Source organism: Embleya sp. NPDC001921 (assembly GCF_053594475.1).
This window is the reverse complement of sequence record NZ_JBSFEO010000026.1, coordinates 1-115,343: the sequence shown is the minus strand read 5'-3', so window position 1 is coordinate 115,343 and position 115,343 is coordinate 1. Positions and strand designations below refer to the sequence as shown.

The 115,343-nt window shown below is 73.1% G+C and carries 90 protein-coding genes and 1 pseudogene (1 of these 91 running past the window's edge); 43 read left to right on the top strand and 48 right to left on the bottom strand.

The genetic code is table 11. The features are described 5' to 3' along the window. Positions 1 to 572 carry the 3' portion of an ABC transporter ATP-binding protein gene (locus tag ACWCPW_RS28060; RefSeq protein WP_449764380.1) on the top strand. Its footprint begins 355 nt before the window's first position, so the window shows 572 of its 927 coding nt (coding positions 356-927); its start codon lies beyond the left edge, outside the window; it ends in the stop codon at positions 570 to 572. 352 nt (positions 573 to 924) lie between these two features. Here the strand turns inward: ACWCPW_RS28060 and ACWCPW_RS28055 are convergent, their stop codons facing one another. The 4 genes from ACWCPW_RS28055 to ACWCPW_RS28040 all read right to left on the bottom strand — a co-directional run bounded on the left by ACWCPW_RS28055 (position 925) and on the right by ACWCPW_RS28040 (position 8,767). Next, the gene (locus ACWCPW_RS28055; RefSeq protein WP_449764379.1) at positions 925 to 2,223 is read right to left on the bottom strand and encodes a cytochrome P450 family protein; all 1,299 of its coding nucleotides are present in this window, start codon (positions 2,221 to 2,223) and stop codon (positions 925 to 927) included. 410 nt (positions 2,224 to 2,633) lie between these two features. Next, a complete protein-coding gene (locus tag ACWCPW_RS28050; protein ID WP_449764378.1) occupies positions 2,634 to 5,723 on the bottom strand; it encodes a poly(A) polymerase in 3,090 nt (1,029 codons plus the stop codon). Beyond that, the gene (locus ACWCPW_RS28045) at positions 5,723 to 7,522 is read right to left on the bottom strand and encodes an RNA ligase family protein (RefSeq protein ID WP_449764377.1); all 1,800 of its coding nucleotides are present in this window, start codon (positions 7,520 to 7,522) and stop codon (positions 5,723 to 5,725) included. Before ACWCPW_RS28045 ends, ACWCPW_RS28050 begins: the two co-directional genes overlap by 1 nt. A gap of 300 nt (positions 7,523 to 7,822) precedes the next feature. Continuing rightward, entirely contained in the window at positions 7,823 to 8,767 is a 945-nt protein-coding gene (locus ACWCPW_RS28040; protein ID WP_449764376.1) for a D-alanyl-D-alanine carboxypeptidase family protein, read from the bottom strand. Between the two features lie 122 nt (positions 8,768 to 8,889). Here ACWCPW_RS28040 and ACWCPW_RS28035 point away from each other — a divergent pair, with 122 nt between their 5' ends. The 4 genes from ACWCPW_RS28035 to ACWCPW_RS28020 all read left to right on the top strand — a co-directional run bounded on the left by ACWCPW_RS28035 (position 8,890) and on the right by ACWCPW_RS28020 (position 14,017). Beyond that, positions 8,890 to 9,570 (top strand): response regulator, encoded by a 681-nt coding sequence (locus ACWCPW_RS28035; protein WP_449764375.1) that lies wholly within the window; start codon positions 8,890 to 8,892, stop codon positions 9,568 to 9,570. Continuing rightward, positions 9,567 to 11,039, top strand: a complete 1,473-nt coding sequence (locus ACWCPW_RS28030; RefSeq protein ID WP_449764374.1) for an ATP-binding protein — start codon at positions 9,567 to 9,569, stop codon at positions 11,037 to 11,039. The genes ACWCPW_RS28035 and ACWCPW_RS28030 overlap by 4 nt, the downstream gene beginning before the upstream one ends. Continuing rightward, positions 11,039 to 11,554, top strand: coding sequence for a GerMN domain-containing protein (locus ACWCPW_RS28025; RefSeq protein WP_449764373.1), 516 nt, complete (start codon positions 11,039 to 11,041; stop codon positions 11,552 to 11,554). The genes ACWCPW_RS28030 and ACWCPW_RS28025 overlap by 1 nt, the downstream gene beginning before the upstream one ends. A 306-nt stretch (positions 11,555 to 11,860) precedes the next feature. Beyond that, positions 11,861 to 14,017: an acyl-CoA dehydrogenase family protein gene (locus tag ACWCPW_RS28020; protein ID WP_449764372.1), complete on the top strand. Its 2,157-nt coding sequence runs from the start codon at positions 11,861 to 11,863 to the stop codon at positions 14,015 to 14,017. Here the strand turns inward: ACWCPW_RS28020 and ACWCPW_RS28015 are convergent. Next, on the bottom strand, positions 14,000 to 16,735 hold the full coding sequence (locus ACWCPW_RS28015; RefSeq protein ID WP_449764371.1) for a LuxR C-terminal-related transcriptional regulator: 2,736 nt from the start codon (positions 16,733 to 16,735) through the stop codon (positions 14,000 to 14,002). The genes ACWCPW_RS28020 and ACWCPW_RS28015 overlap by 18 nt on opposite strands. Positions 16,736 to 16,895: 160 nt before the next feature. Then, on the bottom strand, positions 16,896 to 17,336 hold the full coding sequence (locus ACWCPW_RS28010) for a VOC family protein (protein ID WP_449764370.1): 441 nt from the start codon (positions 17,334 to 17,336) through the stop codon (positions 16,896 to 16,898). Positions 17,337 to 17,461: 125 nt separating this feature from the next. Between ACWCPW_RS28010 and ACWCPW_RS28005 the strand changes: the two genes are divergently transcribed. After that, on the top strand, positions 17,462 to 18,346 hold the full coding sequence (locus ACWCPW_RS28005; RefSeq protein ID WP_449764369.1) for a polysaccharide deacetylase family protein: 885 nt from the start codon (positions 17,462 to 17,464) through the stop codon (positions 18,344 to 18,346). Positions 18,347 to 18,383: 37 nt separating this feature from the next. Here ACWCPW_RS28005 and ACWCPW_RS28000 read toward each other — a convergent pair whose 3' ends face one another. The 3 genes from ACWCPW_RS28000 to ACWCPW_RS27990 form a co-directional block, all read right to left on the bottom strand. Further along, positions 18,384 to 20,516, bottom strand: a complete 2,133-nt coding sequence (locus ACWCPW_RS28000; RefSeq protein ID WP_449764368.1) for a protein kinase domain-containing protein — start codon at positions 20,514 to 20,516, stop codon at positions 18,384 to 18,386. A gap of 140 nt (positions 20,517 to 20,656) precedes the next feature. Continuing rightward, positions 20,657 to 21,376 (bottom strand): response regulator, encoded by a 720-nt coding sequence (locus ACWCPW_RS27995; protein ID WP_449764367.1) that lies wholly within the window; start codon positions 21,374 to 21,376, stop codon positions 20,657 to 20,659. Then, positions 21,373 to 23,001 carry a sensor histidine kinase gene (locus ACWCPW_RS27990; protein ID WP_449764366.1) on the bottom strand — a complete coding sequence of 543 codons (1,629 nt, stop codon included), beginning with the start codon at positions 22,999 to 23,001 and terminating at the stop codon, positions 21,373 to 21,375. Before ACWCPW_RS27990 ends, ACWCPW_RS27995 begins: the two co-directional genes overlap by 4 nt. A gap of 273 nt (positions 23,002 to 23,274) precedes the next feature. Here ACWCPW_RS27990 and dctA point away from each other — a divergent pair, with 273 nt between their 5' ends. Beyond that, entirely contained in the window at positions 23,275 to 24,735 is a 1,461-nt protein-coding gene (gene dctA, locus ACWCPW_RS27985; protein WP_449764365.1) for a C4-dicarboxylate transporter DctA, read from the top strand. A 64-nt stretch (positions 24,736 to 24,799) separates the two neighbouring features. Here dctA and ACWCPW_RS27980 read toward each other — a convergent pair whose 3' ends face one another. Continuing rightward, positions 24,800 to 26,176, bottom strand: coding sequence for a tannase/feruloyl esterase family alpha/beta hydrolase (locus ACWCPW_RS27980; RefSeq protein ID WP_449764364.1), 1,377 nt, complete (start codon positions 26,174 to 26,176; stop codon positions 24,800 to 24,802). Positions 26,177 to 26,431: 255 nt separating this feature from the next. Here ACWCPW_RS27980 and ACWCPW_RS27975 point away from each other — a divergent pair, with 255 nt between their 5' ends. Both ACWCPW_RS27975 and ACWCPW_RS27970 read left to right on the top strand, forming a co-directional pair. Beyond that, a complete protein-coding gene (locus ACWCPW_RS27975; RefSeq protein WP_449764363.1) occupies positions 26,432 to 27,694 on the top strand; it encodes a sensor histidine kinase in 1,263 nt (420 codons plus the stop codon). After that, entirely contained in the window at positions 27,691 to 28,431 is a 741-nt protein-coding gene (locus ACWCPW_RS27970) for a response regulator (RefSeq protein WP_449764362.1), read from the top strand. Before ACWCPW_RS27975 ends, ACWCPW_RS27970 begins: the two co-directional genes overlap by 4 nt. 69 nt (positions 28,432 to 28,500) lie before the next feature. Here the strand turns inward: ACWCPW_RS27970 and ACWCPW_RS27965 are convergent, their stop codons facing one another. From ACWCPW_RS27965 to ACWCPW_RS27925, 9 genes are all read right to left on the bottom strand, one after another. Continuing rightward, positions 28,501 to 29,289, bottom strand: a complete 789-nt coding sequence (locus ACWCPW_RS27965) for an FkbM family methyltransferase (RefSeq protein WP_449764361.1) — start codon at positions 29,287 to 29,289, stop codon at positions 28,501 to 28,503. Next, positions 29,286 to 29,495: a Trm112 family protein gene (locus tag ACWCPW_RS27960; RefSeq protein ID WP_449764360.1), complete on the bottom strand. Its 210-nt coding sequence runs from the start codon at positions 29,493 to 29,495 to the stop codon at positions 29,286 to 29,288. The genes ACWCPW_RS27965 and ACWCPW_RS27960 overlap by 4 nt, the downstream gene beginning before the upstream one ends. Beyond that, positions 29,485 to 30,414, bottom strand: a complete 930-nt coding sequence (locus tag ACWCPW_RS27955) for a hypothetical protein (protein WP_449764359.1) — start codon at positions 30,412 to 30,414, stop codon at positions 29,485 to 29,487. The genes ACWCPW_RS27960 and ACWCPW_RS27955 overlap by 11 nt, the downstream gene beginning before the upstream one ends. A 2-nt stretch (positions 30,415 to 30,416) precedes the next feature. After that, positions 30,417 to 31,136 carry a class I SAM-dependent methyltransferase gene (locus ACWCPW_RS27950; RefSeq protein ID WP_449764358.1) on the bottom strand — a complete coding sequence of 240 codons (720 nt, stop codon included), beginning with the start codon at positions 31,134 to 31,136 and terminating at the stop codon, positions 30,417 to 30,419. Further along, positions 31,133 to 32,518, bottom strand: a complete 1,386-nt coding sequence (locus tag ACWCPW_RS27945) for a condensation protein (RefSeq protein WP_449764357.1) — start codon at positions 32,516 to 32,518, stop codon at positions 31,133 to 31,135. The genes ACWCPW_RS27950 and ACWCPW_RS27945 overlap by 4 nt, the downstream gene beginning before the upstream one ends. Beyond that, a complete protein-coding gene (locus tag ACWCPW_RS27940; protein WP_449764430.1) occupies positions 32,515 to 36,909 on the bottom strand; it encodes an alpha-(1->3)-arabinofuranosyltransferase domain-containing protein in 4,395 nt (1,464 codons plus the stop codon). The genes ACWCPW_RS27945 and ACWCPW_RS27940 overlap by 4 nt, the downstream gene beginning before the upstream one ends. A 126-nt stretch (positions 36,910 to 37,035) precedes the next feature. Next, positions 37,036 to 37,761: a class I SAM-dependent methyltransferase gene (locus ACWCPW_RS27935; protein ID WP_449764356.1), complete on the bottom strand. Its 726-nt coding sequence runs from the start codon at positions 37,759 to 37,761 to the stop codon at positions 37,036 to 37,038. 4 nt (positions 37,762 to 37,765) lie between these two features. Further along, entirely contained in the window at positions 37,766 to 38,944 is a 1,179-nt protein-coding gene (locus ACWCPW_RS27930; protein WP_449764355.1) for a glycosyltransferase family 4 protein, read from the bottom strand. A gap of 153 nt (positions 38,945 to 39,097) precedes the next feature. Continuing rightward, entirely contained in the window at positions 39,098 to 40,210 is a 1,113-nt protein-coding gene (locus tag ACWCPW_RS27925; protein WP_449764354.1) for a DUF3068 domain-containing protein, read from the bottom strand. A gap of 168 nt (positions 40,211 to 40,378) precedes the next feature. Between ACWCPW_RS27925 and ACWCPW_RS27920 the strand changes: the two genes are divergently transcribed. The 9 genes and pseudogenes from ACWCPW_RS27920 to ACWCPW_RS27880 all read left to right on the top strand — a co-directional run bounded on the left by ACWCPW_RS27920 (position 40,379) and on the right by ACWCPW_RS27880 (position 49,112). Then, a complete protein-coding gene (locus ACWCPW_RS27920; RefSeq protein WP_449764353.1) occupies positions 40,379 to 40,543 on the top strand; it encodes a hypothetical protein in 165 nt (54 codons plus the stop codon). Positions 40,544 to 40,632: 89 nt separating this feature from the next. Next, on the top strand, positions 40,633 to 41,847 hold the full coding sequence (locus tag ACWCPW_RS27915; RefSeq protein WP_449764352.1) for a PucR family transcriptional regulator: 1,215 nt from the start codon (positions 40,633 to 40,635) through the stop codon (positions 41,845 to 41,847). A 700-nt stretch (positions 41,848 to 42,547) separates the two neighbouring features. Continuing rightward, positions 42,548 to 42,760 (top strand): DUF5999 family protein, encoded by a 213-nt coding sequence (locus tag ACWCPW_RS27910; RefSeq protein WP_449764351.1) that lies wholly within the window; start codon positions 42,548 to 42,550, stop codon positions 42,758 to 42,760. Positions 42,761 to 42,836: 76 nt separating this feature from the next. Next, a complete protein-coding gene (locus tag ACWCPW_RS27905) occupies positions 42,837 to 43,949 on the top strand; it encodes a type III polyketide synthase (protein WP_449764350.1) in 1,113 nt (370 codons plus the stop codon). Further along, positions 43,934 to 44,443, top strand: a pseudogene (locus ACWCPW_RS27900) (cupin domain-containing protein); the annotation flags it as partial. The gene ACWCPW_RS27905 and the pseudogene ACWCPW_RS27900, both read left to right, overlap by 16 nt. Before the next feature lie 176 nt (positions 44,444 to 44,619). Continuing rightward, a complete protein-coding gene (accD, locus tag ACWCPW_RS27895) occupies positions 44,620 to 46,548 on the top strand; it encodes an acetyl-CoA carboxylase, carboxyltransferase subunit beta (RefSeq protein WP_449764349.1) in 1,929 nt (642 codons plus the stop codon). After that, entirely contained in the window at positions 46,545 to 47,099 is a 555-nt protein-coding gene (gene accB / locus ACWCPW_RS27890) for an acetyl-CoA carboxylase biotin carboxyl carrier protein (protein ID WP_449764348.1), read from the top strand. Before accD ends, accB begins: the two co-directional genes overlap by 4 nt. A 6-nt stretch (positions 47,100 to 47,105) precedes the next feature. Continuing rightward, positions 47,106 to 48,452: an acetyl-CoA carboxylase biotin carboxylase subunit gene (locus ACWCPW_RS27885; RefSeq protein WP_449764347.1), complete on the top strand. Its 1,347-nt coding sequence runs from the start codon at positions 47,106 to 47,108 to the stop codon at positions 48,450 to 48,452. Positions 48,453 to 48,491: 39 nt separating this feature from the next. After that, on the top strand, positions 48,492 to 49,112 hold the full coding sequence (locus ACWCPW_RS27880; protein ID WP_449764346.1) for an NADPH-dependent FMN reductase: 621 nt from the start codon (positions 48,492 to 48,494) through the stop codon (positions 49,110 to 49,112). Positions 49,113 to 50,297: 1,185 nt separating this feature from the next. Here the strand turns inward: ACWCPW_RS27880 and ACWCPW_RS27875 are convergent. Then, complete coding sequence (locus ACWCPW_RS27875; protein WP_449764345.1) at positions 50,298 to 52,382, bottom strand: GAF domain-containing sensor histidine kinase; 2,085 nt, start codon at positions 52,380 to 52,382, stop codon at positions 50,298 to 50,300. 264 nt (positions 52,383 to 52,646) lie between these two features. Further along, positions 52,647 to 53,324: a response regulator gene (locus ACWCPW_RS27870; protein WP_449764344.1), complete on the bottom strand. Its 678-nt coding sequence runs from the start codon at positions 53,322 to 53,324 to the stop codon at positions 52,647 to 52,649. A 541-nt stretch (positions 53,325 to 53,865) separates the two neighbouring features. On the opposite strand from ACWCPW_RS27870, the gene ACWCPW_RS27865 reads away from it, so the two are divergent. Together ACWCPW_RS27865 and ACWCPW_RS27860 are read left to right on the top strand one after the other, a co-directional pair. Continuing rightward, positions 53,866 to 54,663, top strand: coding sequence for a TIGR03084 family metal-binding protein (locus tag ACWCPW_RS27865; protein ID WP_449764343.1), 798 nt, complete (start codon positions 53,866 to 53,868; stop codon positions 54,661 to 54,663). Between the two features lie 610 nt (positions 54,664 to 55,273). Continuing rightward, positions 55,274 to 57,016, top strand: a complete 1,743-nt coding sequence (locus tag ACWCPW_RS27860; protein ID WP_449764342.1) for a chitinase — start codon at positions 55,274 to 55,276, stop codon at positions 57,014 to 57,016. A gap of 70 nt (positions 57,017 to 57,086) precedes the next feature. On the opposite strand, the gene ACWCPW_RS27855 is transcribed toward ACWCPW_RS27860, so the two are convergent. Together ACWCPW_RS27855 and ACWCPW_RS27850 are read right to left on the bottom strand one after the other, a co-directional pair. Continuing rightward, the gene (locus ACWCPW_RS27855; protein ID WP_449764341.1) at positions 57,087 to 57,674 is read right to left on the bottom strand and encodes a HutD/Ves family protein; all 588 of its coding nucleotides are present in this window, start codon (positions 57,672 to 57,674) and stop codon (positions 57,087 to 57,089) included. 127 nt (positions 57,675 to 57,801) lie between these two features. After that, positions 57,802 to 58,134, bottom strand: coding sequence for a cupin domain-containing protein (locus ACWCPW_RS27850; RefSeq protein ID WP_449764340.1), 333 nt, complete (start codon positions 58,132 to 58,134; stop codon positions 57,802 to 57,804). 142 nt (positions 58,135 to 58,276) lie between these two features. Here ACWCPW_RS27850 and ACWCPW_RS27845 point away from each other — a divergent pair, with 142 nt between their 5' ends. Further along, positions 58,277 to 58,735: an AAA family ATPase gene (locus ACWCPW_RS27845; protein ID WP_449764339.1), complete on the top strand. Its 459-nt coding sequence runs from the start codon at positions 58,277 to 58,279 to the stop codon at positions 58,733 to 58,735. Between the two features lie 6 nt (positions 58,736 to 58,741). Next, a complete protein-coding gene (locus ACWCPW_RS27840) occupies positions 58,742 to 59,497 on the top strand; it encodes a tRNA(His) guanylyltransferase Thg1 family protein (protein WP_449764338.1) in 756 nt (251 codons plus the stop codon). A 36-nt stretch (positions 59,498 to 59,533) separates the two neighbouring features. On the opposite strand, the gene ACWCPW_RS27835 is transcribed toward ACWCPW_RS27840, so the two are convergent. Both ACWCPW_RS27835 and ACWCPW_RS27830 read right to left on the bottom strand, forming a co-directional pair. Beyond that, positions 59,534 to 60,754 (bottom strand): MFS transporter, encoded by a 1,221-nt coding sequence (locus tag ACWCPW_RS27835; RefSeq protein WP_449764337.1) that lies wholly within the window; start codon positions 60,752 to 60,754, stop codon positions 59,534 to 59,536. Between the two features lie 201 nt (positions 60,755 to 60,955). Next, positions 60,956 to 61,213: an ArsR/SmtB family transcription factor gene (locus tag ACWCPW_RS27830; RefSeq protein WP_449764336.1), complete on the bottom strand. Its 258-nt coding sequence runs from the start codon at positions 61,211 to 61,213 to the stop codon at positions 60,956 to 60,958. Between the two features lie 330 nt (positions 61,214 to 61,543). On the opposite strand from ACWCPW_RS27830, the gene ACWCPW_RS27825 reads away from it, so the two are divergent. Both ACWCPW_RS27825 and ACWCPW_RS27820 read left to right on the top strand, forming a co-directional pair. Further along, positions 61,544 to 61,933 carry an SPW repeat protein gene (locus ACWCPW_RS27825; RefSeq protein ID WP_449764335.1) on the top strand — a complete coding sequence of 130 codons (390 nt, stop codon included), beginning with the start codon at positions 61,544 to 61,546 and terminating at the stop codon, positions 61,931 to 61,933. Between the two features lie 212 nt (positions 61,934 to 62,145). Beyond that, entirely contained in the window at positions 62,146 to 62,619 is a 474-nt protein-coding gene (locus ACWCPW_RS27820; protein WP_449764334.1) for a hypothetical protein, read from the top strand. A gap of 93 nt (positions 62,620 to 62,712) precedes the next feature. Here ACWCPW_RS27820 and ACWCPW_RS27815 read toward each other — a convergent pair whose 3' ends face one another. Beyond that, positions 62,713 to 63,654, bottom strand: coding sequence for a D-2-hydroxyacid dehydrogenase family protein (locus tag ACWCPW_RS27815; protein WP_449764333.1), 942 nt, complete (start codon positions 63,652 to 63,654; stop codon positions 62,713 to 62,715). Between the two features lie 56 nt (positions 63,655 to 63,710). Further along, entirely contained in the window at positions 63,711 to 63,923 is a 213-nt protein-coding gene (locus ACWCPW_RS27810; protein WP_449764429.1) for an SAM-dependent methyltransferase, read from the bottom strand. Between the two features lie 211 nt (positions 63,924 to 64,134). Between ACWCPW_RS27810 and ACWCPW_RS27805 the strand changes: the two genes are divergently transcribed. Then, positions 64,135 to 66,264 (top strand): hydantoinase/oxoprolinase family protein, encoded by a 2,130-nt coding sequence (locus ACWCPW_RS27805; RefSeq protein WP_449764332.1) that lies wholly within the window; start codon positions 64,135 to 64,137, stop codon positions 66,262 to 66,264. Position 66,265: 1 nt separating this feature from the next. Further along, on the top strand, positions 66,266 to 68,143 hold the full coding sequence (locus ACWCPW_RS27800) for a hydantoinase B/oxoprolinase family protein (RefSeq protein WP_449764331.1): 1,878 nt from the start codon (positions 66,266 to 66,268) through the stop codon (positions 68,141 to 68,143). An 82-nt stretch (positions 68,144 to 68,225) separates the two neighbouring features. Here the strand turns inward: ACWCPW_RS27800 and codA are convergent, their stop codons facing one another. Together codA and ACWCPW_RS27790 are read right to left on the bottom strand one after the other, a co-directional pair. Continuing rightward, positions 68,226 to 69,515 (bottom strand): cytosine deaminase, encoded by a 1,290-nt coding sequence (codA, locus tag ACWCPW_RS27795; protein WP_449764330.1) that lies wholly within the window; start codon positions 69,513 to 69,515, stop codon positions 68,226 to 68,228. 19 nt (positions 69,516 to 69,534) lie between these two features. Next, complete coding sequence (locus ACWCPW_RS27790) at positions 69,535 to 70,968, bottom strand: purine-cytosine permease family protein (protein ID WP_449764329.1); 1,434 nt, start codon at positions 70,966 to 70,968, stop codon at positions 69,535 to 69,537. 171 nt (positions 70,969 to 71,139) lie between these two features. Between ACWCPW_RS27790 and ACWCPW_RS27785 the strand changes: the two genes are divergently transcribed. Next, positions 71,140 to 72,771, top strand: coding sequence for a PucR family transcriptional regulator (locus ACWCPW_RS27785; protein WP_449764328.1), 1,632 nt, complete (start codon positions 71,140 to 71,142; stop codon positions 72,769 to 72,771). 39 nt (positions 72,772 to 72,810) lie between these two features. Here ACWCPW_RS27785 and ACWCPW_RS27780 read toward each other — a convergent pair whose 3' ends face one another. Beyond that, on the bottom strand, positions 72,811 to 73,449 hold the full coding sequence (locus ACWCPW_RS27780) for a Uma2 family endonuclease (RefSeq protein WP_449764327.1): 639 nt from the start codon (positions 73,447 to 73,449) through the stop codon (positions 72,811 to 72,813). Positions 73,450 to 73,644: 195 nt separating this feature from the next. Here ACWCPW_RS27780 and ACWCPW_RS27775 point away from each other — a divergent pair, with 195 nt between their 5' ends. The 5 genes from ACWCPW_RS27775 (at position 73,645) to bar (ending at position 79,895) form a co-directional block, all read left to right on the top strand. Further along, a complete protein-coding gene (locus ACWCPW_RS27775) occupies positions 73,645 to 74,571 on the top strand; it encodes an SDR family oxidoreductase (protein ID WP_449764326.1) in 927 nt (308 codons plus the stop codon). A 265-nt stretch (positions 74,572 to 74,836) separates the two neighbouring features. Further along, a complete protein-coding gene (locus ACWCPW_RS27770) occupies positions 74,837 to 76,042 on the top strand; it encodes a CaiB/BaiF CoA transferase family protein (protein WP_449764325.1) in 1,206 nt (401 codons plus the stop codon). Then, positions 76,039 to 77,592, top strand: a complete 1,554-nt coding sequence (locus ACWCPW_RS27765; RefSeq protein WP_449764324.1) for a carboxyl transferase domain-containing protein — start codon at positions 76,039 to 76,041, stop codon at positions 77,590 to 77,592. Before ACWCPW_RS27770 ends, ACWCPW_RS27765 begins: the two co-directional genes overlap by 4 nt. A gap of 163 nt (positions 77,593 to 77,755) precedes the next feature. Beyond that, on the top strand, positions 77,756 to 78,712 hold the full coding sequence (locus ACWCPW_RS27760) for a carbamate kinase (RefSeq protein WP_449764323.1): 957 nt from the start codon (positions 77,756 to 77,758) through the stop codon (positions 78,710 to 78,712). Between the two features lie 58 nt (positions 78,713 to 78,770). Next, entirely contained in the window at positions 78,771 to 79,895 is a 1,125-nt protein-coding gene (gene bar / locus ACWCPW_RS27755) for a barbiturase (RefSeq protein ID WP_449764322.1), read from the top strand. A 389-nt stretch (positions 79,896 to 80,284) separates the two neighbouring features. Here bar and ACWCPW_RS27750 read toward each other — a convergent pair whose 3' ends face one another. Continuing rightward, positions 80,285 to 80,899, bottom strand: a complete 615-nt coding sequence (locus ACWCPW_RS27750) for a YciI family protein (protein ID WP_449764321.1) — start codon at positions 80,897 to 80,899, stop codon at positions 80,285 to 80,287. Between the two features lie 304 nt (positions 80,900 to 81,203). On the opposite strand from ACWCPW_RS27750, the gene ACWCPW_RS27745 reads away from it, so the two are divergent. Next, positions 81,204 to 81,986: an isoprenyl transferase gene (locus tag ACWCPW_RS27745; protein ID WP_449764320.1), complete on the top strand. Its 783-nt coding sequence runs from the start codon at positions 81,204 to 81,206 to the stop codon at positions 81,984 to 81,986. 112 nt (positions 81,987 to 82,098) lie between these two features. Here ACWCPW_RS27745 and ACWCPW_RS27740 read toward each other — a convergent pair whose 3' ends face one another. From ACWCPW_RS27740 to ACWCPW_RS27710, 7 genes are all read right to left on the bottom strand, one after another. Next, entirely contained in the window at positions 82,099 to 82,998 is a 900-nt protein-coding gene (locus tag ACWCPW_RS27740) for a carbon-nitrogen hydrolase family protein (protein ID WP_449764319.1), read from the bottom strand. Between the two features lie 47 nt (positions 82,999 to 83,045). Next, on the bottom strand, positions 83,046 to 83,699 hold the full coding sequence (locus ACWCPW_RS27735) for an SRPBCC family protein (RefSeq protein WP_449764318.1): 654 nt from the start codon (positions 83,697 to 83,699) through the stop codon (positions 83,046 to 83,048). Positions 83,700 to 83,714: 15 nt separating this feature from the next. Continuing rightward, positions 83,715 to 86,144 (bottom strand): aerobic carbon-monoxide dehydrogenase large subunit, encoded by a 2,430-nt coding sequence (gene cutA, locus ACWCPW_RS27730; protein WP_449764317.1) that lies wholly within the window; start codon positions 86,142 to 86,144, stop codon positions 83,715 to 83,717. Continuing rightward, on the bottom strand, positions 86,141 to 86,677 hold the full coding sequence (locus ACWCPW_RS27725; RefSeq protein ID WP_395870185.1) for a (2Fe-2S)-binding protein: 537 nt from the start codon (positions 86,675 to 86,677) through the stop codon (positions 86,141 to 86,143). Before ACWCPW_RS27725 ends, cutA begins: the two co-directional genes overlap by 4 nt. Continuing rightward, positions 86,674 to 87,597, bottom strand: coding sequence for an FAD binding domain-containing protein (locus ACWCPW_RS27720; protein ID WP_449764316.1), 924 nt, complete (start codon positions 87,595 to 87,597; stop codon positions 86,674 to 86,676). Before ACWCPW_RS27720 ends, ACWCPW_RS27725 begins: the two co-directional genes overlap by 4 nt. A 52-nt stretch (positions 87,598 to 87,649) precedes the next feature. After that, complete coding sequence (locus ACWCPW_RS27715) at positions 87,650 to 89,122, bottom strand: uracil-xanthine permease family protein (protein WP_449764315.1); 1,473 nt, start codon at positions 89,120 to 89,122, stop codon at positions 87,650 to 87,652. A gap of 259 nt (positions 89,123 to 89,381) precedes the next feature. Then, entirely contained in the window at positions 89,382 to 91,037 is a 1,656-nt protein-coding gene (locus ACWCPW_RS27710; protein WP_449764314.1) for a PucR family transcriptional regulator, read from the bottom strand. Between the two features lie 409 nt (positions 91,038 to 91,446). Between ACWCPW_RS27710 and ACWCPW_RS27705 the strand changes: the two genes are divergently transcribed. From ACWCPW_RS27705 to ACWCPW_RS27695, 3 genes are read left to right on the top strand one after another with little or no spacing between them, the layout of a single operon-like run. After that, positions 91,447 to 92,394: a DUF2877 domain-containing protein gene (locus ACWCPW_RS27705; RefSeq protein ID WP_449764313.1), complete on the top strand. Its 948-nt coding sequence runs from the start codon at positions 91,447 to 91,449 to the stop codon at positions 92,392 to 92,394. Further along, positions 92,378 to 93,856 (top strand): FdrA family protein, encoded by a 1,479-nt coding sequence (locus ACWCPW_RS27700; RefSeq protein WP_449764312.1) that lies wholly within the window; start codon positions 92,378 to 92,380, stop codon positions 93,854 to 93,856. The genes ACWCPW_RS27705 and ACWCPW_RS27700 overlap by 17 nt, the downstream gene beginning before the upstream one ends. Next, positions 93,853 to 95,274, top strand: coding sequence for a DUF1116 domain-containing protein (locus tag ACWCPW_RS27695; RefSeq protein WP_449764311.1), 1,422 nt, complete (start codon positions 93,853 to 93,855; stop codon positions 95,272 to 95,274). The genes ACWCPW_RS27700 and ACWCPW_RS27695 overlap by 4 nt, the downstream gene beginning before the upstream one ends. 112 nt (positions 95,275 to 95,386) lie before the next feature. Here the strand turns inward: ACWCPW_RS27695 and ACWCPW_RS27690 are convergent, their stop codons facing one another. From ACWCPW_RS27690 to ACWCPW_RS27675, 4 genes are all read right to left on the bottom strand, one after another. Next, positions 95,387 to 96,496 carry an XdhC family protein gene (locus ACWCPW_RS27690; RefSeq protein WP_449764310.1) on the bottom strand — a complete coding sequence of 370 codons (1,110 nt, stop codon included), beginning with the start codon at positions 96,494 to 96,496 and terminating at the stop codon, positions 95,387 to 95,389. A 6-nt stretch (positions 96,497 to 96,502) separates the two neighbouring features. Further along, positions 96,503 to 97,672: a vWA domain-containing protein gene (locus ACWCPW_RS27685; protein WP_449764309.1), complete on the bottom strand. Its 1,170-nt coding sequence runs from the start codon at positions 97,670 to 97,672 to the stop codon at positions 96,503 to 96,505. A 1-nt stretch (position 97,673) separates the two neighbouring features. After that, on the bottom strand, positions 97,674 to 98,591 hold the full coding sequence (locus ACWCPW_RS27680) for an AAA family ATPase (protein ID WP_449764308.1): 918 nt from the start codon (positions 98,589 to 98,591) through the stop codon (positions 97,674 to 97,676). A 200-nt stretch (positions 98,592 to 98,791) separates the two neighbouring features. Further along, positions 98,792 to 99,193: a hypothetical protein gene (locus ACWCPW_RS27675; RefSeq protein ID WP_449764307.1), complete on the bottom strand. Its 402-nt coding sequence runs from the start codon at positions 99,191 to 99,193 to the stop codon at positions 98,792 to 98,794. A gap of 269 nt (positions 99,194 to 99,462) precedes the next feature. Between ACWCPW_RS27675 and ACWCPW_RS27670 the strand changes: the two genes are divergently transcribed. Together ACWCPW_RS27670 and ACWCPW_RS27665 are read left to right on the top strand one after the other, a co-directional pair. After that, positions 99,463 to 100,749: a sensor histidine kinase gene (locus ACWCPW_RS27670; RefSeq protein WP_449764306.1), complete on the top strand. Its 1,287-nt coding sequence runs from the start codon at positions 99,463 to 99,465 to the stop codon at positions 100,747 to 100,749. Positions 100,750 to 100,785: 36 nt separating this feature from the next. Continuing rightward, positions 100,786 to 101,460, top strand: a complete 675-nt coding sequence (locus ACWCPW_RS27665; protein ID WP_449764305.1) for a response regulator — start codon at positions 100,786 to 100,788, stop codon at positions 101,458 to 101,460. 30 nt (positions 101,461 to 101,490) lie between these two features. Here ACWCPW_RS27665 and ACWCPW_RS27660 read toward each other — a convergent pair whose 3' ends face one another. Beyond that, positions 101,491 to 102,228 carry a nucleotidyl transferase AbiEii/AbiGii toxin family protein gene (locus ACWCPW_RS27660; RefSeq protein ID WP_449764304.1) on the bottom strand — a complete coding sequence of 246 codons (738 nt, stop codon included), beginning with the start codon at positions 102,226 to 102,228 and terminating at the stop codon, positions 101,491 to 101,493. A gap of 377 nt (positions 102,229 to 102,605) precedes the next feature. After that, positions 102,606 to 103,925 (bottom strand): FUSC family protein, encoded by a 1,320-nt coding sequence (locus tag ACWCPW_RS27655; RefSeq protein WP_449764303.1) that lies wholly within the window; start codon positions 103,923 to 103,925, stop codon positions 102,606 to 102,608. 387 nt (positions 103,926 to 104,312) lie between these two features. On the opposite strand from ACWCPW_RS27655, the gene ACWCPW_RS27650 reads away from it, so the two are divergent. After that, positions 104,313 to 104,597 (top strand): hypothetical protein, encoded by a 285-nt coding sequence (locus ACWCPW_RS27650; RefSeq protein ID WP_449764302.1) that lies wholly within the window; start codon positions 104,313 to 104,315, stop codon positions 104,595 to 104,597. Here the strand turns inward: ACWCPW_RS27650 and lanL are convergent. Both lanL and ACWCPW_RS27640 read right to left on the bottom strand, forming a co-directional pair. Continuing rightward, a complete protein-coding gene (gene lanL / locus ACWCPW_RS27645) occupies positions 104,594 to 107,359 on the bottom strand; it encodes a class IV lanthionine synthetase LanL (RefSeq protein WP_449764301.1) in 2,766 nt (921 codons plus the stop codon). The two genes, ACWCPW_RS27650 and lanL, sit on opposite strands and share 4 nt — an antisense overlap. Before the next feature lie 223 nt (positions 107,360 to 107,582). After that, positions 107,583 to 107,753, bottom strand: a complete 171-nt coding sequence (locus ACWCPW_RS27640; RefSeq protein ID WP_331770546.1) for an SflA family class IV lanthipeptide — start codon at positions 107,751 to 107,753, stop codon at positions 107,583 to 107,585. Positions 107,754 to 108,227: 474 nt separating this feature from the next. Here ACWCPW_RS27640 and ACWCPW_RS27635 point away from each other — a divergent pair, with 474 nt between their 5' ends. Together ACWCPW_RS27635 and ACWCPW_RS27630 are read left to right on the top strand one after the other, a co-directional pair. Further along, positions 108,228 to 111,077, top strand: a complete 2,850-nt coding sequence (locus ACWCPW_RS27635; RefSeq protein ID WP_449764300.1) for a helix-turn-helix transcriptional regulator — start codon at positions 108,228 to 108,230, stop codon at positions 111,075 to 111,077. Between the two features lie 83 nt (positions 111,078 to 111,160). After that, the gene (locus ACWCPW_RS27630) at positions 111,161 to 111,982 is read left to right on the top strand and encodes a phosphatase (protein ID WP_449764299.1); all 822 of its coding nucleotides are present in this window, start codon (positions 111,161 to 111,163) and stop codon (positions 111,980 to 111,982) included. A gap of 132 nt (positions 111,983 to 112,114) precedes the next feature. Here ACWCPW_RS27630 and ACWCPW_RS27625 read toward each other — a convergent pair whose 3' ends face one another. Continuing rightward, positions 112,115 to 112,543, bottom strand: a complete 429-nt coding sequence (locus ACWCPW_RS27625; RefSeq protein WP_449764298.1) for a DUF5997 family protein — start codon at positions 112,541 to 112,543, stop codon at positions 112,115 to 112,117. Between the two features lie 58 nt (positions 112,544 to 112,601). Here ACWCPW_RS27625 and ACWCPW_RS27620 point away from each other — a divergent pair, with 58 nt between their 5' ends. Then, the gene (locus ACWCPW_RS27620; protein WP_449764297.1) at positions 112,602 to 113,372 is read left to right on the top strand and encodes a LysR substrate-binding domain-containing protein; all 771 of its coding nucleotides are present in this window, start codon (positions 112,602 to 112,604) and stop codon (positions 113,370 to 113,372) included. Positions 113,373 to 113,990: 618 nt separating this feature from the next. Here ACWCPW_RS27620 and ACWCPW_RS27615 read toward each other — a convergent pair. Further along, a complete protein-coding gene (locus tag ACWCPW_RS27615; protein ID WP_449764296.1) occupies positions 113,991 to 114,323 on the bottom strand; it encodes a histone-like nucleoid-structuring protein Lsr2 in 333 nt (110 codons plus the stop codon). A gap of 390 nt (positions 114,324 to 114,713) precedes the next feature. On the opposite strand from ACWCPW_RS27615, the gene ACWCPW_RS27610 reads away from it, so the two are divergent. Then, positions 114,714 to 115,226, top strand: coding sequence for an LAETG motif-containing sortase-dependent surface protein (locus ACWCPW_RS27610; protein WP_449764295.1), 513 nt, complete (start codon positions 114,714 to 114,716; stop codon positions 115,224 to 115,226). Positions 115,227 to 115,343 lie beyond the last annotated feature (117 nt).

Below are 115,343 nucleotides of genomic sequence, written 5' to 3'. Positions count from 1 at the left end.
GCGAGGTGGTCGCGATGGGGCGGACCCCCTACCAGAAGGCGTTCGCCGGGGACAGCGCCGGCGACCGGGCGGCGGTGCTGATCGCGCTGGTCCAGGCCGGAGTCGAGGCGCATCAGGGCCGGCGCTTCTCGACGCTGTCCGGCGGTGAACGCCAACGCGTGCTGCTGGCTCGGGCGTTGGCCCAGGAACCGGATGTGCTGGTGTTGGACGAGCCGACCAATCACCTGGATGTGCGGCATCAGGTCGAACTCCTCGCGCTGTTGCGCGCCCAGGATCGTACGACGCTGATCGCGCTGCACGACCTCAACGCGGCGGCCTCGGTGTGCGATCGGCTGCACGTACTGCACGAGGGCCGGTTGCGCGCGTCCGGCCCGCCGCGCGAGGTACTCACTCCGGAACTGCTCGCCGAGGTGTTCGGCATCCGTGCGGTGATCCTCGACCACCCGCTCACCGGCGATCCGCTGATCGCGGTCGATCACCGGACGACGGCGGCTCCGGCGGCTCCGGCGGCTCCGGTGACTTCGGTGGCAGCAGGGCGGGGCGGCGAGATCGGATGGTGCTCGGGGGGATGATCGGGTTGGGGTCGTGCTCGTGAGTGCGGCTGCGGCAGGACGCGTGGAGGGACTGGCTGTCGTGGGTCCGGGCAGGCGCCGAGCACCAGCCGGGCGGGCCGAGCGCGAACCGGCCCGTCATCGACATGCTCACCACGGACGGCGGGGAATTCCTCTCCTTCGTGTTGGCCACCGCACGCGGGAAGCGAGCGCCGTCGAGCCGCCCCGATGCGGTGGCCTCGGGCTGAAGTCGGCGGTTCGGCTTTCGACTCGACTTCGGATGGTGAGGGCCGCGAGGCCCGGGTGGACGGGTTCGGGAAGTGGACGGGTGACCCGCGCCGGCCACCTCTCGCCGAAGCCCGAGGCGGCAGGGTCAGCGGGCGGGCACGGACCCTGGGGTCTCGGGTCGGGCGTGGGCCGGGGTCTCGGGTCGGGCGTGGGCCCGTGGTGTGGGGACGATGTCCAGACGGGTCGGGCCGTTGACCATCAACGACGGGATGGGCGTCGGCGGTTGTTCGGGGTGCGCGAGCGCGAGGTCGGGGAGACGGTCGAACAGGGTGGTCACCGCGATCCGGGTCTCCAACCTGGCCAGGTGCGCGCCGAGGCAGAAGTGCGGGCCGTACCCGAAGGCCAGGTGGGTCTTGTCGGCGCGGGTGGCGTCGAACGCGTCGGGTGCGTCCGGGTGTCGCGCGGGATCCCGGCCGGCGGCGGCGAAGGCGATGATGATCGGGTCGCCCCGACCGATCACGACACCCTCGCCGAGGTCGATGTCCTCGATCGCGTAGCGCAGCGGGAGGTGCATGACCGGGCCTTCGACCCGCAGCGTCTCCTCGATCACGTCCGTCCAGTCGATGGCGTTCGCACGGAGTCGGTCGAACTGATCGGGGTGGGTGAGCAGTCCGGCCAGGACGTTGGTGATCAGGTTCACCGAGGTCTCGTAGCCGGCGCCGAGCATCAGGAAGAGCGAGTCGAGGAATTCCTGTTCCGAGGGTGCCGACCCGGCGCTCGCGGCCGCGATGAGCAGGTCACTGGTCAGGTCGGTGCCCGGGTTCTCCCGCTTGTGCTCCAGCAACTCGACCAGCCTGGCCTGGAGTTCGATCTGCCGGGCAATCGCCTCGGCGGCGTCGATCGTGGTGTCCAGGATCGCGTCGATCGCCCGGCCCAACCCCGGCCGCAGTGCCTCGGGGACGCCGAGCAGGTCGCAGATGACGGTCATGGTCAGCGGCAGCGACAACATCTGCCGTATGTCGACGCTCTCGCCGGGCGGCACCGCCGCCAGCGCGTCGACCAGGCGGTCCGCCGTGGCCTGGATCCGCGGGCGCATGCGCTCCACCCGGCGCGGGGCGAACGACGGCGCGACCCGCGCACGCAGTCGGCGATGTTCCTCGCCGTACCTGTTCACGAACCCCTGCTGGAGCGCGACCGGCGCCATCGGCCAGCCGTCGGGTAGTTCGGCCAGACCGGGCCAGTGCCGACGGAAGTCCCGGGAGACCCTGGGGTCGGTGGTCAGCGCCTGGATCACCTCGTGCCGGGTGATCGACCAGGCCCGTACCCCGCCCGGGAGTTCGACCAGGACGGCCGGGCCCCGGGCGCGCAGCGCGGCGGCCTCCGCGTGTGCGGCGCGGGCGGTGGGATCGAGAACGGGACATCGGTGCTGGGGTTCTGCCGACATGCGAGGCTCCCCTCGAGGGAACGTGCTGAGTGGCCACCGCGCCTGCGAGGCGCACGGCGCGGCCGTGTTCGCGCGTCCTACCCGGCCCCGGCGGGGTCGGATGTCCCTTTCTTCTACGCCTGGTTCCGCGTCCTGACAACACCGTCGGCGGGGTGATCCGCGCTTTGCCTCGATCGGCGCACCGGGCCGGCCTGATCGCGCGCTCACCCGCGGGGCTCGTGCGAGCGGTGCGCGAGGCGCGCCGATTCCCTGGAGCGCGTGCGCGCCGCGCGGCCGGGCAGCGTACGCCGATCGGCGGGGCATGGCCGGGGAGGTCCGAAGCACGGTCGGGGATCGGCGGCCTTGCCGGGTGTGGTCCAAGCCGCCGTCGGGTGATCGGGCGGGGTCGGTACGGAGCCGCCGTCGGGTGATCAGCGCAGAGTCGGCACGGAGCCGCCGTCGGCCCAGGTCGTTTCGACGCCGGGCAGGCCCTTGCGCCACCGCTCGGTGAGTTCGGCGAGGGCGGCGGCGGTCGGCGGGTCGGCGCCCAGGCCGATCGCGTAGCGGGTGCGCGAGTCGGACACGAACGGGCGGGGCCACGCGTGCGCGTCCCGGACGCCGGCCTCCCGCAAGGCGGTGAGCAGGCCGCGGACGCGACCGCGCAGCCGGCCGGTGGTGGCCGCGAACTCCTCGGCGGAGGAGGGCGGTACGGTCAGCACCGCCCACGCGGCGTGCCGGCGATGCAGGGGCGGCGGTTCGATCAGGGCGGCCCACGGGTCGGTGCGATCGGGCCGGTCGGAGGCCTCGTCCGGCGTGAGCAACTCCCATGCGCGGTACAGCTCGTCGACCAGCAGGTCGTGCCCGCCGGGGCCGACCTGCTCGGTACACGAGCGCACCGGGTGGGTCGGCGTCAGGATCGACACCGGCCCGCCGGCGACCGTGCCCGCGTGGGCCGTGTCGTCGTCCAAGGCGACCGGTACGCGCCAGTCCCACGCGGCCCAGGTGGCGAAGAAGTGCGCCGGCAGGTCGTCGTCGGCCACGTGCGCGGCCTCGCGGGTGGTCCGGGCCGCGAGCACCGACCAGGCCAGGCCCGGGAGCCCGCCGAAGGGGGCCGCGTCCAGGCCGCGCGCTCGGGCCCACGTCTTGATCCTTCGGGCCAGGTCGGCGAAGCGCTCGTGGTCCGCGCCCACCGCGCCCCGGATCGCGTCCGCGTCGGTGACCGCGCTCAGGGTGACCGCGGCCGGCTCGCCCAGTTCGGCGCGCCGGGCCACCGCGTCGGCGGGGGCGATCCGTCCCGTGCCGATCAGGGCCAGATCGACCGGCGAGTCGCCGACACGCAGCCGAAGTCCCGGTACCCGCGCGCCGAGCACCTGCCGGATGTCGGTCGCCTCGGGCAGCGCCGCCGCGATCCGCGCCGCGACGTCGGCGGGATCGGCGGTGCCGGGCAGGGCCGCCACCAGATCGAGGTCGGCGTCGGGCGACGCGCAGCCCATCCGCCGCGAGCCGACCACCCACACGACGCCCTCGCCCAACGCCCCGGAAACGCGCCTGGCGATCCGCCGGGTCCGGGCGTCACCGTCAAGGTCGTCGGCGCGGGGCGCCCGAGTGTTCCCCCGCGCATCGGTGCGGGGTCGGATTCGGGCATCGCCTTCGGGCCCGGCGACGTGGTGCTCCCCGTTGTCGCCGCCCGGGTCGGCGGCGAGGGGTGCCCGTGCCGTTCCTCCCCGTTCGGCGCCGACCGGCAGCCGTGCCCGGTCCGAGGGTTTGCGTGCCCGACTTCCGGCGACGGAACTCCCGCCGCTCCCCGTCCCGTCGGCATCGGCTACCGGACCCGGGTCGGGCAGGTCGCGCAGTTCGCCCGTGCCCAGCTTCAGGATGGCTCGCGGGTGCATCGGTTCGTCGCCTCGGCGGGAGAGCAGGACCAGTTCCCCGACACGCGCCGTCATCGGCTCCAGTTCGCGTGCGCACGCGGCGGCGACCCGCTGGGGGTCGGTGCTGCGGCCCAGGGTCAGGTGCGGGGTGTAGCCGCTCGTCCGGCCGAGGCAGCGGGGGAAGTGGGCCGCGAAGGCCTCCCGCAGCCGGGCCCAGGGGAGTTCGTCGGCGGCTGCCGGGTCGAGCCAGACGGTGGCGTCCTCGCGATGGCCGAAGGTGTGTACGCCGTCGAGTTCGGCGGTGAACGGTGTCACCCGCGCGGCGGCCGCGGCCAGCAGTGGCGCAGCCCGGTCGAAGTCGGCTTCCGGGACGAAGCCGAACAGCACGTTGACGTGTGGCGGCCAGCGGTCCACCTGGGGATCGTGGGCGCGGCGGGCCCGTTGCAGCGCGGGCCACAGGCGCCTCGGCGGCAGCCAGGCCAGCGCGGTGCGCGCGGTCGGCGCGACGTCCAGCACCTCGCCGGTGGGCGGATCCGCGGCGGGGAGCAGGTCCGCCTGCACCCCGAAGTGGTCGGACGCGTACAGGCCGTCGGGTCCGGGCGTGTCACCGCGAAGGATCGCCGTCCCAGCCCGCCAGGAGCCGGTGCGCAGCAGGATCCGGTCCAGCCGGGCGGCGCGGCCGGTGAGCGAGCCGACCGCCGCCAGCGGGTTGACGCCCGGGTCGAAGGTGGGCGTGTGGTCGTCGGCGCCGTGCACGTCCGTCCACACGTCCGCCAATCCCAGCGCGGCGGCCGGCCCCGCGGTGCCGTCGTTGAAGTCGCCGACCACCGCCAGGTTGCCCGGGATGCCCGCGAACCCGTCGGCGAGCGCGGCCAGTTCGACCCGGCGGCGCCCCGCGCCGTCCGGCGTGTGGTCACTGGTGAGGTGCGTGACGGCGAGCACGAGCGGCTCACCCGGCCCGGCCACGGTGATCGCGGCCACCGCCTTGTACGGCCCCAACGCGTGCCGCCCGGCCTCGCGCACCGGCAGCCGGCTCAGCAACAACAGCCCGGTGTCCGGCACATCGCGGCCGGCGGGATCGGTGTCCATCGTGTACGCGGCGCGCACCCACGGTTGGGCCGCCAACAGCAGGGCCAGTTCGGGCTCGACCTCCTGGAGCGCGATCACGTCGGCGTCGGCGGCGGCGAGCGCGGCGAGCAATATCGGCCGCCGGCGTGCGGTGTCGATGCGATCGGCGTCGTAGCGATCCCACAGCGTGTTCCAGGTCAGCACGCGGATCCGCGCGGTGTCCGGGGGGCCGGCCGGGTCCGCGCCGCTCGCGGTCGCGGGTCGCCAGCGGCCCGTCGACGGGTCGAACGCGTGCGGTTCGCGCGCGGTGAAGAACGGCGCCCGCAGTCGGCGCGGATCCCGGGCCCGCCCGGCGACGCAGTGCTCGATCCGGTCCACGCGCGCGGCCCGGTCCCACACCACCTCGCCGTCCGCCTCGATCCGCAGCACCCGATGCCACGGGATCTCGCCACCCGGGACGAACGCGGGCAACGGGATGCGCTTGGGGGCCGCGCCGCGTCGGCTGACCTCGAGGACGAAGCGCGCGGGATCGAACCGGGGATCCCAGCGCACTCGGTGGTAGATCTCCTCGCTCGTGCGCATCACGCGTCCTCCGCGTCCAGTGAGCCGGCGACGTCGTCGAGGCCGCCGCCCGCGCCGATGTACCAGGTGCGGTGTGCCTGTCCGGGATACGGCGGCGCGAATCGCCGGGCCTGCGCGGCGAGCACGGCGGGCGGGACGGCGTGTTCGCGGGTGGCGTTGCGCCGAGCCAACTCGGCCTCGCCGGCCAGCAGTACGGCGTGCGTGATCAACGCGTCGCGGCGGTGCGCGAGGGCCTGTACCGGCATGCGCTGACTCCCGGTGAGCGAGGTGGCGTCCCACACCACCGTGCCGCCGGCGGCCAGCGCCGCGTCGAGCCGGTCCAACGCCCGGCTCAGCACCTCGCCGTTGGCCCTCTGGTCGGCCCTGGCGCCGCGTGCCGCACGCAGGTCGTCCAGGCTGATCACCGTGTCCACGCCCGGGAGTTCGCGGGCGAAGGTGCTCTTGCCGCTGCCCGAGCGGCCGATGGTCTGAATCAACCGGGGAAAATCGCCGCCCCACCACCGGCGGGTCGCCTCGGGCGGCATCGACCAGCCCTTGGCGTGGCCCGCGCGCAACTCCGCCCAGCAGCGGTCGGCCACTTCCGGGTCCAGGCCCGCGAACGCGTCCGCGGCCCGGGCGCGCAGCGCCGCGAGCGGCGCCTCCTCGAGCAGGCCCGCGTCCGCCGCGAACAGCGCCGACCACTCCACCTGTTCGCGTTCCGCGTCGGCCTGTGCGTCGGTGCGCCCGGTCAGCGTCGCCGCGGCCACCGCGTGCAGCACGCCGACATCGGCGGCGACCGCCAACCGGGTCAGGCCATGTGGGCGTTCGTGATCCGGGAAGGGCCGGCGCAGGTGTGCCTGCAACCCGACCAGGTCCGCGACGCGGCGCGCGGTGGGCACCCCGAGAGCCGGGACGAGTCGGGGCAGCAGCGTCGCCCGCCGTTCGGCGTGCAGCGCGGCGGCCAGCACCCCGGCCAACCGCGCGTCTCCGGTGCGCCCCAGCACGTCCAACCGCGCGCACGCGTCCGCGACCGTCTCGGCCCCGGCGACCGTCTCGGCCCCGGCGACCGTCTCGGCCCCGGCGACTGCCTCGGCACGGGCGGCCGTCTCGCCCTCGGCAGCCGGTGATCCGGACGGATTCAGCAACGCGAGCAGAGCCGGCAGGTCCGGATTCGCGCCCGAACGTACCGCCCACAGCGCCGCGTTCGGCCCGAGTCCGTTCGGCACCACCTCGGCGTGCATCCAGTGCGTATCGGTCCGCACGTGCCCGCGCCGCACCCATTTGGCCACCCGCCGGCCGAACTCCGCGCGCTCGAAACCCTCGACCGACCGGACCACGAAGCCCTCCCGGCGCGCGGGATCGAGCCGGATCGCGCGCAACGCCCGCTCGTCGAACACCCCGCGCCACAAGACCGGCGGCGTCGGCACACCCAGTCGACGCAGGAAACGCGCGCTCTCGTCCCAGTCCAGGCAACGATCGCCCGCCCACACCGAGAATCCGTAGAACCAACTCGCCAGCTCGTCATAGCCGATCGAGTGCCGGGCGTACATGTTCTCGCCGCAGATCCGCCATCCGGGCGGGATTCGTGCGCCGATCCGGCCCTGGAGCGCCTTGACCCAGGTCCGCGAGGGGTGGTGCGCGGAGTCCAACGACCGCGCGTGCAGGCCGTCCGGGTACAGCGTGGTGTTCTCACCGTCGAGCTTCTCGGTGACCACGACCTCCAGGCCGCGCAGCCCCGACAGGTTGTCGGCGCGCACGTCGTCGGCGCCGGCACCCGGCGACCACGGCACATGCGGGGTGCGGGGATAGTGCGTACGCATGTCCCCTCCCCGATCCCGGTCCGATCCCGCCGCGATCGGGCATCGCGCGCGGATCCCCGGTCACTGTAGGAGCGGGCCGCGCGGCGAGCCATCGAATTTCGGCCGCCGGCGACCCGGTCGGCCACCCCCGCGGCCACCCGGGATCGCGCGGCGGAGCGAGTAGGAGGCGGGACGTGCGGGAGGTCGGGCCGGGTGCGGGCCCGGACGCGCGGGAGCCCGGGACGCGAGGGACGCCGGGACGCGCGGGCAGCAGCCCGGTGCCGCCCGCCCCGCCCGCCCGGTCGGCCCCGCCCGCATCCGTCACGGTGTCCCGATCGAACGGATCAGCGTCTCGCTCGCGTCGATCGCGGCGGCCGCCGTGCTGCCCTTGCGCTGGGCCATGACCGCGCCGACCACACGATGCGGCTTGCCGTCGACGTGGCGCTCGGCGGCGAAGACCAGGTTGGCGCCGGCGGGGGTGGTGAAGCCGGTCTTGCCCGCCAGCACGCCCTCGCGGCCGAGCAGCGTGTTGCCGTTGGGCTTGGTGATCCGCGCCGAGTCGGTGTAGCTGGGGGCGCCGGCGACCGCGGCGAAGGCCGGGTCGCGCATCGCCACCGTGAACAGTCGGACCTGGTCGGCGGCGGTGCTCACGGTGGCCCGGTCGAAGCCGCTGGGATCGGTGTAGGTGGTGTCGCGCATGCCCAATTCGCGGGCGGTGCGGTTCATCCGGGCCACGAAGGCGGCCTCGTTCCCGTCCACCCAGCGGGCGATCTCGTGCGCGATGTTGTTCGCCGATATCGTCATCAGCGCCTCCAGGGCCCGGCGCTGGGTGAACGCCTCGCCCGGGGTCACCGGGGTCAGGCTCTCGAAGCGGCGCAGGCGCTCGGCGTAGCGATCGGCCTCCTCCGCCGAGACGGTGAACGTCGGCCCCGCCGCGCCGGGCACGAGCGGCTTGGCCTTGAGGAACACGTACGCGGTCATCACCTTGGCCAGGCTCGCGGTCGGCGTCGGCTTGGCCGCGCCGGACACGATCGGGTCCTGGGCGCCCTCGACCGACACGGCCGCCTGGCCGTCCCTGGGCCACGCGGGGCTGATCGGCAACGGGAGGTCGAGCCGGCCCGAGAGGGTGGCGACGGGAGCCGGGTCGGTCCGGCCGGCCTCGCCGGCACACCCCGCGACGAGGGCCAACAGCGCGGCGACGACGGCGAGCACGATCGGCCGCGCCGAGCGGGAACGGCGCACGGGGAGCGAAGAGCGGTTCGTCATGGCCCCGACCATGGCGAGCAGGGATGACCGGAGTCGGCCGAGAAGAAGACCGTTCTGTCACAACCGGCCCGATCGCTTCCTCGACGGCTGTTCGCACGGTCGGCCTGATCGATACTGAACCAATGGTTCGTGTGCTCCTGATCGAAGACGACCCCGCCGTGGCCGAGGGCCTGGCCATCGGCCTGCGCCGGCAGGGCCACACGACCGAGGTGCGGCACACCGGCGAGGACGGCCTCGCGGGAGTGGCCGGATTCGCCCCCGACCTGGTGGTGCTGGACCTGATGTTGCCCGGCATCGACGGCTTCGAGGTGTGCCGCCGGATCCGTCGGGCCGGCACCCTGCCGGTGATCATGCTCACCGCGCGCAACGAGGACATGGACGTCGTGGTCGGCCTGGAGGCCGGCGCCGACGACTACGTGGTCAAACCGGTCCAGGCCCGGGTCCTGGAGGCGCGGATCCGCGCGGTCCTGCGCCGCACCGAATCCGTCGTCCCGGCCGGGCGGCGCGAGGTCTACGGGGACCTGATCCTGGATCGCACCGCCCTGACCGTGCTCAAGGCCGGGCAGCCGGTCGCCCTCGCCCCCTCCGAACTGCGGTTGCTGCTCGCCCTGTCCGCGTCCCCCGGCCAGGTCTTCAGCCGCGGGCAGTTGCTGGAGTCGGTGTGGGAACACCCCTACCTCGGCGACAGTCGGCTGGTCGACGCGTGCGTCAAACGGCTGCGGATCAAGATCGAGGAGCCGGATCGGCCGGCCCGCTACATCCAGACCGTGCGCGGGTTCGGCTATCGCTTCGGGCCGCTGTGACCGGGCCGCTGGCCTGGCTGCGCGGTCTACGAGTACGACTGGCCGCGGCCTGCCTGCTCGTGGCCGCGTTCGCCGCGCTCGCGACGGCCGCGCTGACCTATCGGGAAGCCCGTACCGCGATGTTGCAACGCACCCAGGACTCGGTGGTGCGCTCGGTGCGCGACCGGGTCGAGGCGGTCGCACCGTCCGTGCCCTTCCCCCCGGACCAGGCGGCGCTCGACCGGATCGTCGCGCTGGTGGACACCCGGGGCAACACCGACCACTGGACCGTCTTGGTGAGCTTCGGGGACTTGTGGGCGACAAGCGACTCGATGACGACTCCCGACGCGATCCCGCGGGAGTTGCGCAGGATCGTCACCGACCACGTCTCGACCGCGTTCCAGCGTGTGGACGACCACGGCATGCTCGCGCTCGCCGTCGGCGTACCGATCACCTTCGCCAACCGCGACGGCCGGGTCGCCTCCGGAGTGCAGGTCTACGTACTCACCTCGATGGTCGTCCAGGTCCAGGAGGAGGCGGCCCTGGTCCGGGCGGCGCGCAACGGCGCGATTCCGGCGGTCCTGCTCGCGCTGGTCCCGGCCCTGATCGTGGCCGGCGGCGTACTGCGGCCGGTCCGCGCCCTCCAGCGGGCCACCCGGCGCCTGGCGCAGGGTCGCCTGGACACCCGGCTGGAGGTCAAGGGCGGCGACGAACTCGCCGAACTGGCAAGCGACTTCAACCACACTGCGGTGGCCCTGGAGGAACACGAGGCGCGGCTGCGGACGATGGAGGCCAGAGCGCGCGGCTTCGCGGCCGACGTCTCGCACGAACTGCGCACCCCGCTGGCCGCGATGGCCGCCGTGATCGACGTGCTCGACGAGGACGCCGCCGCCGAGAAACTGGATCCGGACACCGCCGCCGCGCTGCGCCTGGTCTCTACCGAGACCGGCAAGCTCACCCGGCTCGTGGACGACCTGATGGAGATCTCCCGCTTCGACGCCGGCGCCGCCGCGCTGAACGTGGACGAACTCGACGTGGCGGAGGCGGTACGCCGCTGCCTGGCCGCGCGGGCCTGGTCGGAAGCGGTGGTCACCGACCTGCCGGACGGGATCCGGGCCGAGGTCGATCCCCGGCGGTTCGACGTGGTGGTGGCCAATCTGGTGGGCAACGCGCTGCGGCACGGCGCGCCGCCGGTCGAGGTGAGCCTGGGCAGCGAGCGGCGGGCGGACGGCCCGTGGGTCGTGCTGCGGGTCGCCGACCGCGGCCCCGGACTCGCCGCCGACAGCCTGGACCGGGTCTTCGAGCGGTTCTTCAAGGCCGACTCGGCCCGCGCGCGCTCGGCGGGCAGCGGCCTGGGCATGGCGATCACGCTGGAGAACGTGCGACTGCACGACGGACGGATCCGGGCGGAGAACCGACCCGACCGTGGAGCGTTGTTCACCGTGGAACTGCCCCGGTACGCCCGGGCCCGAACCGAAGAGGACACGTGATGGCCGCCCGATACCCGCTGCCACTGCTCGCGGCGCTGCTCCTCGCGGTCGGCGCCGGCTGCGGCATTCCCACCACCGGGGTGGTGGAGGCGGGGGAGCCCGCCACGGGCATGATCGCGCCCGCCGACGCGGAGCATCCCGGCAGCGTGTACATCTACCTGGTCGCCGACCACCGGCTGCGCCCCACGCTGCGCACCTCGCTCGCCGGTGCCGGTCCGCAGGCCGCGCTGGACCTGCTGCTGGCGGGGCCCACGGCGCAGGAGGTCGGGGACGGGGTGACCACCACCGTCCCGGCGAACGCCGGACCCGCGCGGGTGACGGTCCAGAGCGGCACGATCCGGATCGACCTGGCCGGCTCCGATTCGCTCACCGACATCGCGCTGGACCAACTCGTGTGTACCGCGGCCGCGGCCGGAAGCCGCGGCCTGCCGGGAGGAACCGAGACGCCGGTGTCGGTGACCACGACGGTTCGGCGCCTGGAGAACCGGATCTGCCCGAGCCCGGTGGGGATCTGACCGGATCGCGGCGGACCCGGGCCGGGCACGGGCGCGCGAAGCGCCGAAAAGGGGCGAATGCCCTTCGGTGCAGGCGGGTTTCGGCCGTGTGGATCGTCGACCCCAGCCCGATAGGGGTGACAGTCAGGGGTTTCCTCGACACGCTGCGTGTTCATAGGCTGCTCATGCCAACCGGTTGACCGCCGCGTCGACGTGCCCAGCGTCGGCGCGGCGATTCCCGGTTCGGATCAAGGGCGTCGCGTGGGCCGCAGGAGCGGATCCGGGCCCGGACGCGCGCCCGGGACACACCGCCGAAGGGAGCGCGCCATGGACGTGTCGTACCGGGACGAGGTCGCGGAGTTCGCCGGGAACGCGGCGACCCTGATCGCCCGGCACTGGGGTCGGGCCGGCGCCGCGCCCACCGGCGACCTGGACCGGCTGTGGGATGTGGGCGCCGTGCACGGCTGGTTCGATCTCGGCGGCACCGACGCGCTCGCCGCCGCCGTCGCCGTGACACGCGAACTGGGGCGGGCGGCTTGCCCGCTGCCGATACTCGACGCGTTCGTCGCGACCCGGCTGTTCGCCGCCAACATCGGCCTGGCCGGCGCCATCGGCGATGGTGGCATCCGGGTGGCGACCGCGCTGCCGGGCGGCGGCCCGGACGAGGCCGAGGTCGGCGTGGACTGCCTGATCGAGGCCGGCGACGCGGCGACCCACGTCATGCGCCTGCCGTTCGGCGGCGGCCCGGTGGGGCTGTATCGGATCATGGCGGCCGAACCGGTGGAGGGACTGGCGATGCCCAGGTGGTCCCGGGCCCGGCTCGGTCCGGCGCTCGCGTACAGCGCGATCTCGGCGGACCGGGCCGACCGGGTGGTGGCCCTGCTGCGACTGGGCCTGGCCGTACGCGCGTTCGGCGCCGCCGAGCGGGCCGCGGCGTCCGCGCTCGCACACGCGCGTGCGCGCACCCGATTCGACGCGCGGGTGGGCGCGTTCGGCGCGGTCCGCGAGCGGGCCGTGAACGGGCGGATCGAACTCGACGCGGGTGACCTGCTGATCGCGGACGCGGTGCGCCGGTACGCCGAGGGCGGCACCGACTGGGTGCTCGCCGTCGAACTGGCAGTCGCACACGTGCGCCGAATCGCCCCGCGCGTGCGCGCGGACGTGCACCACCCGCCGTTCTCGGCCGATTGCTTCGACGAGCACGAGGCACCGTGGCTGTTCCGGCGGGTACACGCCGACCTGGCCTGCCTGGGAGGATTCGGCTCGCCCGGCGGGGAGGTAGCCGATCGCCTGCTCGACGACGACCCGCACACCGGGGCCGAACTCCCGGAACCGCGACTCGGCCCGGACGGGGACGCGCTGCGCAAGGCGTTGCGCAAGGTGGTCGCCGGTCGGCAGACCCGCCCACCGATGGTCGGAGACCTCGGGGACGACCCGGACGCGGTGGCCGAGTTGGCCGAACACGGTTGGTTCGCACTGGGCTGGTCCGCCGCGCACGGCGGCAGCGGCGGCACTCCCGCCGAGCGGTTCGCGCTGCGCCAGGAGGTCTGCCGGCACCGCCTGCCGGTCGCCGACGCGCTGGCCACCGCGACCGTGTTCGGTGCGCCGATCGCCCGGCACGGTACGCCGGAACAGCGCGAGCGGCTGCTGCCCGCGATCCGTCGGGGCGCGCTGCGGATCGCGCCGGCCTACCGGGTCGTGCGCGAGGAGTTCGACCCGGCCGCGGTGCGGGTCGACGCGGTGCGCGACGAGGCCGGCGACTGGACGCTGACCGGAGACCGGCTGTGGGCCGCCGACGCGCGGCGGGCCCGGTACCTGTGGTTGGCGGCGCGTACGCAACCGGGCGCCGCGGCGCTGCGGGCCACCGTCACGGTCTTCCTGGTGCCGCTGGACGCGCCCGGTGTGCGGGTGCGGCCGCATCGCACCGCGGCGGGGGAGGCGGGCGGCGATGTCCTGCTCGACCGGGTCCGGGTCCCGGACACTGCCAGGATCGGTGCGGTACACGGTGGTTGGGCGGTGATCACCGACACCTTCGCCGCCGAGTCGGTCGTGGCCGGCGACGTCGCGGCCACACTGCATCGCGGGCTGGTCGATCTGATCGCGCTGTTGCGCGCGGGACCGGGAGCGGCCTCGGCGGCGGGAGCGCGCGGCTCCGCCGCCCGGGCCGCCGTGACCGAACTGGCCGTGCGGATCCAAGCGGTGCGCCTGTTGGCGGCGGCGGCGGTGTGCACGCCGGGCGCCGACGAGGGCGCGGCGCGACTGCACGCGCTGGCGGCCGGCGCGCTGGGCGGTGAACTGGCGGCGGACTTCGGCGCGATGGTGCTCGAACTGCTCGGCCCGGCCGCCGCGCTGGGCACGGGCGCGACGGCCGACGGGGTGTTCGGACACGGACTGCGCGAGGCGCCGACCGAGAGCCTCGGCGGCAGCGGCGACCTGCGTCGCGGCCTGCTCGCCCGGGCGATGGGGCTACCGGTGCGCGTCTGAGCCGGCGAGATCCGAGCCGGTTGTGCCGGCGGCGGTGGTGTGCGGGCACGGCGCGGGTCGGTACCAATCGGGGTTCGACCGGAGCAGGGCGGGCAGTTGCCGGCGGTTCTTGATCTCGAGTTTGCGATAGACCCGGGTCAGGTGTTGCTCGACGGTGCTGACCGTGATGAACAGCTCCTCGGCGATGCCCCGGTTGCTGTACCCGGACGCGGCCAGCGCGGCGACGCGCTTCTCCGACTCGCTCAGGTCCGCCGCGGCGCCGCCGGCGTTGCCGGCGATCAGGTCGGCGTAGGCGTGCGAGATGTTGCGTGAACGCGGGCGCGCGCCGCACTCCCGGGTCAGGTGCCAGACCCGGGACTGGAGCGTGGCGGCCCGGGCCGGCTCGGCCCGCGCCCGGTACGACTCGGCGAGCGCCTCCAGGGTGCGGGCCAGCTCCAACGGGTCCTCGGACCGGCGCAGCGCCTCGACCGCCTGGGCGAGCAGCGCCGGGCGCTCGGCGACGTCGACGGTCATCGCGCGCAGCCGCAGCGTGGTGCCGCGCACCCGGCCGCCACCGGGACCGCACAGGCGCAGCTGCTCCGCCAGCAACTGCCGGGCACGGTCGGTCTCGTCGAGCCGCAGCAGGGCCTCGGCGGCGTCGGTCCGCCAGGGCACGAGGAACGGTTGGTCCACGTCCCAGGCGTGGGCCAGCCACGCCACCTGGAGGAAGTCGGCGAGGGCGGCCCGGACCCGGTCGGTGGCCAGCAGGAAGCGGCCCCGGGCGCGCAGGTAGGCGAGCCCGTGCAGGCCGGTGAACAGGGCTTTGCCGACCGGTCGATTCACGTGGCGCGCGGCGGCCTCGTAGTCGCCCATCGCGGTGTACACGCAGATCAGGCTCGCCAACGGGCCGCCGAGGAACAGGCTTCCGGTGCGCTCGGGCAGCGCCTCCATCGCATCGAGGGCGTAGGTCTCCGCGTCCGGCAACCGGCCCTGACGCAGCGCCGCCTCCGCGCATACGGACCCGAACACGGCCTGCCAGCCCGGCGCTTCCCGGCGCTGCGACTCGGTCAACAGGGACCGGCCGTGGGCCTCCGCGACGCCCGCGCGGTCGTGTTCGATCAACAGACGCAGCGCGGCGACGAGGGACGAGAGGGTCACGTCGGTCAGCCCGGACACGTGCAAACGCCGCTCGGCCGCCTCGATCCGGTCGGCGTGATCGTGCGGCGGCGCGGCGGGACGTGCGGGGGAGACCGATGGCAGCGGCAGCTCGGAATCGACGTGGTCGACCCATTCCGCGCCCGGGTCGGTGCGTTCCTTGAGCCGGTCGAGGACCTGTCGGGCCGCGTCGAGTCGGCCGTGCGCGAGCAACTGGTGTGCCAGCGGCGTCATGCTCGACACCGGCAGGTCGCCGACCGCCAGCGCGGTCAACGGTTCGCCCAGGCAGCGCTGTTCGGCCGCACCGGGGCTGAGCCGCCAGGTGACCTCGGCGAGCCGCACGTGCGTCTCGGCCCGCAGGGCGGGGTCGCGGCACTGTTCGGCGGCCAGCTCCAGGCAGTCGACCGCCCGGCGGGCGCGGTCCCGGGCCAGCGCCTCCTCGGCGGCCTCGCGCAACACCCGCACCGCCCACCCGTCGTCGTCGGGCACGTCGCGCGCGGCGAGCAGGTGGGTCGCGATCCGGGCCGCCGCCGCACCCTCGTGCCGCAGCACGGTCGCCGCGCGGCGGTGCAGCGCGCCGTGTTCGGCCGGGTCCAGGCTGTTCGACAGCGCGTTCGCGGCCGCGGGGCGCAAGCGGTCCTCGGTCAGCAGACCGGCGCCGGCCAGCGCGCCCAGCGCCTGAGCGGTGGCCACCGGGGTGGTGCCGGCGAGCCGGCCCAGCACCTCCGCCGACGCGCCGGTGGCCAGCACGGCCGCAGCCTTGGCCACCCGCCACATTCCGGTGCCGCCGCGACGCAGGCAGGTCAGCACGGCTCGGCCGTACGGTCCGCCGGGCGTCGGGACGGGAGTTGCTCCGGGTCCGCCCGAGGACCGGTACTCGGCAAGCAGCGCGCGGAGCAACAGGGGGTTGCCGCCGGTGAGTTCGTGGAACTCCGCAGCTCGTTGCGGGCCGGGCGGATCGAACCCCTGGGCCAGCAGGCCGGCCACGCCGGTCGGGCTCAACGGGCCGAGCCGGATCCGGCCCAGAGCGGGCAACCGCAGGAAATCGGTGTCCGATTGCGGGTCCGCCAGGGCGAAGTCGAGCGAGCGGGCGAGCAGCACGAGCACGCGTGTCCGGCCGGAGTGCCGGGCCAGGTGCAACAGGCACCGCACGGAGGCGACATCGGCGTGGTGTATGTCGTCGACGCACACCAGCACCGGTCGGCGCAGCGCGGTCTCGTGCACCGCGGTGGTCAATCGCCGGGCCGCGCGCGGGGTTTCCCCCTCGTCGACCAGCCGCTCCAGGGCGAGGGCGAGGTTCGGGGGTAGGGCCGGGCCGTCCCGGAACTGGCCGAGGAGTGCCAAGGGGTGCGCGTCGCCGCCGGCCGGCGCGGTGGCGGACAGCACCACCGCCCCCGCGTTCGCGGCCCGTTCGGCGGCCCAGGCGAGCGTTTCGCTCTTGCCGCAACCGACCGCCCCCTCGACCAGGACGATGCCGCCCTGCGCCGCGGCGCACTCCTTCAACGCGGTCTGTAACCTGCCCAGTTCCGGCCCTCGTTCGATGAACTCCATGGCCTCTGCGAGCCCCCATATGTCGGCATGCACACGTTCTCCCACCGGTGCATGAAACCTCGGCCGCGCCGGCCTCGTCAACCATCGGTAACCGGCCACTGACCGGTAGTGACGGTCGAACGGGTTGCCTCGGGCGCCGACCGCCGCGTCGGTGTCGGGTCGGGGCCGCGCCGGGGCCGGGTGGGGGTGTGGGTCAGGTTGTCGCCGGGCCGGCGGCGACGCAGAATTCGTTGCCCTCGGGGTCGGCCATCACGATGTGGTGGCCGGTGTCCTCGTACAGGACGCTGCCGCCCGCCGCCACCAACCGTGCGGACTCGATCCCGATCCGTTCCCAACGCTCCTGCGGGGAACCGTGTCCGGGCACCCGGATGTCGAGGTGCAGCCGGTTCTTCGCGGTCTTGGGTTCGGGGACCCTGAGGATCGACAACCGCGGCCCCACACCGTCCGGGTCGCACAACCACGCGGCGTCGTCCACCGACTCGTCCTCCGGCGGATCGAACTGCGCGAACCACTCCCGGCGGGTCTCGAACGGCGCCGGCGGCGGTTCGTCGATGTAGCCCAGAGCGGTCTTCCAGAAGTCCGCCAGGAGCGGTGCGTTCGTGCAATCCAGGGTCAGATCGATGCGCGCTGCCATGCCCGGACCCTAGCCCGCCGCGCCGACACCTTCGCCACGCCACGCGGTCGTCCGGGCGGGTCGGTGATCTTCTAGGGTGTGCCGGATACGACGGCCGGCGTCGTGCGGATGCGGAGGACGGCACGATGGACGTGGGCCGACGTGCGGTGTTGGCGGCTGCCTGGGGCGGGCTGTTGGTGGGGTGTTCGGAGTCGGGGAAGTCCGCGTCGCCGACCACGACGGCCCCGCCGGCCCCGGCGGCGGCTCGACCCGTGCCCGCGGATCCGGACCCGAGCCGCACCGCCGGCCCGCCGCCCGCCGGTCCCACCCGGGCGGAGACGGTCGCCCGGTACGGCCGGCAGGCGCCCACCGGTTGGGGCCTGGAGGTGCCGGGTTCGTTGTCCCGGTTGCCGGGCACGGCGAAGGTGGCCGCGCTCACGTTCGACGCGTGCGGCGGCAAGGGCGGCGGCGAGTACGACAAGGCGCTGATCGACTTCCTGCGGGAACGCTCCATACCGGCGACCCTGTTCGTCAACTCCCGGTGGGTCGACGAAAACCTCTCCACGCTGCGGCAGTTGGCCGCCGATCCACTCTTCGAGATCGCCAATCACGGCACCCGACACCTGCCGCTGTCGGTGTCCGGGCGCTCCGCCTACGGGATTCCCGGCACCAAGGACGCGGGCGAGGTCTACGACGAGATATGCGGCAACCGGACCAAGCTCACCGAACTGCTGGGCCGGCCACCGCGGTTCTTCCGCTCCGGGACGGCCTACTGCGACGATGTCGCGGCGCGCATCGTCACCGACGTCGGCGAACGCTTCGCGGGCTTCCACGTCAACGCGGACGCCGGGGCCACCTTCACCCCGGAACAGGTGCGCAAGGCGATGCGGGGCGTACGTCCGGGCTCGGTCGTGATCGGCCACATGAACCACCCGCGCGGCGGCACTGCCGCCGGGATGCGCCTGGCCATACCCGAACTCCTGCAGCAGGGCTACAGGTTCCTCCGCCTCTCGGACGCCGCCAAGTCCTGACGCACCGGTGATCGCGATACCCGAGAGCGGGTGCCGGTCAGTTGCGTTCCAACACCGGGATCGGGGGTGCGGGGATCCCGGTGCGACCGAGCGTGCGTTCGTAGGCGCCCTTCCACGCGCCGCCGGCGAACGCGGATCGCAGGGCGTCGTCGATCACCGCGCGCAGCGGCGAGTTTTCCAGTGACAGGCCGATGCCGTACTTCTCGGCCGTCACCGCACTGCCCACGAGTCTGAGCTGCCCGGGGTGGCTCGCCACGTAGCCCTGAAGCAGGACCTGATCGCTGGTGACCGCGTCGACCTGCCCGTTCAGCAGATCGGCCACACACTTCCCATAGCTTTCCCGGGCGGTCGCGTCGGCTTGTGGGACGTCGTGCCGCAGCTTGGTCAGGGAGGTGCTGCCGGTGACCGAGCAGACCCTGCGGTGGGCCAGTGAGGAGTCGAATCCGGTGAGCACCCTGTCGTCGGTGCGGACCAGGACCCCCTGCCCGCTGACCAGGTACGGGCCGGCGAACGCGACATACTTCCTGCGGTCGTCCGTGATGGTGAACGTCCCGACGTAGTAGTCCACCCGGCCCGTGACGATCGCCTGGACCCGGTCCGCGGGGGCGACGGGCAGGAAGCGGACGCGCTCCGGGCCGAAACCGAGATGGGTCGCGACGATCTTCGCGATCTCGATGTCGAATCCCGAGTACGTGCCGGTCACCTCGTCCCTGACGGCCAGATCGGGCGACTCCGATGGAACGCCGACGTTGAGGTAGCCGCGGGCGAGGAGGGAACGGGGCACCCCGGTGGGAGTGGCCGGGGGGACAGTGCGGGGCGCGGAGGCGGAGGGCGTCGTGGCGCCGTCACCCGCCGCCCGCGGTGCGGAACTCGTTTCGGGCGTGTCGTCCTTCGCCTTGCCGTGGTCGAGCAGTCCGGGGCCGAAGGTCAGTACGACGCCGACGACCAGGGCTGCGACAAGGAGGACAGCCACGACGCGCGCCGTCTTCGCCGACTCCCGAGCCGTGGGCGGGAACGTGCGGTCGGCGCCGGGCGACACGTCGTCGGGTGCCTCCGGCGCCGCGGGTGCCCCTTGTGCCTTGGATGCCCCTTGCGCCCCTGGATCCGCGGCCTCCTCGGCCTCCTCGGCCTCCCCGGATGTCTCGGGCCCCTTGGAACCCGCAGAGGTCGCGGTGTCGTCCGGGACGCCGGGTTCCGGCGGGCGGCGCGGTTCATCGTTCGGCTCAGCCTCGCCGTTCGCCCACGCCTGCCCCGGACCGTCCCCCGCCCTTGTCGGGAGCGGCGGGTGCTCGTCGTCGCCGGCCCCGGTCCGCACGATCGGCGCCGACCCGTCGACGTCGGGCGGAGCCGACGGGACCGCCATCAGGGCGGCCAGCATCTCACCGGCGTTCGGGTATCGGTCCGTGGTCTCCTTGGCCATCGCCTTGGCCACCAACGCGTCGATTTCGCGCGGGAGTCCGGGGACCTCGTCGGACACCGAAGGCACCGCGCTGTGGACGTGGTGGTACATCACGGCGGTCGCGTGCGGGGCACGATAGGGGACCTGGCCGGTCAACAGTTCGTACAACAGGCAGCCGACGGCGTAGACGTCTCCCTCCGGGCCGGCCTCGCCGCCCTGGACCACCTCGGGCGGCATGTACGCGACCGTTCCCAGCACCGCGCCGGCCGCGGTCAGCCGGCTCGAATCGCTGCCGGTGATCCGGGCGATGCCGAAGTCGGTGACCTTGAGCCCGCCGTCCTCGCGCACCATCACGTTGGCCGGCTTGACGTCGCGGTGCACCACGAGGTGTCGATGCGCGTGGTCGAGGGCGGCCAGGATGGCCCGCCCGATCGGCAGCGCTTCCTGGACCGGCAACGACCCGCGCTCGGCCAGGAGTTGGGCCAGCGTTCGCCCCCTGATGAGCTCCATCACCAGGTAGGCGACCATCTCGCCCTCGTGCTCGAACTCGTCGTGGTCGTGCACGATGACGATGCCGGGATGGTTCAGCCCGGCGGCGGCTCGCGCCTCGGTGAGGAACCGGCGTCGGACCACCGGATCGTGCGCGAGTTCGGGCGCCAACAGCTTCACCGCGACGGCGCGACCCAGCCGGGTGTCCTGTGCCTGGCGCACCAGGGCCATCCCGCCCCGACCCAGTAAGGGCCCCAGCACGTACCGCCCGATCTCCTGCATGCCACCCCCCGTCGCGCGGTTCCCGACCGGTGGGGGATCCGACGCGTGACCATGCTGCCGGCCGAAGCGACGGCTCGTGCGGGACTCGGGCGAATGGTCGGTGCGGCCGGACCCCGTCCGGGGCCGACGCCGGGCACGCACTAGCCCGGTGTCGGGGGTTCGGACGGGGTCGGTTGGGGGGTGTGCCAGCGGTAGACGTATTCGGGGCGGCCGGCGCCGCCGTAGCGTGGTTCGCGGGAGACCAGGCGGCGGGCGGAGAGGTGGTCCAGGTAACGGCGCGCGGTCGGGCGGGAGATGCCGAGGGCGTCGGCGATGTCGGCGGCAGAGGTGACCGCGCCGGTGCCCAGGTGCGCGACGATCGCCTCGAACGTCGCGGCGGCCAGGCCCTTGGGCAGCGGCGGTGCGTCGAAGGTCCGGCGCAGCGCGGCGAACGCCTGATCGACCTCCTGCTGCCCGGTGGCGGTCGGCGCGGCGCTCGGCTCGCCGATCCGGCGGCGGTATTCCGCGTAGCCGTCCAGGCGTTCGCGGAACGCGGCGAACGAGAACGGCTTGAGCAGGTATTGCACCACGCCCAGTGACACCGCCGAGCGCACCAGCCGCAGGTCCCGGGCCGAGGTGACGGCGATGACATCGGCGTCGTGACCCTGGGCGCGCATGCTCCGGCACAGATCCAGGCCGTGCAGGTCCGGGAGGTAGAGGTCGAGCAGGATCAGGTCGACCGGCCGGGTGGACAGCAGGCGCAACGCCTCGGCGCCGCTGCCGGTGACGCCGACCACGGTGAAACCCGGGACGCGGCCGGTGAAGACCGCGTGCGCCTCGGCCAGGACCGGGTCGTCCTCGACGATCAGGGTGCGGATCACGCTTCCTCCCCCGGGCGTGGGGCGGGCAGTGCGGGCAACCGGACGGTGAACACCGCGCCGCCGCCCTCGCCGCGGTCGACGTCCACGGAGCCGGCGTGCCGGGCCACCGTGGCCCGGACCAGGGCCAGGCCCAGGCCGCGGCCCTGGGATCCGTAGGCTTCCTTGGTGCTCCAACCGCGCTCGAACACGCGCGCGGTGAGCGGTTCGTCGATGCCGGGACCGCTGTCCGCGACCCGCAGCAGCAGGGCGCCCGCCGCGTCCGGATCCGTGCCGACGGTGACCTGCACGGTGCGCGGCGGCGGCGCGGACACCGCGGCGTCGATCGCGTTGTCGACCAGGTTGCCCAACACGGTGACCAGGTCCCGCGGTTCGAATCGGGCGGCGAGCGCGTCCAGGGGGTCCGCCTCGTCCGCGCCGGCCGGCCCGCCGGTCACGGTCAATTGCACGCCGCGTTCGGCGGCCTGCGCGTGCTTGCCGAACAGCAGTGCGGCCAGGGCGGGTTCGTGCACGGCGGCGGTGAGTTCGTCGGCCAGGTCCTGGGCGGCGGCCAGTTCGCCGGTGGCGAATCGGATGGCCTCCTCACCGCGGCCCAGTTCGACCAGCGCGACGATGGTGTGCAGCCGGTTGCCCGCCTCGTGCGCGGACGCGCGCAGCGCCTCGGCGAAGCCCTTGACCTGGTCGAGTTCGCCGACCAGTGCCCGCAGTTCGGTGTGGTCGCGGAAGGTGGCCACCATCCGGCCGTCCCGGCCGGTGGGGCTGATGTTGACCGCGAGCGCGCGGGTGCCGCACAGGTGGATCTCGTCGGTGACGGTGCGGCCGGCGGCGAGCGTCCGGGCCAGCGTGTCGTCCAGGCCCAGGGTGTGCACGGGCCGCCCCTCGGGTGCGGCGGGCAGCGCGAGCAGCCGCACCGCCTCGTCGTTGGCCAGCACCAGTCGGCCGTCGGCGTCCACCACGATCAGGCCCTCGCGGACGGCGTGCAGTACCGCGTCGTGGTGTTCGTACACGCGCCGCAGCTCGACCGGTCCCAGACCCAGGGTCTGCCGGCGCAGCCGGTGGTGCACCGCCACGCTCGCCGCGCAGGCCACGGCCAGCGCGGCGGCGGCGACCGTGAGCACCAGCGGGACGTCCTCACCGACCAGCGCGTCGACGCGGCGATTGGTGACCCCGACCGAGACGAGCGCGACGGGGCGACCGTCGGCCCCGGCGACCGGGACGACGGCGCGTACGGAGGGGCCCAGCGATCCGGTGTAGGTCTCCGTGGAGGTCCGCCCGTGGGCCGCGGCGTCGATGTGGCCGAGGAAGGTCTGTCCGATCCTGCTCGGGTCGGGGTGGGTGTAGCGGATGCCGTCGAGGCTCATCACCACCACGAAGTCGACGCCGTTCTCCTTGCGGATCTCCTCGGCCATCGGCTGGAGCCGGGCGGTCGGGTCGCCGGCGGTCGCGGCCTCGGCGAGGCCGGGTGAACGGGCGAGGGTGCGTGCCACGTCGAGCGCGCGCTCCCGGGCGGTCTCCGCGCCGGACCGACGCACGGCGTGCACCGCGACACCGGAGCCGGCCGCGACGAGCAGCAGGACGAGGGCGAGCTGCCACAGCAGCACCTGCCGAGCGATGCTCTGGTTGGCCATGCGCGAATTATCACCGGACGCCCGGGCCGTACCGCAAGAGAGCCACTGGCGGCATTTCACCCGGTTTCCGGCGATTCGGCGGGAATTTAGTCGTGCGCGTAATGCGCGTAATCACCGACGGACACCGGTGCCACGCCAATCTACGTCCCGTAACGCGCTGTTTCGCCGATGTTTCCGCCGCCCGACCGGGCCAGGCGGGTTCGGCCCGGTGCCGGCCCCGGTGTCGCAGCGTTCCCGTCCGCTCGACCCGACATCCTCCCCGGGAGGCCCCTCATGTCCCAGGTCACCACCACCGACCAGGCCGCCGGCGCGTCCGGCCCACCGCCCGACCAGGCGCCGGCGCGCCGCCCCTGGTACACGCTGCTGTACGTATGGGTCCTGGTCGGCATCGTCGCCGGCGTCGTGGTCGGCGCCGCCTGGCCGCATACCGGTGAGCAGCTTCGCCCGCTGGGCGACACGTTCGTCAACGCGATCAAGATGATCATCACGCCGATCATCTTCGTCACCGTGGTGACCGGCATCGCGGGCGTGGACAGCCTGCGCGGCGCCGGCCGGATCGGCTGGAAGTCGCTGGTCTACTTCGAGGCGCTGACCACCATCGCGCTGATCCTGGGCCTGGTGGTGATGAACGTGCTGCGTCCCGGCGACGGGGTGCACGCCGACGTCGGCTCGATGAAGGTCTCCGAGGCCGCCCAGGGCTACATCGACAAGGGTGAGGCGCAGTCCTGGTGGCACTTCCTCACCGATCTGGTGCCCAGCAGTGTGGTCGGCGCCTTCGCCGACGGCGACGTGCTCAAGGTGTTGTTCTTCGCGGTCCTGTTCGGCATCGCGATCAAGCTGGTCGGGCGCCCGGCGGAGGGCATCGCGATCGGCGTGGAGCGCACCGGTCGGGTGCTGTTCGCGGTGCTGCGGATCGTGATGTACGCGGCGCCGGTCGGCGCGTTCGGCGCGATGGCGTTCACCGTCGGCAAGTACGGGCTCGACACGCTGACCAGCCTGGGCAAGCTGGTGGCGATCTTCTACGGGACGAGCCTGTTCTTCGTCCTGGTGGTGCTCGGCCTGGTGATGGCGGCCATCCGGCTGAACATCCTGCAGTTGCTGCGGTACATGAAGGACGAACTGCTGATCGTGCTGGGCACCTCCTCCAGCGAGACCGTGTTGCCCCGGGTGATCACCAAGATGGAGAACCTGGGCGTGCCCCGGCAGGTGGCCGGTCTGACCGTGCCCAGCGGGTACTCGTTCAACCTCGACGGGACCTGCATCTACCTGACGCTGGCCGCGCTCTACGTTGCGCAGGCCACCGACACCCCGCTGTCCATGGGCCAACAACTGAGCCTGGTGGCGGTGCTGTTGCTGACCTCCAAGGGAGCGGCCGGGGTGACCGGATCGGGCTTCATCGTGCTCGCCGCGACGTTGTCCACGGTCGGACACGTGCCGGTGGCCGGGATCATGCTGGTGTTCGGCATCGACAAGTTCATGAGCGAGTGCCGGGCGCTGACCAACGTGTGCGGGAACAGCGTGGCCTCGCTCGTGGTGGCCTCGTGGGAGGGCGTGCTGGACCGGGACCGGGCCCGCAAGGTGCTCGCGGGCGAACCGGTCGAGCCGCTCGCCTCCCGTGACCTGGTCGACGCGATCACCGCGACCGCCCCGATCCAGGAGGCGCCGGTCGCCGCCGGCGGCGGGGTCTCGATCGACAAGCGGGCCCCCGGGGCGCCGGTGGCGACGGCGCACTGAGCGCGGCGCCGCCACCCGCGACCGCGCCGGAGGCGCATCGCGGGTGGCGGCGTGCCGGCTCGGGTCACAACCCGCAGCCGTTGATCCGGTCCGCCTCCTCCGGCGGCGCCGGGACGGTGCGGCTCGCCGGCGGCGGGGTGCCGTTCCGGGTCCAGGCGGCCAGCGTGTCGAAGGCCGTCGCGAAGCACGGGGACATCGACTGCACCACCTTCGGCATGGCCTGATACAGGCCGTCCGCGTGGGTGCCGTTGGTGACCCGGTAGTAGCGGTGCATCCCGCCGCGCCCGGCGTCGTCGACCATCCTCGCGTACACGTCGCCACTCCTGGTGATCGGCAACAACGCGTCGAGCGTGCCATGGAGGGTGATCAGCGGACGCTTGATCCGTCCGGTCAACGACACCTTCTCGATCGCCTTGTGCACGGCGGCCGGGCGGTCGGCGTAGACGTAGTCGGTGTCGCAACCCTCGATCGTGTTCGGCGGGCAGAACGGCGTGCCGGCCTCCTTCGGGCCGTCGTAGCCGGGATCGACCTCCTCGCGCATGGTGCGCTGGAGCGAGTCCCACAGGTTCCGATAGTGGAATTCCCAGGTGTTCTCGGAGCCGACCGGGTAACCGGCCGCGTGCATCTCCGCCCGCCCGCCCGGCACGTTGTCGCGGAACTTCGGGTAGGCGCGCAGCGCGGCCGGTGCGGTGTCCAGGACGTTGGGGGACTCGGGCGTGAACAACACGCCGTGCAATTCGACGCCGCCGGTGAACAGGCTTGGGTTGTTCTCCAACTGCCAGCGCACCAGATAGCCGCCGGCGGACGCTCCCGCCATGTAGGTCGTCGCGGGCCGCCGACCGTAGTGCCGCGCGGCGACCCGCTTGGCGGCAACGGTCAACTGCGCCACCCGCTTGTGCCACTCCGCGATGGCGTCGCCGGGGCGTCGGCCGTCCCGGTAGATCCGCTCGCCGGTGTTGCCCTTGTCGGTGGCCGCGTAGGCGAAGCCCCGCGCGAGCACGTGGTCGGAGATCAGCCGGTCGTTGGCGTACTGCTCGCGCAGGCCGGGCGGGCCGGCGACGACCAGGCCGCCGTTCCACTTCTTCGGCAGCCGGATCACGAACTGGCTGTCGTGGTTCCAACCGTGGTTGGTGTTGGTGGTGGAGGTGTCCGGGAAATAGCCGTCGAGTTGGACGCCCTCGACGCCGGACGGGTTGACCGTGCCGGCCGCCTCCAGGCCGGCCCAGTCCTTCGGGTCGGTGTGTCCGGAGCCGACGGTGCCGGCCGTGGTCAGATCGGCCAGGCAGGCGCCGATCACACGCTCCGCGCCGGGCACGCGCACCGTGCACGGCGACGCGGCGATCGAATCGGACGCGGGCACCGCGCTCGCCGCCGTCGAGGCCGACGTCGCGGTCAACAGCAGCGCGGCGGCGACGGCGAGTGGGCGGGTGGTCTTCAGCAAGGAACTGCCCTTCGTGGGATGGGGGTGGGGAGCCGGAGTCGGCAATGCGAGATTAGAAACGGCCGGACGCCGGAGCACAGATGCCCAGTGGCCACGGCGCGACCGACCCCGGCACGGGGGTGCGCGGCGGGGCCGGCCGAACGGCACATGACCTTCGGCCAAGGTTCGGCACGACCCGCGCCGCGCCGGTCACCGGCGCGCCGGCCGCGGGTATCGTTCGGCGCACCGCACCCGGGATCGAACAGGGGTACCCAGATGACCGCGCCGTCACCGCCGGCCCCGCCCACCGGGTTGTCCCGGCCGATGCCCTGGGTGCCGCCCACGGTGTACGCGGCCGTGCTGATCGGCGGACTGTACGGCGCGGTGATCGAGGCCGGCCCGATCCGGCCGCCGCGCCCGGCCGGGTTCGTCGGATGCCTGCTGCTCCTGATCGCCCTGGATCGGTGGGAGGTACGCCGCCACCGGGTCCGCACGCCGCCGCGGCCGGCCGTGTTGTTGCTGATCGGCCGACTTGCGCTGTTCGCGGCGGCGGCCGGCCTCGACCGCTCCGGGGTCTCCCGGGCGCTGTTCGTCCTGGTGCCGATCACCGCCTACTTCGCTTTCGGCCGGCGGGTCGGTGTGGCGCTGAGCGGGGTGTGCGTGGGGGTGATCCTGCTCGGCACCGTGCTGCGGGTGCCCGAGTGGTATCTGCGCACCGACATCGTCACCGACCTGCTGATGTCCGGCCTGGGCCTGGTGCTCGCCGTCGCCATGGCCGCGATCGCGGTGGGCGAGCAGGCGGGTCGGGTCCGGCTGGAGGACACGCTGCGCGAACTGCGGGACTCGCACGCGCGGTTGGCCGACTACGCGGCCCGGGTCGAGCAGTTGTCGGTGGCCCAGGAGCGCAATCGGCTGGCCCGCGAGTTCCACGACGGACTGGGCCACCATCTCACCGCGATCGCCGTCCAGTTGGAGAAGGCGTCGGCGTTTCGCGACCTGGACGCCCGGGTCGCCGAGCGGGCGATCACCGACGCACGCTGGTCGGCGGGCCGAGCGCTCGACGAAGTCCGGGTATCGGTACGGGCGTTGCGGGATCAGGACGAGCCGTTCTCGCTGTCGGCGGCGCTCGCGGACCTGGTCCGGCACGTCGACGGCGGGCCGGCCAGGGTGACCCTGGAGGTGACCGGCGAGGAACGCGGCTACCACGTCGAATCGCTCACCGCGCTGTACCGGGCGGCGCAGGAGGGACTGACCAACGCGCACCGGCACGCCGACGCCGGACAGGTCGCGGTGTCCGCCCGGTACGGCGAACGCGAGGCACGGCTGGTGGTGGCCGACGACGGACGCGGCTTCGCGCCCGGCGCCGACCCCGGCGACCGGGTGCCGGGCACCCGGGACGGCTTCGGCCTGCGGGCGATGCGCGAACGGGTCGACCTGCTCGGCGGCCGGGTCGACGTCGACGCCGCCCCCGGGCGCGGCACCGTGGTCACCGTCACGGTGCCGCGCGTTCCGGTGCGTGCCGGGGCGTCGACCCGATGAGCGGCCACGAGGAGGAACCGGTCCGGGTGCTGGTGGTCGACGACCAGGAACTGGTGCGCGAGGGCATCGCCTCGCTGCTGGGCATCCAGCCCGGCATCACGGTGATCGGCGCGGTCTCGGACGGCCGTCAGGCGGTGGACACCGCGTGCGTCGAGCATCCGGACGTGATCCTGATGGACGTCAGGATGCCGGTGATGGACGGCGTCACCGCGGTCGCGCTGCTGAGCGAACGCGCGCCGCTGTGCCGGGTGATCATGCTGACCACGTTCGACGACGACGAGTACGTCACGGACGCGCTGCGCGCGGGCGCGGTCGGCTACCTGCTCAAGAATCTGCCCTCGGCGCAACTGGCCGCCGCGGTACGGCTGGCCCGCGCCGGCGTCGCCCAACTGGACGCCTCGATCACCCGGCGCCTGGCCGCCGGCCCGACCCGCCCGGAACCGGCGCGCGCCGACGGGCCGGGGCGCCCCGACGGGCCGGCGCGCCCCGACGGGCCCGCGTCGAACCGCGACCGCGAACCCGGCCCGACGCCGGGCCCGGATCCCGACGTGCTGACCGAGCGGGAAACCGAGGTGCTGCGACTGATCGCCACCGGATCGACCAACCGCGAGATCGCCGCCCGCCTGTTCCTCAGCGAAGGCACGGTCAAGAACCACATCTCGCGGATCCTGGCCCGCCTGGGCCTGCGCGACCGCACCCACGCGGCGATCTACGCGCACGACCGCGGCCTGCTGTGAGCCCGCCGGTCGGGGACGTCATGCCCGCCGCCCCCGACCGGCGAACCCGCCTGGGCCCCGGGCGGGGGTTCAGCCGGGCGACTCGCGTCCGGCCGGGCCCGGGCGACGTGCCGTCGGCAGGAACAGCACCGAGTTGACGTAGCGTCGACTGAACGGCGCCAACGTGCGGCGCAACAAGCCGCGTTCGGCGACGTGCGCGGTCTCGGCCTGGTGCCCCGCGAGGTCGAAGTCGGCCAGCGGAAGCCAGCTTCTGCCCGGCAACACCCAGCCCTGATAGTCCAGTTCCGCCAGGAAATCGAGCACCGGCCCCGGCGACCCGATGCGTGCCTCCACCTCGATGAACAGCGCCGGGCGATCGCGCCGCACGGTCTCCAGAGCACCGCGCAACACGGCCGACTCACTGCCGTCCACGTCGATCTTGACGAAGGTGACCCCGGTCAACCCGAGATCGTCCAGCCGCACGCACGGCACGTCCAGCGCGCGATCGTGGATGTCCCTGCGGACCAGCGACGAGACGCCGCGATCACCCTGATCCCCCGGGGGCAGCCACAGCGCGACCGTGCCGGTGCCGCGGTCGCCCGCGGCGGCGGCCACCACCCGCACGTTGGCGGGCGTACCGGTGTCCAGCAGCCGGGCCAGACGCGGGACCGGCTCCACCGTCACCACCGACTCCGCGCGCCGCGCCAGGCGCCGCGACCACGGCCCGTACCAGCCGCCCACGTCCACCGCCGTGCCGCCGCGCGGCACGAAGTCGGCGATCCGCCGCAACTCGGGTTCGAAGCGCGGGTACAGCACGTCCACCGCGGTGCGAACCAACCTCGGCGACACCCGGGGAGCGAGCCGGGCGGCGAGCGTCATCGGTCGATCCGCAGGCTGATCCGGGCGTGCTCGTCGTCGGAGACGCGCACGCCGGAGGAGGGGAGAAGCTGGGGGATGCCGTCGACGATCGGGTAGCGGCGGCGCAGTCGCGGGTTGTACAAGGCGTCCTCCGGGAGCAGCAGGGCCAGGGGGCCCTTGTCGAGCGGGCAGGCCAGGATCCGGAGCAGTGGATCGTCAGGTTCCATCGGGCGACTCCTCAACCAGGGCGGGGACTTCGGCTGCCGCGGCGGGGGGTTCCTCGTGCCGGGGCAGGGCGATCAGGACGGCGACGGCGAGCGTGCCGCCGGCCAGGCGCAGGATCAGCCGCGGCCGGTCGTGCGGCAGCGACTCGCCGAAGGCGAGGCTGCCGAGCACGGCGGTGAACAGCGCGGACACCGTGGTGCACACCGGCACGATCAGCGACGCCCGACAGCGCTGCAACGCGGCCTGGGACAACACCAGTCCGGCCGCGCCGGTGCCGACGAGCAGATAGGGATGGGGCGTTCGGAGCAGGGCGAGCACCGTGTCGCCGACACCGTGCCCGGTGAGCCGGCCGGAAACGCCCTTGATCGCCAGCGAACTCACCCCGTACAGCAGGCCCATCGCGACGCCGTACTCGACGCCGGTGGCCGGCGGACGGGCCGGGACCCGGGCCCGGCGGCCGGCGGCCAGGTACAGCCACAGTCCGGCCGCGAGCGCCGGCAGGCAGACCGCCAGGAGTCGGCCGGTCGGGGCGTGGTCACCGACCGGGTCCGCGTCGCGCAACGAGGCGACCACCATCGCCAGGGCGGCGAGCACGGCGAGCACACCCACCCGTTCGCGTACGGTGGGCCGTTCGCCCAGGACCACCGAGGACAGCAGGAGCAGCAGCACCAGGCCCGCGACGAACAGGCCCTGCGCGGCGGCGATGGGCAACGTGCGGTAGACCGCGAGTTGGGCACCGAACCCGGCCGCCAGCGCGAGCGAGCCGGCAAGCCACGCCGGGCTGCCCAGGAGCGACCGGATCAGCCTTAGCGGCCGACCGGCCGTCAGCGCCGGAAGGCTGCCCAACGCCCGTTTCTCCAGCACGAATCCGGTGCTGTAGAGCACATTGGCCAGCAGCGCCGCCGCCACTCCCCACCACACGGCTAGGCTCGCCGGGCGTGCGCGAGCAGGATCGAGGCGAGTGAGGGGGCCGCGCACGCGGCCCGGTCCAGCGGCCTGAGTGCCCGGGGCACGCCGTGGAACGGCGCCCCCGCGATGCGCACCACCTCGAAGCCGGACGCGGTCAGGAACTCGCGGAGCGCGCGGGCGGTGTACAGGCGCAGGTGACCGACCACCTGTGAGCCGGGTCGGCCGTGAATGCCGCGCAGACTGACCTCGGAGAAGATCGGCTGCACGCCGGCGAGGAGCAGCGCGCGGTTGTACCACGCGGCCAGGTTCGGCGTGGAGAGCATGAGGTGGCCGCGCGGCTTGAGCACCCGGCGTAGTTCGTCCAGCGCCGCGTCCGGATCCACCAGGTGCTCCAGCACCTCGCCGAACAGCGCCGCGTCCACGCTCGCCTCGGCCAACGGCAGCCCACCGTCCGTGAGTTCGCCGCGCACCAGGTGGCGTATGTGCTTGCTCGCCCGGCGCAGCGCGTCCTGCGACCAGTCGATGCCCACCAGGGTGTGTCCGGCCGGCAGCGGGCCGGCGAACGCGGCCGCCGAGCCGTCGCCGCACCCGATGTCGACCACCACGGCCGGCCCCGGGCCCAACGCGCGGGCCAGCATCCCGGCCTGGCGCCGGCTGCGCTCGGGGCCGGAGGCGACCGGTACCGCCGGGTTCTCGTAGAACGCGCGCAGGCCGGCGGGGGAGGTGTCGGTCATCGCGAACCCCCCTCGTGCGCGATCGGGTCGGCGACGACGGCCGAGGAGCGCGCGGCCGCCGAGACGGCGGACAGGTAGTCCTCGAAGAGGCCGTACAGCCGCCGGCCGGCCGCGTCCGTCAGCAGCGCGCGCGACCAGCGCAACCCCACATGCAGGCGGCCGAGGGTGCCGGTGGTGGTCACCGTCAGCCCCCGGGGCATCCGGGTGGGTGCCGAGACCCAGACCGCGTTCGCCCGGCCCGCGTCGCCGAAGTCCAGCGGATAGGGGATCCGGCCGAGGTTGCTGAGCAGGGTCGTCGAGGTCCAGGGCCCGAGCGCGCGGCCCAGGCCGCGGGTGATCGAGGCACGCAGGTCGACCGGCAGGAGCGGGGCGGTCAGCAGGGCCGCGCCGCGGCCGAGCGGGGGTCGGGGTGCGGCCCTGAGCGCCTTGGTCCGGCGGGCCGTGCGCCGGAGCAGGGCGAGGATCGCCTCCGGGTCCGGCTCCTGCCCGTACTCCCGGGCTCCGAAAGCGACTTCGACCAGCCGCGTGCCGTTGCCGATGGGCATCTCGATACCACGCGGGCGGTCGTCGACCGGCATGGTGATCCGGATCGGCCGGGTCGGGGCGCCGTGCAGCCGGTTCCAGTGGGCGATCATCAGGCAGGTGACCACCAGGAGTTGGTCGTTGACGGTGTACGCGGCGCCGGACGGGCGCGACGGGAGCGGCAGTTCGCCGAGCACGAGGCCGTTGCCGGCGCGGTGCTCGGCCCGCCGTGCGGGGGCCGGCGCGACCCGGGACGAACGCGCCAGGGCGGGGCCCGGGTCGAGGATGGCCTGTTCCGGGTCCTCGGTGCCGGCCGGTGCGGCCCGGTCCGAGGTGGGCCCGGGGCCGACCCCGCCGTACAACTCGGCCGCCGTGGCCAACACGCGCAGGAACGAGGGCCCGTCCAGGGCGGTGTGGTGGATGCGGCACAGCAGGACGCATCCGCCGGAGGTCGCCGACGAGCGGATCACGTCCACCCGCACCGGCGGCGACAGGGACAGGGGCGGCGCCTCGGCCAGGGCGAGTGCCCGGGCCCGGGCCAGGGCGTCCGGGCCGGGCGGTGGGAAGCCGACCGGTTCGACGTCGGGGGCGGCGGTGAGCTCCCACTCGTAGCGTCGCCGATACCACCGACCGGGTGCCTCGCGGATCAGGATTCGGGAGTGCCGGCGCAGTGCGGCGCCGAACGCGGCGCGCAGTCGGGCCGGATCCGGCTGCCCGGGCAGCCGGATCTCCATGTGCACCGCGATCGGCTCACCGGGCCGCTGACCCTGCCGGGACATCTCGTCGACGAGTGGGAACGGGATCCGGGCGAGGGCCGGCTCGACCGGGTGTTCGCGCCGAGCCGGGCGCACAGCGGTCATGGTTGTCCGATCTCCTTCGTCCGGCCCTCCGACGGGGGTTCCCGGTCGGACGGGGCGGGTTCCCCGTCGTCCGGCCGCACCGTCGGCAGCGGTGCGGTGTCGGCCTCGCGGGCCGGGTCCCGGTCGGCGACCGCCGCGGATTCGGTACCCGGGTCCCGGTCCGCCGGTGCCGGCTTGGCCATCGACACCGGCGTGGCCGCGGCTTCGGGCGGTGCCCCGGACGATCTGCCCGCAGGCGGCGCGGACGGGGAACGCCCGTGCCTGGGACCGGAAGCTCCGACGCGCGAGCCGCCGGGATCGGGCCCGCCCACCGTCACCAGTGCCGCGCACAGCGCGGTCAGCGCGAGCAGTTGCGCGGCCGGCCCGAAGGAGCCCTCGCCGTCGGCGATCGGCCCGTTTGCCCCGATCGCCGCCGCGATCCCGGCACCGGCCATCGCCACCAGCGCGATCGGCGTGAGCAGCCGGTGCCGCAGATGGGCGACCACCGCGAGCGCGGGCACCAGCAGCGCGATCGGTCCCGCCACGATCGCGACCACGACGGTCGGCGCGAGCACGCCCAGGATCGGGCCGGGCGGCGGCGGTGCGGCGGTCGGTGCCCCGCTCCCGGCCGAGTCCCGGTCCCGGCGCCGGACGAAGGCGAGCGCGATCAGCGCGGCCAGGGCCACCGCGCCGCCGATCAGTCCACCCCGGTAGATCCCGCCCGGCTCGTATTCGAGCTCGACGGTGCCGGCCGCACCGGCGGGCACCAGCCACCCCTGTTGCCAGCCGTCGATGCGTACCGGGCGCAGTTCCTTGCCGTGCAGCGTGGCCTTCCAGCCGGAGTTGCGGTTCTCGTACATCTGGAGGTAGGTGGCCTCGCCCGCGCCCATCCGCACCGAGCGGTGGTCGCCGCTCCAGTCGGCGGCGGTGGCCGATCGCGCGGACTGCCGTGCGGGGGCCCGCAGTTGCCCTCGGGTCGCGGTCACGTCGGTGATCTCCAGCGGCCCCTGGTTGCCGGCCTCGACCGTGTGCGTCCCCGCGCCCAGAGGCAGTACGCCGCCCGGCGACTCGGCGGCGCACAACCGCACCGTCACGGACCGGCGTTCGACCAGGTCGCGCACCGTGCCCGAGACGCTGGTGGCGTGCATGACGCCGTCCACCGCCAGCGGCGGTCCCTGCCCGCACGGCAGCGAGAACGCCACCTTCGGGTCGGGCGGGGGCGGGCGCAGCCGGGCCAGCGCCGGGATGTGGATCTCGCTCAATCCCACCGGCAGTTGCAAGCGCTTGTCGGCGAGCGGGTTGTGCACGGTCAGCGGCGCGCCGCGAGTGATCGTGACGGTGATCCGGTCGGTGTCGATCGGCCCGAATCGGGCCAGCCCGTTCTCGTCCACGGCGACGGTCGCCGATCCGTTGGGCGAGTCGATCCGGATCTCCTCCGGCCGGGTGGACAACCCGCCGGCCGCCCCCAGCACGATCTCGTCGATGCTCGTGCGATCGGGCCAGTTCAGATGGACCACGGGTCGATCGCCGGCGATCCACGCGGTGGTCAGGTCGCCGTCCACGAGGTTGCGCGCGCTGAGCGAGCGGCCGGTGTGACCGGTCGACTCGGCGGTCGCGGTGATGCGCTTCGCCTGGTCCGGCGCGGCGCCCACCACCAGCCGGTCCAGTTCCGGGCCGGGCACCGCGACCGCGCGCACGTCGAACGCGAAGTCACCGCCCTGGGGGGTTTCGAATCGGCGGTGCAGTCCGTCCTCGGCCGCCACCGGCGAGAGCCCGCCGGGGTCGTTGTCGCGGTGCATCGAGTAGACCCCGGTCTGTGCCTCGGAGCGGTCCGCGTCGGTGGGCAGACGCAGCAGCCGGGACACCTGCACACCGGGGATGGCCACCTCGGCGAAACCCGCGCCGGACAGTCCGGAGCGCGCGGTCCGCGCGTCCAGGATGGTGACCTTGAGCCACTTGGCCGACCCCTGCGGAGCCTTGACCTGCTGCGGTGTGCCCTCGGGGCGCAACAGGCTCTCCTGGGAGCCGCGATCGGTCTCGATCCGCACCCGGGTCGGCGCGGCACGCATGGCGTCCCCCGGCAGGGGGGTGAGCGAGAGCGACGCGGGAATCTCGGTCGGCGCGGTGAAGGCGACCTCGAGCCACTGGCCGGCCGGGGTGCCGGGGCTGCCCTCGGCCCACGCGGTCGCCGGGTCGCCGTCGAAGGCGTTCACCGGGTCGTACTGCGGCAGATGGAAGAGCCAGTTGCCGCTGCTGGACGCGGTCACCGACGCCGCGCCGCGCAGCACGGCGGTGCTCTGGTGGGCGGCCCCGTCCACGGGCAGGATCTGCTTCGGCGCGGATCCGGGGTTCTGTGTGCTGTCGGGCGGGTTCCGCTCGCCGGCGGTGTACGGGTAGGACGTGTTGGAGTTGACCAGGCCGAAGCGGGTGTCCGCGCGGCGCAGTCCGTCCGCGACGAACTGTGTGCCGGGCCGGTCGATGCCGGGGTGGGCGTCGCCGGTGAGCACGGTGGGTCGGTCGCGCAGACCGGGATCGGCGGACAGTTGCAGCAGCGCCTCCGGGCCGCCGCTGAGCACCGCGGTGTCGGCGACCGCCCGACCGCCGACCTGGCCGGGCCGAGGCGTGCCCGGGCCCGGTTCGTAGATCTCGACGGCCTGCAGGCGGGTGAACAGCCCCTGCACCTGGACCGGTGTGCCTTCGGGGATGCGACCGCCGGTGATCAACGGCCCGAAACCGGTGACCCGGTGGTAGCCGGAAGCCTCCAGGGTGCGCTTGACGGTGATCGGCGGCACGTAGCCGATCTGGTCCGGGTCCAGGTCGTTGCGGACCACCACCGCGTACAGACCGGCCCGGGACAGGAAGTCGGCCAGCCCGGGTACCTGGCCGCCGGTGAGCAGGGCCTGCTCCACCGCGTCCGTCATCCGCCGCACGCCGGGCGTGCCGAACGGGACGAAGTCCCGCTGTGCCCACGGCGAATCGGCCAACGGATCGAGCGGCTGGTCGATCGGCGAACCCCAGGTGTACAGCCCGTGGGCGGTCGCGGGGACCACCAGTGCGCGGCTGTCCGGGGAGTGTTTGTCCAGCCAGTCGGCGGTGTCGCGCCAATGGTCGGGCAGCTTGGTGAAGGCACCCGACTGCAGCACCGTGCCGTTGAGGTAGGGCCAGGCCAGGCCGGGCAGGATCAGCAGCGCGGCGAGCGCGGGCGCGAACCGGCGGGCGGGTCGGGGCAGCGCCGGTTCGTGCGCGCTCACCGTGCCCACCAGGTGGGTCAGCCCGAGCACCAGCGCCAGGGCCAGTCCGGGTTCGAACTTGTAGATGTTGCGGAACGGGCGCAGCCACCCGTCGAGCCAGTCGCGGGCCGTGCCGTGGAACGGCGCGCCGAACGAACCGCCGTACCCGGCCAGGGCGATCAGCGCCACGATCAGCACGGTCAGGATCAGCCAGCGGCGCTCGGGGAGGTCGCGACGGGCCAGTCCGGCCAGGCCGAGCGCGGCGGCGAACGCCGAGCCGAGCACGGTGACCACGGCGGTGGCCACGGTCCAGCCGGCCGGCAGCCACGGTTCACCGAAGTTGAGATAGGCGACCCAGTCGCCCGCGCCGCGCAGCAGCTCGGTCGCGGACATCGTGCTGGTGGTGGTGTCGGCCTGCTCGATGTACGGCATGAAGTTCTCGCCGTACACGCCGAGCAGCAGCAGCGGGATCACCCACCACGCGGTGGCCAGCAGCACCCCCGGAACCCACCAGCCGATCAGTGCCCACTTGCGCGGGCCGCCCGGGCGGGTGAGCAGGTACAGCCCCACCGGCAGCAGCGCGGCCAGCGTCGAGGCGGCGTTGACCCCGCCCATGAACGGGATCAGCAGCGCCGAACGGGCGGCGGCCGTACGCGGGTTCAGGCGCGGCGAGGTCAGCGGCAGCAGCACCCACGGCAGCAGCGCGCCGGGCAGCACCGCGGCCGAGGTGGAGCCGATCACGATGGTGAAGGTCGGCCACAGCGCGTACGCCACCGCGCCCAGCAGTCGGCTGTGCGCGGTGCCCACGCGCAGCCGTTCGGCCAGTCGCAGCGCGCCCCAGAACGCGGTGGTGACGATCAGCGAGAGCCACAACCGCTCGGCGAGCCAGATCGGCAGGTGGATCAGGTCGGCGAGGGCGTAGAACGGCAGGATCGGGAAGGCGTAGCCGATGTACTGGTCGGCGATGCCGCCGAAGCCGGCCCGGTCGTGCCACAGGCTGCCCAGGTCGCCGATGAAGCCCCATGGATCGGTGACCACGCCCAGCTTGGTCTCGAAGGTCATCTTTCCCGGCGACACGGCCAGGAACGCGACGAAGACGAGTGCCCAGAAGGCCGGCAGCCAGATCCGCCGGCGCGGCCGGTCGGCCGGTGGTTCGGCGGGCACCGGCTCGGCGGGCGGCATGCCGGGCCGGGCCGGGGGGAGGGACAGGGTCGTCTCAGTCACGAGTGCCTCCTGCGGAGCGCGCGCGATGCCCGGGCGCCGGGACGCCGGCGGCGGGATCGAGGAACGCGTCGGGCGATGGCGCCGTCACGGGCACCGCCGAAGAATGAGGAGCAGGTTCCAGGTGATGACCTCGCGCAACCCGGGAACGCGGGTGACCGCGCCGGGCAGAAACGGCCAGTAACGCGAGCGGGCCGACGTCACCAGCACGTCCGGACGGGCCCGGACATGGCGCAGGGTGGGCCCGATGTGCACGGCGAACAGGTTCTCGCCCAGGGTGTGCTTGGCGGGCCGCCCGGTGCGCCGCGCGTACCGGGCACGGGCGCGTTCGGCGCCCAGGTAGTGCCAGGGCGCCCACTCGTGACCGCCCCACGGGGAGTACCAGTTGGTGAAGGAGACGTAGATCAACCCGCCCGGGCGGGTGACTCGGACCAGTTCGCTCAGGAAGGTCTGCGGATCCGCCACGTGCTCCAGCACATTGGACGCGAAGCACACGTCGGCGACACCGTCCGCCAGCGGCAGCAGGTACCCGTCCGCGACCACGGCGCCCTCGGGCGGGCCGCCCCGCGCCGCCAGCTCCGCGGGATCGGGTTCGAACAGGTACGCGTGCGCGCCGCGTCGGCGGAACTCGCGGGTGAAGTGCCCGCTGCCGCCGCCCACGTCGACCACCACCCGACCGCGCAGCCGCACGTGCCGCTCGACCTGATCGGCGGCGTCGCGGGCGAGCAGTCCGTAGCACCGGTCCGGGTCCTGCGGCTCCTGCCGAAAGGCGCGAAATAGCGCGATCGACCGGCGCAGGGACGGGTCCTTCACGCGGTCACCACCCAGTGCCGCGTCCGGGGACCGGGGCGGACGCGGCCTCGGCGGCCACGGCCCGGAACCGGCGGACCGTGCCGGCCCAGCGAAACCGGGCGGCGCGCAGTCCGGCGGCGGCACTCGCCGCCGCGCGGCGCTCGGGACTGAGCGCCAGCGCGCACCACGCGGCGGCGAACGAGCTCTCGCCGCGGGCCAGTACGCCGGTGACGCCGTCGTCGATCGAGTCGCGCAGGCCCGGGATGTCGAAGCCGATGGCCGGCGTGTGCCGGGCCGCGGCCTCGGTGACCACCAGACCCCACCCCTCGACCAGCGAGGGATGCAGCAACAGCCAGGCCGCGCACAGCAGTCGGTGCTTCTCGGCCTCGGACACCCGGCCGGCGAAATGTACGCCGGGCCCGGCCGAGGCGCGCAGCCGATCGCCTTCCGGCCCGTCGCCGACGATGACCAGTCGGCCACCGGTGACCGGCCGGACCCGGTCCCACAGGCGCAGGAGCAGGTCGATGCGCTTGTACTCGACCAGGCGCCCCACCGCCACGAACAGCGGCTCGGGCGATTTGGGGACCCTGGGCGCGGGTTCCTCGACACCGTTGTGCACGACCCGGATGCGATCCGGCGGCACGCCGATCGCCCGCAGCGCGGAGGCGGTCGAGCCGGACACCGCGACGATCAGGTTGTCCCGATGCGCGCCGGCCAGTCCCCAACGCTCCAGCCGTCGGCCCAGCCGCGCGGCGAGGCTCGGAAACCGCATGCCCCACAGGTCGGTGTGGACGTGGTTGACCAGGCACAGGGTGGGGCCCCGGTGCCACAGCGGAGTCAGGTACGGCATGCCGTTGCAGACCTCGACGAGCAGGTCGCAACCGCCGACCCGACGGTCGAGGGCGCGGTGCGCGCGCAGGTAGTGGTCGGCGTCGCCGCCGGCCGAGACCACGCGGTAGTCGCGGTCGGCGGCCGGTCCGCCGCAGACCAGGGTCACCTGGTGACCCCGGGCGGTGAGACCGTCCGCCAGTCGATCGACCAGTAGTTCGGAGCCGCCCGCGGCCGGGTTCGCCAGGTCGCGGCGGGCCAGGAAGACGATTCGGCGAGGGTGGGGGGCCCGGTCGGACGCGGGACCGCGCGGTGAGGGTTGCAACGGTGCCGGGCCGGTCACCGGACGCAGCGCGGAAGGCACGTGCTGGGGCATGTCAGCTCCAACTCGTAGCGGCTCTGGAACGAACGCGGAAGGGTGCACGGGAAGTGCGGGACGTGCGGGGTGAGTTCGTAGTTTTCGCCACCAAGTGCGCCGAAGCTACTCACCCAGGTGACAACTTTGCCGTTCCCCACGACCGGAGAATTGTCAGTTCGGTGCCGGTCTGCCCGAGTCGCGCCGCCTGTTCGGCCCGGTACGGCGGTGCGGCAGCCGGCGGAAGCGGGCGCGCCGGTGTGGATCGGCACCCGGCTCGTGCCCGGGCTCGGAGGTGGGCTCGTGTCCTGGGTCGGCGTCGGATCCGGGGCGCGGACGGGTGCCGGGCCCGCGGACCAGGAGCAGCAGTCCCAGCGCCGTGAGCAGGGCCCCGAGCGAGCTCGCGGCCAGTGGGGCGGTCTCCCCGACCAGCTCCAGCTTGGCACCGTCCTCCTCGGCCAGGTCCACCTGCCGGCGCCGGGTCTCGTCGGTGAACCGGATGTTGTCGCTGTCCAGCAACACCACCGAGGCGGAGGCCGCCCCGGGTGCGCGCAGGGTCTTGCGCGGGGCGATCCTGGCGTCGATGACCCGGCCGGTGCGCGGGTCGACGACCAGGTCGACGCCGGCGTTGGCGTACCACTCCTCGGCGAGCACCTGTGGCTGTGCGGGCAGGCCGACCAGGGTGCCCGGCACCTGCCGGCCGCCGACCCGGGTGTCCTGGACGACGCCGGTGAAGCGATAACCGCGGTGCCCGCGGACCTTCACCGTGCCGCGGTAGTCCAGCGGTACCGCCGCCCCCAATGTCTCGTCCCACCAGCGGTATCGCCGCTTTTCCAGGTCGAATGGGAACTTCAGGAACGCCTCGCCCTGGATCGCGGGCGTCTCCCCGCAGCAGTGCACGGGCGCGTTGGTGCGCCGGTCGGTCACCCAGCGGGCCAGCGTCCACTGGAAGGACCGACGCGGGTCGTGCGCGGCCAGCGTGGCCGGAGTGTCGATCGTCGTCGACACGTCCCACACCGCCCGGCCGCTGCGCTCGGCCGCCGCGACATCGCCCACCACGCGGCGGGTCACGGTGAGCGTCTCGCCGTGCACCGGCCGCAGCGAGCCGGTGTCGAAATAGCTTCCGGTACCGGTGAACACGACGGTGTCGTCGATGTCGACGGGGGTGCGCTTGGCGTGCGGCTCGACGTACCAGGCCAGCATCGCGGCCAGCACGAGCAGGAAGACCCCGGCTCCGAGCAGAGCCAGGGAGAGGATCGAGGAACGGGAGGAAATGGCGCGGCGCATCCGGCACTCCTGACGGCAAAGGGCCTCGGGGACGTGCACGTCTGTCTCAGGCCGGGAACCGTAGGCGCACCCTTGACGGAGTGTCAATACACCTCGCACACTGTGCTGATATAGAGCCGGTGCATGGGAACGGGCGGGGTGCCCTCCGATCGAGAGGCTCGTCGAAGCATGCGCAGACTGCTCGCCGCCGGCTTGACCGCGGTCGTTGCCGCCGCCCTCGCCGTGGCCGCCGGGTTCGGCATCGTCGCCGCGTTGAACGCCACGCCCGACCAACCCAACGTCCCACTCGTGTCCTTCCGCACCGACCCGACGGCGCCGAACGCGCAGCCCTGATGCCGGCCCCGCCCGCAGGCAAACGGGTCCGGTCACGGGCGCACGGCCCCGGCGACGGCGTCGAGCACCGGCCGCGAGGGAAAGGCGACATGACGGTGCGCACCGCCTGGCGGGACGTGCCTCGGCCGCGACTGCGTCGGTTCGCCGATCTGGCCATGGCCGAGATCCCCGACCTGGCGCAGGACATCCTGCGCGACATCCGGGTCGAGTACCCCGGACTGCCGCTCGTGCCCGACGAGTCCGGCGAGCCGATGGCGCTGGTCGCCATCCGGCGCGCCCTGGTCGACTTCGTCGAGCACCTGTTGGCCCCCGACGACCGGCAGCACGAACGCCTGGAGCTGTTCGAGCTGTTCGGCCGCGTCGAGGTGCTCCAGGGCCGAAGCCTGGATTCGCTCCAGGCCGTCTACCGGCTCGGCGTACGACTCGCGTGGCGGCGACTGGCCGAGATCGGCCAGCAGGTGGAGATCCCGCCGCCCGCGATGTACGAACTCGCCGAGGCCGGATTCGAATACCTGGACGGCCTGGTCGCCCAGTCCGTGCACGGCTACGCCGAGGCCGCGGCCCGACAGGTCGGCGAACGCCTGTGGGCGCAGAAGCGATTGATCAAGATGATGCTCACCGAGTACGGCACCGAACCCGCGAGCGCGCTGGCCGAGCACGCCGCCCGGATCGGCTGGCCGCTGCCCGAACAGGTGGCCGTCGGCGTGCTGTTGCGACCCGCGCCGGACGCGGTGGCCCCGGCGGTGGGCCGGGACGTACTCCTGGACATGGAGTGCGAACGACCCCGGATGATCGTGCCCGACCCGGACGCGGCCGGCCGGCCCGAACTGCTGCGCCGGGCGATGACCGGCTGGACCGGTGCGATCGGCCCGTCCGTCCCGCTCGCCGACGCGGCCAAGTCGCTGCACTGGGCCTGCACCGCGCTGCGCCTGATGGAACGCGGACACCTGCCGGACGGGCGGGTGATCCGCTGTACCGAGCACACCGAGGCGTTGGTACTGCTGCCGCCGGAGGAACTGATCGAGGATCTGGCCCGGCGCTGCCTGGCACCGCTGGACAACTGCTCGCCCACGCACTCGCGGCGACTGGCCGAGACGCTGCTCGCGTGGCTGGAGACGCGCGGCGGCGCACCGGAGATCGCGGCCCGGCTCGGGGTGCACGCGCAGACCGTGCGCTATCGGCTGCGGCAGATCCGCGAACTGCTGGGTGACGAGATGGACGAGCCCGATCGCCGCTTCGAACTGGAACTGGTGCTGCGGGCACGGCGATTGCGTGACGAGCAGGAGGGTCCGAGCCGGAACTGAGGCTTCGCGGAGCGGAGTTCGGCGCGACGGCGGACCGGTTGGGGCCGGGCGCCTTTGTGGGTCACGGGCTCCGGGGGCGCGCCGACGCGGTCGCCGAGGTCGAGGTCGAGGTCGAGGCTGAGGCCGGGGCCGGGGCCGGGGCCGCGGTCGGGGACCACGACGGAGTCGACGTCGACCACGGCGCCGGCGGGCGCCACTCCCGGACGTGCGGCCGGCTCTCGTGCGGGTTCGGTGCGGCGAACGGGCCCGCGCGTGTGTTCATCGGGACCGGCACGACCACGACGAGGATCACGGTGAGCACGGTCAGTGCCGAGCCGATGGGATTTGCGGACGTTGTAGGTGTAGCGGTTCGTCCCCCACCCGCTCCGCTTGAAGACCGGCTCGTCGTCGTCCCACACACCGGCCACCCTACGCCGGGCGTTCGAACGCCCGCGCCGGCCGCTCTTCCAGGCGCTTCGGCCCTTCGACGGTGCCCGGCACCACCGCGCAGTGGTGCCGCCGCGATGCCCGGGATCCGCGCGCAGTGGTGCCGCCGCGGCGCCCGGGCGACTCGGGACATCGGCCGGCGAATCGGGGCCGTGGGCTCATCCGCCCGGGACGGTGGGCGGCGCACCGTTGGCATGTGACCAACCAGCCGACGGACCACCCGGCAGCTCGTGAATCCGCTGCCGACCACGGCACTCCCGGAAGGACCAGGACCATGTGCCGGCACTCTCCCCCATGTCCCGCCGCATCGGCCTCCGACCACCTGGCGGCACACGTCGTACAGAGCCATCCCGAACAGGGCTGGAGCCTGCTGTGCAACGGCGTGGTGATCTTCGAGGACACCGGCGCGCTGCTGCCCGACGGTGCGATCGAGGCGCCGCATCGAGTGGGCGGTCCCCGGGTGGCGTCGATGGAAGCCGCCGGATAGCGGACCAGCCGAACCACCGCCGAACGACCGCCCAACCATCGCCGAATCACCGCCGAATCACCCAGGAAGGGACCTCGTGAGTACTCTGTGCCGGCCCGCCGTGGCCGTTCCCGAAAACGTGATCACCATGGACGAGTCGCTCGACATCGCCCGGCGACTGCACGCGGACAACCCCCGGCTGCCGCTCGCGCTGCGGCTGATCGCGAACACCGGTGTCCGCCGCCGACATCTCGTGCAACCGATCGAGCGGACCCTGCGACACCCCGGCTTCGAGGCCCGCAACCTGATCTATCAGGAACAGGCCAAGCTGCGGGTGCCGCCGGTGATCCGCCGGGCGCTCGCCAACGCGGAGGTGGAGATACGCGACATCGACCTGCTGATCTACGTCTCGTGCACCGGGTTCGGCATGCCGTCGATGACCGCCTGGCTGATCAACGAACTGGGCATGCGCTCCGATACCCGCCAACTGCCGATCGCCCAGCTCGGCTGCGCGGCCGGTGGCGCCGCGATCAACCGGGCGCACGACTTCTGTACCGCGTACCCCGGGCTCAACGCGCTGATCGTGGCGTGCGAGTTCTGCTCGCTGTGCTACCAGCCCGACGACGCCGACGTCGGGTCGCTGCTCTCCGACGGCCTGTTCGGCGACGCGGTCGCCGCGGCCGTGGTGCGCGGCGAGGGCGGCACCGGCGTGCGGCTCGAACGCAACGGCTCGTACCTCATCCCGCACACCCAGGACTGGATCTCCTACGCGGTCAAGGACACCGGATTCCACTTCCGTCTGGACAAGCGGGTGCCCACCACGATGGCGCCGCTCGCGCCGGTCATCGACGACCTGGTCGCCCGACACGAATGGGACGCCTCGGCGTTGGACTTCTACGTCGTACACGCGGGCGGGCCGCGGATCCTGGACGACCTGAGCAGGTTCCTCGGCGTCGTTCCCGAGGCGTTTCGACACAGCCGGGCGACCCTCACCGAGTACGGGAACATCGCGAGCGCGGTGGTCTTCGACGCCCTGGACCGGCTGTACGCGGCGGGCGGACCCGTCGTCGGCGGACGCGGCATCGTGGCCGGCTTCGGCCCCGGGATCACCGCGGAGATGGCCCTCGGCACCTGGGTCGCCGGCGAACCGGCCGGCGGCGGGGTCCGGCGGCCGACGAACGAGGAGGTGCCGTCATGGTCGACGGCCTGATCATCCCGCCCGGAGCGGGTCGACGACTGGTCACCGCCGCGCAGGAGGTCACCTACAAGGTGACCGGCGCGCATGCCCGACACACCTCGACCTTCGAGGTGGTCGTGCCCCCCGGCTTCGACGTCGGCGCGCACGTGCACGCGCGGGGCGAGGAGTTCTTCTACGTCCTCGACGGCGAACTCGACGTGCTCGCCTTCGAACCCCGCCGGCGCACCCGCGACGACTGGCGCGGCTGGCGCTCGGAAACCGGCCGGGGACCGGTCCGGGCCGGGGCCGGGAGCTGCATGTTCGTACCACCGGGCTGTCCGCACGCGTTCGCCAATCCGACCAAGCGACCGGCCAGGATGTTGTTCCAGTCGACGCCGGCGCCCGACCACGAACGCTACTTCGAGGAACTGATCGAGATCTTCGGCGCGGGGGAGCGGGTCGACTCCGACCGCGTGGCCCGACTCCGCGAGAACTACGACGTCCAACAGATCACTCCGCTGCGGCACGCGTCGCCGGGGGCCGGCGGCAACGCCGGGCCCGGCGCCGGCTCGGGAGCCGGATCGAGGGCCGGCTCGGGGGCCGGACGCGGTACGGGATGGAGGGCCGGACTCGGTCCCGGATCGGGCGCCGGACCCGGCAGCGGATCGAGTGCCGCGCGGCGCCACGACGAGGGGAGAGCGCGATGAACACCGCTCCCGTACCCGCCGCCGAGCAGCCGGCGCCGGCCGACTGGCTGGCCTGTCCGAGCTGTCGGGCGCTGGTGTACCGCAAACGTTTCGAGCGCGCCGACCGGGTGTGCCCCGGCTGCGGCACGCACACCCCGCTCGACGCGGCCCGGCGGCTCGACGCGCTGCTCGACCCGGGCAGTGCCCGACCGCTGACCCCGACCGAGACCGTGCACGACCCCCTGCGCTTCGAGGATCTCAAGCCGTACGCGGACCGCCTGGCCGCCGCCCGGGTGGCGACCGGACACGACGACGCGGTCCGGGTGGCGCTCGGCACCGTGGTCGGGCACCCGGTGGTGCTGGCCGTGATGGACTTCGCCTTCATGGGCGGCAGCCTGGGCGTGGCCGCCGGCGAGGCGGTCACCACGGCCGCGGATGCCGCGCTCGCCCGGCGGGTACCGCTGATCCTGGTCACCTCCTCCGGGGGTGCCCGGATGCAGGAGGGCGCGCTGGCCCTGATGCAGATGGCCAAGACCTCGGCGGCGATGGCCGAACTGGACGAGGCCGGAATCCTCACCGTCACCGTCGTCGCCGACCCGACCTACGGCGGCGTGGCCGCGTCGTTCGCCACGCTGGCCGATGTGGTGGTGTGCGAGCCGGGTGCGCGGATGGGCTTCGCCGGACCGCGGGTGATCGAGGAGACCATCGGGGAGCGGCTGCCGGAGGGTTTCCAGACGGCGGAGTTCCTGCTGCGGCACGGGCTGGTGGACGCGGTCCGTCCGAGGGGTGAGCTGCGCCGCACACTCGCGGTCCTGCTGGCGTCGGCGCGGGGTGCGGACGGAGCGGGCGGGGCGGAGCGGGCCGACAGGGGCTGTGGTGCAGCCGATCGGGGCGAGCCGGGGGACCGGTCGGGTGTGGCCGATCGGGCCGATGTCCTCGGTGGGTCGGATGGGTCGGATGCGCGTGATCGATCCGGCGGGACGGGGACGATGGCGCCCCCGGCGGCCCTCGCGTGCCGCCGGATCGACGTGGCGCGCGCCGCCGCACCGATGCCGATGTCGGCTCCCGTGGCCGTCGAGCCGCCCGTTCGACCGGCGCACGAGGTGGTCGCCGCCGCGCGGGACCTCGGCCGGCCCACCACGCGCGACCATCTCGCGTACTGGATGGACGCGTTCGTCGAGTTGCGCGGCGACCGGGCGGGTGGCGACTGCCCGGCCATCGTCGGCGGCCTGGGCCTGGTGGAGGGCCGCGCGATGCTGGTGCTCGGGCACCAGAAGGGCCACACCACCGCCGACCTGGTCCGGGCCAACTTCGCGATGGCCTCGCCGGCCGGCTACCGCAAGGTGGTCCGGCTCGCGCGCCTGGCGGAGAAGCTCGGCGTGCCGTTGGTGACCCTGATCGACACGCCGGGTGCCCACCCGGGGATCGAGGCCGAACAACAGGGCCAGGCCGGGGCGATCGCCGCGTGCCTGCGCGTGCTCGCCGGACTGCGGGTGCCCGTGGTGGCCGTGGTCACCGGTGAGGGCGGCAGCGGCGGCGCGCTCGCGCTCGGTGTCGCCGACCGGGTGCTGATCAGCGCGAACGCGCTGTACTCGGTGATCAGCCCGGAAGGCTGCGCGGCGATCCTGTGGAAGACCCGGGAGCAGAGCCCGGCGGCGGCCCGCGCGCTCGGCCTGGACGCGCGCTCGCTGCTCGAACTCGGCGTGGTGGACCGGGTGGTCCCCGAACCCGAGGGCGGCGCGCACACCGATCCGGCCGCCGCGAGCCTGGCCCTGCGGGACGCCGTCCTGGAGACGGTGGACGAACTCGCGGCGGTCGAACCGGCCGAGCGCGTCGTGCTGCGCCGGCGGCGGTTTCGGGCCTTCGGGCTGCCCGCCGTGCGGCCGGCCGGCGCCGGCGACCCGGACGACGGCGACAGCTACGACTTCGAGGAGGAATCGGCATGACCGGCACCGACGGCGAAGGCCGCACGGCGAGCCTGACCGCGCTGCGCGGCGCGCTGGGCCAGGTCCTGAGCGATGCCCCGCGCCCGCCCACGCGGATCGTGGTGCGCTCCGGAGCGGAGAGTATCGAGGTCGCGTGGTCCGACCCGTCGGGCGCGCCGACCCCGTCGCCGGCCCCGCCCGATTCCGAGCCCGTTGCCGTTGCCGCGAGGACGGCCGACCCGGACCGGCCCTCGGACGCCGCGCCGGCGGGCGAACCCTCGGGCCATCTCGTCCGTGCCCCGCTGGTGGGCACCCTCTACCGCGCGCCGGAGCCCGGGGCGGCGGCGTTCGTCGAGGTCGGCGACGTGGTCCGGGCCGGCCAACAGGTGGCCATCATCGAGGCGATGAAGCTGATGAACCCGATCGAGGCGGACCGCGACGGCCGGGTCACCGCCGTGCTGGTCGACAACGGCCGAGGCGTCGAGTACGACCAACCGCTGTTCGAACTCGAACCCGACCTCGACGCCGGCTCCGGCGCCGATTCCGATTCCGATTCCGACGCTGCGAGGTGACCCGCCGTGTTCGACACCGTACTGATCGCCAACCGCGGCGAGATCGCGCTCCGTGTGGTGCGCACCTGCCGGGACATGGGCATCGCCACCGTGGTGGTGCACTCCGCCGCGGACCGCGACTCGGCCGCCGTACGCGCGGCCGACCACCACGTGAACATCGGCCCCGCCGACCCGCATCGCAGCTACCTGTACGCGCCGGCGGTGATCGAGGCGGCCCGCAACACCGGCGCGCAGGCGATCCACCCCGGTTACGGATTCCTGTCCGAGGACCCGGACTTCGCCACCATCTGTGCGGAGAACGGGATCGTCTTCGTCGGTCCGGCCCCGGAGGTGATGGCCCGGCTCGGCGACAAGTCGACGGCCCGGCGGATCATGGCGGACGCGGGACTCCCGGTGCTGCCCGGATCGCGCGAGCCGGTCGGCACCGCCGACGAGGCCGCCGAGGTGGCGCGGGCGATCGGCTTCCCGCTGATCGTCAAGGCGGTCGCGGGTGGCGGCGGCCGGGGCATGGCGGTGGTGCCGGACGCCGGCGCGCTGTTGCCCACCTTCCGTGCCACGCGTGCCACGGCCCAGGCGGCGTTCGGCGACAACCGCGTCTACCTGGAGCAGTACCTGGCCGGCGCCCGGCACATCGAGATCCAGATCCTGGCCGACGCGCACGGGAACGTGGTGCATCTCGGCGAGCGCGACTGCTCGGTACAGCGCCGACACCAAAAGCTCGTCGAGGAGTCGCCGGCCCCTCGCCTGCCCGCCGAACTGGCCGAACGGCTGGCCGCGCACGCGGTCGCCGGGGCCCGGGCGGTGGGATATCGGGGAGCCGGCACCTTCGAGTTCCTGGTGCGTGGTGAGGACGCGGCGTTCATCGAGGTGAACTCGCGGATCCAGGTCGAGCATCCGGTGACCGAGACGGTGACCGGGATCGACATCGTCCGCGAACAACTGCTGATCGCCGCCGGTCGACCGCTGGACTTCGGCCAGGAGCGGGTGCACCGCCGCGGGGTCTCGGTGGAGTGCCGGATCAACGCCGAGGACCCGGCCCGCGATTTCGCGCCCTGCCCGGGCACACTCACCGCGTTCGAGGCGCCGGCCGGCCCGTTCGTCCGGGTGGACACCCACGCGTATCCCGGCTCCCAGGCTCGACCGGAGTACGACTCGCTACTGGCCAAGATCGTCACCTGGGGGCCGGATCGCGACCAGGCGCTCGCCCGGATGCGGCGTGCGCTGCGCGAACTGCGGGTCGAGGGTCCGGGCGTGCACACCACCGCGCCGCTGCTGGCCGAGGTGCTGGACGAACCGGACTTCCGGGCCGGACGCCACGACACGACCCTGCTCGACCGCCGTACCGCACCCTGACGAAAGGCGCGTGCCATGTCCGCTCCCGGGACCGCTCCGATGCCCCCGTCCCCCGCCCGCGTGTTGGCGATCTCCGGTTCGTTGCGCGCGGAATCGGCCAACACCCGATTGCTGGCCGCGTTGCCCGCGCTCGCACCACCGGGCATGTCCTTCGACGTGTATCCCACCCTGGGCGAACTGCCCTTGTACAACCAGGACTTGGATGTACACCCGGCGCTGCCGGCGGTGCGGAGGTGGCGCACCGCGATCAGTCGGGCGGACGGGCTGGTGATCGCCACGCCGGAGTACAACCACTCGATTCCCGGGGTCCTGAAGAACGCCGTCGACTGGGCCTCGCGCCCGCGCGGCGACGCGTCGCTGTGCGGGAAGGGCATCGCCGTGATGGTGGTGACGGCCAGTCGGCTGCACGGGTTCCGCGGGTTGACCGACACGGTGCGGATCCTGACCGGGCTGGGCAACCTGGTGGTCCCCGACCCGGAAGTGGTGGTGGGCGGCGCGCCCGACGCGCTGACCCGCGACGCCGACGGCTCCGTACGCCCGGCCGACCTGCGGGTCGCCGCGCAGATCCGCATCCAACTACAGGCCCTTTCCGACGTCATCCGCACCGGTGCCGCATCCGCAGCCCTGGCCGCCCCAACCCGCCACCGCCGCACGCCGTAACCCCCTGCACTCGGCCCGCCCCGCCGGGTACCACCATCCTCGCCGGGTACCACCATCCCCGCGGGCGCCCACCCGGACGCGATCCCGCAAGCTTGCCCGCCCGCCACCCCCGAACGCGGCAACCCCCTGCCGCCGCGCCCGAGTTGCCGCACGGCGGGTGCCGCCGCCCCCGGGCCGCCGCGAGCGCTGCCGCGTCCGGGCCGGCGGCGGTCGAGTGCCATGTCCCGCCAGTCGTCGGGAGTGGGCGGCGGCGGCCCGGCGTCGTCACGGCTGCGTTTCGGCGCACACGGGCGGGAGGCCCCGCACCGTCGCGTGGGCATGTTCGCCGTACCTGTCGCAGGGCGCGGCGCACGCGGTGCCGTCCGCATACCGCCGACGCTGTTCCTGCCGCGCCGTCGGGCATCCACACCGACGTCTCCGCATGCGGTCTGCCCTTTTCGCCCCTTCACGCGTAGGCCGCTCTCGGGGTCCTCTGTCGCGCATGCCGCTGTCGCCTCCGCCTGTGCCCCCGCACATGCACACCCCGCCCCGCCCCGCTATCGCCCCACCTCGGCTCGCGTCCGCGCCCGCTTCCGCTCCCCGCGCTCGTTCGCGTCCCCCCTTCCGCGCCGCTCGCGTCCGCGCCCCCGTTTCCGCTCCGTTTTGTGCTTGTCCCCGCTCTGGTTCCCGCTTCCGTCCTTGCCCCGCTCTCGTTCCCGCTTCCGTCCTCGCTCCGCTCTCGCCTCCGCCTCCGCCTCCGCTGCCGGCGCTCGTCGCCTCCTCGTCCCGCCCGCCCGCCCCGCACGGGAGTGCGCGCGAGTGCGCGTGGGTATGCCGCCGCCCCCGCCGTCGGGGACGGTGGGGGCGGCGGGCTGGTATGGGGTCGGGACCGCCTCAGGCGATCGGCGGGTGGTGGGTGTCCGGTTCCTCCGGGCGACCGGGACCGGGAGCATCGGCCCGATGCGGCGGGTGGCCGCCGTCCGGGGCTTCCGGTTTCGGCGGAGCGGGCTCCACGCTGTCGCACGGATTGTTGGGCGGGTGGCAGCCGAGCGGCCGGTCGGGGTCATGCGGTCCCGGCGGCGGTTCGCCACCCTTCGGGCGTGGGTTCGTCGACATTTTCGATCTCCGTGCTTCGAGGGGGACAAGGTGACCGTTTTCGATCACCGCTCCTCCACTCTCGCTCGACAGGGTCCCGCCCGCATGTGGTCACGGTCCCGGGTGGGTCCCGGGTTGGTCCCGGGTGTCGGTCCCGGGTCGGGGGATGACCGCACGCACCGTGGTGCCGTGTTCGTCGCTGGTGGCGGTGAAGCTGCCGCCGAGTTCCTCGGCACGTTCGGCCATCGAGGCCAGGCCGACACCGTCGGAGGCCCCGGTGTGGTCGCGGCCCCGGCGTCCGACGCCGTCGTCGACCACCTCCAGGGTGACCCGGGTATCGGAGACCCGGACGCCGAGGGTGGCGTTTCGGGCCCGCGCGTGCCGGACGACGTTGTGCAGCGCCTCGCCGCAGATCCGGTAGACCGCGACCTCCAGGGCGGCGGGCAGCGGCGGCGGGGGTTCCGGGTCGAAGGTGACCCTGATCCGCGGGTGGGCGCCGTCGCCGCCGTCGAGCCGGGACGCGGACTCCCGGAGCGCGCCGGCGAGACCGAGTCGGGCCAGCGCGGCGGGCGCGAGGCCGTCGGTGATCCGACGCAGTTCGGTGATCGCCTCGCCGATGCTGCGCGACGCGATGGCCAAGGTTCCCTCGGCCGGCGTGCCCGCGGGTACGCAGGCCCGCGCGGTGTCGACCTGGAGCCGGGTGCCGGAGAGCGCGGGCCCCAGGCCGTCGTGCAGGTCGTGGCGCAACCGGCGGCGGGCCTCCTCGCGGGCGAGCACGATGTGCTCGCGGGTCTCCTGGAGTTCCTCGTACAGGCGCAGCGACGCGATGGCGGGTGCCGCCTGGTCGGCGAGGAAGCGCAGCACCTCCAGATCCTGGCGGTCGAGCGTGTCCTGCCCGGAGCGCGGCGGCGCGGAGAGTCGGCCGATCACCACGCCCTCGTAGGTGAGCGGGAAGTCGACCCGGTCGGCCTCCGCGTCGCCGATCCGGGCGAGTTCGCGTTCGCCGTGCCGGGTGTCCACCACGACGCCGGCGCCGGGCAGGCCCAGGGTGTACACGACGGTCTGGCACAGCAGGGTCGGCGCCGCGCCGGGTGCCACCGCCCGGCTCAGCCGTTCGGACAGGTCGCGGACGACCTGATAGGGCCGGGCCCGTTCGCCGTAGTAGAAGCGGTCGACGACCCGCATCGCCCACCCGATGGTGGGCCGCAGCAGTGCGCCGATGACCAGCGCGCCGGCCGCCATCACCAACGCGCCGGCGGTGCGCGCGCCGGGCAGTACGCCGGACAACGCGACGGCCACCGCGAAGTAGCCGCCCATCAGCACCGCGGCCAGCGAGAACGCGGCGAGCACCTTGCGCGTGGACCGGTCGAGGTGCCACTGCCGGTCCCGGGCGAAGGCGTACGCGAAGCAGAGCTGCCACACCAGCACGCCCGCGTAGAGGAGGAATTCATAGAGCAGATCCGAGAGTTCGAGGTGGTAGCCGAGGAAGAGCACGGCCAGCCACAGCAGGTAGGGCAACAGCGGCAGGAGTCGCATCGGGTGCGGCCCCGGCAGGCGCACCCAGCACACCGTCATCACGAGCAGACTGGCCAGGATCACCAGCGGCGGGATCAGCTCCAGGCGCGGGGTCAGCCACTCGTTCAGCCATTGCTGGATGGCGGCCCACGAGCCGTGGCGCAGGAAGCTGGGCAGGCCGTACCACGAGGATTCGGCGTAGTCGTTGTAGGCGTGCAGGACACTCCACAACGCCACGAGTACCGCGTATGCCCGCACGAACCAGGATTTGGGCAGCGTTCCGCGCGGCAGCCACAGCGGCAGCGCGTACATCCCGAACAGGAACACCGCGTCGGTGACCAGCCACAGCGAGATCGCGAAGGCGGCCCAGCCGGGCCCGGCCCCCGCGAACACGGCGGTGAACAACACCGCGCTCGACAGCGGATAGGCCAGGCCCGTCCACAACAACACCCAGCCCAGGCCGGGCATCGAGCGCCGCGCGATCACGAACAGCCCGGAGAGCGCGAAGGCGATGCCCTGAAGCGTGGACACGCCGATCAGGGCGGGCCGCGGCGGCATTCGCGCATCGTCGAGGTGGGTGAGCAGCAGGATCAGCGTGACCAGGCCGGCGACCAGCGAGGTGCCGCAGACCACGTAGGCCCGGTCGAGGCCGGAGCGTTGCTCTCGGATGCCCAGGGGCATGTGGCGCCTCCTCACGGGACGTCGTCGGACGACGGCGCGAACGAGTGGAGCCGGGGGGACCGAACCACGCCGGTGTGATCCCGGTGCGGACGGGCCGCCGCGGTTCGGACATCCAAGAATGGCCCGCGCCCGGTCCCGAGGGCACGAGGCACCGGTCCCAACGAGGTCCCGAAGCGGCCCCGGACGGTGTCCCGAGTCGGGCTCGGGACGGGGCCGGCCGGGGCGCGGCGTGCGGCCGGCTCGGCGGGCCGGTCGGCGGCCGGCTCAGTCGGCACCCAGGCCGAAGTCGCGGGCGTGGGCCACCGCCTCCGCGCGAGTGCCGACATGCAGCTTCTCGAAGATGTGCGTGATGTGATTGCGCACCGTCTTCTCGGCGAGGAACAGCCGACGGGCGATGTTCCGGTTGTCCAGGCCGCGGGCGAGCAGGTCGAGCACCTCGCACTCGCGATCGGTCAGCTCGGGGAAGACCCGTTCCGCGCCGCGTGGCGCGCCGCTCGCGAGCAACGCGGTCAGGCGGGGCACGGTCTGCGCGCCGAACACCGCGCCACCGGCCGCGACCGTGCGCACCGCGTGCAGGACCTCGTCCCGCCCGGCGCCCTTGACCAGGTAGCCGCCCGCCCCGGCGCGCATCGCCGCGAGCAGGCTGCCGTCGTCGTCGGACATGGTCAGCACCAGGACCGGGACGCCGGGCGTGTCGGCGGCGATCCGGCGGGTGGCCTCGATCCCCGAGCCGTCCGGCAGCGAAAGGTCCATCACGACCAGATCGGGACGCCGCTCGGCGATCACCTCGGGCACCGCGGCGGCCGTCTCGACCTCCGCCACCACCGAGATGTCGCCGGCGCTCTCCAGGGCGGCCCGCAGGCCTGCCCGAAACAACGGATGGTCGTCGACGATCACGACACGTACTACCTCGGACCCGCTCTCCCCAACCACGCGGTACATACTACGCGTGATGCACCGGTCACTTCAGGTGAATTCGACGCGTGCCGAGGCACGTTGTCCGCGACCACTTCCACGCATGGAGCCGCATCGAGCCGCGAGGCGCGTGGGGCGCGGGGCGCGGGGCGGGGGCGCGGGGCTGGTCGGGCGGCCGGTCGTGTGCGGCGGGTCGGGGCCGAGGTGGTCGGGCGGGTGCGAGGCGGGCGGGCCGGGCGCGGGGCAGGTGGAGCGTGCGGTGGGTGGGCGTGCGGCGGCCCGGGGCGCGGCGGGTCGGGTGGGAGGTGGGTGGGGACGAAGTGGGCGGGGCCTGTGGCGGGTTGGGCGTCGGGTGGTCGGGGTGGGATGTACGGGCGCGCCGTTGCTCGGTGTGGTTGGTCTCGTGGGCGTGGGCGTGGGCGTGGGCGTGGGCGTGGGCGTGGGTCGGCAGGCGGAGGTGGCCGGGCCGCGTGGTGGGCTTGTGTGTGGGCGGGGCCGATGGAACCCTGCCGAGGGTGTGTGGTGTCGGAGCGGTGCCGATGCCGTCGACGGTGGGAGGACGGGGACGATGGTGGATCTCGTGGCCGTCCTGGCCGATCTGGACGCGGAGGGCGCCGCGTTGGACCGGCTCGTCGGCGAGCTGACGTCGGACGCGTGGGCCGCGCCCACCCCAGCGCCCGGGTGGACCATCGCCCACCAGATCGCCCACCTGGCCTGGACCGACGACCAGGTCGCGTTGGCGGCGACCGATGCGGACGGCTTCGCGCTCGCCGTCGCGGAGGCCGCGGCCGACCCGGACGGCTTCGTCGACCGCGCGGCGCACCGCGCCGCCGCGGCACCGCCCGAGCGCATCCTGGCCGGCTGGCGAGCCGGTCGCGGCACCGTGTCCACCACGCTGGCGGCGCTTCCGGCGGGACGGCGGTTGCCCTGGTACGGCCCGCCGATGAGCGCCGCGTCGATGGCCGGCGCCCGGATCATGGAGACTTGGGCGCACGGCCAGGACGTCGCCGACACGCTCGGCGTGCGCCGCCCGCCCACCGCCCGACTCCGGTACGTCGCCCGCATCGGCGTGCGGGCCCGCGACTACGCCTACACCGTGCACGGTCTGCGGCCACCCGAGCGGGAGTTCCGGGTGGAGCTGACCGGCGGGCCCGAACTCGGCGGCTCATGGACGTACGGCCCCGAGGACGCGGCCGAGCGGGTGACGGGACCGCTGCTCGACTTCTGCCTCCTGGTCACCCGCCGCCGCCACCTTGACGACCTGAGGGTCCGAGCCCACGGCGCCGAGGCCACCCGCTGGCTGGGCATCACCCAGGCCTACGCCGGGCCGCCCGGCCCGGGTCGCGCGCCGAGCCCGCGCGACTGACCCCACCCGCCGCACACGCCACCCGCCTCGTCCACCCGCCTCGCCTCGGCGATCAGCCGTCCTGCTCACAGGCACTCCCGGCGCCCTCGGGTGTGCCCGGAGGGCCTGCACCCGGCCTGGTCACACCCCACCCATCTCGTCCCACCCGCCTCGTCCCACCCGCCTCGTCCCACCCGCCTCGGGTCCGGTGGTCGACTCGTCCCGCACACAGGCCCTCCGGCGCCCTCGGGTGTGCCCGGAGGGCCTGCGCATGGGCCGTGTGGAGGCCGCCGGTCGGCTCGGGGCCGCCCGGGCCCACGCGAGGCCGCCCCGTCCGGGCCGCGAGGCCGATTCGCCCGTGACGCCGCTCCCGGGTCGGCGCGTATCGCCCCTCGGTGTGCGGCAATTGGTCCAGACCTATTGACAGTTCGCTCGCCCCGGCGGTCAACTCGTCCTGCACACAGGCACCCCCGGCACCCTCGGGTGCGCCCGGACGGCCCGCGCACGCCCTGCGCCGAGGCAGCCTGACGTCCCATCAGGCGATGCGGTGCCGGCCCGGGTCCACCCTCCCTTCCAGGCACGCCCACGCCCGCAGGCACTCGCCCGGGCCGGTACGGGAGGAACACCCACGATGGCACCGACACGTCCCCCGAACACCCGCGCGGCGCAGGCCGTTCCGCGCGGCAAACGCGCCCCGCGCCGCTTCGTCACCGCCCTGCTCACCGCGTGCGCGATGGCCTCGGCCGGTCTGATCGCGCTCGCCTCGCCCGCCCCCGCCGCCGCCGAACTCGTGGTGAACGGCGGCTTCGAGTCCGGCCTGTCCGGCTGGACCTGCTCCGGCGGCACCGGCAGCCCCACCACCAGCCCCGTACACAGCGGCACCGGCGCGCTCAAGGCCACCCCGGCCGGCGGCGACAACGCCCGGTGCAGCCAGACCGTCGCGGTGCAACCCGACTCCGAGTACACCGAGACCGCGTGGGTCCAGGGCTCGTACATCTACCTCGGCGCGACCGGCACCGGCACCACCGACGTCTCCACCTGGACGTCCTCCGCCACCGGCTGGCAAAAGCTCACCACCACGTTCCGCACCGGCGCCCGCACCACCAGCGTCACCATCCACCTCAACGGCTGGTACGGACAGCCCGCCTATCTCGCGGACGACGTCTCGCTGGTCGGCCCGGGCGGCAGCACCACCATCCCGGCCGTACCCACCGGCCTGACCGTGACCGGCACCACCGCGCGCGGCGTCTCGCTCGGCTGGACCGCGGTGCCCGGCGCGACCGCGTACGACGTCTACCGCGCCGACACCAAGGTGGCCACGGTCACCGGCGCCACGGCCGAGATCCCCGGCCTGACCCCCGAAACCACCTACACCTTCTCCGTCGCCGCGAGCAACAGCGCCGGGACGTCCGCGCGTTCGGCCCCGGTCACCGCCACCACCGGTCCCGACGGCCCCACCGGCCAGGACCCGACCGGCCTGCCCAAACGGGTGATGACCGGCTACTGGCACAACTTCGTCAACGGTTCCACGAACCTGCGCCTGCGTGACGTCCCCACCTCCTACAACCTGGTCGCGGTGGCCTTCGCCGAGGCCGACCGCACCCGCTGGGGCGCGGTCACCTTCGGGGTGGACCCGGGCCTGTCGACCGCACTCGGCGGATACAGCAACGCCGACCTCAAGGCCGACATCGCGACCTTGCACGCCCGCGGCCAGAAGGTGATCCTGTCGGTCGGCGGCGAGCTGGGCGCGGTCTGGGTCGGCGACAACGCCTCCGCCGCCATGTTCGCGAGCACGACCACCGCACTGCTGCGCGAATTCGGCTTCGACGGCGTCGACATCGACCTGGAGAACGGCGTCAGCCCGACCTACATGGCGACCGCGCTGCGCGCCATCCGGGCGCAGATCGGCACGAGCCTGATCATCACGATGGCCCCGCAGACGCTGGACATGCAGTCGAACCAGGCGGCGTACTTCCAACTCGCCCTGGGGATCAAGGACATCCTGACCATCGTGCACATGCAGTACTACAACTCCGGAACCATGTTCGGCTGCGACCAGAAGTTGTACGCGCAGGGCGGCGTCGACTTCCTGACCGCGCAGGCGTGCATCCAACTCCAGGGCGGGCTGCGCCCCGATCAGGTCGCACTGGGCGTCCCGGCCACCGGGCGCGCGGCGGGCAGCGGGTACGTCCCGCCCGGCGTGGTGAACAACGCGCTGGACTGCCTGGCCCTGGGCAACAATTGCGGGAGCTACCGGCCCACCACCACCTGGCCCGGCATCCGGGGCGCGATGACGTGGTCGGTCAACTGGGACGCGACCGCCGGCTATGCCCTGGCCAATTCCATCTCGGCGCACTTGCGCACGATGCCCTGACACGGTCCGTCCGCACACCGCGCCACTCCCTCCGAGCACCACGGCAACCCGGCAGCACGGCCGCACGCCTCTACAGCGGACGAAGGTCCGCCCACAGCGCGACCGCACCGGTCGCGAGCGGCGCCGTCGGCACGACGGCGCCGCTCGCCCACCACAACCCCTGCCCGGCCCGCAACGTCGGCGCGAGCGCGTCGCCTGCCGGCGTGTCCGGCGCATCCGGGACATCCGGCGCGGACAGCACGTACAGCACACCGGCGTGCCCGGCGGGTGCCGTCACCGGCGCGGTGACCCGGTGCACCCGCGCGGCCCATCGCCCACGCCGGGTCATGATGTTGAGCACCCGGGTACCGGCGCCGAGCACGGTGGCCCGCACGGCCGACTCGCCGGAGAACGCGAAGGGTTCGCCGGCTCGGTCCAGCCGGTGGTCGAGTCCGCCGTCCCCGACCAGCCGCACGCCGCCGCCCGCGAGGAGGGTGATCGTCCGGTCCACGTCGGGGAAGGCGGAGAACGGTCCGTCGGCGGAGATCGTCGCGATGCTCGCGCGCCAGTCGAAGTCCGCCGGGTCGGTCGCGGCCTGCGTGGCGATCTCGCGGGTGTCGCCGCCGCCGTTGCGCCACCGGCCGACCGGCAGCGTCTCGACGTCGAAGGGGTTGCTCACGCGCGTGCCTGTCTTCCGGTCGGGGGGCGATGCGGCACCGCCATGATGCCGGCGTGCCGGCCGCTGCCCGGCCGCGCATCCCGTGCCCGGCCCCACGCGGGCCCCGGGCCGTGCGGATCCGCGGTGCTCAGTCGCGTTTGGCCACGGTGAGCAGCACCGCCGAGTCCTCCAACGCCTCGAGACTGTGTCGCGCCTTCGGGGCGACCAGGAAATCGCCGGAGCGTCCCTCCCACGTCGTGTCTCCGGCGACCAGTCGGACCCGCCCGCGAAGCACCACCATGGTCGCCTCCCCGGGATTCTCGTGTTCGGCCAGCGCGGTGCCCGTCGTCAGCACGATCAGGGTCTGCCGGAGCATGTGCTCGTGGCCGCCGTACACGGTATGGGCACTACGCCCCGTCGACGCGGCTGCGGCGAGCTTGAGCAGTTCGCGGACCTGTGCATCCAAGGAGAGCTTTTCCATGCTCACAGTGTGCACACGCCCGCTCACCAAAAGCCCGAACGACCCAACCCGATCACCACCGAACGCCTCGCACCGCCGACCGTGGCTACTCTTCCGGCCATCCGACGGATCCCCCGCCGGTGGGCGCGGGAGCGGAGCGGGCGTGCGGGTGGCGGTGCTGATCGGGCTTCAGGCCTCGGGCAAGTCGAGTTTCCATCGGGCCGTCCTGGCCGGGACGCACGTGCACGTGAGCAAGGACCACTTTCCCCGCGCCCGGAACCGGCAGCGTCGCCAACAACGGCTGATCGAGGAGGCGTTGGCGGCCGGGCGGGATGTCGCCGTGGACAACACCAACCCCGCGCCGGAGGATCGGCGACCGATCGTCGCTCTCGCGCACGCCTGGGGAGCCGAGGCGGTGGCCTATTGGTTTCCGCCCGATCCGGCCGGCTCGTTGGAGCGCAATGCCGTACGGGAGGGGAAAACCCGTGTTCCGGAAGTGGGGGTTCGTGCCACGCTGGCCCGGCTGCGGCCGCCCGGTTCGGACGAGGGGTTCGATGCCCGGTACGTCGTGCGGTTCGACGGGGCCGGCGGGTTCGTGGTCCAGACGCTGGGCGAGGGGTGATTCGGGATGGATGCCGACCGGTTCGAGGCAAGCCAGCGCTCGCGTGAGTGGTTCCACTCGCTGGTGCTGCTGCCCGGCGCGTGGACCGTGATCCGGGTGGACGGCCGGTCTTTCTCCCGCTTCACCGAGCAGCACTTCGACAAGCCCTTCGACGAGCGGTTCGCCGCGCTCATGGACGAGACCGCGCAGGCCCTGTTCACCGAATTGGACGCCCGCTACGCGTACACCGAGAGCGACGAGATATCGATCCTGCTGGACCCGTCGTTCGACATGTTCGGCCGCGAGGTGGAGAAGCTGGTCTCGGTGACCGCCGGGATCGCGTCGGCGACGTTCACCCACCGTGCGGGGATCCCGGCCCACTTCGACAGCCGGATCTGGATGGGGACTGGGGTCTCCGACGTTATCGACTACTTCTCCTGGCGCCAGGCCGACGCGGCCCGTTGCGCGCTCAACGGCTGGTGCTACTGGACGCTGCGCAAGGACGGGCGGTCCGCCCGGGCGGCCACCCACGAGTTGGCGCGGTTGTCCAAGGCGGACAAGAACGAACTGCTCTTCGCGCACGGCGTCAACTTCAACGAACTGCCCGCGTGGCAGCGACGCGGGGTCGGCGTCTGGTGGGAGAGCTTCGAGCGGATCGGCTACGACCCGGTCCGCGAGATCGAGGTCTCGGCCACCCGGCGGCGAGTGCGGGTGGAACGGGAGTTGCCGATGAAGGACGAGTACCGCGCGCTGATCGCCGCGCTCGCCGATCCCACCCCCTGAGCCGCCCGAGCGGCCCCCGCACCGCCGGCTCGGACCTCAGGCCGGTTCGGCCGGCGCCAAGGCCGCCGGAGTCGGCAGCCGCGTCGACTCCGGCGACCGCCGGCGCCGCTCCACCCGGTCCAGGTTCAGCCGCAGCAGCATCGTGACCAGCGCGGCGAGCGCGAAACCGGCCCCGACCCAGGCGAGTCCGCGCGGCCCCGCGGCGCCGAGCAGCCAACCGCCGACGGTGGTGCCCACGGTGATCCCCAGGTTCGAGAAGGAGATGAACAGGCTGTTGCCGAACTCGGGGAACTCCCGGGCTTCGCGGCTCAGCCAGTACTGGCTGACGATCAGGCCGCCGGAGTGCACCGCACCCCAGATCGGCACCGCCACCAACATCACCGCGGCGTACGGGCCGACCGCGTACAGCAGCACGTAGACGGCCAGACACAGGACCGGGAACAGCAACACCGTACGGATCGCGGCACGGCGCAGCAGCGCGCCGAACGCGAAGTTGCCGAGGATCATCACGATGCCGAAGGCCATCAGCAGCGCGCTGATCCAGGAGCCGTCCAGGCCGGTGACCTCACCCAGGAACTCGGCGAAGTAGCCGTAGACCGAGAACATCGCCGCGAAGACGAGGACCACCGACAGGATGGTCAGCCACATCCGGCCGCTGCGCAGCACCCCGACCTGGGCGCCGTAGGTCTGTCGTTGCTCCACCGGCATGGCCGGGAGGTGGCGCAGGATGCCCAGGAACGCGATCAGGTTGACCGCTGCCCCGAACCAGAACGCGGCCTGGAGCGACAGGTGCTCGGCGAGATAGGAGGTCAGCGGCACGCCGAGGGCGAAGCCGACGGTGACGCCGGCGAACACCCGGGTCGTGGCCCGGGTCGCGTCGCGCGAGGGCACCAGTCGGGCCGCGGTGGCCAGGGCGACCGAGAAGAACACCGGGTGGAACACGGCGGGGATGATCCGGAACGCGAACATCACCTCGAACCGGGTGGTCAGCGCGTACACGGCGTTGGACACGGCGAACACGGCGATGGCCGTCGCCAACACGGTCTTGCGGTTGATTCCCGACGCGAGCAGCGTCATGAACGGCCCGGACACCGCGATCACCAGGGCGAAGACACCGACGAGCAGGCCGGCCGTCGAGGGGCTGACGTCGAGTTCGGCCGAGACCTGGGGCAGGACGCCGACGATGCCCATCTCGGTGGTGATGATCCCGAACACGCCCAGGGCGAGGGTCGCGATCGTGAGGGAGGTGTTTCTCATCGTTGCCTTTCGGGGTCCGGTTGGGGGCGGGCCCGCCGAACCTTCTGTGATACATATCGAGATATGTAGATGCATCAGTGCATGGGGGTGCCCGCGCGGATGTGCGTCGGATCGGATCGGACCGGACCGAGGCCGGATCGAACCGAGTCCGGATCGAACCGAGTTCCGGGCCGGCTGGAGCATGAGTCCGGTCCGGTCCGGTCAGAGTTCCGTGCGGACGTGCTCGGCGAAGTCGGCGATCGCCTGCTCGTTGCGGCGGTAGTACGTCCACTTGCCGATGCGCTCGGAGTCGAGCAGACCCGCGTCCTTGAGCGTCTGGAGGTAGCCGGAGACCACCGACTGGGCGAGTCCGGCCCGCGCCTGGATGTCACCGACGCAGACGCCGATGTGGAAGCCCAGGCCCTGCTGTCGGTAGGAGTCCTCGTCGAAGTACTTCGCCGGTTCCTTCAGCCAGCGCATGAACCGGAGTCTGGCCGGATTGGCGAGCGCCTTGTGTATGGCCAGCGGGTCCACGGGGCTGCCTTCCCGGGGTGTGTGAAGCCCCTGTGTGGTGCGAACGCGATGCGACTGCGGCGCGGCTTGGATCTAGTTTTCGCGATATGTAGGGGGCGTGTCAACTTGCGATCGGATCGCGCACACGGTAGGGGAAATATGCGGTAAATATTCGGTTTTGTGCGGATTAGCCGCAGGTGCGACGGCTATCAACCAAGGGACCACGATTCCTCGGGAAAGAGGGTGGTGGACGTGTCCACGTCGACAGCGTCCTCGATTGACAAGCATCCCGACCTCATGGAGCTGCGAGCTCGCTCCGAGCGGGCCACGACGGGCCCGGTGGCGCAAGTGGCGGAAGCCCTCGGCGTCCTGTGCGGTGTCTACCTGGCGGCTTCCCCGTGGATCGTCGGGTTCAACGGCCTCACGACCCTGGCGACGGCCAACCTGATCACGGGTGTTGCGCTCGCGTTCCTGATGGGCGGCTTCGTCTCCGCCTACGAACGCACGCACGCGATGAGCTGGGCCGCGTTCTGCATCGGTATCTGGACGATGGTCGCGCCCTGGGCCGTGTCCGGAGCCGTCGACACCACCCGCACCATCATCAGCAATGTGATCGTCGGTGCCGTGGCGTGCCTGATGGCACTGGTCCTCGCGCTGCGGAGCGTCGTCGGGTTGCACCGGCTGTAGCGCTTCGCATCCCCAATCATCCGCATCGGTGATCCGACTCGGTCACCCGAATCCGAGTCATCCGAATCCGAGTCATCCGAAATCTGTGTGATCCGAACCCAAGACCGGGCCGCCGGTCGGTTCCGCCGGCGAACGGTTCGCCTCGGTGGATACCGCGCGGCGCACCTCGCCTCTCGGCCCCGCTCCGCGGTCCCGGGTGGGAGGTGGACGTCGTGGACGGACCGTCGCTTTCGGGGCGGGAACGCCGCACCCTCGCGCGACTGGAGGAATCCCTCGCGGAGGACGAGCAGTTGGCCGAACTTCTGCGCGTGTTCGAGGACCCGATACCCCAACCGGCTCGGCGCCGCCGTCGCGTCGGTATCCGGGCACCCGATTGGACGGCGATAACGAAGTGGACGGCCGTGGGCTTGTCCGGCGCCGCGCTGGGTCTGTTGGTCGCCGCGGTCCTCGGCGGAGACCTGATGGTCGCGTCGGCCGCCATCTGCGTCACGGTGGCGGCGCTGTCGGTGATCGGAGTTTTCGCGTATCTGCGCTGGTGGAGCCGGGACGGCGCGGGCGCCGCGCATGTGCCGCACCGGGCCCATCCCACCCACGTACACGGATGGACCCGTGCGTCCCACCATCGGGCCACCGACACGCCCGACCATCGAGCCGTCGACCCGGACGACCCTGGACGGGAGCGGTGACCGAGGCGGCCGAGGTGGCTCACGTGGCCGAGCCGAGTCGGTGCCGCCGGGCCGGGTGAGCGACCCGCGAGGTGACCGACCGGCCGTGTCGCCCTATCCGAGCACCCGGATCGGCCGACCGGAGCGGAAGGCGGCGATGTCCTCGACCGCGTCGCGGTAGAAGATCTCGTACAACTCGCGGGTGACATAGCCGAGGTGCGGAGTGAGTACGACGTTGTCCAGGTCGCGCAGCGGGTGATCGGCGGGCAGCGGTTCGATGTCGTACACGTCCAGCGCCGCCGCCGCGATCGACCTCGCGCGCAGCGCGGCCACGAGCGCGGCCTCGTCCACGACGGGTCCGCGCGAGGTGTTGACCAGGATCGACGTGGGCTTCATCAGGGCCAGTTCGGCGGCCCCGATCAGCCCCCGGGTACGGCGGCTGAGCACCGTGTGCACGGAGAGCACGTCGGCGCGGGCGAACAACTCCTCCCGCCCCACCGCGGTGACGCCGTGTTCGGCGGCCCGGTCGGCGGTGAGGTTGTGGCTCCAGGCCACACACTCCATCCCGAACGCCTGCCCGATCCGGGCCACCTCCGTGCCGAGCCGGCCCAGGCCCAGCAGGCCGAGCACCTTGCCGCGCAGTCTGACACCCAGGCCCACCTGCCAGCCGCCCGCGCGCATCGAGGCCCACTCGGCCGGGAGGTTGCGGGCGGCGGCCAGGATCAGCGCCCAGGTCAGTTCGGCGGTCGGGTACGCCACGTATCCGGTCCCGCACACCACGACGCCCCGCTCGCGCGCGGCGGCCACGTCGATGGCCGCGTTCACCGGTCCGGTGGTCACCAGGAGCCGAAGGCCGGTCAGTCCTGCCAATACCGGGGCCGGAAACCGGGTGCGCTCGCGCATCGCGACGATCACCTCGAAGCCGGCCAGCGCCTCGACCACCTCCGCCTCGCTCGCGAACGGCTCGGTGAACACCCGGATCTCGGCACCCAACGAATCCCAGTCCGCCAGGCCCCGGGCCACGCCCTGGTAGTCGTCGAGGACGGCGATCTTCATGGTGCTCCCGAGGGGATCGAGCCGCGCGGGTGCGGCGATGGGCCCAAGGGTCGAGGCTATCGGGGCAGTCGGCCGATGCCGCCGACCGACAGGTGGCCCTCGGGGGTGAGCGGCTCGGTCACCGGCGCGTCCGGACCCCACAGCGGCAGCGGCACCACGCCGGGCTCGATCAGCTCCAGGCCTTCGAAGTACCCCTCGATCACCTCCAGAGCGCGGAAGCGTCCGCTGCCCGGAAGGGATTCGGTGGATTGGTCCGGACCTCCTGGCAGGCGGGCGGCGCCCGGGCTCGTAGGGCCCGGGATGCGGGGTGCGCTCGGGCTCGCAGGGCCTGCTCACGGGAATAACCAACTGTTGCCGAGTCCCTTGGCAGATGTTGCCGATTCCGTGGCATGGCGCTGCGAAGTTGAATCGCTGTCAGCAGCCGGGCGACCCGCCCTCCGCGAACGCGATTTCCCTGCCCCTTCCGATTGGAGCGCGCTGATGACGCCTGCCGCGACGGCGGGACCCCGCCGACGGATCCGGATCGGTATCGACACCGGCGGAACCTTCACCGACGTGGTCGCCCTGGACGAGGAGTCCGGCGAGCTCGTCACCACCAAGACGCCGTCCACACCCGCCGACCCGGCGGACGGCTTCATGAACGGCATCGACAAGGTACTGGGCCTGCTCGGTTGCACGGGAGCCGACGTCACCGCCGTCGCGCACGGCACCACGGTGGCCACCAACCAGCTCCTCGAGGACAAGATCGACCGCCTCGGGTTCATCACCACCGAGGGCTACGAGTACATCCTGGAGATCGCCCGCCAGGCGGTCCCGGACGGCTACGGCAACTCCTACTTCTGGGTCAAGCCGGACCGGATCGTGCCGGTCGACCTGGTGCACACGGTCGGCGGCCGGTTCGACCACAAGGGCAACGAGGTCCGCCCGTTCGACGAGGAGGGCGCCCGGATCGCCGCCCGTCGCCTGCGTGACCAGGGCATTCTCACCATCGGCGTGTGCCTGCTGCACTCCTACGCCAACTCGGCGCACGAGGAGCGCATGCGCGAGATCCTGCGCGAGGAGCACCCCGACGCGATCGTGTCGATCAGCTCCGAGGTGCTGCGCGAGTACCGCGAGTACGAGCGCTCGATGACCACCCTCGTCGACGCCGCCGTCAAGCCGCGCGTGGCCCGCTACGTCGGCGGCATCCGTCGCCGCCTGGACGCGTTCACCACCGACGGCGAGGCCGCGCGCCGCGTCCCGTTCGCGATCATGAAGTCCAACGGCGGCGTGCTCTCCGCCGAGGAGGTCGTGCACCAGCCGATCACCACGGTCCTGTCCGGCCCGGCCGCCGGCGCCCTCGGCGCCGCGCTGATCGCCGAGAAGGCCGGCTTCGACAAGGTCCTCACCTGCGACGGTGGCGGCACCTCCACCGACGTCTCGGTGGTCCTGGGCGGCGAGCCGACGCTGACCACCGAGGGCTCGATCGGTCGCTTCCCGTCCAAGATCCCGATGATCGACGTGGTCACCGTCGGCGCCGGCGGCGGCTCGATCGCCTGGATCTCGCCCGAGGGCACGCTCAAGGTCGGGCCCCGCTCGGCCGGCGCCGACCCCGGCCCGCTGTGCTACGGCAAGGGCGGCACCGAGCCGACCATCACCGACGCGCACGTCCTGCTCGGCCGGATCCCCCCGCACCTGCTCGGCGGCGAGATCCCGCTGGACGTGGACGCGGCCCGCGAGGGCCTGACCAAGTTCGCCGCCGAACTGGGCATCGGCGTCGAGCAGTGCGCCACCGGCATCCTGGAGATCTCCGCCTGGAATCAGGCCAACGCACTGCGCCAGATCACCGTCAAGCGCGGTCTGGACGTGCGCGACTTCACCATGGCCACCTTCGGCGGCTCCGGCTCGCTGCTGCTGTGCCGCCTGATCGACATCCTCGGCCTCGCCGGCGTCATCGTGCCGCGCGACCCGGGCAACGTCTCGGCGTTCGGCCTGCTCACCGTCGACGTGCGCTGCGACTACGTGCAGACCGCCGTCGGCGGCCACCCGGATCTCGACCACGCCAAGGTGGCGGGCATCTTCGCCGAACTGGCGGGCAAGGCGGGCGAGGCCCTGGACAAGGAGGGCTTCGCGGCCGAGGACCACCGCTACGTGCGCACCGCCGACCTGCGCTACTTCGGCCAGGCCTTCGAGGTGCGCGTGCCGGTGCCGGACGGCCCGTTCGACGCCGCGCTCGCGGACACCGTCGCCGAGGCGTTCCACGCCGCGCACGAACAGCTGTACGGCTACAACTTCCGCGGCGACGCGAGCCAGCCCGTGGAATGGGTGAACCTGCGGGTCACCGGTGTCGGCCCGATCCGCCGCCCGGAACTGCGCGAGTTGCCCGCCCGCGACAAGGACGTCGAGCGGGCCCGGACCGGCACCCGCCCGGTGTGCTTCGTGGACCGCGACGGCTACGTGGACACCGCCGTGTACGCCCGCGCCGAACTGGCCCCGGGCGACCTGATCGCCGGCCCGGCGATCATCGAGGAGTTCGGCTCCACCATCCCGATCCACCCGGGCTTCGCCGCCCGCGTGGACGCCTACGGCAACGTCGTGGTCACCCGCGACACCACCTCGAAGGGGGCCTGACATGAGCGCCGGTACCGCCACCACCGCGCAGGACGCGCTGCACGGTGTGGACCCCGTGCTCCTGGAGATCGTCGAGGGCACGCTCGCCTCGGTCGAGATGGAGGTCGAGACCGCGATCGGTCGCACCTCCCGCTCGCCGATGATCCGCGACGCGCACGACTTCCGCGCCGGGATCCACGACCGCAAGTTGCGCAAGCTCACCGGCCGTTCGTACTCGGCGCTGGTGCACCCGGTGGCCCGGGACTTCCCGCTGGAGACGATGCGTCCCGGAGACGTGTTCTTCCACAACGACGTCTACGAGTCGGAGGGCGGCATCGGCCACCTGCCCGACCTGTGCGTCACCGTCCCGGTCTTCGCGGACGGGCAAGTGGTCGCCTTCGTGCAGGCGTTCGGCCACCACGACGACATCGGCGGTTGTTGCCCCGGGTCGATGCCCTCGGGCGCGACCAGCGTGTACGAAGAGGGCCTGATGGTCCCGCCGATCAAGCTGTGGGACCAGGGCGTGCCGAACCAGGCCGCGCTGCGCATCATGACCCGCAACTCGCGGATGCCCGACTCGCTCGCCGCCGACCTGGACGCCGAGTGCTCGGCGTGTCTGATGGGCTCGCGACGACTGGGTGAACTCTTCGAGCGCTACGGCCGGGAGACCGTCGAGGCGTGCTTCGACGCGATCCTGGACAAGACCACCGAGACCTACCGGCGCGAGATCCTCGCCAAGATCCCGGACGGCGAGTACGTGTGGGAGGACTACGCCGAGCACGACGGCGTGGACGAGCCGATGCTGCACACGCAGCGGATCACCCTGACCAAGACGCCCGAGAAGATCGTCATCGACTTCACCGGCACGTCCAAGCAGGCCAAGGGCCCGATCAACCACTGCGGCGACTACGCGGACGGCAACTTCCTCAAGAAGTGGCTCGCGCCCATCCTGCGCAACCTCGCGGACACCCCCGAGCGGATGGCGGAACTCGACGTCAACGAGGGCGTGGTGCCGCTGATCGAGATGAAGTTCCCGGAGAAGGGCACGCTGCTCACGCCGATCTTCCCGGCTCCGACCAACGCCCGTACGTTCGTCATCCTGCGCCTGCTCGGCGTGCTCTCCGGCGTGCTGGCCAAGGCGGTCGACGGCAAGATGCCCGCCGACCAGGAGACGATCCGCTACACTGGCGTGTACGGGCACGACGCGGACGGCCGCTCGTACCTGATGCGCGAGGTGCTCGGCGGCGGCTCGGGCGGGCGCTACTACGCGGACGGCGAGGACACCATCCACGTGGTGCCCGACTCGCGCAACCTGCCCACCGAGTTCACCGAGTCGCGCTTCCCGTTCCTGGTCGAGCGGCTGGGTCTGGCCACCGACTCCGGCGGCCCCGGCCAGTTCCGCGGCGGCCTGGGCTACGAGAAGCACATCCGGATGTTGCTCGACGCGTCCTTCATGTCCATCGCGGACCGCTCGATCCTGTCCTGCTGGGGCGTCAAGGGCGGCAAGGCCGGGCGCTCCTTCCAGGTGGTGATCGACCCGGGCGGCCCGAACGAGCGGGAGATGGACGGCCTGGTCGACGACGAACCGGTCAAGGCCGGCGAGGTGATCCGGATCCGGACCACCGGCGGTGGCGGCTGGGGCGACCCGCTGGACCGCAAGACCGAGTCGGTGCTGCGTGACGTGCGCTGGGGCAAGGTCTCGCGCGGCGCGGCGACCGACGACTACGGCGTCGTGCTCACCGGCGAGGGCGACGACCTCGCGGTGGACGAGGCGGCGACCGCCGAACTGCGGGCGTCGGTGCGCGCGGCGCGGCCCGAGGTCGAGCCGTTCTTCGACCGCGGTCCCGGCTACGCGCGGTTGTCCGGCGGGGAGGCCTACCCGGCGGTGGACCTGCTGTAGCGGCACACGAACCGGCCGCGCCTCCTTCGCGATCGGGAGGCGCGGCCTTTCGTCGTGTGCCGTCGGTGCTTGTGGTGTGCCCTCAGCGGCGGGTGAAGTCGACGTCCTCGGGGGCGCGGTCCGGCCAGGTCAGCCGCGTCGGCGCGGCGGGCGTCTCGGCGACCACGCGGCCTCGGGAGATCACGTGGCTCGGGCGCACCTGGCGGCGCAGTACGTCGAAGGGCGAATCGGCGGGCAGCAGCAGGAAGTCGGCCCGACGGCCGACGGCCAGGCCGTACCGCTCGCCCAGGTTCAGCACGTGGGCGGCCCGCTCGGTCACCATCGCGAACGCCTCGTCGATCTCGTCCTGCCCGGAGAGTTGCGCGGCCAGGACGCCCGCGTGCGCGACCTGGATCGGGTTGGCCGTGCCGAGCGGGAACCACGGGTCCATCACGTCGTCGTGGCCGAACGCGACGTTGACCCCGGCCGCCAGCATCTCCTTGACCTGGGTGAGGCCGCGGCGCTTGGGATAGTCGTCGAAGCGGCCCTGGAGGGTCAGGTTCACCATCGGGTTGCAGACCAGGTGGATGCCCGAACGAGCCACGATCCGGCGGAGTTTGCGACTGTAGGCGCCGTTGTACGAGCCCATCGCGGTGGTGTGGCTGGCGGTCACCCGGCCGGCCAGCCCGGTGCGGTGCGCCAGGGCGGCGACCACCTCGACGAAGCGGGACTGCTCGTCGTCGATCTCGTCGCAGTGCACGTCCACCAACAAGCCGTGCCGTTCGGCCAGTTCGAAGAGGATCCGCAACGAGCGCACACCGTCCTCGCGGGTGTCCTCGAAGTGCGGAATCGCGCCCAGGACGTCGGCTCCGGCCTCGACGGCACGGCCCATCAGGCGCTCACCGTCGGCACAGGAGACGATGCCCTCCTGCGGGAACGCCACGATCTGCAGGTCGAGCACGTCCCGCACCCGCTCGCGCAGCTCGACCAGCGCGTGCAGCGCGGTCAGTTCGGGATCGGTCACGTCGCAGTGGCTGCGCACGTGCAGCACGCCGTGCGCGACCTGCCAGCGCAACACCTGCTCGGCTCGCGCCAGTACGTCCTCGCGGGTGAGCAGGGCGCGGCGCTCGGCCCACCGTTCGATGCCCTCCCACAGCGTGCCGGAGACGTTCCAGCGCGGTTGTCCGGCGGTCAGCGCGGTGTCGAGGTGGATGTGCGGCTCGACGTAGGGCGGGGTGGCCAGGGCGCCGGCCGCGTCCAGCACGGGTCCGACCGGGGGAGTGGCGCCGGTGGGGGTGATGCGGGTGACGACACCGGCGTCGACCGCGATGTCCACGGGTTCGGCGCGGCCGGGAAGCCGGCAGTCGGTCACGGTGAGGGTGTTGTCCTGCATGTCGGATCGCTCCAGTGGTTCAGCGTTCGGCGGGATTCGGTTGGCGCGCTGCTCGCTCGCGGCGGCCGAGCAGCAGGTACAGGCCGCCCGCGACCAGTGCGCCGGCCAGCCAGGACAGGTCCACATTGCCGATCGCCCGGGCTCCCGGGCCGCGCAGTGCCTGCGGCACGCCGTACTCGAAGCACCAGGTGGCGACCATCCCGCACACCAGTGCGACGATCGCCGACCAGCGCACGTCGGCGAACAGGCCGCGGCGGGGCTCGGCGTACAGGGCGGCCACGTCGATGCGCTGCCGGGCGAACACGTAGAAGTGCACCAGCATCACCGCCGCCCACGGCGCGACCCAGGTGACCATGCCCGCGAGCCAGGTGTCGAGGGTGTGCGCCAGGCTCGCCCGGAACACCAGGAACAGCGTGAAGACGGTGGCGAACGCGCCCACCAGACAGGACAACACGCGCCGGGAGACCTTGATGTCCAGGGTCTGGGCACACAACGAACAGCTGTACAGGTTCAGGATGTTCGTCGCGATCGGCCCGTGCAGGACGAGCAGCAGCACCGGGATGGCCAGGCCGCCGAACGAGTCGACGATCAGCCGGCCCGGGTCGGCCTTGGCGTTCACCGTGGCCAGCGAGGCGCCGAGCACGCCGAGCCAGACCACCGGGAGGAACTGGCCGAGCACGCTGGCCGCGTACAACCTGCGACGCGAGGTGGCGCGGGGCACGAAGCGGGAGTAGTCCGACGCGTAGGCGAACCAGGTGATGCCCCAGCCGACGCCGATCGCGGTCATCACCGTGCTCATCGCCGACCAGCGGTCACCGCCGCTCAACGTGCTCGCGTGGCCCCAGTCGATGTCCAGTCGGGTCCAGGCCACCACGGTCATCGCGGCCAGCACCACCAGGGTCGCGGGCACCGTCCAGCGCTCGAAGTCGGCGATCGCGCCGAAGCCGGACGCGGCGATCGCGATCTGGGTGGCCATCACCACCAGCACGACCACGACCTTGGTGCCGTTGCCGCCGACGTAGCCGACGCTGTCCAGCAGGGCCATCACCAGGTCGAGCACGATCCAGGTGTTGATCGCGCACCAGCCGGCCGAGATCACCCCCTGGACGGCGGCGGGCAGATACGCGCCGCGCCGGCCGAAGGCGGCCCGGGCCAGCACCATCTGGGTCACCCCGGTGCGCTGGCCCATCAGCACGAACAGGCCGAAGACACCCATGCCCACCAGGTTGCCCACGACCAGGACCAGGACGGTGTCGAGCAGACCGAGGCCGAGCACGATGCCCAGCGCGCCGAGCACCCAGTTGATCGGTGCGATGTTGGCGCCCGCCCAGATCCAGAACTGGTGCGCGGGGGTCGAGTCGCGAGCCTCGTCGGGCACGGGTTCCAGGGATTGGGTGTGGTCGACGGCTTGGGTGGGTCGGGCCGGTTGCGCGGGTTCTTCGAGGATTGCCACGGAGACCTCCGGTGGGGCGGAGCGGAGCACGGCGGTGGGCGGGAGTGGGGCGGTGTCGAGGGTGGGGTGGGTTGGTGATGCGGGGTGATCACCGAAGGTTCCTCGGCCCGGGAGGTCGTGACAACGGACACGGTGACCGGGATACTGGCGCATCTTCCGGACGGAGTGTCCATGACCTTGGGACTACGAGAGGTCCTCGACCACCCGGTGATGCGCCGAGCCGACCCGGTCGTGCCGGACCCGGGGGCGGATCTGGAGCGGCCGGTGCGCTGGGTGCACTCCAGCGAGATCTACGAGATCGCGCCGCTGCTGCGGGGCGACGAACTGCTGCTCACCACCGGACTGGGCCTGGCCGGGCGGGATGCCGGCGAGCGCCGGCGCTATGTCGTCGACCTCGCGCAGGCGGGGGTCGCGGGGGTGGCGCTGGAGGTCGGGCGCACGTTCGGCGAGGTGCCGGCGGACGTGTTGCGGGCGGCCGCCGAAGTGGGACTGCCGCTGGTCGTGCTGCGCGGGATCGTGCCGTTCGTGGAGATCGCCGAGGCGGTCAACGCGGCCATCCTGGACTCTGCGGTGACCCGGCTGCGCCATGTCAACGAGATCGTCCGGGTGTTGTCCGGCGTGCTCGCGCGCGGCGCGGGGGTGGACGAACTGACCCGCACCCTGGCCCGGCTCACCGACCGACCGGTGGTGCTCGCGGGTATCGACGGCACGATCACCGCGTGGGCGGGCACCGACACGCCGAGTCACGTGGCGGCGAGCCCGGCGGCGAGCGCCGGCGTGGAACTGCGCGGGTCGTTGTGGGGGCGGCTGTTGCTGGGGCCGACCGGATCCGGCGCGGCGGCCTGGGCGGGTCTCGCTCCCGGGGCCGGCGGTGCCGCGGGGGTGACCGGTGACGACACCGAGGACCGCGCGCCCGTCGGGTCGTGGTCGGGCGCGGCCATCGGGCTCGCGGACGAGGTGGCCGAGCACGCGGCGCGGGTGTTCGCGCCGGCGCTGCTGCGGCTGGCCGATCGGGACGGGTGGGTCGGGCGTGAGCGGCGCGAACTCGTGGAGGGCCTGCTGCGGGACGCGTTGCCGCCGCGCGAGGTGGCGGCGCGGCTGACGGTGTGCGGCCTGGTCCCGGCCGGGACGGCGGCATGGGCGAGCGTCGCGCTGAAACTGCCGGATCCGGTGCGTGCGGTGACGGTGCTGTACGAGGGACTGCGCGCGTGCGGCGGCCGGGGGCTGGTCAGCGACGGGCCGGACGGTGCGTACGCGCTGATCGCGCTGGATCGGGACACGCACGTCGCCGAACTCGCCGGCCGCCTGGGTCTGCCCGCGGCCACGGGCGACGAGCCGACCGCCGCGCTCGGGCCGCTGGTGCGCGATGTCGCCCGGGTCGGGCACAGTCTGCGGGCCGCGCGGGACACCCTGCGGCTGGCCCGACGGGTCCGGTCGGTGCGCCCCGAACCCATCGCCGACACCGTGCTCGCCGACGCCTGGGCCCTGGAACGGGTCCTGGACCGGCTCACCCCCGAGGACCTCGCCGACCTGGTCGAGGACCAACTCGGCCCTCTCCTCGCCTCGGACGCCGCACGCGGCACGGGCCTGGTGGACACCCTCGAGGCGTACCTGCGCTGCGGCTGCTCCAAGACGGAAACCGCCGGCGTCCTGTTCCTGCGGCGCCAGTCGGTACACCAACGCCTGGCCCTGATCGAATCCCTCCTGCGGGTCAGCCCCGACGCCCCCGACCGCCAAGGCCCCCTCCGCGCGGCGCTCACCGCCCGAGCCCTCCTGACCACCCGAGGCCCGCACCCGACCTGACCGACCCGGCCTGTCGCTGTGATCAGCCGGCGGGGCTGCCTACAGGAGGTCTTTCATGAATTCGGTGGGCCAGGCAGCGGAAAAGGGTTTCGGAAGCCAGACCGGTTCGCCGACCCGGAAGACGGCGGGTTCGGGGTAGACGCCATTGGTCGCGTCCCGGAAGAGCAGCACCTCGGCTTTGCGGCGGTCGACGACCAGGTACAGCGGGATCCCGCCGGCGGCGTACTGGCGTGGTTTGGCGGCCGGGTCCTCACGGTCGAGATCTTCGCGCCGGGTGGAGTTCGACGTCACCTCGGCCAGCAGGAGGATCCCGGTGGTGGACATGGCCCTGCCACCTCTGACCAGGACGCGGCGGGAGGGATCGAACACGACCAGGTCCGGGGTGCGCTCGGACGCACCGACTTCCACCGAGGTGTTCTCGCGCAACGCCCAGGCGGTGGTGCCGTGTCGGGGCAGGCCGGTGAGAAAGGTGCGCAGGTCGTCCAGAATGTCACCGTGCGGCGCGTCGGGAGCGGTCATCATCACGATGCCGTGCGGCGTCGACTCGAAGGTCACCGGTTCGGACAACGCGGCCAGCTCCGGAACCTCGCGCACATGGTCGAGAATGCGGCCGGCGACGAAGGCGATGTAGTCGGGGTCGTGGACGTCGGGAGCATGTCCGGATTCGACGGGATCCATGTGCGCAGTCTAGTGATCCGGACCGGGATTCCCTGGCTGTAAGGGTTCGATCAGCGATCGGCGGCGTGAGGGGCACGGGCGTTGTCCTCGACTCGCTGCGGGACTCTGCCTTCGGCAGGATGTGCCCGATTTCGGGGGTGGGTGTTGGCGAGGCCGGACGGTGATGGGGGCGGGTCGGCTGCCTAGCGTGAGTGCATGATCGTGATCACTGGTGCGGCGGGGAAGACCGGGCGGGCGCTGACCTGGGCGTTGGCCGAGCGTGGGGCCCGGGTGCGTGCCTTCGTGCGGCGGCCCGGGCAGGTCGCGGTGGCGGTCGCGGCCGGGGCGAGCGAGGCCGTGGTGGGCGACGTGGGCGAGCCCGCGGATCTGGATGAGGCGTTGCGTGGGTGTTCGGCGATCTACCACATCGCGCCGAACGTGCATCCGGACGAGCCCGCCATCGGCCGCGCGGTGATCGCCGCGGCGCAGCGGGCCGGCGTGCGGCGAATCGTCTTTCATTCCGTGCTGCGCCCGCAACTGCGCGCGATGCCGCATCACGAGGCGAAGGCGCGGGTCGAGGAGGCGCTGTTCGAGTCGGGCCTGGCGGTGACCGTGCTGCAGCCGGGGCCGTACCAGCAGAACACCCTCGACGCGCGCGAGGCGATCGTGCGGATCGGCGACTTCGCCGTGCCGTATCGGGTGGACGCGCCGTTCGCCGCCGTCGACCTGCGCGATGTCGCGCAGGCGGCGGCCGTGGTGTTGTGCGAGGACGGCCACGAGGACGCGGTGTACGAGTTGGCCGGCCCCGAGGCGTTGACTCCTCGGCTGATCGCCGGGCACCTGGCCGAGGTGCTGGGCCGCCCGGTGACCGCGCGCCGGATCGACCCGCGCGACTGGTACGAGGAGGCCCGCGCCGGTGGGCTGTCCGGTTATCCGCTCGAGACCCTCACCGCGATGTTCGCGTTCTACGACCGGCACGGCCTGACCGGCAACCCGCGCACCCTCGCCGCGCTGCTCGATCGTGCGCCGACCCGCTTCGCGGACTTCGCCCGCCGGGTGTTCGGGCCCGACGACGCGCACTACGCGCCGGGCTTCCAACACCAAGTATTGCCAAGTGAGCGCGATTCGTTGGGCAGTAACTGACGGCGAGCATCGCCCGCGAGCCGCCTAGCTTGGACGCATTCGGAGTCGGAGCGCAGATCGCACCGCGCCCCACGCTCGGCCGTACGTACCGCACACCCGCCTCGCGCACACACGCACTGCACACACGCACTGCACACACGCACCGCACACACGCACCGCACAAACGCACTGCCACCACGCGTCACGCACCACACCCGTACACCGCACGGATGCCCGGATGGACGGACGCGCAACGCCGCATACCTGCAGAAAGGGGTGTTTCGACGTGAGCGGACCGCTCTGCGACCTCGTCGTGCTCGATCTCTCCCGCGCCCTCGCCGGCCCGCACGCCGCGATGATGCTCGGCGACATGGGCGCCCGTGTCATCAAGGTGGAGAACCCGGACGGTGGGGACGACACCCGCGGCTGGGGTCCGCCGTTCGTCGGGGCCGAGGACGCCCGCGAGTCGACGTACTTCCTGTCCTGCAATCGCAACAAGGAATCGATCGTCCTCGACCTGAAGACCGAGGAGGGCCGGCAGACGCTGGCCCGACTGATCCGGCACAGCGACGTGCTCGTGGAGAACTTCCGCACCGGCGTGCTCGATCGACTCGGCTTCCCGATGGAGGAGTTGACCCGGCTCAACCCGCGCCTGGTGGTGCTGTCCATCACCGGGTTCGGACACGACGGCCCGCAGGGCGGTCGGCCCGGCTACGACCAGATAGCCCAGGGCGAGGCCGGCCTGATGAGCCTGACCGGCCCCGGCCCCGACGACCCCACCCGGATCGGCGTGCCGATCGGTGACCTGCTGGCCGGGATGTACGGCGCCTACGGCGTGGTCGCCGCGCTGCACGAGCGCGAGCGCACCGGCCTGGGCCGGGTCGTGCGCACCTCGCTGCTCGCCGCGATCGTCGGCGTACACGCGTTCCAGGGCACCAACTACACCGTCGCCGGCCAGGTCGGACACGCGCAGGGCAATCTGCACCCCTCGCTCCAGCCGTACGGCTCCTACCGCTGCGCGGACGCGATCATCCAGGTCGCGGTGGGCAGCGAGAAGTTGTGGGCGAAGTTCGCGCCGATGGTCGGCCTGGCCGTGGGCGACCCGCGCTTCGCGGTCAACGCCGACCGGGTGGTCAATCGGGCCGAACTCGCGGACGCGATCAACGCCGCGTTCGCCGAGCGTGCCGTGGACGAACTGCTTCCGGAACTGGCCGCCGCCGGCATTCCGGCCGGCGAGGTGCGCACGATCGACCGGGTCTACGAGTGGGACCAGACCAAGTCGCAGGGTCTGCTGCTCGACGTCATGCACAGCACCCTCGGTCCGATCACGCTGCCCGGCCCGCCGATCCGCCTGGACGGAGCGGGCGACGCGGCGGACGGCGGTCGGCGCCGGCACGAGGCGCCGCCGACACTGGGCCAGCACACGGACAGCGTGCAGGCGTGGCTCGACGCCGAGGACGCCCGCGCCCTGCACGCCGCGCGGCGCGCATGAGCACCGCGCCCGTGCCGGCGCCCGCGTCCACGCCCGCACCGGTACCCGCACCGCCCCGCCGCACCCGCGTCGGCGCGCACGCGCTGATCCGCCTGGTCCTGGACCCGGACACCTGGACGAGCTGGGACACCGCGCCGCACCGCCCCGAGCGACTGGACCCGGGGTACGTCGACGAACTGCGCGCCGCCGAGGCCAAGAGCGGCGTGGACGAGTCGGTGGTCACCGGCGAGGGCCGCATCCGGGGCCGCCGAGTGGCGGTCGTGGCCTGCGAGTTCGACTTCCTGGCCGGCTCGATCGGGGTGGCCGCGTCCTCGCGCCTGGTCGCCGCGATCGAACGCGCCACCGCCGAGCGGCTGCCGCTCGTCGCGTCGCCGACCTCCGGCGGCACCCGGATGCAGGAGGGCACCGTCGCCTTCCTCCAGATGGTCCGGATCAGTGCCGCGGTCGCCGCGCACAAGAGCGCCGGTCTGCCGTATCTGGTCTACCTGCGCGGGCCCACCACCGGTGGTGTGCTCGCCTCGTGGGGCTCGCTGGGCCACGTCACCGCCGCCGAACCCGGCGCGTTGATCGGCTTCCTGGGCCCGCGCGTGTACGAGGCTCTGCACGGGCAACCCTTCCCCGAGGGTGTCCAGGTCGCGGAGAACCTGTACGCGCACGGTCTGGTGGACGCCGTCGTCGAGCCCGATCGGCTCGGCGAAGTGGCCGCACGCGTCCTCGACATCGTCACCGCGCCGCGCGAACACCTGCCCGACGTCGCGCCGTTGCCGGTCGAGGATCTGGCCGACGTCCCGGCGTGGACCTCGGTCGAGCTCTCCCGTCGCGCCGAACGCCCGGGCGCCCGCGCCCTATTGCGCCACGCGGCGAGCGCGGTGGTGCCGTTGCACGGCACCGGCCAGGGCGAGAGCGACCCCGGTCTGCTGCTCGCGCTGGCCCGCTTCGGCGGCGCGCCGTGCGTGGTGCTGGCCCAGGACCGGGCCAGGCAGTCCAGTCACGGCCCGTTCGGCCCGGCCGGTCTGCGGGTGGCCCGACGCGGCATGCGGCTGGCCGCCGAACTCGACCTGCCGCTGGTCAGCGTCGTGGACACCGGCGGCGCGGCGCTCAGCCGCGAGGCCGAGGAGGGCGGCCTGGCCGGCGAGATAGCCCGGTGCCTGGCCGAACTGGTCACCCTGCCCACCCCGACGTTGTGCCTGCTGCTCGGGCAGGGCGCGGGCGGCGGCGCGATGGCCCTGCTGCCCGCGGACCGGGTGTTGTGCGCCCAGCACGGCTGGTTGTCCCCGCTGCCGCCCGAGGGCGCGTCGGCGCTGCGCTATCGCACCCCCACCCGGGGTGCGGAGATCGCCGCCGCGCAGGGCATCCGGTCGCTGGACCTGCTGCGCGACGGGGTGGTGGACCGGATCGTGGCCGAGCGGCCCGACGCGGCCGACGAACCGGTCGCGTTCCTGGCCCGACTGGCCCAGGTACTGGAGTACGAATTGGTCGGACTGCTGCGCCGACCGACGGCCGAGCGGCGTGCGGCGCGGCTGGAGCGGTACGCGCGGCTGGGCTGCTGAGGCCCGCGGGCGGTGTGTACCGCTCGGCAAGTTCTGCCAGATCGATTGGGTTTTGTGGTCAACAAGCTCCCAAGCCATCGACCTGGTCACCCGCTTAGAGTCCCAAGTCCCGGACGGGACGGCCGGGACTCCCGCGTACGACAGGAACAGGAGAGTTCGACACATGCCAACTCCCCGCACCGGGAGAGTACTCATCGCCCTCGGCGGAAACGCCATGACGGGACCCGATGGGAGTGCCACTCCCGACGCCCAGCGGGCCGCCGTCGCGGTGGCGATGGAAGCGGTGGCGGACCTGATCGCCTCCGGCGTCGAGGTGGTGCTCACCCACGGCAACGGACCGCAGGTGGGCAACCTGCTGGTCAAGAACGAACTCACCGCGCACGTCGTGCCTCCGGTGACCCTGGACTGGTGCGGCGCGCAGACGCAGGGCACTCTCGGCTTCACCATCGTCTCCGCCCTGGAGGCCGCGCTGCGGCGCCGCGGGCAGGCGGCGCCGGTGGCGGCCGTGGTCACCCGCACGCTCGTGGACGCCGCCGACCCGGCGTTCGAGCGCCCCACCAAGCCGGTCGGCCGGCATCTGCCGCAGGCCGAGGCGGAACGCTTCGTCGCGCTCGGCCAGCACTGGGAGGACCGGGGCGCGAAGGGCTGGCGACGGGTCGTACCCTCGCCCGATCCGCTCGAGGTGGTCGACGCGCCGGCCATCTCGACCCTGGTCGCGGCGGGCTTCGTCACGGTCGCGGCCGGTGGCGGCGGCATCCCGGTGGTGCGTGACGCGGACGGTGCCGAGCGCGGCGTGGAGGCGGTCCTGGACAAGGACCTCACCGCGGCCCTGCTCGCGGCGTCGGTGGACGCGGACGTGCTGGTGATCGCCACCGACGTGCCCAACGCGATGCTCGACTACGGCACCGCGAACGAGCGGGTGATCGGCCGGGTCACCCCCGAGGAACTGCGCGAGCACGCCGCGGCCGGCCAGTTCGCCGGTGGCAGCATGGGACCCAAGGTCGAAGCGGCGGTGCGCTTCGTCGAAAACGGCGGCCGGCGCTCGGTGATCACGTCGTTGGATCGCATCACCGCCGCGGTGGCGGGCGAGTCCGGGACGGTCGTGGAGTCGGGCGCCTGACGGGGCGTCGGCGGCATCCGACGTGGTCGACGAAGTACAAAGAACTCAACGAACTCCAATGAACGAGGTGGAACGAGTGCCCAGGCCGATCGAGGTTCACAAGGTCGCCATCGAGAGCGTCACCGACGCGTCCGGATTGGCCAAGCTCATCGACGACGGCGTGTTCGCCGCGGATGATGTGCTCGCCGTCATCGGGAAGACCGAGGGCAACGGCGGGGTCAACGACTACACCCGCATCCTGGCCGACCGCGCCTTCCGCGAGGTGCTGGTCGCCAAGGGCAAGCGCTCGGTCGAAGAGGCGCAGCAGGTCCCGCTGGTGTGGTCCGGCGGCACCGACGGCGTGATCTCCCCGCACGCGACGGTCTTCGCGTACGCGCCGGAGAACCGCTACCAGCCCACCGACGAGCCGCGCGTGTCGGTCGGCGTCGCGATGAGTGAGCAGATCCTGCCCGAGGACATCGGCCGCGTGCCGATGGTGGAGAAGGTCGCCGCCGGCGTACGCAAGGCGATGGCCGTCGCGGGCATCACCGACCCGGCCGACGTGCACTACGTGCAGACCAAGACGCCGCTGCTGGTGCTGGACACCATCAACGACGCCAAGGCGCGCGGGTTCGACGTGTGGACCGAGGACACCCTCAAGTCCATGGACGTCTCCAACTCCACCACCGCGCTGGGCATCGCCGTCGCGCTCGGCGAGATCGAGCTGCCGACCGCCGAGCAGATCCACCGCGACCTGTCGCTGTACTCGTCGGTGGCGTCCTGCTCCTCCGGCGTCGAGCTGGACTGCGCGCAGATCGTCGTGGTCGGCAACGTGCGCGGCGTGGGCGGCCCGTTCCGGGTCGGCCACGACGTGATGAAGGACGCGCTGGACGCGGACGGCATCTGGTCGGCGATCCGCTCGGCCGGCATCGACCTGCCGGAGCGCCCGCACACCTCGGACCTCGGCGACCGGCTGGTCAACGTGTTCCTCAAGTGCGAGGCGGACCCGAGCGGCAGCGTGCGCGGGCGGCGCAACATCATGCTCGACGACTCGGACGTGCACTGGCACCGGCAGATCAAGGCCACCGTCGGCGGCGTGACCGCGTCCGTCACCGGCGACCCGGCCGTGTTCGTCTCGGTCGCCGCCGTCCACCAGGGCCCCTCCGGCGGCGGGCCGGTCGCGGCCATCGTGCGGATGGACTGACCCACCCCGCAACCCCCTCCGCCGGCCACCGCCCCCTCGTCCCGGGGCGGTGGCCGGCGGCATGCGGCGAGCGTCGGCGCCGACCTCGACCGGCGGTCCACCCGTCAACCCTCGTCGGCGACCGGCAGTGCCGCAGCCGTCCGCGGCGTCGCCGAGCGGCCGTTCGCGGCTCGCGGCGGTTGGCGGTCGATGCGGTCACGGCTGGGAGCGACGGTGATTCTCGGCCTCCGAGGGTGGTGGAGCACCTGTTTCGCGTCGGAGTTCGGCCCCGCCGTTGATCGCCGCGCACGCGGGGAGAGGCTCCCGATCCAGCACCGGGGCGGGGATCCTCGGGGCTCACGTCCGGGAGAGGAGGCATCGTGGGCGAACCCGCCGAGATCCGCCGGACCCTAGTCCTCCGTGCGGCCGCCGAAGCACCAGTCGTGGACTTCGATGTTCCGGTACAGGCCGGCCCGCGCGTACGGCCCCTGGGCCAACAGGCCCTCCGCGGCGGCGCGGTCCGGTAGTTCGGCCAGGATCGCGGTGCCCAGCCAGTCCTCGGCGGCGTCGTCGGAGAGCAACGGCCCAAGGACGATCAGGTTTTCCCGGTGGTCGCCGTGGAGTAGCCAACGGCGTTGCTCCTCCCGCAGCCGATCCCGGGTCGCGGCCACGCCCGCCTTGGCGTGGCCGAGGATCAGGAATCGCGGGTGGCCTTCCGAACTCCCCTTGAAATCCCACATTTTCCGGCCGAGCGTGTTGTGCCAACGCCGGATCAGCACCGCTTCCTCGTACACGCCCGCCCGGTGGTTCGGCTCCGCGAACGCGAACACGCGCGCGGCCTCGGCGTCCGGCAGGTCGACGATGTGGACGCTGCCGGTCACCGTCTCCCCGTCGGGGGCGAACGTCGGCCCGCGGGCGATCATCCCCTCGGCGTACCCGTCCATGAACGACCAATGGGCTTCCAGGAGTTCGTCACGCAGAGCCCTGGTTCCCGGCTTGTCGCGACAATAGAAGAGGTACTCCATGTCGATTTCCCCCCGAGTCACGCCGTTGTCGGCACGCACAGTACGGGAGCTCGCCCGCCCTGTCGATCAACGCGTCGTCCTCGATCCGGCGCACGGTATCGACCCGACCGTGTTCCGGCCCGACCCGCGCCGCCCGGCACAGGCGGGGCACCGAGGCGAGCCCGCTCCCGCGGCACCGCGGCGTCGAGAGACGGGAGGTGTGCAAGTGTCCTGAGTGATAAAGCCGTTGAGTGCGCTCGCCGAGCGGGTGGGAACGTCCCTGGTAGGGTCCGCCGAGGGTTTTCCCACGCGATGGAGATGGTGCATGAAGCTGCTCCCGCTGTTCCTGCGGCGGCCGATCGAAGCGGTGTACGAACGCCGATTGGCCGCCACCCTGATAGGTCTGCCGCGCCCACGGCACGTCGGGATCATGCTCGACGGCAACCGGCGCTGGGCCCGGAAGGCGGGGCACGCGGATGTCCGGGAGGGGTACCGGGCGGGTGGCGCCAAGGTGACCGAGTTCCTGGGCTGGTGCACCGCCGCGGGAATCGAGCACGTGACCCTCTTCATGCTCTCCGACGACAACCTCGGCCGACCCGCGGAAGAACTCGGCCCGCTGATCGAGATCATCGAGGAGACGGTCCGGGACATCACGGCCGAAGGCCGGCCCTGGGAAGTGCGGGTGATCGGCTCGCTCGACATGCTGCCCGGTGCCGGCGCCCGGGTGCTCAAGACGGCCACCGCCGCGACGAATGGGCGCGGTGGGCTGAGAGTGGACGTCGCGGTCGGCTACGGCGGCCGACGGGAGATCGTCGACGCGGTCAAGAGCGCCTTCGAGGCACACATCGCGGCCGGCGGGGACCCGGCCGAACTGGTCGAACGGTTCGATATCGAGGACATCTCCCGGCATCTGTACTCGCCGACCGCCGCGCACACCGACTTCATCATCCGCACCTCGGGAGAGCAGCGGCTGTCCGGCTTCCTGCTCTGGCAGTCCGCGTACGCGGAGATGCACTGGGTGGACTGCTACTGGCCGGCGTTCCGGCACGTGGACTTCCTGCGCGCGCTGCGCTCGTACGCGAGTCGCGAACGGCGATTCGGCAAGTAGCCGCCGTCGGCGCCGGGCGGCACCCGGGCGAGCAGCCGGGTGTACGCGCGCCGCCGCGTGCACGATGCCCCGGCCCGATCCGCCGGGCCGGGGCATCGCGTTCGTGCGGTGCTCAGCCGTGCGGGAAGGTGGTCTTCGCCGGACGCACCAGGTCGTCCGCGTAGTTGGCGATCAGGTCCAGGTTGCGGTCGGCCAGGTGGTCGAAGACCTGGGGCACGTTCGACCCCGGGGTCAGCGACGCCAACGCCCGCTCCGGGTCCAGGTGGGCGGAGACCCAGCCCTCGTGCGAGGAGCCGCGCGCGATCACCTCGGCGCCCGGGGTGACGATCATCGAATTGCCGAAGTACAGCACACCGGCCGGGTCGCTGCCGGTGGCGTTGGCGCCGATCACGTAGACGTGGTTGTCGTACGCCCTCGCCCGGCAGGTGAGTTCCCACAGGTCGGCGGAGCGCAGCAGGGCCGACGGGCGGCAGATCACCTCGGCGCCGTGCACCGCCTGGATCCGGCTCAGCTCCGGGTAGTCGCCGTCGAAGCAGATGATCATGCCGATCCGACCGAGGTCGGTCTCCACCACGCTGACGTACTCGCCCGGGGTGACCCACCCACCGCGCGATCGCAGTTCGGGCCCGAACGGGTGGGTCTTGCGGTAGACGCCGAGCACCCGACCGTCCGGCCCGGCCAGCACGGACGAGTTGTACACGACCCCGCGGTCGTCCCCGCGTTCGTAGGTGCCCCACACCAGGTGCACGCCCAGCTCCCGGGCCCGCTCCTGGAACGGCTCGGTGAGCGCGCCCGGCACGTCGTCGACCAGGTCCCACAACTCCTCGGCGCTCAGCGCCGGGGTGAAGCCGGTGGTCACGCTCTCCGGCAGCACGACCAACTCGGCACCGGTGGACTCGACGCAGCGGGTGACCCAGTCCAGCGCGTGGGCGATGTTCGCCTCGACCACCGCCGCCGTGAGCGGTCCCGGCCGGGGCACGACCTGGACGGCCGCCGCCGTGAACGCACGCATGCCAACTCCCTTTCCCGATCGGTTGCCGATCGGATCCGATCAGTGGATCAGCGACGACGGGCGATCACGCCGCCGACGATCGCGCCGAGCAGCGCCACCGCGGCGCCGAACAGCGCACCCTTGGCGAAGTCGTCGCCGCCGAACGACGAGGCCGCCGCCGGGGCCGCGTAGCCGCCGGCCGGCGCGGCCGCGCCGGCGTCATCGGCCCGCGCCACCACGGCGGTTCCGTTGACCGCCGCGGGCACCGGGGTGAGCGGCGTCTGCCCGGTCAGGATCTTGTCGACCGACTTGAAGAACTCGCCCGCCGTCTTCTTGGCGACGCCCGTCAGCATGCGCTGCCCGACCCCGCCGATCACCCCGCCCACCACGGCCTCGGCGTCGTACTCCAGCCGGGTCCGCCCGCCGTCGATGTCCTCCAGGGTGACCTTGACCTCGGCGCTTACCGTGCCCGGGCCGCCCGAGCCGGACGCCTTGAGCATGAACGAGCCGGGCGGTACCTGGTCGGTGAGCTGCACGTTGCCCAGGTAGGTGCCCTTGATCGAGGCGACGCCCATCGTCACCGTCATCCGGTACGCGTCGGGGCCGGTCTCCTCGAGCTTCTCGCAGCCGGGGATGGTGCGGGTGAGCACGGCCGGGTCGTTCAGCGCCGCCCAGACCTTGTCGGCCGGCGCGTTCAGGATGGCGTTTCCTTGGACCTTCATGGTGCGACGTGCTCCTTAACGGTGGGTGCCGGCGGCATGGTCGGCGCCGCGGCGCAGGGCCGGGATCTCGCCGGCGGCGAACCGCTTGCGCAGGTGGAAGAGTTCGGACGGCTGGATCGGCATCCGCACGATCGGGAAGCCCTCGGCGTCCTCGATCGCGGAGGCGAACACGGCCGCCGCGGGGATCACGCCCGCCTCGCCGGCACCCTTGATGCCGAGCGGGTTGAGCGGGGAGGGCGTCTCCAGGTGGTCGATCTCGATCTTCGGGACCTCGCTGGCGTACGGCATCAGGAAGTCCATGAACGAGGCGTTGACCAACTGCCCGTGCTCGTCGTACTCCATCCGCTCGTACAGCGCGCCGCCGACGCCCTGCGCGACGCCGCCGTGCACCTGGCCCTCGACGATCATCGGGTTGATCAGGTGCCCGCAGTCGTGCACGACGCAGTAGCGCAGGATGCGGATCTCGGCGGTGTCGGGATCGGTCTCCACGATCACGGCATGCATGCCGTTGGCGAAGGTGGCGGTCGGCGGCGAGTAGTAGTCGCGGCCCTCCAGGCCCGGTTCCTCGCCTTCGGGGACCGGCAGCTTGGAGAAGTCGGCGGCGCCGGTGAGCTGGGTGGCCGCTTGGGACGCCTCGTCGAAGGCGTAGCGCAGCGGGTTGGACAACACCGCGACCGTGCCGAGCGCGACCGACGAGCCCGGGCTGCCCTTGACGCGTACGTGCCCGTCGACGATCTCCAGGTCGCGCGGGTCGGCCTCCAGCGCCTCGCCCGCGATCCGCAGCGCCTTCGCCTTGACGTTGCGTGCGGCCAGCGCGATGGCGTTGCCGCTCATCACCGCCGCGCGCGACGCGAACGTGCCGACCGCGTACGGGAATCGGCGGGTGTCGCCGGTGGTCACCGTGACGTCCTCGAGCGGTACGCCCAGTTCGTCGGCGACGATCTGCGCGAACACCGTCTGGTGGCCCTGGCCCTGGCTGGTCAACCCGGTGGCGACGTTGACCTTGCCGGTGGTCTCGATCTGGACGTGACCACCCTCGTACGGGCCCACGCCGGTGCCCTCGACGTAGCACGCCACGCCGATCCCGACCCGGCGGCCCTCGGCCCGCGCCTGTGCGCGGTAGGCCTCGAACTCGTCCCAGCCGACCAGCTTCTTCAGCGCCTCCAACGACCCGGGGAAGTCGCCCGAGTCGTAGATCAGCGGTCGGCCGTCCTGGAAGAGCAGGCCGTGGTCGTACGGCATCTCGTCGGGTTTGATGAAGTTGACCGCGCGCACCTCGGTGCGGTCCTTGCCCAGGTGGTCGGCGATCGCGTCCATCGCGCGCTCCATCGCGAACACGCCCTGCGGACGCCCGGCGCCGCGGTAGGGGGTGACTATCACCGTGTTCGTGTACAGGCTGCGGAAGTCCACCCGGTAGGCGCCGGGCTTGTACGGGCCGAGCAACTGGGTGGAGGTGATGATCGGCACGATGATCCCGTACGGCGTGTAGGCGCCGTTGTCGTGCAGGATCTCCACGTCCAGGCCGAGCAGTCGGCCGTCGTCGTCGAAGCCGACCCGTACGGTCTGCAACTGCCCGCGCTCGTGCGCGGCGGAGATGAAGTGCTCGCGGCGGTCCTCGGTCCACTTGACCTCGTGGTCGAGCAGTCGGGCCGCCCACGGGACGAGGATCTCCTCCGGCCACGGGTGCACGATCTTGACGCCGAAGCCGCCGCCGACGTCGGGGGTGACGCACTCGACCCGGTCCAGTGGCAGGTCCAGCTTGGCCGCGACGGCCGCGCGCACGCCGGTGGAGGTCTGTGTGGAGGTGTACACGCGCAGGCTCGCGTCGGCGGCGTCCCAGCGGGCGTATACCCCGCGACCCTCCATCGGCATGCACGCGCTGCGCTCGATGTCGAGCTTCAACTCCAGCCGGTTCGGCGCGGCGGCGATCGCCGCGGGCGCGTCGCCGACCTCCTGGACGAAGTGCGCCGCGCAGTTGCCGGGAACGTCCTCGTGCACCAGGCGGTCGGCGCGGAAGGCGTTCTCGATGCCGACCACGGGCGGCAGCGGTTCGTACTCGACGGTGATCCGCTCGCAGGCGTCCTCGGCCAGGTAGCGGTCCCGGGCGACGACCATCACGACGGCCTCGCCGACGTGGTTGACGAACTCCTTGGCCAGCGGGTACGCGGTGCGGCCGTGGGTGAGCGCGGGGTGCGGGATGAGCAGCGGGAGCGGCTCGGCGACCCGGCCGGTCAGGTCCTCGTAGGTGTAGATGGCGACCAAACCGTCGACGTCGAGCGCACCGGTGACGTCGATCCCGGTGATCCGGGCGCGGGCGTGCGGGCTGCGGACGAACGCGGCCTCGTAGGAGCCCTCGCCCAGGTCGTCGAGGTAGCGGCCGTTGCCGACCAACAGGCGCAGGTCCTCGGTGCGTTGCACGGGTGCGCCGAACATCTTGGTGGTCATCGGGCGTCCCCCTCGGACTGCTCGTCGGCCCGGCGTTCGCTGGTGATCTCGGCGGCGCGCAGCACCGACTTCACGATGTTCTGGTACCCGGTACAGCGACACAGGTTGCCCGAGATCGCCTCGCGTGCCTCCTCCTCGGTCGGCGTCGGGTTCTCCTCCAGGAAGGCGGAGACGACGGTGAGGAAGCCGGGTGTGCAGAACCCGCACTGGAGTCCGTGGCACTCGCGGAAGGCCTGCTGCACGGGGTGCATGGTGCCGTCGGCGTCGGCCAGCCCCTCGACCGTGGTGATCTCGTGGCCCTGCGCGCTGACGGCGAACATCAGGCAACCACGCATCGGCTTGCCGTCGACCTGGATGGTGCACGCGCCGCACACGCCGTGCTCGCAGCCCACGTGGGTGCCGGTCAGGCCCAGGTCGTGGCGCAGGCAGTCGGAGAGCAGTCGGCGCGGGGTGACGGTGGTGGTGTGCAGTACGCCGTTCACGCTGAGCCGGATGTCGAGGCGTTGTTCGGTGGGGATCTGCGTCTCGGTCATCGGGCGCTCCGCTCGTTGGTGCCGGTGTCGCGTGCTGCGTCGGGGTTCGGGTCGACCTGGGCCGCGCGCTCGGTGGCGGTGCGCAGCGCGCGGACGGTGAGTACGCCGGCCAACTGCGCGCGGTACTCGGCGGTGGCGTGGATGTCCGGCTCGGGTTCCAGACTCGAGGACGCGAGGGTCGCCGCGTCCTGCCAGCCGGCGGTGTCGGCGGTACGGCCGATCAGCGCGTCGGTCAGGTCGAGCACGAGCGGTACCGGCGAGAGCGAGAGGTAGGCGGCCCGGGCGGAGACGATCCGCAGGTCGTCGTCGACGGTGACCGCCGCCGCGACGCCGCACATCGCGTAGTCGCCGTGTCGGCGGGCGATCTCCACGAATTCGGTGCCGGTGCGACCCGGCAGCCGGGGGAAGTAGGCGGCCACGGCCAGTTCGCCGGCCTCGATGCACGCCTCCAGCGGCCCGACGAAGAAGTCCTCGGCGGGCACGGTGCGGGTGGCTCCCTTGCGGGCCAGCGTCATCGAGCCGCCGAGCAGGGCCAGTACGGCGGTCATCTCGCCGGAGGGGTCGGCGTGCGCGAGGCTGCCCACGGTGGTGCCCCGGTTGCGGATCACCGGGTGGGCGACCAGGCGCAGGCCCTGGCGCAGCAGTGGGACGACCGCGTGTGCGGCCTCGTCCGCCTCGACCTCGGCGTGCCGGGCGAGCGCGCCCACCGCGACGCCGCCGGGGTCGGTGCGGACATAGGAGAGTTCGGCGAGCCCGTTGATGTCGACCAGGTTGGCCGGGGCCGCGAGTCTCATGTTCAGCATCGGGATCAGACTCTGGCCGCCGGCGAGGACCTTTCCGTCGTGGCCGACCCCGTCCAGGACGTCGAGGGCCTCGGCCAGATCGGTCGGTGCGTGATATCGAAATGCCGGCGGCTTCACGGTGTCGTCTCCTCCTGGTGTCGCGTGCGGTGGTGCGCGTCGTGGGTCGGCGTCAGCTCGACGGCGGCGTTCGGTGCGGCGGAGCGGCGGTGGAGCCGGTCAATGACTGCTCCGCGGGCCGGTGTTCCTCCACGGTGCCCAGGGACAGCGCGGTGCCGCCCTCGAGTTCGACGTCGGCGGGGGCCTTGGGGTCGCGCATGTGCGCGGGGGCCAGGGCGTGCAGGACGTGGTAGATCACCAGGGTGACTATGGTGCCCAGCGCGATGCCCTCGATGGTGAAGTCGTCGTTGAACTCGATCGCGACGCCGCCGATGCCGATCACCACGCCGGCCGCGACCGGGACCAGGTTGATCGGGTTGGCGAAGTCGACCTTGTTCTCGATCCAGATCTTGGCGCCGAGCAGGCCGATCATGCCGTAGAGCACGACGGTGATACCGCCGAGCACGCCACCGGGGGTGGCCGCGATCAGCGCGCCGAACTTGGGACACAGGCCGAACAACACGGCGACCGCGGCGGCCACGTAGTAGGCGGCGGTGGAGTAGACCCGGGTGGCCGCCATGACGCCGATGTTCTCGGCGTAGGTGGTGGTGGGCGAGCCGCCCACCGCGCTGGCCATCACGGTGCCCAGGCCGTCCGCGGTGATCGCCTTGCCCAGGCTGCCGTCCAGGTCGGCGCCGGTCATCTCGGAGACCGCCTTGACGTGGCCGGCGTTCTCCGCGATCAGCGCGATCACGGCGGGCAGCGCGACCAGGATCGCCGAGGTCTTGAAGTCCGGGGCGTGCGTGGAGGGCAGCCCGAACCAGTCGGCGGAGGTGACGCCGGAGAAGTCGACGCGGTCGTGCGCGAACTCCTTGCCGTCGTGCTGACCGGGCTGGGCCGAGGTGATCTGCCCGAAGCCCTTGTCGAACAGCCACGACATCGCGTAGCCGAAGACCAGGCCGAGGAAGATCGCGATCCGGGACCAGAAGCCGCGCAGCAGCACGGTCATCGCGATCACCGCGGTCATCGTCAGGATGGCGATCCACTGGTCCTGCGGCCAGTACACCTCGGCCACCACGGGAGCCAGGTTGAAGCCGATCAGCAACACCACGGCGCCGGTGACCACCGGCGGCAGCGCCTTGTTGACGAGTTCGGCGCCGAGCAGGTGGATCAGGACGCCGGCGAGCGCGAGTACCGCACCGGCGACCAGGATCGCGCCGGTCACCGTCGCGCTGGAGCCGCCGGAGGCGCGGATGGTGGCGACCGCGCCGACGAACGCGGCGCTGGTGCCGAGGTAGCTGGGGATCTTGCCCTGCACGATGAGCAGGAAGACCACCGTGGCCAGACCCGACATCATGATGGCCAGGTTCGGGTCCAGACCCATGACCACCGGGAATACGAATGTCGCGCCGAACATCGCGACGATGTGCTGTGCGCCCAGACCGATGGTCCGACCCCACGAGAGCCGTTCGTCGGGGCGTACGACCTCACCCGGAGGTGGGGTGCTGCCGTCCCCGTAGAGCTTCCATCCCAAGCCGAGTGCCATGTTCAGCCGCCTTCCAGGCGTAGGGGGGTGCGAGGGCGATTCGTTGTCGCACGACCCGGCACGGTGAGCGCGATCCGGTGATGTTCGCCGTTCTCGCCACGAGGTTGGGGGAAGGTTATGGACGGGTCGGACACTGCGGCTTGGGTGATAGCTGACAGATCCGGCCTGGTGGTGTTGTGGAATTCACCCAAGGTTTGTTGCCGACTCGTCTCGGCGTATGGATGAACAACCAAGGGTCTCTCCGTACGTGCGCGCTACGCTACAGCCCGCGCATGCGACGCACCTGGAGCGCCAGCATGATGTTGAGCCGAAGATGCGAATCCGTGGTGAACGCGCCGAGCAGCCGTTCCAGTTTGCCGATCCGGTAGCGCAGCGTGTTGTAGTGGAAATGCAGGATCCGGGCCGTCTCGGCCACGTTCAGGTTGGTGTCGAGCAGCACCTCCAGGGTGGTGCGCAGATCGGTGGTCTCCTCGTCCTCACGGCTCGCGAGTTCGCCGAGGGTCTCCCGCATGAAGCTGGTCAGTTCGGCCGAGTCGGGGACCAGGCTGAGCAGGCGGTACACGCCCAGGCTGTCGAAGTCGGCGATGCCGCCCGGGCCGTGCATCTGCCGGCCGACCTTGGCCGCGCGGCGTGCCTGTTCGTAGGCCTCGGGCAGCAGCGCGGGGTCGGTGACCACGCGGCTGACCCCGGTGGAGAACGAGCGGCGTCCGCCGCCGCCGTCGCCGGAGACCTGGGCGACCATGTGCCGGACCAACTCGCCGGGCGGGGTGCGCTCGGAGGCGCCCATCACCACCACGACCTCCTGGCTGTAGCCGACCACGGCCGCGCGCGGATCGCGTTCGCGCACCACGATGCCCCACGCGGTGGCGAAGCGTTCGTGTGCGGGCCGCAGGTCGTCCGACTCCGGGTCCAGGCCCTCGCCCGGTTCCAACTGCGCTACCACCACGGTCAGCGGGCGGTCGATCGCCCAGCCCAGCGACGCGCAGTGCCGCACGGTGTGCGCCGCGTCGCCGGCCCGGCCGGCCAGCAGGTCGCGCATGAAGTCGCCCTGGTACTTGCTCTCCACGGCGGCGACCGCGAGCTCCTTGGTGATCACCAGCGCCGCGGTGGCGGCGGCCCGTTCCAACACCTGGATGTCGCTCTCGTCGAGCGTGCGCCCGGCGGAGATCAGGACGACCCGGCCGTGGTCGAGGGCGCCGGCCAGGATCGGCACCAGGGCCACCCCGGTGGTCGGGTCCTCCAGGGCCCGCGCGCCGTGCTTGAAGCGCTCCACGCGGAAGCGGCCGGTGGCGTCGAACACGCCGCGCCCGCCCGATGTGGCCGCGACCTGTTCGGCGGCCGACGACGCGAGCAGCCGGCCGTCGGGCGTGGTGACCATGACGGTGCCGCCGAGCAGCCGACTGAGCTCGTCGGTGATCGCCTCCAGGCCCCCGCCCGCGAGCACCACGCTGACCAGTGCCCGGTGCGCCTCCTCGGAGCGGGCCAGCACCGCGGCCTGCCGGTTGAGGATGTCGGTGAGAACCTGGTTGAGGATGTCGTCGAAGGCGACGTCGTCGGGCAGCCGGATGATCGGCAGGCCCACCCGGTCGGCGGCCTCGAGCATGTCGGCGGGCAACTCGTCCAGGTAGCGGCCCAGCTTGATGCCCACGGCGGCGAGCCGGCGCGACTCCAGCTCGGTCACCAGGTCGCACAGGGACTGCGGGGTCTCGCGCAGCGGGTAGCCGGTGGTCAGCAGGAGTTCGTGCGGTTTGGTCCAGGGCAGGATGTCCGGGACCTCCATTACGTTGAGCCGCTGCACGACGCGGTCCAGGCCGCGCTCGCCGGCCATCAGCCGGGCGCCGGACAGGCTGGAGAGGCTCAGCACGTCGCGCACCGCGACGCCGCGGACGAGCGTGCCGGTACTCGCGGTTCGCACCCCGCCCGGACTTCCACCAGGGCTTGGCAAATTACGCGAATTATCTGCGCCAAGGTTGGCAACTTGCTCCATTCGAGGACCATAGCCATTGGATTACGTTCACAACAGACATTGAGCCGGTCCGATTTGAGTGGCACCGGATGACAGGTCACACCGGTGCCCCTCCGCCCCGGGGGCCTCGACCACACCGTGTCGATCATCGACTTCGCACCGTTTCGACCAGGGGCGTCGTCGGACCCGGCGCCGTGGGACCCGGCGTCACTCGACTCGGCACCGCTCGACCCGGCGGCACCCGATACGGCGGCACTCGACACGACGGCACTCGACACGGATGGCACGTCGATCCCCGTACCACTTCGCATCCGCTCCACACCACCTCGATTCCGCACCGTTCCCGGGAGGCACCACCGTGGTAGACCCGGGAGACAGCGGCGATCCGGTGACCGTGACGATGCCGGGCTCGGCCTCCGAGCGGATCCGCGCGGCACTGTGCGCGCCGACCCGGCCCGCGCGGGTGCTCGGCGTCTTCCCGGCCGCGATCTACCTCGCCGACCCGGACGGCACGGTCCTGGCCCTGTGCACGCACGACGCGGTCCGACTGCCCAACGCGCTCGTGCTCGCCGGCCGCAGCTCCGCGTCCCCCTTTCCCGCACTCGTCGGCCACCGCCACGCCCGGATCGGCGACGGCCGGGTGCGCGTCGGCCCGCTGCGGGTGTCGGCGGCCCGCTGGTGGACCCCGCCGCGCCCGCCCGCACCGGGCGACGCCGACACCCGCCGGGCCGGCCGCGCCACGCTGCGCACCGCACTGGAGCCGGTACGCACCGGTCTGTCCGCCGACGCGCGGGCCGACCTGGCCGAGCTGGGCCGACACGTCGCGACCGACCCCGAACGGGCGTACGCCGCCGCGCTGCGGCTGATCGGCCTGGGCCCGGGCCTGACCCCCAGCGGCGACGACGCGCTGTGCGGCTTCCTGCTCGCGCTGCGCCTGCTCGCGCCCGACCCGGCCGGCGGCCGGTACGCGAGCGCCCTCGGTGCCCGCGTCGCGGCACACGCCCCGGGCCGCACCACCGACCTGTCCGCCGCGCTGCTCGGCCACGCCGTCCGCGGCGACGGCTGTGCGCAACTGATCGACCTGATCGGCGCGGTGGGCCGGGACACCGACGTCATCCCTTGCCTGCGTCACCTGCTGACGGTGGGTCACACCTCCGGCGCGGACCTGGCCCACGGCGTCCTGGCCGGGGCCGAGGCGGCCGACGCAGGTCTCGTACCAGCGATCGCCGGGGCCACTCGCGGCCGCGGCGGTCCCACCGAACTCCCGTACCCCGAAGGAAGGAGCGCCCGTGAGCAGCGCGCTTGAGCTGCGCCGCGGAACATACCGAGACTCGGTCAGCCTGATGCAGGTGAGCCGATCGGTATCCGCGGTGGACGGGGTCACCAAGGCGCTCGTCGCCATGGCGACGGAACTCAACGTCGGCCTGTTGGCGGGCATGGGCTTCGAGACCCCGGACGGCGCCGGGCCCAACGACCTGATCGTGGCGATCCGGGCCGACGACGACGACGCGCTGCGGCGCGCCCTCGACGTGCTCGAACAGGCCCTGGTGCTGTCCACCGGCGGCGGCACCGGGATCGGCTCCGCCGCCGGCGTCCCGCCGCGCACGATCCGTACCGCCACCGGCGCCACGCCCGACGCGACCCTCGCGCTGGTCTCGGTACCCGGACCGCACGCCTTCGCCGAGGCGATGGACGCCCTCGAAGCCGGCCTGGACGTGCTGATCTTCAGCGACAACGTGCCCGTCGAGCAGGAGATCCGACTCAAGGACGTGGGCCGCGAACGCGGCCTCCTGGTGATGGGCCCGGACTGCGGCACCGCGCTGGTCGGCGGCGTGGGCCTGGGCTTCGCCAACTCCGTGCGCCCGGGACCGATCGGCATCGTGGCCGCCTCCGGCACCGGATCGCAGGAACTGATGTGCCTGCTGCACGCGGCCGGCAGCGGCGTCAGCCACTGCCTGGGCGTGGGCGGACGCGATTTGAGCGAGGCGGTCGGCGCCCGCTCGACGCTCCAGGCGCTGGCGATGCTGGACGCCGACCCGGCCACCGAACTGATCGTGGTGGTCTCCAAGCCGCCCGCCGACTCGGTCGCGGCCGAGGTCGAGCGCTACGCCTCGACGCTGTCCACACCGGTGCAACTGGCCTTCCTCGGCCAGGGCCGCGAGGACCTCACCGCCGCCGCGACCAAGGCGCTGGCCGCGATCGGACATGCCGGCGTCCAGGACCGGACCTGGCGTCCCGAGCGGACCGTGCCCACCCGCACCGGCGCGCTGCGCGGGCTGTTCTGCGGCGGCACGCTGTGCGACGAGGCGATGATCATCGCCGCCGACCGGCTCGGCCCGATCGCCTCCAACATCCCGCTGCGCGCCGACTGGGCGCTGCCCGCCGACCTGCGCACGACCGGGCACCTGATGATCGACTTCGGCGACGACGGCCTGACCGCGGGCCGCCCGCACCCGATGATCGACCCGAGCCTGCGCCTGGAGCGGCTCGCCGAGGAACTGGCCGACCCGGCCACCGCGGTACTGCTCCTGGACGTCGTCCTGGGACACGGCGCGCACCCGGACCCGGCCGCCGATCTGGCCGAGGTGCTGCGCGCGGCCGGACCGGACGCGCCCGCCGTACTGATCTCGCTGTGCGGCACCGACCTGGACCCGCAGGACCTGGACGCCCAGGCCCGCACGCTGACCGCCGCCGGCGCCGAGGTCCACCTGTCCAATGCCGAGGCCGCCCGGCGCGCCGTGGCGATCGTAGAAGGGCTCGACGCGTGAGTGCTCCCCATCCCCGAGGCGGCACGCTGCTGACCCGGGACCCGTCCGTGGTGACGGTCGGCGCCGATCTGCTCGCCGACGCGCTGGCCGCGCAGGCCGTACCGGTGACCGCCGTCGACTGGCGCCCGCCGCTGCCCGGCACCGGCGACGCGCTGGCCGCGGTGCTCGCCGACGCGCGCCGCGAGGCGGCCAACAAGATCGCGATCGAGCGGGTGCTGGCATCCACCCCGCACCTGGTGGACGTCAAGCCCGCGAGCGAGGCGCTGGGTCTGAAGGCCGGCCAGTTCCGGCACGCCGGACCGCCGATCGACTGGGCGCGGGCGTCCGGGCCGATGCGCGGCGCGCTGATCGGCGCGGTGCTCTTCGAGGGCCTGGCCGACAGCCCCGAGGCGGCGGAGAAGTTCCTCGCCGAGGGCCACGCCGAGCTGGACTCGTGCCATCACCACCACGCGGTGGGACCGATGGCGGGCGTGGTCAGCCCGTCGATGTGGATGTTCGAACTCGAGGACACCACGCACGGCACCCGCGCGTGGTGCTCGCTGAACGAGGGCCTGGGCAAGGTGCTGCGCTACGGCGCGTACGGGCCCGAGGTGATCGAGCGGCTGCGCTGGATGTCCGCGGTGCTCGGTCCGCTGCTGCGTACCGCGGTGCGCGCGGGCGAGGCGATCGACATCCGGGCGATCATCGCGCAGATGTTGCAGATGGGCGACGAGGGCCACAACCGCAACCGCGCTGGCACCCTGATGCTGCTGCGCGAACTGCTGCCGAACATGATCGACAGCGGCGCGCCGACCTCGGACATCGCCGAGGCGGCCCGCTTCGTCGGCGGCAACGACCACTTCTTCCTGAACCTGGACATGCCCGCCTGCAAGCTGGCGATGGACGCGGGCCGCGACGTGCCCGGTTCCTCGCTCGTGGTGGCGATGGCGCGCAACGGCACCGACTTCGGCATCCAGGTCTCCGGCACCGGCGACCGCTGGTACACCGGCCCCGCCGAGGTCCCGGACGGCCTGTACCTGGGCGCGTACGGCCCGGACGACGCCAACCCGGACATCGGCGACTCGGCGATCACCGAGACCGCCGGTATCGGCGGCTTCGCGATGGCGGCGGCACCGGCGATCGTGCGGTTCATCGGCGGCGAGGTGGACGACGCGCTGGCCGCGACCAGGCGGATGTACGAGATCACCCTCGCGGAGAACCCGGCCTACCAGATCCCGGTGCTGGACTTCCGCGGCACGCCGACCGGGATCGACGTGACCAAGGTGGTACGCACCGGCATCCTGCCGCAGATCAACACCGGCATCGCGGGCAAGGTCGCGGGCACCGGTCAGGTCGGCGCGGGCCTGGTCACCCCGCCGGCGGACTGCTTCGTCGCGGCGGTCCAGGCGCTGGCCGAGGCGATACCGCCGACCGGCTGACCTGCGAGGCCACCGCGAGGAGCCCGCCGCGCGATTCGCGCGGCGGGCTCCTCGCTTGTGTTTGCGCAGGTGGTGCGGGTGTGCGGCTCGCGGGGCGGCGGCCGCGTGGTGCTCAGCGGTGGATGCGGCCGTCGGTCAGCGACAGCGGGCGGGCGGAGCCGCCGTGGCGGGCCCGGACGATCTCGGCGAGCACCGCGATCGCGGTCTCCTGCGGGGTGCGCGCGCCGAGGTCCAGGCCGATCGGGGAGTGCAGCAGCGCCAACTCGGCCTCGGTCACGCCCGCCTCGCGCAACCGCGACAACCGGTCCTGGTGCGCCCGGCGACTGCCCATCGCGCCGACGTAGGCGACCGGCATGCGCAACGCCCGGACCAGGACCGGCACGTCGAACTTGGGATCGTGGGTGAGTACGCACACCGCCGTGCGCCCGTCCACGCGGGTGTCCGCGAGGTAGCGGTCGGGCCAGTCCACCACCAACTCGTCGACGTCGGGAAAACGCTCCGCGGTCGCGAACACCGGGCGCGCGTCGCACACGGTCACCCGGAACCCGGCGAACGCGCCCGCGCGGGCCACCGCCACCGCGTAGTCGTTCGAGCCGAACACCAGCAGGCGCGGGCGCGGCAGGTACGAGCGCACGAAGACGATCTCGTCCTGTCGTACGCCGAGCGCCTCGACCGGAACCAGCGCGTTGCCGTCCGGCCGGGCCAGCGTGGTGCGATCGTCCGCGAGCAACGCGCGCAGCGCGGGCACGAACGGACCGCTCCCGTCCTCGTCCGCGCCGTCCTCGTCCGGGCCGACCACCACGCGGGTGCCGAGCCGATCCGCGTCCGGGGTCGCGACCACGGTGGCGACCGTGATCGGGCGGCCTTCGCGCAGCGCGGCGATCAGTGCGGGAAACTCCGGATAGCGCGCCGGGTCGACCGGCTCGACATACACCTCCAGGGTGCCGCCGCAGGTCAGGCCCACCATCAGCGCGTCGTCGTCGCTGATCCCGTAGGCGGCGGTACGCGGCCGGCCCTCGTCGATGACCTCCCGCGCCAGTTCGTACACGTCGCCCTCGACGCACCCGCCCGAGACGCTGCCCAGCGCCACGCCGTCGGCGGACACCGCCATCACCGCACCCGCGTCGCGCGGGGCACTGCGCAGCGTGGACACCACGGTCGCCAGCGCGAAGGTGCGCCCGTCCCGGTACCACGCCTCCAGGTGGTCGAGCAGTTCACGCATGGCCGTTCACCCGGTCCCTCGCTCGTCCACCAGCAGTGCACACAGTTCCTCCAGGGCCGCCAGGCTGTGCCCGGCGACAAAGTCGTCAACGTACGGAAGAGCCGCGGCCATACCCGCCGCCAGGGGCTGATACCCCTCGCGGGCACGGTGCGGATTGACCCAGATCACCCGATGCGCGAGCCGGTGCAGCCGGGCCATGCCCACCGCGAGCCGGTCCGGATCGCCGCGTTCCCAGCCGTCCGAGGCGATCACCACCACGGCGCCCCGGGCCACGCCGCGCCGGCCCCAGCCCTCCAGGAAGGCGTGGAGCTGGTCGCCGAGCCGGGTGCCGCCGCTGAAGTCGGGCACGGCGGCGGACGCCGCGGCCAGCGCCCGGTTCGGATCGGTGTGGGCCAGCTCGCGGCTGATCCGGGTCAACCGGGTACCGATGGTGAACACCTCGGCGCCGCGGCGGCGCCGGACCGCGGCGTGGCCGAAGCGCAGCAGCGCGTCCGCGTACGGCGCCATCGAGCCGCTGACGTCCAGCAGCAGCACCAGTCGGCGCGGCCGCAGCACCCGGTCGGTGTAGCGCAGCCGGTCGAACTCGCCGGTCCGCAGCGCGGCGCGCACCGTGCGGGTGCGGTCGATCCGCCCGTGCCGGGCCGGCCGCCGGCGCCGGGTGCGGCGGGTCGGCGCGGCCGGGCGCAGCAGCGCGAGCAGTCGGCGCAGCTCGGCGCGCGCGGCCGGATCCAGCGCGGCGATGTCGCGCCGGCGCAGGATCTCGGTGCGGTCGGCGGCGGCGATCCGGGGTTCGTCGTCCGACTCCTCCCGGCGGGGCGGCACCTCGTCGGGGCCCAACAGGCCCACCGCGCGTTCGACGTCGACATCGGGTCGACGGCGCCCGGGCGGCGGCTGTTCGCAGTCGAAGTACGCGGTGAACGCGGCGTCGTAGCGGGCCAGTTCCTCGGGCGCGGAGCACAGCGTGAGTCGACCCGCCCAGTAGGTGGCCGGCCGCGCGTCGGCGCCCAGCTCGGCCGCGGCGGTAAGGAACGCCTGCACGCGCCCCGGGTCGGCGGGTACGCCGGCGGCCCGGACGGTGCGCGCGAAGGCGACCAGCGTCTCCACCCCGTCGCGCCGGGTCGGCGCGGCGGCGGCGGCGCGCACCGTGGCGGCGTCCAGCGGACCGCGCCCGGCCATCTCAGCCGCCCGCCGCGAGCAGCCGAACCAGGCCGGCCGCCCGTACGCCGTCCAGGTCCTCCCGGTGCTTGAGCACCGCGCCGAGCGTGCGTGCGGCACTGTCCGGGTCGAGCTCGCGCACGCCGAGCACGAGCAGCGCGCCCGCCCAGTCCAGGGTCTCGGACACGCCGGGCGGCTTGACCAGGTCGGCCGCGCGCAGCCGCCCGACGGCACGGACCACGTCCTCGGCCAGCCGGCAGCTCACCTCCGGCAGTCGGCGGCGCACGATCGCCACCTCCCGCGCGTGGTCGGGGTGGTCGAGCCAGTGGTACAGGCAGCGCCGCTTGAGCGCGTCGTGCAGCTCGCGGGTGCGGTTGGAGGTCAGCACCACCAGCGGCGGCACCTTCGCGGCGATCCGGCCCAGCTCGGGCACGGTCACCGCGAAGTCGGACAGCACCTCGAGCAGGAACGCGTCGAACTCGTCGTCGGCCCGGTCCACCTCGTCCACGAGCAGCACCGCCGGCGCCGCCTCGATCGCCTGCAACACCGGCCGGGCGATCAGGTAGCGCCGGTCGTACAGCCCCGCCTCCAGTGCCGCGGCATCGGTCTCGCCCGCCGCGCCGGCCGCCCGCAGGTGCAACATCTGGCGCGGGAAGTCCCAGTCGTAGAGCGCCTGCGAGGCGTCCAGGCCCTCGTAGCACTGGAGCCGGAACAGCGGCACGCGAAACGCGGCCGACAACGCCTGGGCCAGCGCGGTCTTGCCCACCCCTGGCTCGCCCTCCAGCAGCAGCGGCCGACCCATCCGCAGTGCGAGGTAGGCGGCGGTGCCGATGCCGTCGCCGGCCAGGTAGTCCACGCCGTCGAGCCGGGCGACCACATCCTCGGGCCCACCGAGGCCGCCCGCGTCGACGCCCTCGTCGTCCCACCACGCCTGCGACACGGCACACACCCCTCGACACCCGTACTGTCCGGTTCGCCTCGACCCGGGCCGTGATCGGCGACATGCACCCGTCGCGGCACCGGTGATCGTGTTCAGTACACGCTGTACCGGCCGAGCCCTCGACGGCAACATTTGCCAAACCGCCGGCCGATCCCTGCGTATCCGTGACCGCCCGGCGCGCGGCGCGCGGTCCGCCGCGATCAGCGCCAGGTGCGTACGTCGACGAGGCAGGCCGTCGCGAGGTCCGGTCTGCCGCAAAAGTCGCCGGCGCGGGTCGCGACGACCAGGATCGGCTCCCCCTCGGCGTCGAGGTGGGCGAGATGGAAGCCGATCACCCACGACGGCTCCGCGACCAGGTCCCGCGGCGGGCGCAACCGCACCGACGCGGCGCCGTCCGCGGCGAACACGACGGCGTTGTCCGCGGGTGTGCCCGGTTCCGTTTCCAGGGCCTCGACCACCAGGACCCGGTCCGCCCACGCCACCACCGAGCGCGGCGGCCGATCGAAGGCCGCCTCGACCACCCGCCCGTCGTGCCTCCAGCGCACGAGCCGGTCGTCGCCGGTCTCGTCGAGGACGATCGCGGGGGCGGCATCGGCAGGCACACGAACCAGTCTCGCACCACCGCCCACGCCGGGGCCGGCACACCGACCCCATCCGCCGCCGGTCCGCGGCCCACACCCGCGTGGCCCGGCACCGCCCACGCCCGTGGCCCGGCACCGCCCACGCCCGTGGCCGGCACCGCCCACGCCCGCCACGCCCGCCGCCGGCCGGCCCGCGCGGCGCTCGCCGTACCGGTCTACAACCAGCGTGGTAGACGGGTGTGGACCGTCGGTTTGACGACGGCCCGTCGATCACGGGCTACGCTGCGCCGATGCGGGCCCGAACGGTGCGGAGCAGGTTGTCCTTCACCCTCCCCACGACGGTGGTGGACGCGATCCTCGCGCTGTCCTACATCGTGGTCAGTCTGCTGTTGGCCCGCGAGGATCCCACCGGGGAGTGGCGCGCGACCGACACGCTCGGTTTCGCGCTGATCGTGGTGATCAACCTGCCGCTGATCCTGCGCCGCCGCGCCCCGGTCCCGGTCCTGCTGGTCATGCTCGCCCTCCAGGTCGTCTACATCGCGCTGGGCTACTGGCCGGTGGTGAACTCGCTCGGCACGCTGATGGGGATCTACACGGTCGCCGCGCACCGATCGATCCGGACCATGGCCGGCTGCGTGGTGGCGGTGGGCGCCACCTGGCTGTACGCCGGACTGGCCGCGGACGGTGGTTCGATGACCACCGTCGTCGCCCAGATCCTGGTCATCCCGCCGGGCATCTGTTGGTTCGGCGTCGCGGCCCGGCGGCTGAGCGAACGCAACGCGCAATACGCGATGTTGACCGCCCGACTGGCCCGTGAGCAGGAGGCCCGGGCCCGCCGGGCGGTGACCGACGAGCGGGTGCGGATCGCGCGCGAACTGCACGACGTGGTCGCCCACCACGTGTCGGTGATCTCCGTGCAGGCCGGCCTCGCCGAGTACGTGCTGACCTCGGACCCGCCCACCGCCGAGGCGGCGTTGCGCACCATAGGCGAGACCACCCGCGAGACCCTGGACGAGATGCGCCGGATGTTGATGCTGCTGCGCGCGGACGAGGAGGACGCGTCCGACGTCGACGAGGCACCGCCGGACGCCGCGCGCGGGCGCACCGCCGACGATCGGCTGGATCCGGCGCCGGGGCTGGCCCGACTCGGCGAGGTGGTGCGCCGGATCCGGGCCGCGGGAGTCGACGTGCGGACCACGACGCTGGGTCTCGCGCGCCCGCTGTCCCCGGGCATCGAGCTGTGCGCGTACCGAATCGTCCAGGAGGCCCTGACCAATGTCCTCAAACACGCCCGTACCGCCCGGGTGGACCTGGTGGTGGACTTCGGTCCACACCACTTGCGGATCACCGTGACCGACGACGGTGGAGACGGGGCCCCGAGGATCGCCCCGCAGGAGTTCGATCCGGGCACAATCGATGGGGTGGCGGCGCACGGGTTGATCGGCATGTCCGAGCGCGCCAAGCTCTACGGCGGGACGCTCGTCGCGGGACGGCGGCCCACCGGGGGATTCGAGGTCGGTCTCGTCCTGCCGATCCCGGCCGAGCCCACCGCGTCGGCCGAGAGCGCGGGGGCCTAGGCCGCCTCGTACCGACGTGACGAAGGGACCGACGGGGTGACCAAGGTGCTGGTGGTCGACGATCAGATCCTGATCAGGGCGGGCCTGGCCGCGTTGTTACGCGCGGCCCCGGGGATCGACGTGGTCGGCGAGGCGGCCGACGGGGCCGAGGCGATCGACCTGGCCGCGAAGCTGCGCCCCGAGCTGATCCTGATGGACATCCGGATGCCCGAGGTGAGCGGCGTGGAGGCCACCGAGCGCATCCTGGCCGCCGCCGAGGGCACACCGCCCCGGATCGTGGTGCTGACCACGTTCGACCTGGACGAGTACGTCTACGCCGCGCTGCGCGCCGGGGCGTCCGGTTTCCTGCTCAAGGAGATCGGTCCGCAGCGGCTGTTGGCGGCGATCGACGCGGTGATGGCCGGCGACATGCTGTTCGCGCCCAGCGTCACCCGGCGGCTGATCGAGACCTACGTCGCGTTCGCGAGCGCGCCGACCGGCGACGTGCCGCCGGACCTGGAGACGCTCACCGGGCGCGAGTTGGAGGTGCTGCGCCTGGTCGGGACCGGGATGGCCAACAACGAGATCGCCGGCACCCTGGTGGTCACCGAGTCGACGGTCAAGACCCACTTCAACCGCGCGCTGGCCAAGTTGAACCTGTCCAGCCGGGCGCAGGCGGTGGTGCTGGCGTACGAGACCGGGCTGGTCACACCCGGCGGTCGACGCGGCTGAGCGACCGTGCGGCGCGGTCGGCGGCGCGGTTCACGCCGGTCCGCCGCCGGGAGCGTGCCCGTGCGGCTGGGCCAGTGCGGCCAGTTTGGCCAACACCCCGGGGTCCAGCGCGGCGGCGATCGGGCGGCTGTGCCGGGCGGAGAGCTCGGTGAACCAGTCCTGGAACCAGGCACGGACGGCGGCGGCCCGCGCGGCGGGCGGGCCGAACTCGGCGTCCTCGCGCTCGGTGACGTGCTTGAACGCGGTCAGGAAGTCCTCGACGCGCAGCTCCGGATCGTGCGCCAGGGCCAGTTCGAGCAGTCGGCCGGTGTCGTAGCGGTCGGCGAGCGCGAAGACGTCGAAGGCGTCCCGCACCTGCGAGCGCAGGCACAGGGTGACCACCTTGGCCGCGACGAGGTCGTCGGGGTGCAGCACCGGGACACCGTCCACGACGGTGGGCTCGTGCGTACGGGGCGCGACGTGCAGGGTCAGCGGTGTGCCCTTCCCGCCCCCGGCCGGCCGCACGGTCATCCGGACGAAGGTCTTGGTGCCGGCCCTGCCGTCGACGCCGACCCGGCAGCCCGCGTCGGTCAGCGCCGCGACGATCGCGGTGCGGGCGGCGGACAGCCGCCCGGCGTCGCGCGCGGCCAAGGCGAAGTCGACGCCGTCGCCGTCCCGGTCCGACAGACCGTGCCGACGAAGACCACGAGCGCCGGCCAGGGCGATCCCGAAGGGCTCGCCGGCCGCCGCGACGATGTCGATCCGCTGTTCTTCGGGGTGGTGTCGCACGATGTCCGGTCCTTGGCGTCGGGGCTCATCAGGGTACGTGCCGACCGCCGCGGTCACGGCGTCGGCGGGGCTACTCCGAGGGTTGACCCGGGCACGGCGATCTACCACGCCGGTTCGATCGACTCTTCCACCCGGGACGGGATGTCGTGGCGGAGTCCGGCTGCTTGGCTTCACCCATGGCCGCTTGTCGGGGGTTGCCCCGAACACTCGGCAAGCGGCCTTTCGACATGAGCTCGGGTACGGGGGTGGGCTCATTTCGGATCCAGGGGTGGCCGGTGCGCGGCTTGCGCACCGGCCACCCGGGGCCGGGCCCAGGAGAACCGGGGGCGCGGCGGGCACGAGCCGCGGGAGCGCCCGGGCGCCGGGGCGGCGACCCGTCACCCGCGCCGCCGCAGTGTGTGCCGGTGCAGCCGGCGCGGGACCCGCAGCAGCCGATCGGTCGGCGTCACCACCCACCGGATGCCCTCCCGCAACACCGGACCGGGCCTGGCCACCGCGGCCCGGAGCCGGCGCTGCTGGGCCAGGCGCCGGCGACGCTCCTCGATCCGCTGCGCCAGGTCGCCCGGAGTGCCCGCCGGCCGGGTCTCGTCGACCAGCTTGTCCACCGCGGTCAGCAGCGTCCCGTACAGCTCCCAGCGGTCCGGGTTGGCGATCGAGTCGGCGAGCAGGATCGCCTCGGTACGCAGTCGGTCCTCCTCGGCCTCGGCCAGCCGTTCGCGCAACGTGACCTCGGCCCGCGCGGAATCCTCCGGGCGGTTCTGGCCGTGCAGCACCAGCAGGTGGCCGTACGCCGCGAACAGCGCGGCCAGCGAGTGGAACAGGCTGCGCAGCGACTGTGCGGTGGCCAACGGGATCTCGGTGTACGCCGGCTCGCCGCGCTCGCCCGGCGCGTACAGCCCGCTCAGCGACCGGCATACCATGCGCAGCGCCACCGCGCTGATCTCGGCGGTGTCCAGGCCGCTGCGCAGCGCGAGCACGCGCACCGTGGCGCGTCGGCCCCGCGGGTTGAACCGGGTGCCCTCCTCGGCCGTGGACAACGTCGCGTCCACCCGCACGATGTCCCGGTCGATCCGGCGCGCCTCCTCCAGCCAGCCGTGCGCCCGGTCGTGGGTGACGTCGTCGTCGATCTCCCGGGCCATGGTGTCCAGGAGCCGGGTCAGCGCGTCGAAGGCGGACATCACCGCCTCGTTCGCGGGCCGCACGTGTACGGGCGGGGCCAGGACGAGCGAGAACACCATGCCGACGGCGGCCCCGATCAGGGTCTCCGCGACCCGGTCCCACGCGGTGTCCCCGACCTGGCTGACGCCGAGCACGATCATCGCGCTGATCGCCACCTCGTTGATCGAGTCCCCCAGCCGGATCAGGTGGCCCAGACCGAGCGAGGCCAACAGCAGCAGGGTCAGACTCCACCAGTTCAGCCCCACCGCCTCGCTGAAGAGCACCGCGATGAGCACACCCGAGACCACGCTGGCGACCCGCTGCACGCCGGTGGTGAAGGTCGCGTACGAGGTGACCTGGACGACCAGGAGCGCGGTGAGCGGGGCCAGGATCGGCTGCGGATCGGGGCCGGCCAGGAACAGTGCGGCGACGTAGGACGTCACCGCCGCCACGGTGGTCCGCAGCACCTGCGCGACCAGCGAGGTCTCGCTCTCCTTGACCCTGGACAGCGCCGCGGCGAGATCGACTTCCGACGGCATTCGGCTCCTTCCTCCTCGGTCCCGCGCGCGGGCGGATTCCCCTCGTATGCCCTGTTCCGCAGCCGTACACCACGTGCCGTCGGGGTCGTGAAGGCAATCCTCGGGGCCGATCCCGATCCGGCGGGCGGGTGGACGCACCGCCGTACGGGACCGGCGCGGCGGTCGCGGGGCCGGTCCGGTCCGGCCGGTCCGGCGGTCACCCCCCATCGGAGGCGGGCCCGGACCCACCCTGCTCGTCGCTGGCGGCACCCGACGAGCGGCTCGTCGTGGTCGCGTTCCCGAACGCTTCGGGTGCCGGGTCCGCCCCGGTTGCGGGCGGTGGGTGAACGGCAAGGATGGGAAGTGATGCCCTCCCACCGGAGGCGTCGGCACGTCTGGAGGACCGTGATGGCCATTCTCATGCAGATCGATCTGCCGGGGGTCGAGAAGGAACAGTACGAGCAACTCTCCGCACGCGTGCGGTCCGGCGAGATCCCGGCGGAGGGATGTCTGGCCCACGTGGCGATCCCGACGGACGACGGCGTACGGATCATCGACCTGTGGGAGTCGCGGGCCGCGATGGACGCGTTCACCACTCGGCTGATGCCGGTGGCCGAGGAGTTGGGCTTCCCGCCGAGCCCGGCACCGCCACAGGTCACCGAGGTTCACGGCTACTGGATCCCGGGCGCCTAGGGCGTGTCCTCAGTCCCCCGCCGAACTCCACGACGCCCGGCACCGCATCCGCCCTGCGGGGTCATCGCCGCGCTCACGCCGTGGAGCCCGGCGGGGGATTGAGGACACGCCCTGGAGCCCGGACCCGTCGCCGGCGGTCGGGTTGCCGAGGCGGCCCTCGGCGGCGGCGCGCACAGGCGCTCCCCGCCCCGGTCGCGCAGCCGGCGCAGCAGCGACAACACGCCCGTGCCGCCGGCGGCCCAGCCGGGGTCGGTGCCGGCGAGGGTGTTGTCGGGGAACAGCGGGCGGCGCGTGGTGCCGCCGCTGCGCGCCAGGATCAGCGACACCACGTCCTCGGCGCCCCGCCAGTGCTCGTCGTCGCCGGTGACGAGCGCGGCGTCCACGAGCAGTTCGCCGACCCCGGAAAGACCGCAGCACTGCGATACCAGGCTCATCCGAGGTGCGAGCGCATGGCACAACCGGGCGCAGCGCAGGCCGAGTTCGAGCAGCTCCCGCTCCTGTTCGCGCGCGCTCGCCGCGATCAGGACGGTACCGATTCCGGCCATTCCCCGACACCAGGACGCGAAGTGCCGGGCGGCGCCCGGGCGGGCCGCCTCCGCGAGCAACTCGGGTGTGTGCGCGGCGAGTCGATCCAGACCCTCGCGGGCGGCGAGCCCGACCGCCGGGTCGGGGACCGGGTCTGCGTCTTCGTGTGCGCGGGTGTCGTGGCAGGCGCGGAGGAAGTGCACGATGCCGGCCTCGCCGTGGGCGTAGCCGTGCGCGTAGGCCGCCCGCGACGAGGCCGGCGGCAGGTCGTCGGTCCCGGGCCTCGCGTCGCGTGGACGGTCCAGGAGGGCCTTGGCGCACGCGTCCGCCGCGGCCAGGTGCCGGGCGGCCTGCTCGATCCGTCCCGCCGCCTGGGCTTGGCGCGCCAGCAGCAGGTGGCCCGTACCGGTGCCCGCCGCACCGCCGATCTGGTCGCCGGTGTCGTCGTACGACGGGGGATCGGGCGGGAAGGCCGGCAGGGGAGCGACGGCTCCGCCCGGCAGTGCGGCGGCGGCGCGCAGGAACAGCTCGACCCCGGTGCGGCCGGTGAACAACGCGCCGGAGAGCGCGTCGAGTTCGGGGTGCGTCGCGGTGCGGCGGGCCAGCTCGGCGACCGCCTCCGCGACGCCCGGGCGGTCGAGGTGGTGCAGCAGTTCCAGGCCCACTCCGGCCGCGCCCGCGTAGACCGTCAGCGTCGATCCCGGGCGCGCGCCCGATGCGGCGGGCAGCGCGGCGGCGGAGGATAGGCAGCCGGCCACGGTGTGCGCGATCACGTCGTCCAGCAGGTCGGCGTCGATGCGAGGCGGCGTGCGCGGACGGCGGCCGTGCGGCGGCTCCGGCAGGCCGGCCCGCAGGCGCCGGGCACAGGCCAGCCGCTCCCCGCGATCGAGGCTGAGCAGCCCGCCGACCAGGGCCCGGACCGGTCGATGGGCGGCGCCGGGAAGCGCGGCGGCCAGGCAGGCCAGCGTACGATCGCGGTTCACCGCGCGGTCGGGGTCGACGATCACCGGATTCATCCCGGTCAGTGCGTAGTGCAGCGTCGCGCCCAGCGCGTACAGGTCGTCCGCCGGGTCGGCCGGGCCGTCGGCGGGGTCCGCCGCGAGGGTGTAGCCGGGGGTGCCGCCGGCGGGGCGGTGCGCGCCCAGCGCGCTGATGCCGAAGTCGACCAGCCGGCAGGTGCCGTCCGTGTCGAGGACCACGTTGCCCGGTTTCAGATCGCACATCACCACGCCTGCGGCGTGCATCGCGTCGAGTACGGTCAACAACCGGCGGGCCAGCGCGGACACCCGGCGCCCGGGCAGCGCGTCGCCCGGATAGGGGCCGCGCGTCAGGACGTCGCGGCGCAGGTCCGCGGGGCCGCAGTCGGTGGTGACCAGGTACTCGTCCTCGCCGTGGCGCACGTGGTCGACTACCCGGGGCACCGCGTCGAGATCGGCCAGCGCGGCCAGCACGGCGCGCTCGTGGCGCAGCCGGCCCCGGGCGTCCACGCCGTCGCCGTCCTCGCCCGCGTAGGCCCTGGCCTGCTTGACCACCACCCGTTCGCCGGTCGTGGTGTCGAGGGCGCGGTAGACGTTTCCGTGCGGAGAGCGGGCGATGCCCGAGGTGAGTCGGTACCGGCCGCCGACCAGCCGCGCGGGTCGCCCCGGGGCGGGGGCGGCGGCGCCGAACGGGTCGGTGGCCCAAGGGGGTTGGCGGTATCGAATGCTCGCCCGGCCGGGGAAGCGCTGTCCGTCGGGGCCGGTCATCGGCGACTCCGCGGCGCCGGATCCGGTGGCCCGGAAGGGGCCGTAGCGGTAGTACACCGGCGCGTCCGGCCGGACCCGGCGGTCGCCGAGCACGCGCGGGCCGGTGCGACCGACCAGCACTTCGGCCAGTTCCCGGCCCACGGCCGCTACGTCCTGTCCGCGCGGGTACACGGTGGCCGCCTTGCCGACCACGGCCGGATCGCGCACCCCGGAGTTGAGTTCCGCCAACACGGCGGTGCTCACCGCGAACTTGGCCAGGCAGCGATAGCGCAGCAGCACCGGGACCACCAGGTCCAGGGTCTCGGGGAAGTCCTCGGGCCGAGCCGAGACGTGCAGTTTCCATCCGTGGTCGAGCACGGGTACGCGCGGGTCGAACAGGTGCAGCCAGACGTCGTCCGCGCTGCACCGCCGGGCGTGGCCGGCCACGAGCGCCTCGAGCCGCGCGCGCAGATCCTGCGCGGACCCGTGGGGGATCGACCGCACCATGCCCATTCCCCTCCGCTCCCTCCTGCCGGCTTTCGCCGCTCTTGCCGTGCCAACGAATCCTGCGGTCCTGCCGGTCCTATCGTGTTCGCGAATCCCGCTGCTCTTGCCGGTCTCGCCGTTTCCGGATGCGCTGCCGGCGTGGGGTGCCGCGTGTGGGTGCCCGGGAGCGGGCCCGATCGGGCCGATGGGTTCCGATCGGGCCGTGCGCACCGGGTCGTTCGGGTCCGGGTCAGACCTTCCAGTCACATCCGACGCGCGTCGTCGCGGTGGGCCAGGGCTCGGGCAGACACGCCTCGATCCGCCGGTCCGGGTTCGACTCGTCCTCGAACTCGACCGCTTCCTCTTCCACCTCGACGTCGAGCGGTCCGGCGTCGCGGATCTCTACCTTCACGGGGCTCATATCGATCCTTCCTGCAAAAAGGCGGGCAGATCATTACACGAACCGAGCGACTTTCGATTGTTCGTGGCCGCCGTGCCCACCTGTGCCCCCGGTGCGGATGGGGCGGGTGGGCCGTCGTACCGCGCCAATAGTCTCCTCGTCGGACAACGAAAGGAGAACGTGCCGAATCGGCCGGCTTGTGGCGGGATTTCGCACGGGTGAACGGGATCCGCGCACGACGCGGAGCCGCGCTCGGCGGGGTCGGGTGGTGGGACCGCGGGGGTGCCCGATGGCGGTCGGGTGGTGGGAGTGGGTGTTCGATGGCGGCCGGGCGGTGGTGGGGCGAGGGTGCTCGATGGCGGTCGGGTGGCGGGGCGCGAGCGGGTGTCGCCGACCGTCTACGGTGAACCGACGCCCGGGCCGGTCCCGCCCGCCCCACCCGCGGCGGGAGCCGGTGCGTGGGCGACCCGAACCAGCTCCCGGAGAGTTCCGCCGATGACCAGCACACCCCGCTTCCGCAGTACCGACGCGGCACGGGCGCGATTGTGGGGGCGAGACGTCGAGCGGGCCGAGATCGCGGCGGTGATCTCGCGGGCCCGCCTCGGTCGCGGCGCGGTGCTGGTGCTGCGCGGGCCGGCCGGTATCGGCAAGTCGACGCTGCTGGAAGGGGCCGCGCGCGACGCCGACGGTCTGCGGGTGCTGCGCGCCGCGGGAGTCGCGGCCGAGGCCGGTCTGCCGTTCGCCGCGCTGCACGGCCTGCTGCGGCCGGTGCTGCACCGACTGGACACGCTGCCCGACGTGCAGGCGGCGGCGCTGCGCGGCGCGCTGGGGCTGGCCCAGGCCGGGCCGGACCGGTACCTGGTCGGCTCGGCCGTGCTCGGGCTGCTCTCCGACCTGTCCCGCGAGCGGCCACTGCTGTGCCTGATCGACGACGCGCACTGGTTGGACGTCGCCTCCGCCGAGGTGCTGGTGTTCACCGCCCGGCGGCTGGACGCCGAGGGCGTCGGGATGCTCTTCACCGCTTGGGACGCCCCGGAGGGCTTTCCGGCCGGTGCGCTGCCCGAACTCACGCTGTCCGCGTTGGAGCACGACCCGGCCGGGGCGCTGTTGGCCGAGCGGGTCCCGGATCTGACCCCGGCGGTGCGCGAGCGGATCATCGCCGAGTCCGCCGGAAACCCGTTGGCCCTGATCGAGTTCGCCGCCGGACTCGACGCCGACGCGCGTACCGGCCGGGTCGACCCGCCCACCGCCCTGCCCGTCACCGACCGGGTCTCGGCGGCCTTCGGGGACCGGATCGCCCGGCTGCCCGAGCCCGCCCGCGTGGTGTTGACCGTCGCCGCCGCCGAGGGCACCGGCGACCTGGGCACGGTGCTCCGGGCCGCGCGGGCGCTGGGCGCCGGCGCCGCGGACCTCGACGCGTGCGTGGCGGCCGGCCTGCTGCGCGGCACCGGCGCGACGATCGCCTTCCGACACCCCCTGGTGCGCTCGGCCGCCTACCAGCGGGCCGGGGTGGCCGGCCGCCTGGCGGTGCACCGGGCGCTGGCCGCGGCCACCGACGGCGAGCGCCGACTGTGGCACCTGGCCGAGGCCGCGGCCGGGCCCGACGAGAGCGTCGCGGCCGCGTTGGAGCGGGCGGGCGTGGACGCGCACGAGCGCGGCGCGACCGGGGCCGCCGCGCCGATTCACGAACGGGCCGCCCGGCTCAGCCCGGAGCCCGCCGACCGGGCTCGGCGCAGCGTCCTGGCGGCCCAGATGGCCGTGATCGCGGGCCGTACCGAGCACGCGGCGGAGTTGGCCGATCGGGCCCTGGCCCGGACCGAGGACCCGTTGCCGCGAGCCGGTCTGGCCATGGTGCGGGCGGCCGCGGCGAGCGAACGCGGCACCCCGCGCGGCGCGGCCCGACTGCTCATCGAGCACGCCCGGCCGATCGCGCCCACCCATCCGGAACTCGCGCTGAGCCTGCTGACCATGGCCGCAGGCAGCGCGTGGTCCGCGGCGGAGGAGGTCGAACTGCGCGAACTGGCCGTCCTGGCGACCGAGTCGGAGCGGGCCGCCGGCGCGTTGCGGCCGGCCGCCGGCGAGTCGGCGGAGCATGGGTCGGCGGAGCATGGCTTGGCGGAGCATGGGTCGGTGGAGCACGCGTCGCCGGCCGCCGCGATCACCGCGCTCGCGCACCTGGTCGACGACGATCCCGAGCGCGCCCTGCCGATCCTGCGATCCTTCGTGACCGGTGTGCGGGTGAACCCGCCTGGTCTGCTGCTCACCCGGATCCTCGCCGGCAACCTCGCGGTACTGCTCGGCGACGACGACGCGGCCCTGGACCTGTCCACCACCGACGCCGCACGCACCCGGGCCCGCGGCCAGGTCGGCGGGCTGCCCGGCGCGCTCCAGGTCCAGGCGCACGCCCAGGCGATGGCCGGCCTGCCGCACGACGCGGCGGCCACCATCGCCGAGGCGCTCACCTTCGCGCGCGACACCGGTCAGGCGTACCGGGTGGCCCGACTCCACGTGATCACCGCCCGGATCGCCGCCGAACGCGGCGACGAGGACGGGTGCCGCGCGGCGCTCGCGGCCGACGCCGACCTCGCCGGGACGTCCGCGTTCGGCGGGGTCGCCGAGACGACGGCCGCCGCGGACTGCGCGCTCGCACTGCTCGATCTCACCCTGGGCCGGTACGAATCGGCGCTGCGTCGGCTGACCGAGTGCACGCGCGGACCGGCCCGCCACACCGCCGCCGCCGTGGCCGCGAACGCGGACCTGGTCGAGGCCGCCGTCCGGGCCGGCGCCCCGGAGCAGGCCCGGGAGGCGGCGGCGCGCTTCGAACGCTGGGCCCGGGCGAGCGGGACCCCGTGGGCGATGGCGGTCGCGCTGCGCTGCGGCGCGCTGCTCGCCGAACCGGACGCCGCCGACGCGCTCTACGTCGCGGCCATCCGCGAACACGAGCGGGGCGGGCGGCCGTTCGAGCGGGCGCGCACCGAACTGCTGCACGGTGAATGGCTGCGCCGGGCCCGGCGGCGCGTGGACGCGCGCGCCCCGCTGCGCTCCGCGCTCGCCGGCTTCGAGCGGTCGGCGGCGAGCCCGTGGGCCGAACGGGCCCGGAGCGAGCTGCGCGCCACCGGCGACGCGGCCCCGGTCGACACCGGCGACCCGGACGTACTCGCCCGGCTGACGCCGCAGGAACTGCACATCGTTCGACTCGCCGCCGAGGGCGTGAGCAACCGGGACATCGCGAGCCGGCTGTTCCTGAGCCCGCGCACGGTCGAATACCACCTCTACAAGGCCTATCCCAAGCTCGGCATCGGCTCCCGCGGCGAGTTGTCCCGCTTCCGAGCCGCGAGGTGCTGAATCGCCCCCGGCCCCGGGGGTGCCGGCGGTGGGCGGGACCCCCACCCACCACCGGGCGGTTGCCGGGTGGGCACAATGGCGGCATGACGACGCCGAACACCCCTCCGTCCCGCGACGAGCTGATTCGGCACCTGGAGACGACCCGCATCGCGGGCCGGGTGGCCACACCTCGAGAGGTCAATCTCCGGCACTACGCGGAACTGGTGCAGGGCAACCGGCGGTTCTGGCTGGGCCTGGACCTGGGCGACCGCTGGAAGACCGCGGACGACGTGCTCGACGTGATGGTCGAGCGGGTGGGCGTGCGCGCGGACCCCGAGCACCGCACCGGTCAGGACACCATCGACCCGCGACTGACCCTGGACGGGCTCGATCGCATGGCCGCCGTCCTGCGCGACGCCGCCGCGCGCCGGCTGCGCGTACTGATCGCCACCGGACACCCCGGCGGCCTGTTGGACGTACATCGGGCCATCGGTCGCGCGCTGCGGGCGGCCGGCGCCGAGATCCTCGACATCCCCCGTGGACTGCACACCACCGAGGGCGACGACGACACCAGCGGCAGCGTGCGGCAGTTCGGCGGTGTGGCGGTGCTCGAACGCGGGGCCACGCTGTGGCACACCCACGCACCGCAGCCGATGAGCGCGATCCTGGACGCGCTCGCGGCGGCCGGGCGGCCCTGGCCGGACCTGGTCGTCGCCGACCACGGCTGGGCCGGCCGTGCCGGGCAATACGGCATCCCCACGGTCGCGTTCGCCGACTGCAACGACCCGGCGCTGTTCCTCGGCGAGGCCGAGGGCACCGTAACGGTCACCGTCCCGCTCGACGACCACGTCGTGGACGCCCGCGACTACGAGCCGATGACCGCCTACCTGCTCGCGACCGCCGGCCTGGACCACGACGCGCGGTAGGGCCGGGCGGGCCACCGCGACGGCCGGGAAGCGGTGATCCGTTCCCGGCCGCGGTTCGGGTGGGTGCCGCGGCCGGGAACGCCGCGGTTTCGGTGGGTGCCGCCGTGCCGTGGGTGCCGCTGTGCCGGTGGGTCAGGAACGTGCTCGGCGCGGCTTCGCGGGGCGCTCCACGGGCTGCTCCGCGCTCTTCTCCTTGTTCTTCTCCTTGATCCGGATGGTTTCCTTCCGGACCTCGGCCTGGGTGGCGCGCTCCTGCCGCAGCCACTCCGGGCCGTCCTCCTTCAGCGCGTCGATCTCCGCGGTGGTGAGCGCCTCGGTGATGCCGCCGCGGGCGAGGCCGGCGATGGAGACGCCGAGCTTGTTCGCCACGACGGGCCGCGGGTGCGGGCCGTTGCGGCGCAGTTCCCGGAGCCACTCGGGCGGGTCGCTCAGCAGCGCGTTCAACTCGTCGCGGGAGACGACACCCTCTTGGAACTCGGCGGGGGTGGCCTGGAGGTACACGCCCAGCTTCTTCGCCGCGGTCGCGGGCTTCATCGTCTGGGTGGTCTTGTGCGACGTCATGCTGTCAAGAGTAGCGACCGTGTGCGGTGCCTCCGATCATGGCCGCTAACCTGACGTGGTGACAGGCTCGGAAGAACCCACCCCGTTCCGGCTCGCGTACGTTCCGGGGGTGACCCCCACCAAATGGGTGCGGGTCTGGAACGAGCGGCTGCCGGACGTCCCGTTGACGTTGATCCCGGTGTCCGCGGCCGACGCGGCCGACCTCCTGCGCGCCGGCGACGCCGACGCCGGGCTGGTGCGGCTGCCGATCGACCGGACCGAGCTGAGCGCGATTCCGCTCTACACCGAGACCACGGTGGTCGTGGTGCCCAAGGACCACGACGTCGCGGGAGTGGACGAGGTGGTCGCGGAGGACCTGGCCGACGCGGTCGTCCTGCATCCGCTCGACGACACCCTGGAGTGGGAGCGCCGGCCGGGGGTGCCCGCGAAGGAGCGGCCCGCGACCACGGCGGACGCGGTCGAACTGGTGGCTGCCGGGGTGGGCCTGCTGGTCGTCCCGCAGTCCCTGGCCCGTCTGCACCACCGCAAGGACCTGACCTACCGGGTGGTGTCCGACGCTCCCGAGTCGCGTGTGGCGCTGTCCTGGCCCGAGGCGCACACCACCGACCTGGTGGAGGAGTTCATCGGGATCGTCCGCGGACGCACCGTCAACAGCTCACGCGGTCGGACCCCGACGCCGGCCCAACCGAAGACGAAGTCCCAGCGCCCCGACGCGAGCGGCGCCAAGCGCAAGCCCGGCGCCGCCGGCGGGTCGGCCGGCAAGGGCGCCCGCGGCGGCCCCGGCGCCGGCAAGGGCGCCAAGCGCGGCAAGCCCCGCCGCCGCTCCTGACCCGCCATCGCGCCCCACCACACCCGATCGACCACGAGAGCACGCCGCGCGTTCCGTGCCGCACGCCTCCACACCCGGCTTCATCTCCGAGTGGAGCCGCGAGTCGAGTCCGGCGCGGTATACCCGAGACACCACAACCTCGCTACGCAAACGCACGTGGAAGCTCGCCGTGTGATTGCGGACAGGGACCCATGGAGAAACCACCGCTTCCGTAGCCTCATTGATCGCCTCGCCCGCTTTTATGGCGAGGCCGAATGCGAACACGGTTTACGGGCCGGCGCGCTCGGCAACCCGTCGCCGCACCGCCGGTCATCCGGTGACGCCGTGCGGCGCACCGGGCCGACGTCTCCTCCGAGGGAGGCCGGCCACGGTGTGCCGAAAGCTCGGGCAGCAGCCCCCGTGGGGCTCAGGCTGCCCAGGGCGTGTCTTCGATCCCCCGTCGGGCTCCACGACGCCCGGCACGGCATCCGCCCTGCGGGTTCCCTCGCCGCCCCGGAGAAACGCCCGAAGAGAACCACTATGCGGGCGCTTCTCCGGCACGCCGATGCACGGCATCCGCCCTTCGGGCTCCTCGCCGCGCTCACGCCGCGGAGCCCGACGGGGGATTGAAGACACGCCCTAGTGGGCGGCCTGGTACTTCTCGACGAGATCTGCCGGAATCCGACCGCGGGCGTTGACCTCGATGCCGTTTGTCCTGGCCCACTCACGAACCTTCACCGGGTCCGGCCCTTGGCCGGCCGCCGCACGAACAGCCTTGGCGCGACGAGCGGTTCCAGTCTTCCGCCCGGCGTTGAAGTACGGCCCGAGGGTGTCGAGCAGCCGCTGGTAGGTGTCTTGGCCGAGGTCGATTTCGTAGGCGACGCCGTCCAAGCCGAAGGTGTGTGTCGCGATGTCCTCACCCTCCTCGCCGGTGATGTCATCCGTGAACAACGTGACTACGCGCTGAGCCATTGCCGGAAATCCCCTTCCTGGGAAAGGGAAAATCCTAACGGAAAATCAGATCCGACTTCACGTCGTCTCAACCACCGGTCGGAGGGAAGTCGTGAGCCCTTTCCGAGGGCATTACCCCGGCTCTTTCCCGGGTGACGACCACCCGCGGTCGTGACACCCGCGCCTCCTCGCCCGCGAACTGGTGTGCGGCCGTGTCGCTCGTCCGCCGAATGTGACCCGGTCGGGCGGGGCGGGCGGTCGGGGGCGTCGAAGGGCGGTTCGGAGGCGGGCAAAAAAAGTTCGGCGGAATCGGGAACCCGGCGAGGGCCCGCGCGTCTGGATGTCCGTCACCGACCGGTGGCGGCCGGCGTGTGCGCACGGCGGTCCGTTCGATGCTCGACAAGGAGAACGGTGTTCATTCCCTCCCCGCGCGTCCCGCGCCGCACGACCGCGTCGCCGCCCGCCGGCCGGGCCCGGGTTCGCGCCGGTCGCGTGCTCGGCGCCGGTTTCGTCCTGGCGGCCTCGGCCGTGCTGGTGACGCAGAGCCCGGCGATGGCCGACGACACCTCGCCGACGAGCCCGGCGCGCGTTGCGGACTCCCGGGCCGTCCCGCCCGGCACGCCCGCGCAGCCGCCTCGGGACGCGGCGCCCGAGGCCCGCACACCCACCGCGCCCCCGACCGCGCGCCCCGTCGGCACCGCGCCGCCGACCACGCGACCGGGTGGCGCCACCCCGCAGCCGGCCGCCGAGGTGCCCGGGCGGGCCGGCAGCCCGGGGGCCACGCCGCCACCGGCGGAACGCCGCCTCGCCGAGACCGGCGGTGACGACAGGACCGCGCTGTACATCGGCGGCGCGGCGGGACTGCTCCTGCTCGGCGGCGGTGCCGTCGTGCTCGGCAGGCGTCGCGGCCGTACCGCGACCTGATCGGTGCGAGGAACCGGCCGGTGTCCCGGGGACGTCGACGGAACTCACGAGAAGGTTCGGCCCCGAACTCGCGTACTGGATGAATCGCGTCAACGTCCGCTCAGACGTTGAAGCGGA

Coding starts and splice junctions, on each gene's coding strand:
- ACWCPW_RS28055 (WP_449764379.1), bottom strand. CDS start 2,223: ATGTCGGCAGAACCCCAGCACCGATGTCCCGTTCTCGATCCCACCGCC.
- ACWCPW_RS28050 (WP_449764378.1), bottom strand. CDS start 5,723: ATGCGCACGAGCGAGGAGATCTACCACCGAGTGCGCTGGGATCCCCGG.
- ACWCPW_RS28045 (WP_449764377.1), bottom strand. CDS start 7,522: ATGCGTACGCACTATCCCCGCACCCCGCATGTGCCGTGGTCGCCGGGT.
- ACWCPW_RS28040 (WP_449764376.1), bottom strand. CDS start 8,767: ATGACGAACCGCTCTTCGCTCCCCGTGCGCCGTTCCCGCTCGGCGCGG.
- ACWCPW_RS28035 (WP_449764375.1), top strand. CDS start 8,890: ATGGTTCGTGTGCTCCTGATCGAAGACGACCCCGCCGTGGCCGAGGGC.
- ACWCPW_RS28025 (WP_449764373.1), top strand. CDS start 11,039: ATGGCCGCCCGATACCCGCTGCCACTGCTCGCGGCGCTGCTCCTCGCG.
- ACWCPW_RS28020 (WP_449764372.1), top strand. CDS start 11,861: ATGGACGTGTCGTACCGGGACGAGGTCGCGGAGTTCGCCGGGAACGCG.
- ACWCPW_RS28010 (WP_449764370.1), bottom strand. CDS start 17,336: ATGGCAGCGCGCATCGATCTGACCCTGGATTGCACGAACGCACCGCTC.
- ACWCPW_RS28005 (WP_449764369.1), top strand. CDS start 17,462: ATGGACGTGGGCCGACGTGCGGTGTTGGCGGCTGCCTGGGGCGGGCTG.
- ACWCPW_RS28000 (WP_449764368.1), bottom strand. CDS start 20,516: ATGCAGGAGATCGGGCGGTACGTGCTGGGGCCCTTACTGGGTCGGGGC.
- ACWCPW_RS27990 (WP_449764366.1), bottom strand. CDS start 23,001: ATGGCCAACCAGAGCATCGCTCGGCAGGTGCTGCTGTGGCAGCTCGCC.
- dctA (WP_449764365.1), top strand. CDS start 23,275: ATGTCCCAGGTCACCACCACCGACCAGGCCGCCGGCGCGTCCGGCCCA.
- ACWCPW_RS27975 (WP_449764363.1), top strand. CDS start 26,432: ATGACCGCGCCGTCACCGCCGGCCCCGCCCACCGGGTTGTCCCGGCCG.
- ACWCPW_RS27970 (WP_449764362.1), top strand. CDS start 27,691: ATGAGCGGCCACGAGGAGGAACCGGTCCGGGTGCTGGTGGTCGACGAC.
- ACWCPW_RS27965 (WP_449764361.1), bottom strand. CDS start 29,289: ATGACGCTCGCCGCCCGGCTCGCTCCCCGGGTGTCGCCGAGGTTGGTT.
- ACWCPW_RS27960 (WP_449764360.1), bottom strand. CDS start 29,495: ATGGAACCTGACGATCCACTGCTCCGGATCCTGGCCTGCCCGCTCGAC.
- ACWCPW_RS27950 (WP_449764358.1), bottom strand. CDS start 31,136: ATGACCGACACCTCCCCCGCCGGCCTGCGCGCGTTCTACGAGAACCCG.
- ACWCPW_RS27945 (WP_449764357.1), bottom strand. CDS start 32,518: ATGACCGCTGTGCGCCCGGCTCGGCGCGAACACCCGGTCGAGCCGGCC.
- ACWCPW_RS27940 (WP_449764430.1), bottom strand. CDS start 36,909: ATGCCGCCCGCCGAGCCGGTGCCCGCCGAACCACCGGCCGACCGGCCG.
- ACWCPW_RS27930 (WP_449764355.1), bottom strand. CDS start 38,944: ATGCCCCAGCACGTGCCTTCCGCGCTGCGTCCGGTGACCGGCCCGGCA.
- ACWCPW_RS27925 (WP_449764354.1), bottom strand. CDS start 40,210: ATGCGCCGCGCCATTTCCTCCCGTTCCTCGATCCTCTCCCTGGCTCTG.
- ACWCPW_RS27920 (WP_449764353.1), top strand. CDS start 40,379: ATGCGCAGACTGCTCGCCGCCGGCTTGACCGCGGTCGTTGCCGCCGCC.
- ACWCPW_RS27915 (WP_449764352.1), top strand. CDS start 40,633: ATGACGGTGCGCACCGCCTGGCGGGACGTGCCTCGGCCGCGACTGCGT.
- ACWCPW_RS27910 (WP_449764351.1), top strand. CDS start 42,548: ATGTGCCGGCACTCTCCCCCATGTCCCGCCGCATCGGCCTCCGACCAC.
- accD (WP_449764349.1), top strand. CDS start 44,620: ATGAACACCGCTCCCGTACCCGCCGCCGAGCAGCCGGCGCCGGCCGAC.
- accB (WP_449764348.1), top strand. CDS start 46,545: ATGACCGGCACCGACGGCGAAGGCCGCACGGCGAGCCTGACCGCGCTG.
- ACWCPW_RS27880 (WP_449764346.1), top strand. CDS start 48,492: ATGCCCCCGTCCCCCGCCCGCGTGTTGGCGATCTCCGGTTCGTTGCGC.
- ACWCPW_RS27875 (WP_449764345.1), bottom strand. CDS start 52,382: ATGCCCCTGGGCATCCGAGAGCAACGCTCCGGCCTCGACCGGGCCTAC.
- ACWCPW_RS27870 (WP_449764344.1), bottom strand. CDS start 53,324: ATGTACCGCGTGGTTGGGGAGAGCGGGTCCGAGGTAGTACGTGTCGTG.
- ACWCPW_RS27865 (WP_449764343.1), top strand. CDS start 53,866: ATGGTGGATCTCGTGGCCGTCCTGGCCGATCTGGACGCGGAGGGCGCC.
- ACWCPW_RS27860 (WP_449764342.1), top strand. CDS start 55,274: ATGGCACCGACACGTCCCCCGAACACCCGCGCGGCGCAGGCCGTTCCG.
- ACWCPW_RS27850 (WP_449764340.1), bottom strand. CDS start 58,134: ATGGAAAAGCTCTCCTTGGATGCACAGGTCCGCGAACTGCTCAAGCTC.
- ACWCPW_RS27840 (WP_449764338.1), top strand. CDS start 58,742: ATGGATGCCGACCGGTTCGAGGCAAGCCAGCGCTCGCGTGAGTGGTTC.
- ACWCPW_RS27835 (WP_449764337.1), bottom strand. CDS start 60,754: ATGAGAAACACCTCCCTCACGATCGCGACCCTCGCCCTGGGCGTGTTC.
- ACWCPW_RS27830 (WP_449764336.1), bottom strand. CDS start 61,213: ATGCGCTGGCTGAAGGAACCGGCGAAGTACTTCGACGAGGACTCCTAC.
- ACWCPW_RS27825 (WP_449764335.1), top strand. CDS start 61,544: ATGGAGCTGCGAGCTCGCTCCGAGCGGGCCACGACGGGCCCGGTGGCG.
- ACWCPW_RS27815 (WP_449764333.1), bottom strand. CDS start 63,654: ATGAAGATCGCCGTCCTCGACGACTACCAGGGCGTGGCCCGGGGCCTG.
- ACWCPW_RS27805 (WP_449764332.1), top strand. CDS start 64,135: ATGACGCCTGCCGCGACGGCGGGACCCCGCCGACGGATCCGGATCGGT.
- ACWCPW_RS27800 (WP_449764331.1), top strand. CDS start 66,266: ATGAGCGCCGGTACCGCCACCACCGCGCAGGACGCGCTGCACGGTGTG.
- codA (WP_449764330.1), bottom strand. CDS start 69,515: ATGCAGGACAACACCCTCACCGTGACCGACTGCCGGCTTCCCGGCCGC.
- ACWCPW_RS27785 (WP_449764328.1), top strand. CDS start 71,140: ATGACCTTGGGACTACGAGAGGTCCTCGACCACCCGGTGATGCGCCGA.
- ACWCPW_RS27780 (WP_449764327.1), bottom strand. CDS start 73,449: ATGGATCCCGTCGAATCCGGACATGCTCCCGACGTCCACGACCCCGAC.
- ACWCPW_RS27775 (WP_449764326.1), top strand. CDS start 73,645: ATGATCGTGATCACTGGTGCGGCGGGGAAGACCGGGCGGGCGCTGACC.
- ACWCPW_RS27765 (WP_449764324.1), top strand. CDS start 76,039: ATGAGCACCGCGCCCGTGCCGGCGCCCGCGTCCACGCCCGCACCGGTA.
- ACWCPW_RS27760 (WP_449764323.1), top strand. CDS start 77,756: ATGCCAACTCCCCGCACCGGGAGAGTACTCATCGCCCTCGGCGGAAAC.
- bar (WP_449764322.1), top strand. CDS start 78,771: ATGAACGAGGTGGAACGAGTGCCCAGGCCGATCGAGGTTCACAAGGTC.
- ACWCPW_RS27750 (WP_449764321.1), bottom strand. CDS start 80,899: ATGGAGTACCTCTTCTATTGTCGCGACAAGCCGGGAACCAGGGCTCTG.
- ACWCPW_RS27745 (WP_449764320.1), top strand. CDS start 81,204: ATGAAGCTGCTCCCGCTGTTCCTGCGGCGGCCGATCGAAGCGGTGTAC.
- ACWCPW_RS27740 (WP_449764319.1), bottom strand. CDS start 82,998: ATGCGTGCGTTCACGGCGGCGGCCGTCCAGGTCGTGCCCCGGCCGGGA.
- ACWCPW_RS27735 (WP_449764318.1), bottom strand. CDS start 83,699: ATGAAGGTCCAAGGAAACGCCATCCTGAACGCGCCGGCCGACAAGGTC.
- cutA (WP_449764317.1), bottom strand. CDS start 86,144: ATGACCACCAAGATGTTCGGCGCACCCGTGCAACGCACCGAGGACCTG.
- ACWCPW_RS27725 (WP_395870185.1), bottom strand. CDS start 86,677: ATGACCGAGACGCAGATCCCCACCGAACAACGCCTCGACATCCGGCTC.
- ACWCPW_RS27715 (WP_449764315.1), bottom strand. CDS start 89,122: ATGGCACTCGGCTTGGGATGGAAGCTCTACGGGGACGGCAGCACCCCA.
- ACWCPW_RS27690 (WP_449764310.1), bottom strand. CDS start 96,496: ATGCGTGAACTGCTCGACCACCTGGAGGCGTGGTACCGGGACGGGCGC.
- ACWCPW_RS27685 (WP_449764309.1), bottom strand. CDS start 97,672: ATGGCCGGGCGCGGTCCGCTGGACGCCGCCACGGTGCGCGCCGCCGCC.
- ACWCPW_RS27670 (WP_449764306.1), top strand. CDS start 99,463: ATGCGGGCCCGAACGGTGCGGAGCAGGTTGTCCTTCACCCTCCCCACG.
- ACWCPW_RS27655 (WP_449764303.1), bottom strand. CDS start 103,925: ATGCCGTCGGAAGTCGATCTCGCCGCGGCGCTGTCCAGGGTCAAGGAG.
- ACWCPW_RS27650 (WP_449764302.1), top strand. CDS start 104,313: ATGGCCATTCTCATGCAGATCGATCTGCCGGGGGTCGAGAAGGAACAG.
- lanL (WP_449764301.1), bottom strand. CDS start 107,359: ATGGGCATGGTGCGGTCGATCCCCCACGGGTCCGCGCAGGATCTGCGC.
- ACWCPW_RS27640 (WP_331770546.1), bottom strand. CDS start 107,753: ATGAGCCCCGTGAAGGTAGAGATCCGCGACGCCGGACCGCTCGACGTC.
- ACWCPW_RS27635 (WP_449764300.1), top strand. CDS start 108,228: ATGACCAGCACACCCCGCTTCCGCAGTACCGACGCGGCACGGGCGCGA.
- ACWCPW_RS27630 (WP_449764299.1), top strand. CDS start 111,161: ATGACGACGCCGAACACCCCTCCGTCCCGCGACGAGCTGATTCGGCAC.
- ACWCPW_RS27625 (WP_449764298.1), bottom strand. CDS start 112,543: ATGACGTCGCACAAGACCACCCAGACGATGAAGCCCGCGACCGCGGCG.
- ACWCPW_RS27615 (WP_449764296.1), bottom strand. CDS start 114,323: ATGGCTCAGCGCGTAGTCACGTTGTTCACGGATGACATCACCGGCGAG.